Source organism: Escherichia sp. E2748 (assembly GCF_005781125.1).
In the GTDB taxonomy this organism is placed as follows: Bacteria; Pseudomonadota; Gammaproteobacteria; order Enterobacterales; family Enterobacteriaceae; genus Escherichia.
The window spans coordinates 519,044-634,386 of record NZ_VATP01000001.1 but is presented as its reverse complement, the minus strand read 5'-3'; the positions used below and the strand labels follow the sequence as shown (position 1 = coordinate 634,386).

At 48.6% G+C, this 115,343-nt stretch carries 116 protein-coding genes, 8 tRNA genes, 5 pseudogenes and 1 riboswitch (2 of these 130 running past the window's edge); of the genes and pseudogenes, 60 read left to right on the top strand and 69 right to left on the bottom strand.

From position 1 onward, the window contains the following. Together cutC and FEK42_RS02995 are read right to left on the bottom strand one after the other, a co-directional pair. Positions 1-507, bottom strand: the 5' portion of a protein-coding gene (gene cutC / locus FEK42_RS03000) for a copper homeostasis protein CutC (RefSeq protein WP_138211734.1). Its footprint begins 240 nt before the window's first position; the window shows 507 of its 747 coding nt (coding positions 1-507); the start codon lies at positions 505-507; the stop codon falls past the left edge of the window. 13 nt (positions 508-520) lie between these two features. Next, a complete protein-coding gene (locus FEK42_RS02995; protein WP_135491479.1) occupies positions 521-1,087 on the bottom strand; it encodes a VOC family protein in 567 nt (188 codons plus the stop codon). Between the two features lie 215 nt (positions 1,088-1,302). On the opposite strand from FEK42_RS02995, the gene argS reads away from it, so the two are divergent. Next, the gene (gene argS, locus FEK42_RS02990; protein ID WP_130208507.1) at positions 1,303-3,036 is read left to right on the top strand and encodes an arginine--tRNA ligase; all 1,734 of its coding nucleotides are present in this window, start codon (positions 1,303-1,305) and stop codon (positions 3,034-3,036) included. 52 nt (positions 3,037-3,088) lie between these two features. On the opposite strand, the gene flhe is transcribed toward argS, so the two are convergent. From flhe to flhD, 15 genes are all read right to left on the bottom strand, one after another. Further along, complete coding sequence (gene flhe, locus FEK42_RS02985; protein ID WP_130208733.1) at positions 3,089-3,484, bottom strand: flagellar protein FlhE; 396 nt, start codon at positions 3,482-3,484, stop codon at positions 3,089-3,091. Continuing rightward, a complete protein-coding gene (gene flhA / locus FEK42_RS02980; protein ID WP_130259915.1) occupies positions 3,484-5,562 on the bottom strand; it encodes a flagellar biosynthesis protein FlhA in 2,079 nt (692 codons plus the stop codon). Before flhA ends, flhe begins: the two co-directional genes overlap by 1 nt. Continuing rightward, entirely contained in the window at positions 5,555-6,703 is a 1,149-nt protein-coding gene (flhB, locus tag FEK42_RS02975; protein ID WP_135492722.1) for a flagellar biosynthesis protein FlhB, read from the bottom strand. The genes flhA and flhB overlap by 8 nt, the downstream gene beginning before the upstream one ends. A 207-nt stretch (positions 6,704-6,910) precedes the next feature. After that, entirely contained in the window at positions 6,911-7,555 is a 645-nt protein-coding gene (gene cheZ, locus FEK42_RS02970) for a protein phosphatase CheZ (protein WP_130259916.1), read from the bottom strand. Between the two features lie 10 nt (positions 7,556-7,565). Continuing rightward, on the bottom strand, positions 7,566-7,955 hold the full coding sequence (gene cheY, locus FEK42_RS02965) for a chemotaxis response regulator CheY (protein ID WP_000763855.1): 390 nt from the start codon (positions 7,953-7,955) through the stop codon (positions 7,566-7,568). A 14-nt stretch (positions 7,956-7,969) separates the two neighbouring features. Continuing rightward, complete coding sequence (gene cheB / locus FEK42_RS02960; protein WP_135492723.1) at positions 7,970-9,019, bottom strand: protein-glutamate methylesterase/protein glutamine deamidase; 1,050 nt, start codon at positions 9,017-9,019, stop codon at positions 7,970-7,972. Between the two features lie 2 nt (positions 9,020-9,021). Next, positions 9,022-9,882 carry a protein-glutamate O-methyltransferase CheR gene (gene cheR / locus FEK42_RS02955; protein ID WP_138211733.1) on the bottom strand — a complete coding sequence of 287 codons (861 nt, stop codon included), beginning with the start codon at positions 9,880-9,882 and terminating at the stop codon, positions 9,022-9,024. Then, the gene (locus FEK42_RS22745; RefSeq protein WP_165383289.1) at positions 9,879-10,016 is read right to left on the bottom strand and encodes a hypothetical protein; all 138 of its coding nucleotides are present in this window, start codon (positions 10,014-10,016) and stop codon (positions 9,879-9,881) included. The genes cheR and FEK42_RS22745 overlap by 4 nt, the downstream gene beginning before the upstream one ends. After that, positions 10,016-11,671, bottom strand: a complete 1,656-nt coding sequence (tar, locus tag FEK42_RS02950; RefSeq protein WP_135492725.1) for a methyl-accepting chemotaxis protein II — start codon at positions 11,669-11,671, stop codon at positions 10,016-10,018. The genes FEK42_RS22745 and tar overlap by 1 nt, the downstream gene beginning before the upstream one ends. Positions 11,672-11,816: 145 nt before the next feature. Further along, the gene (cheW, locus tag FEK42_RS02945; RefSeq protein WP_130218676.1) at positions 11,817-12,320 is read right to left on the bottom strand and encodes a chemotaxis protein CheW; all 504 of its coding nucleotides are present in this window, start codon (positions 12,318-12,320) and stop codon (positions 11,817-11,819) included. A gap of 21 nt (positions 12,321-12,341) precedes the next feature. Continuing rightward, entirely contained in the window at positions 12,342-14,306 is a 1,965-nt protein-coding gene (gene cheA, locus FEK42_RS02940) for a chemotaxis protein CheA (protein ID WP_135492726.1), read from the bottom strand. 4 nt (positions 14,307-14,310) lie between these two features. Further along, positions 14,311-15,237 carry a flagellar motor protein MotB gene (motB, locus tag FEK42_RS02935; RefSeq protein ID WP_131161115.1) on the bottom strand — a complete coding sequence of 309 codons (927 nt, stop codon included), beginning with the start codon at positions 15,235-15,237 and terminating at the stop codon, positions 14,311-14,313. Then, on the bottom strand, positions 15,234-16,121 hold the full coding sequence (motA, locus tag FEK42_RS02930; protein ID WP_130208527.1) for a flagellar motor stator protein MotA: 888 nt from the start codon (positions 16,119-16,121) through the stop codon (positions 15,234-15,236). The genes motB and motA overlap by 4 nt, the downstream gene beginning before the upstream one ends. Positions 16,122-16,246: 125 nt before the next feature. After that, positions 16,247-16,825, bottom strand: coding sequence for a flagellar transcriptional regulator FlhC (gene flhC, locus FEK42_RS02925; RefSeq protein WP_064529301.1), 579 nt, complete (start codon positions 16,823-16,825; stop codon positions 16,247-16,249). A gap of 2 nt (positions 16,826-16,827) precedes the next feature. After that, on the bottom strand, positions 16,828-17,178 hold the full coding sequence (flhD, locus tag FEK42_RS02920; RefSeq protein ID WP_130208529.1) for a flagellar transcriptional regulator FlhD: 351 nt from the start codon (positions 17,176-17,178) through the stop codon (positions 16,828-16,830). A 780-nt stretch (positions 17,179-17,958) separates the two neighbouring features. Here flhD and uspC point away from each other — a divergent pair. Continuing rightward, positions 17,959-18,387, top strand: a complete 429-nt coding sequence (gene uspC, locus FEK42_RS02915) for a universal stress protein UspC (RefSeq protein ID WP_130208531.1) — start codon at positions 17,959-17,961, stop codon at positions 18,385-18,387. A 6-nt stretch (positions 18,388-18,393) separates the two neighbouring features. Here the strand turns inward: uspC and otsA are convergent, their stop codons facing one another. The 5 genes from otsA to araF form a co-directional block, all read right to left on the bottom strand. After that, positions 18,394-19,818 (bottom strand): alpha,alpha-trehalose-phosphate synthase, encoded by a 1,425-nt coding sequence (gene otsA / locus FEK42_RS02910; protein WP_135492727.1) that lies wholly within the window; start codon positions 19,816-19,818, stop codon positions 18,394-18,396. Next, positions 19,793-20,596, bottom strand: coding sequence for a trehalose-phosphatase (otsB, locus tag FEK42_RS02905; RefSeq protein WP_130218666.1), 804 nt, complete (start codon positions 20,594-20,596; stop codon positions 19,793-19,795). The genes otsA and otsB overlap by 26 nt, the downstream gene beginning before the upstream one ends. A 162-nt stretch (positions 20,597-20,758) precedes the next feature. Next, positions 20,759-21,745 (bottom strand): arabinose ABC transporter permease AraH, encoded by a 987-nt coding sequence (araH, locus tag FEK42_RS02900; protein WP_130208537.1) that lies wholly within the window; start codon positions 21,743-21,745, stop codon positions 20,759-20,761. A 14-nt stretch (positions 21,746-21,759) separates the two neighbouring features. Continuing rightward, the gene (araG, locus tag FEK42_RS02895; RefSeq protein ID WP_130259923.1) at positions 21,760-23,274 is read right to left on the bottom strand and encodes an arabinose ABC transporter ATP-binding protein AraG; all 1,515 of its coding nucleotides are present in this window, start codon (positions 23,272-23,274) and stop codon (positions 21,760-21,762) included. Positions 23,275-23,344: 70 nt separating this feature from the next. Next, the gene (gene araF, locus FEK42_RS02890; RefSeq protein WP_130208541.1) at positions 23,345-24,334 is read right to left on the bottom strand and encodes an arabinose ABC transporter substrate-binding protein AraF; all 990 of its coding nucleotides are present in this window, start codon (positions 24,332-24,334) and stop codon (positions 23,345-23,347) included. 791 nt (positions 24,335-25,125) lie between these two features. Here araF and FEK42_RS02885 point away from each other — a divergent pair. Then, positions 25,126-25,629, top strand: coding sequence for a non-heme ferritin-like protein (locus FEK42_RS02885; protein ID WP_130208543.1), 504 nt, complete (start codon positions 25,126-25,128; stop codon positions 25,627-25,629). An 82-nt stretch (positions 25,630-25,711) separates the two neighbouring features. Here FEK42_RS02885 and yecJ read toward each other — a convergent pair whose 3' ends face one another. Both yecJ and azuC read right to left on the bottom strand, forming a co-directional pair. Beyond that, positions 25,712-25,963, bottom strand: coding sequence for a DUF2766 family protein YecJ (gene yecJ / locus FEK42_RS02880; RefSeq protein WP_064529310.1), 252 nt, complete (start codon positions 25,961-25,963; stop codon positions 25,712-25,714). A gap of 115 nt (positions 25,964-26,078) precedes the next feature. Then, complete coding sequence (azuC, locus tag FEK42_RS02875; protein WP_010723106.1) at positions 26,079-26,165, bottom strand: stress response protein AzuC; 87 nt, start codon at positions 26,163-26,165, stop codon at positions 26,079-26,081. Between the two features lie 253 nt (positions 26,166-26,418). Between azuC and yecR the strand changes: the two genes are divergently transcribed. After that, the gene (yecR, locus tag FEK42_RS02870) at positions 26,419-26,742 is read left to right on the top strand and encodes a YecR family lipoprotein (RefSeq protein WP_130208545.1); all 324 of its coding nucleotides are present in this window, start codon (positions 26,419-26,421) and stop codon (positions 26,740-26,742) included. Positions 26,743-26,920: 178 nt separating this feature from the next. Next, the gene (gene ftnA, locus FEK42_RS02865) at positions 26,921-27,418 is read left to right on the top strand and encodes a non-heme ferritin (RefSeq protein WP_000917207.1); all 498 of its coding nucleotides are present in this window, start codon (positions 26,921-26,923) and stop codon (positions 27,416-27,418) included. 37 nt (positions 27,419-27,455) lie between these two features. On the opposite strand, the gene FEK42_RS02860 is transcribed toward ftnA, so the two are convergent. After that, the gene (locus tag FEK42_RS02860; protein ID WP_130208547.1) at positions 27,456-27,695 is read right to left on the bottom strand and encodes a YecH family metal-binding protein; all 240 of its coding nucleotides are present in this window, start codon (positions 27,693-27,695) and stop codon (positions 27,456-27,458) included. 189 nt (positions 27,696-27,884) lie between these two features. On the opposite strand from FEK42_RS02860, the gene tyrP reads away from it, so the two are divergent. After that, positions 27,885-29,096 carry a tyrosine transporter TyrP gene (gene tyrP / locus FEK42_RS02855; protein ID WP_130208549.1) on the top strand — a complete coding sequence of 404 codons (1,212 nt, stop codon included), beginning with the start codon at positions 27,885-27,887 and terminating at the stop codon, positions 29,094-29,096. A gap of 93 nt (positions 29,097-29,189) precedes the next feature. On the opposite strand, the gene yecA is transcribed toward tyrP, so the two are convergent. From yecA to uvrY, 7 genes are all read right to left on the bottom strand, one after another. Then, the gene (yecA, locus tag FEK42_RS02850; protein WP_130218660.1) at positions 29,190-29,855 is read right to left on the bottom strand and encodes a UPF0149 family protein YecA; all 666 of its coding nucleotides are present in this window, start codon (positions 29,853-29,855) and stop codon (positions 29,190-29,192) included. 193 nt (positions 29,856-30,048) lie between these two features. Next, a tRNA-Leu gene (locus FEK42_RS02845) sits at positions 30,049-30,135 on the bottom strand. A gap of 11 nt (positions 30,136-30,146) precedes the next feature. Next, positions 30,147-30,220: transfer RNA gene (locus FEK42_RS02840), tRNA-Cys, on the bottom strand. Positions 30,221-30,274: 54 nt separating this feature from the next. Next, positions 30,275-30,350 (bottom strand) — tRNA-Gly (locus tag FEK42_RS02835). Between the two features lie 151 nt (positions 30,351-30,501). Then, a complete protein-coding gene (pgsA, locus tag FEK42_RS02830) occupies positions 30,502-31,050 on the bottom strand; it encodes a CDP-diacylglycerol--glycerol-3-phosphate 3-phosphatidyltransferase (protein ID WP_001160187.1) in 549 nt (182 codons plus the stop codon). Between the two features lie 56 nt (positions 31,051-31,106). Beyond that, positions 31,107-32,939, bottom strand: a complete 1,833-nt coding sequence (gene uvrC, locus FEK42_RS02825) for an excinuclease ABC subunit UvrC (protein ID WP_135492728.1) — start codon at positions 32,937-32,939, stop codon at positions 31,107-31,109. Continuing rightward, on the bottom strand, positions 32,936-33,592 hold the full coding sequence (gene uvrY / locus FEK42_RS02820) for a UvrY/SirA/GacA family response regulator transcription factor (RefSeq protein ID WP_064529316.1): 657 nt from the start codon (positions 33,590-33,592) through the stop codon (positions 32,936-32,938). Before uvrY ends, uvrC begins: the two co-directional genes overlap by 4 nt. 355 nt (positions 33,593-33,947) lie before the next feature. Between uvrY and FEK42_RS22945 the strand changes: the two are divergent. Next, positions 33,948-34,055: pseudogene (locus tag FEK42_RS22945) on the top strand (hypothetical protein); the annotation flags it as partial. Beyond that, on the top strand, positions 34,052-34,276 hold the full coding sequence (gene yecF / locus FEK42_RS02815; RefSeq protein WP_000106474.1) for a DUF2594 family protein YecF: 225 nt from the start codon (positions 34,052-34,054) through the stop codon (positions 34,274-34,276). The pseudogene FEK42_RS22945 and the gene yecF, both read left to right, overlap by 4 nt. 66 nt (positions 34,277-34,342) lie before the next feature. On the opposite strand, the gene sdiA is transcribed toward yecF, so the two are convergent. The 4 genes from sdiA to dcyD form a co-directional block, all read right to left on the bottom strand. Next, positions 34,343-35,065, bottom strand: a complete 723-nt coding sequence (gene sdiA / locus FEK42_RS02810) for a transcriptional regulator SdiA (RefSeq protein WP_130208555.1) — start codon at positions 35,063-35,065, stop codon at positions 34,343-34,345. Positions 35,066-35,294: 229 nt separating this feature from the next. Further along, positions 35,295-36,047 carry an L-cystine ABC transporter ATP-binding protein TcyN gene (tcyN, locus tag FEK42_RS02805; RefSeq protein WP_135492729.1) on the bottom strand — a complete coding sequence of 251 codons (753 nt, stop codon included), beginning with the start codon at positions 36,045-36,047 and terminating at the stop codon, positions 35,295-35,297. Next, complete coding sequence (gene tcyL / locus FEK42_RS02800; protein ID WP_130208559.1) at positions 36,044-36,712, bottom strand: cystine ABC transporter permease; 669 nt, start codon at positions 36,710-36,712, stop codon at positions 36,044-36,046. The genes tcyN and tcyL overlap by 4 nt, the downstream gene beginning before the upstream one ends. Positions 36,713-36,726: 14 nt before the next feature. Continuing rightward, positions 36,727-37,713, bottom strand: coding sequence for a D-cysteine desulfhydrase (dcyD, locus tag FEK42_RS02795; RefSeq protein WP_130208561.1), 987 nt, complete (start codon positions 37,711-37,713; stop codon positions 36,727-36,729). 239 nt (positions 37,714-37,952) lie between these two features. On the opposite strand from dcyD, the pseudogene FEK42_RS22940 reads away from it, so the two are divergent. From FEK42_RS22940 to FEK42_RS02780, 3 genes and pseudogenes are all read left to right on the top strand, one after another. Continuing rightward, positions 37,953-38,084 (top strand): annotated as a pseudogene (locus FEK42_RS22940) (integrase); the annotation flags it as partial. A 441-nt stretch (positions 38,085-38,525) separates the two neighbouring features. After that, positions 38,526-42,497 (top strand): autotransporter outer membrane beta-barrel domain-containing protein, encoded by a 3,972-nt coding sequence (locus FEK42_RS02785; RefSeq protein WP_138211732.1) that lies wholly within the window; start codon positions 38,526-38,528, stop codon positions 42,495-42,497. Positions 42,498-42,523: 26 nt separating this feature from the next. Continuing rightward, positions 42,524-42,766, top strand: a pseudogene (locus FEK42_RS02780) (integrase core domain-containing protein); the annotation flags it as partial. A 21-nt stretch (positions 42,767-42,787) separates the two neighbouring features. On the opposite strand, the gene tcyJ reads toward FEK42_RS02780, so the two are convergent. From tcyJ to FEK42_RS02760, 4 genes are all read right to left on the bottom strand, one after another. Beyond that, a complete protein-coding gene (tcyJ, locus tag FEK42_RS02775; RefSeq protein ID WP_130208565.1) occupies positions 42,788-43,588 on the bottom strand; it encodes a cystine ABC transporter substrate-binding protein in 801 nt (266 codons plus the stop codon). Between the two features lie 87 nt (positions 43,589-43,675). Continuing rightward, positions 43,676-44,227 (bottom strand): flagella biosynthesis regulatory protein FliZ, encoded by a 552-nt coding sequence (fliZ, locus tag FEK42_RS02770; protein ID WP_130208735.1) that lies wholly within the window; start codon positions 44,225-44,227, stop codon positions 43,676-43,678. A 45-nt stretch (positions 44,228-44,272) separates the two neighbouring features. Further along, positions 44,273-44,992, bottom strand: coding sequence for an RNA polymerase sigma factor FliA (gene fliA / locus FEK42_RS02765; RefSeq protein ID WP_064529323.1), 720 nt, complete (start codon positions 44,990-44,992; stop codon positions 44,273-44,275). A 317-nt stretch (positions 44,993-45,309) separates the two neighbouring features. Next, positions 45,310-46,620, bottom strand: a complete 1,311-nt coding sequence (locus FEK42_RS02760; protein ID WP_130257637.1) for a FliC/FljB family flagellin — start codon at positions 46,618-46,620, stop codon at positions 45,310-45,312. Between the two features lie 246 nt (positions 46,621-46,866). On the opposite strand from FEK42_RS02760, the gene fliD reads away from it, so the two are divergent. The 4 genes from fliD to amyA all read left to right on the top strand — a co-directional run bounded on the left by fliD (position 46,867) and on the right by amyA (position 50,664). After that, a complete protein-coding gene (gene fliD / locus FEK42_RS02755) occupies positions 46,867-48,282 on the top strand; it encodes a flagellar filament capping protein FliD (RefSeq protein ID WP_130208569.1) in 1,416 nt (471 codons plus the stop codon). 15 nt (positions 48,283-48,297) lie between these two features. Next, positions 48,298-48,708: a flagellar export chaperone FliS gene (fliS, locus tag FEK42_RS02750; RefSeq protein ID WP_135492730.1), complete on the top strand. Its 411-nt coding sequence runs from the start codon at positions 48,298-48,300 to the stop codon at positions 48,706-48,708. After that, a complete protein-coding gene (gene fliT, locus FEK42_RS02745; RefSeq protein WP_135492731.1) occupies positions 48,708-49,106 on the top strand; it encodes a flagella biosynthesis regulatory protein FliT in 399 nt (132 codons plus the stop codon). Before fliS ends, fliT begins: the two co-directional genes overlap by 1 nt. 70 nt (positions 49,107-49,176) lie before the next feature. Further along, positions 49,177-50,664 (top strand): alpha-amylase, encoded by a 1,488-nt coding sequence (gene amyA, locus FEK42_RS02740; protein ID WP_130259932.1) that lies wholly within the window; start codon positions 49,177-49,179, stop codon positions 50,662-50,664. A 120-nt stretch (positions 50,665-50,784) separates the two neighbouring features. Here the strand turns inward: amyA and yedD are convergent, their stop codons facing one another. Then, a complete protein-coding gene (gene yedD / locus FEK42_RS02735) occupies positions 50,785-51,198 on the bottom strand; it encodes a lipoprotein YedD (protein WP_064529329.1) in 414 nt (137 codons plus the stop codon). A gap of 185 nt (positions 51,199-51,383) precedes the next feature. Here yedD and yedE point away from each other — a divergent pair, with 185 nt between their 5' ends. The 4 genes from yedE to pliG all read left to right on the top strand — a co-directional run bounded on the left by yedE (position 51,384) and on the right by pliG (position 54,012). Further along, positions 51,384-52,589, top strand: a complete 1,206-nt coding sequence (gene yedE, locus FEK42_RS02730) for a selenium metabolism membrane protein YedE/FdhT (RefSeq protein ID WP_130208577.1) — start codon at positions 51,384-51,386, stop codon at positions 52,587-52,589. Next, positions 52,586-52,819: a sulfurtransferase-like selenium metabolism protein YedF gene (yedF, locus tag FEK42_RS02725; protein ID WP_000790504.1), complete on the top strand. Its 234-nt coding sequence runs from the start codon at positions 52,586-52,588 to the stop codon at positions 52,817-52,819. Before yedE ends, yedF begins: the two co-directional genes overlap by 4 nt. 189 nt (positions 52,820-53,008) lie before the next feature. After that, positions 53,009-53,413 carry a DUF1398 domain-containing protein gene (locus FEK42_RS02720; protein ID WP_135492732.1) on the top strand — a complete coding sequence of 135 codons (405 nt, stop codon included), beginning with the start codon at positions 53,009-53,011 and terminating at the stop codon, positions 53,411-53,413. A gap of 197 nt (positions 53,414-53,610) precedes the next feature. Beyond that, positions 53,611-54,012 carry a g-type lysoyme inhibitor PliG gene (pliG, locus tag FEK42_RS02715; RefSeq protein ID WP_135492733.1) on the top strand — a complete coding sequence of 134 codons (402 nt, stop codon included), beginning with the start codon at positions 53,611-53,613 and terminating at the stop codon, positions 54,010-54,012. A 292-nt stretch (positions 54,013-54,304) separates the two neighbouring features. Here the strand turns inward: pliG and FEK42_RS22935 are convergent. Then, positions 54,305-54,388, bottom strand: a pseudogene (locus tag FEK42_RS22935) (hypothetical protein); the annotation flags it as partial. A gap of 365 nt (positions 54,389-54,753) precedes the next feature. Here FEK42_RS22935 and FEK42_RS02705 point away from each other — a divergent pair. Next, complete coding sequence (locus tag FEK42_RS02705) at positions 54,754-55,431, top strand: hypothetical protein (RefSeq protein ID WP_138211731.1); 678 nt, start codon at positions 54,754-54,756, stop codon at positions 55,429-55,431. Positions 55,432-56,057: 626 nt separating this feature from the next. Here FEK42_RS02705 and FEK42_RS02700 read toward each other — a convergent pair. Further along, the gene (locus FEK42_RS02700; RefSeq protein WP_138211730.1) at positions 56,058-56,735 is read right to left on the bottom strand and encodes a hypothetical protein; all 678 of its coding nucleotides are present in this window, start codon (positions 56,733-56,735) and stop codon (positions 56,058-56,060) included. Between the two features lie 736 nt (positions 56,736-57,471). Here FEK42_RS02700 and FEK42_RS02695 point away from each other — a divergent pair. The 3 genes and pseudogenes from FEK42_RS02695 to FEK42_RS22930 all read left to right on the top strand — a co-directional run. Continuing rightward, positions 57,472-57,990: a glycine zipper 2TM domain-containing protein gene (locus tag FEK42_RS02695; protein ID WP_138158557.1), complete on the top strand. Its 519-nt coding sequence runs from the start codon at positions 57,472-57,474 to the stop codon at positions 57,988-57,990. A 15-nt stretch (positions 57,991-58,005) separates the two neighbouring features. Continuing rightward, positions 58,006-58,542 (top strand): DUF5384 family protein, encoded by a 537-nt coding sequence (locus FEK42_RS02690; RefSeq protein WP_097482087.1) that lies wholly within the window; start codon positions 58,006-58,008, stop codon positions 58,540-58,542. Positions 58,543-58,670: 128 nt separating this feature from the next. After that, positions 58,671-58,877 (top strand): annotated as a pseudogene (locus tag FEK42_RS22930) (integrase); the annotation flags it as partial. A 17-nt stretch (positions 58,878-58,894) separates the two neighbouring features. On the opposite strand, the gene fliE reads toward FEK42_RS22930, so the two are convergent. Further along, positions 58,895-59,209 carry a flagellar hook-basal body complex protein FliE gene (fliE, locus tag FEK42_RS02680; RefSeq protein WP_135407098.1) on the bottom strand — a complete coding sequence of 105 codons (315 nt, stop codon included), beginning with the start codon at positions 59,207-59,209 and terminating at the stop codon, positions 58,895-58,897. A 214-nt stretch (positions 59,210-59,423) separates the two neighbouring features. Between fliE and fliF the strand changes: the two genes are divergently transcribed. From fliF to rcsA, 14 genes are all read left to right on the top strand, one after another. After that, positions 59,424-61,082 (top strand): flagellar basal-body MS-ring/collar protein FliF, encoded by a 1,659-nt coding sequence (gene fliF, locus FEK42_RS02675; protein ID WP_130223611.1) that lies wholly within the window; start codon positions 59,424-59,426, stop codon positions 61,080-61,082. Beyond that, positions 61,075-62,070, top strand: coding sequence for a flagellar motor switch protein FliG (fliG, locus tag FEK42_RS02670; protein WP_032184453.1), 996 nt, complete (start codon positions 61,075-61,077; stop codon positions 62,068-62,070). The genes fliF and fliG overlap by 8 nt, the downstream gene beginning before the upstream one ends. Next, entirely contained in the window at positions 62,063-62,749 is a 687-nt protein-coding gene (gene fliH / locus FEK42_RS02665) for a flagellar assembly protein FliH (RefSeq protein ID WP_130216477.1), read from the top strand. Before fliG ends, fliH begins: the two co-directional genes overlap by 8 nt. Continuing rightward, positions 62,749-64,119 (top strand): flagellar protein export ATPase FliI, encoded by a 1,371-nt coding sequence (gene fliI / locus FEK42_RS02660; protein WP_130208589.1) that lies wholly within the window; start codon positions 62,749-62,751, stop codon positions 64,117-64,119. The genes fliH and fliI overlap by 1 nt, the downstream gene beginning before the upstream one ends. A 21-nt stretch (positions 64,120-64,140) precedes the next feature. After that, positions 64,141-64,584 carry a flagellar export protein FliJ gene (gene fliJ, locus FEK42_RS02655; protein ID WP_130208591.1) on the top strand — a complete coding sequence of 148 codons (444 nt, stop codon included), beginning with the start codon at positions 64,141-64,143 and terminating at the stop codon, positions 64,582-64,584. Then, on the top strand, positions 64,581-65,708 hold the full coding sequence (locus FEK42_RS02650) for a flagellar hook-length control protein FliK (protein ID WP_135492735.1): 1,128 nt from the start codon (positions 64,581-64,583) through the stop codon (positions 65,706-65,708). Before fliJ ends, FEK42_RS02650 begins: the two co-directional genes overlap by 4 nt. 104 nt (positions 65,709-65,812) lie before the next feature. After that, the gene (gene fliL, locus FEK42_RS02645; RefSeq protein ID WP_135492736.1) at positions 65,813-66,277 is read left to right on the top strand and encodes a flagellar basal body-associated protein FliL; all 465 of its coding nucleotides are present in this window, start codon (positions 65,813-65,815) and stop codon (positions 66,275-66,277) included. Positions 66,278-66,281: 4 nt separating this feature from the next. Further along, positions 66,282-67,286, top strand: a complete 1,005-nt coding sequence (gene fliM / locus FEK42_RS02640) for a flagellar motor switch protein FliM (RefSeq protein ID WP_130216469.1) — start codon at positions 66,282-66,284, stop codon at positions 67,284-67,286. Further along, on the top strand, positions 67,283-67,696 hold the full coding sequence (gene fliN, locus FEK42_RS02635) for a flagellar motor switch protein FliN (RefSeq protein ID WP_130208597.1): 414 nt from the start codon (positions 67,283-67,285) through the stop codon (positions 67,694-67,696). The genes fliM and fliN overlap by 4 nt, the downstream gene beginning before the upstream one ends. 2 nt (positions 67,697-67,698) lie before the next feature. Beyond that, positions 67,699-68,064, top strand: coding sequence for a flagellar biosynthetic protein FliO (gene fliO, locus FEK42_RS02630; protein WP_135407268.1), 366 nt, complete (start codon positions 67,699-67,701; stop codon positions 68,062-68,064). After that, positions 68,064-68,801 carry a flagellar type III secretion system pore protein FliP gene (gene fliP / locus FEK42_RS02625; RefSeq protein ID WP_135491545.1) on the top strand — a complete coding sequence of 246 codons (738 nt, stop codon included), beginning with the start codon at positions 68,064-68,066 and terminating at the stop codon, positions 68,799-68,801. The genes fliO and fliP overlap by 1 nt, the downstream gene beginning before the upstream one ends. A 9-nt stretch (positions 68,802-68,810) precedes the next feature. After that, complete coding sequence (gene fliQ / locus FEK42_RS02620; protein ID WP_000187358.1) at positions 68,811-69,080, top strand: flagellar biosynthesis protein FliQ; 270 nt, start codon at positions 68,811-68,813, stop codon at positions 69,078-69,080. Between the two features lie 8 nt (positions 69,081-69,088). After that, entirely contained in the window at positions 69,089-69,874 is a 786-nt protein-coding gene (gene fliR / locus FEK42_RS02615; protein WP_130259943.1) for a flagellar biosynthetic protein FliR, read from the top strand. Between the two features lie 289 nt (positions 69,875-70,163). After that, a complete protein-coding gene (gene rcsA / locus FEK42_RS02610; protein WP_138211729.1) occupies positions 70,164-70,787 on the top strand; it encodes a transcriptional regulator RcsA in 624 nt (207 codons plus the stop codon). A gap of 43 nt (positions 70,788-70,830) precedes the next feature. Here rcsA and dsrB read toward each other — a convergent pair whose 3' ends face one another. Next, entirely contained in the window at positions 70,831-71,019 is a 189-nt protein-coding gene (gene dsrB, locus FEK42_RS02605) for a protein DsrB (protein ID WP_000867217.1), read from the bottom strand. 163 nt (positions 71,020-71,182) lie between these two features. Between dsrB and yodD the strand changes: the two genes are divergently transcribed. Beyond that, positions 71,183-71,410, top strand: a complete 228-nt coding sequence (yodD, locus tag FEK42_RS02600; RefSeq protein ID WP_000844800.1) for a peroxide/acid resistance protein YodD — start codon at positions 71,183-71,185, stop codon at positions 71,408-71,410. A 296-nt stretch (positions 71,411-71,706) separates the two neighbouring features. Next, a complete protein-coding gene (locus FEK42_RS02595) occupies positions 71,707-72,522 on the top strand; it encodes a mannosyl-3-phosphoglycerate phosphatase-related protein (protein WP_135492737.1) in 816 nt (271 codons plus the stop codon). On the opposite strand, the gene dgcQ is transcribed toward FEK42_RS02595, so the two are convergent. The 3 genes from dgcQ to FEK42_RS02580 all read right to left on the bottom strand — a co-directional run bounded on the left by dgcQ (position 72,519) and on the right by FEK42_RS02580 (position 75,707). Further along, entirely contained in the window at positions 72,519-74,213 is a 1,695-nt protein-coding gene (dgcQ, locus tag FEK42_RS02590) for a cellulose biosynthesis regulator diguanylate cyclase DgcQ (protein WP_130259945.1), read from the bottom strand. The genes FEK42_RS02595 and dgcQ overlap by 4 nt on opposite strands. 315 nt (positions 74,214-74,528) lie before the next feature. Continuing rightward, entirely contained in the window at positions 74,529-74,711 is a 183-nt protein-coding gene (locus FEK42_RS02585; RefSeq protein ID WP_130208609.1) for a DUF2158 domain-containing protein, read from the bottom strand. Between the two features lie 78 nt (positions 74,712-74,789). Continuing rightward, positions 74,790-75,707, bottom strand: coding sequence for a DUF808 domain-containing protein (locus FEK42_RS02580; protein ID WP_130216453.1), 918 nt, complete (start codon positions 75,705-75,707; stop codon positions 74,790-74,792). Between the two features lie 171 nt (positions 75,708-75,878). Here FEK42_RS02580 and yedA point away from each other — a divergent pair, with 171 nt between their 5' ends. Then, the gene (yedA, locus tag FEK42_RS02575) at positions 75,879-76,799 is read left to right on the top strand and encodes a drug/metabolite exporter YedA (RefSeq protein WP_135492738.1); all 921 of its coding nucleotides are present in this window, start codon (positions 75,879-75,881) and stop codon (positions 76,797-76,799) included. On the opposite strand, the gene vsr is transcribed toward yedA, so the two are convergent. The 4 genes from vsr to drpB are packed head-to-tail and all read right to left on the bottom strand — an operon-like array spanning position 76,788 to position 79,740. Then, positions 76,788-77,258, bottom strand: a complete 471-nt coding sequence (vsr, locus tag FEK42_RS02570; protein WP_130259948.1) for a VSPR family DNA mismatch endonuclease — start codon at positions 77,256-77,258, stop codon at positions 76,788-76,790. The genes yedA and vsr overlap by 12 nt on opposite strands. Further along, complete coding sequence (gene dcm, locus FEK42_RS02565; RefSeq protein WP_135407114.1) at positions 77,239-78,657, bottom strand: DNA-cytosine methyltransferase; 1,419 nt, start codon at positions 78,655-78,657, stop codon at positions 77,239-77,241. The genes vsr and dcm overlap by 20 nt, the downstream gene beginning before the upstream one ends. A gap of 42 nt (positions 78,658-78,699) precedes the next feature. Next, the gene (locus FEK42_RS02560; protein WP_135492739.1) at positions 78,700-79,419 is read right to left on the bottom strand and encodes a phosphohydrolase; all 720 of its coding nucleotides are present in this window, start codon (positions 79,417-79,419) and stop codon (positions 78,700-78,702) included. A gap of 39 nt (positions 79,420-79,458) precedes the next feature. Then, complete coding sequence (gene drpB, locus FEK42_RS02555) at positions 79,459-79,740, bottom strand: cell division protein DrpB (protein ID WP_246769576.1); 282 nt, start codon at positions 79,738-79,740, stop codon at positions 79,459-79,461. A 649-nt stretch (positions 79,741-80,389) separates the two neighbouring features. Here drpB and ompC point away from each other — a divergent pair. After that, positions 80,390-81,577 (top strand): porin OmpC, encoded by a 1,188-nt coding sequence (gene ompC / locus FEK42_RS02550; RefSeq protein WP_135491549.1) that lies wholly within the window; start codon positions 80,390-80,392, stop codon positions 81,575-81,577. Between the two features lie 88 nt (positions 81,578-81,665). Here ompC and FEK42_RS02545 read toward each other — a convergent pair whose 3' ends face one another. Then, positions 81,666-82,070 carry a universal stress protein gene (locus FEK42_RS02545; protein ID WP_130208625.1) on the bottom strand — a complete coding sequence of 135 codons (405 nt, stop codon included), beginning with the start codon at positions 82,068-82,070 and terminating at the stop codon, positions 81,666-81,668. Positions 82,071-82,762: 692 nt separating this feature from the next. On the opposite strand from FEK42_RS02545, the gene hchA reads away from it, so the two are divergent. The 4 genes from hchA (at position 82,763) to FEK42_RS02525 (ending at position 88,750) form a co-directional block, all read left to right on the top strand. Next, entirely contained in the window at positions 82,763-83,614 is an 852-nt protein-coding gene (gene hchA / locus FEK42_RS02540) for a glyoxalase III HchA (protein ID WP_138211728.1), read from the top strand. 291 nt (positions 83,615-83,905) lie between these two features. Further along, complete coding sequence (locus FEK42_RS02535) at positions 83,906-84,970, top strand: glycosyltransferase family 9 protein (RefSeq protein ID WP_135492818.1); 1,065 nt, start codon at positions 83,906-83,908, stop codon at positions 84,968-84,970. Positions 84,971-85,871: 901 nt separating this feature from the next. Further along, positions 85,872-86,957, top strand: coding sequence for a DUF4297 domain-containing protein (locus FEK42_RS02530; RefSeq protein WP_135492740.1), 1,086 nt, complete (start codon positions 85,872-85,874; stop codon positions 86,955-86,957). 227 nt (positions 86,958-87,184) lie between these two features. After that, positions 87,185-88,750 (top strand): hypothetical protein, encoded by a 1,566-nt coding sequence (locus FEK42_RS02525; RefSeq protein WP_240783117.1) that lies wholly within the window; start codon positions 87,185-87,187, stop codon positions 88,748-88,750. Positions 88,751-88,940: 190 nt separating this feature from the next. Here the strand turns inward: FEK42_RS02525 and FEK42_RS02520 are convergent, their stop codons facing one another. Both FEK42_RS02520 and FEK42_RS02515 read right to left on the bottom strand, forming a co-directional pair. Further along, positions 88,941-89,825, bottom strand: a complete 885-nt coding sequence (locus FEK42_RS02520; RefSeq protein ID WP_135492742.1) for an integrase domain-containing protein — start codon at positions 89,823-89,825, stop codon at positions 88,941-88,943. A 930-nt stretch (positions 89,826-90,755) separates the two neighbouring features. Then, positions 90,756-91,016 (bottom strand): helix-turn-helix transcriptional regulator, encoded by a 261-nt coding sequence (locus tag FEK42_RS02515; protein WP_135492743.1) that lies wholly within the window; start codon positions 91,014-91,016, stop codon positions 90,756-90,758. A gap of 102 nt (positions 91,017-91,118) precedes the next feature. Between FEK42_RS02515 and FEK42_RS02510 the strand changes: the two genes are divergently transcribed. Beyond that, on the top strand, positions 91,119-91,472 hold the full coding sequence (locus FEK42_RS02510; protein ID WP_240783118.1) for a helix-turn-helix transcriptional regulator: 354 nt from the start codon (positions 91,119-91,121) through the stop codon (positions 91,470-91,472). Positions 91,473-91,546: 74 nt separating this feature from the next. On the opposite strand, the gene FEK42_RS02505 is transcribed toward FEK42_RS02510, so the two are convergent. The 3 genes from FEK42_RS02505 to mtfA all read right to left on the bottom strand — a co-directional run bounded on the left by FEK42_RS02505 (position 91,547) and on the right by mtfA (position 93,949). Continuing rightward, complete coding sequence (locus FEK42_RS02505) at positions 91,547-92,809, bottom strand: integrase arm-type DNA-binding domain-containing protein (RefSeq protein ID WP_138211727.1); 1,263 nt, start codon at positions 92,807-92,809, stop codon at positions 91,547-91,549. Between the two features lie 166 nt (positions 92,810-92,975). Then, a tRNA-Asn gene (locus FEK42_RS02500) sits at positions 92,976-93,051 on the bottom strand. 100 nt (positions 93,052-93,151) lie between these two features. Further along, the gene (gene mtfA, locus FEK42_RS02495) at positions 93,152-93,949 is read right to left on the bottom strand and encodes a DgsA anti-repressor MtfA (RefSeq protein WP_130259958.1); all 798 of its coding nucleotides are present in this window, start codon (positions 93,947-93,949) and stop codon (positions 93,152-93,154) included. Between the two features lie 93 nt (positions 93,950-94,042). Here mtfA and FEK42_RS02490 point away from each other — a divergent pair. From FEK42_RS02490 to amn, 3 genes are all read left to right on the top strand, one after another. Beyond that, a tRNA-Ser gene (locus FEK42_RS02490) sits at positions 94,043-94,132 on the top strand. Between the two features lie 309 nt (positions 94,133-94,441). Beyond that, entirely contained in the window at positions 94,442-95,758 is a 1,317-nt protein-coding gene (gene shiA, locus FEK42_RS02485; protein ID WP_135492744.1) for a shikimate transporter, read from the top strand. 101 nt (positions 95,759-95,859) lie between these two features. Beyond that, positions 95,860-97,314 (top strand): AMP nucleosidase, encoded by a 1,455-nt coding sequence (gene amn / locus FEK42_RS02480; protein WP_135407118.1) that lies wholly within the window; start codon positions 95,860-95,862, stop codon positions 97,312-97,314. A 94-nt stretch (positions 97,315-97,408) separates the two neighbouring features. On the opposite strand, the gene FEK42_RS02475 is transcribed toward amn, so the two are convergent. Next, positions 97,409-97,484, bottom strand: a tRNA-Asn gene (locus tag FEK42_RS02475). A gap of 130 nt (positions 97,485-97,614) precedes the next feature. Further along, entirely contained in the window at positions 97,615-99,072 is a 1,458-nt protein-coding gene (gene yeeO, locus FEK42_RS02470; protein ID WP_339374555.1) for a toxic metabolite efflux MATE transporter YeeO, read from the bottom strand. 160 nt (positions 99,073-99,232) lie between these two features. Here yeeO and FEK42_RS02465 point away from each other — a divergent pair. Further along, positions 99,233-99,308: transfer RNA gene (locus FEK42_RS02465), tRNA-Asn, on the top strand. A 36-nt stretch (positions 99,309-99,344) separates the two neighbouring features. On the opposite strand, the gene cbl is transcribed toward FEK42_RS02465, so the two are convergent. Then, entirely contained in the window at positions 99,345-100,295 is a 951-nt protein-coding gene (cbl, locus tag FEK42_RS02460) for an HTH-type transcriptional regulator Cbl (RefSeq protein ID WP_130208637.1), read from the bottom strand. A 101-nt stretch (positions 100,296-100,396) separates the two neighbouring features. Continuing rightward, positions 100,397-101,314 carry a nitrogen assimilation transcriptional regulator NAC gene (nac, locus tag FEK42_RS02455; protein WP_135410112.1) on the bottom strand — a complete coding sequence of 306 codons (918 nt, stop codon included), beginning with the start codon at positions 101,312-101,314 and terminating at the stop codon, positions 100,397-100,399. 323 nt (positions 101,315-101,637) lie between these two features. On the opposite strand from nac, the gene FEK42_RS02450 reads away from it, so the two are divergent. Next, a tRNA-Asn gene (locus FEK42_RS02450) sits at positions 101,638-101,713 on the top strand. Positions 101,714-101,768: 55 nt separating this feature from the next. Here FEK42_RS02450 and ldtA read toward each other — a convergent pair. The 7 genes from ldtA to pduF form a co-directional block, all read right to left on the bottom strand. Further along, positions 101,769-102,704 carry a L,D-transpeptidase gene (gene ldtA, locus FEK42_RS02445; RefSeq protein ID WP_135410113.1) on the bottom strand — a complete coding sequence of 312 codons (936 nt, stop codon included), beginning with the start codon at positions 102,702-102,704 and terminating at the stop codon, positions 101,769-101,771. A 61-nt stretch (positions 102,705-102,765) separates the two neighbouring features. Then, a complete protein-coding gene (gene cobT, locus FEK42_RS02440) occupies positions 102,766-103,845 on the bottom strand; it encodes a nicotinate-nucleotide--dimethylbenzimidazole phosphoribosyltransferase (RefSeq protein ID WP_135492745.1) in 1,080 nt (359 codons plus the stop codon). A 24-nt stretch (positions 103,846-103,869) separates the two neighbouring features. Next, positions 103,870-104,613 (bottom strand): adenosylcobinamide-GDP ribazoletransferase, encoded by a 744-nt coding sequence (cobS, locus tag FEK42_RS02435; protein WP_135492746.1) that lies wholly within the window; start codon positions 104,611-104,613, stop codon positions 103,870-103,872. Then, a complete protein-coding gene (cobU, locus tag FEK42_RS02430; protein WP_135492747.1) occupies positions 104,610-105,155 on the bottom strand; it encodes a bifunctional adenosylcobinamide kinase/adenosylcobinamide-phosphate guanylyltransferase in 546 nt (181 codons plus the stop codon). The genes cobS and cobU overlap by 4 nt, the downstream gene beginning before the upstream one ends. Before the next feature lie 134 nt (positions 105,156-105,289). Beyond that, the gene (locus tag FEK42_RS02425) at positions 105,290-105,724 is read right to left on the bottom strand and encodes a cobalamin biosynthesis protein (protein ID WP_138211726.1); all 435 of its coding nucleotides are present in this window, start codon (positions 105,722-105,724) and stop codon (positions 105,290-105,292) included. 217 nt (positions 105,725-105,941) lie between these two features. Continuing rightward, positions 105,942-106,117, bottom strand: a riboswitch (cobalamin riboswitch). A gap of 83 nt (positions 106,118-106,200) precedes the next feature. Next, the gene (gene pocR, locus FEK42_RS02420; RefSeq protein ID WP_130216415.1) at positions 106,201-107,115 is read right to left on the bottom strand and encodes a regulatory protein PocR; all 915 of its coding nucleotides are present in this window, start codon (positions 107,113-107,115) and stop codon (positions 106,201-106,203) included. Between the two features lie 205 nt (positions 107,116-107,320). Further along, positions 107,321-108,130 carry a propanediol diffusion facilitator PduF gene (gene pduF / locus FEK42_RS02415; RefSeq protein ID WP_135492821.1) on the bottom strand — a complete coding sequence of 270 codons (810 nt, stop codon included), beginning with the start codon at positions 108,128-108,130 and terminating at the stop codon, positions 107,321-107,323. A 511-nt stretch (positions 108,131-108,641) separates the two neighbouring features. Here pduF and pduA point away from each other — a divergent pair. The 9 genes in view from pduA to FEK42_RS02370 are tightly spaced (at most 19 nt apart) and all read left to right on the top strand, a layout consistent with a single transcriptional unit that may run on beyond the window. Further along, the gene (gene pduA / locus FEK42_RS02410; protein ID WP_001183614.1) at positions 108,642-108,926 is read left to right on the top strand and encodes a propanediol utilization microcompartment protein PduA; all 285 of its coding nucleotides are present in this window, start codon (positions 108,642-108,644) and stop codon (positions 108,924-108,926) included. After that, positions 108,923-109,735 carry a propanediol utilization microcompartment protein PduB gene (gene pduB, locus FEK42_RS02405; RefSeq protein WP_000097479.1) on the top strand — a complete coding sequence of 271 codons (813 nt, stop codon included), beginning with the start codon at positions 108,923-108,925 and terminating at the stop codon, positions 109,733-109,735. Before pduA ends, pduB begins: the two co-directional genes overlap by 4 nt. A gap of 18 nt (positions 109,736-109,753) precedes the next feature. Further along, entirely contained in the window at positions 109,754-111,418 is a 1,665-nt protein-coding gene (gene pduC / locus FEK42_RS02400; protein ID WP_130259966.1) for a propanediol dehydratase large subunit PduC, read from the top strand. A gap of 9 nt (positions 111,419-111,427) precedes the next feature. After that, entirely contained in the window at positions 111,428-112,096 is a 669-nt protein-coding gene (locus FEK42_RS02395) for a propanediol/glycerol family dehydratase medium subunit (protein ID WP_130208657.1), read from the top strand. 14 nt (positions 112,097-112,110) lie between these two features. Then, positions 112,111-112,629, top strand: a complete 519-nt coding sequence (gene pduE, locus FEK42_RS02390) for a propanediol dehydratase small subunit PduE (protein ID WP_131161073.1) — start codon at positions 112,111-112,113, stop codon at positions 112,627-112,629. A gap of 9 nt (positions 112,630-112,638) precedes the next feature. Beyond that, positions 112,639-114,471: a diol dehydratase reactivase subunit alpha gene (locus FEK42_RS02385; RefSeq protein ID WP_135492749.1), complete on the top strand. Its 1,833-nt coding sequence runs from the start codon at positions 112,639-112,641 to the stop codon at positions 114,469-114,471. Continuing rightward, positions 114,461-114,811, top strand: coding sequence for a glycerol dehydratase reactivase beta/small subunit family protein (locus tag FEK42_RS02380; RefSeq protein WP_135407136.1), 351 nt, complete (start codon positions 114,461-114,463; stop codon positions 114,809-114,811). The genes FEK42_RS02385 and FEK42_RS02380 overlap by 11 nt, the downstream gene beginning before the upstream one ends. 19 nt (positions 114,812-114,830) lie before the next feature. After that, complete coding sequence (pduJ, locus tag FEK42_RS02375) at positions 114,831-115,106, top strand: propanediol utilization microcompartment protein PduJ (RefSeq protein ID WP_001057752.1); 276 nt, start codon at positions 114,831-114,833, stop codon at positions 115,104-115,106. After that, on the top strand, positions 115,103-115,343 hold the 5' portion of the coding sequence (locus FEK42_RS02370) for a BMC domain-containing protein (RefSeq protein WP_135410119.1). The gene runs 209 nt beyond the window's last position; only the first 241 of its 450 coding nucleotides appear in the window; it begins with the start codon at positions 115,103-115,105; the stop codon falls past the right edge of the window. The genes pduJ and FEK42_RS02370 overlap by 4 nt, the downstream gene beginning before the upstream one ends.

The window sequence follows — 115,343 nt, the reverse complement described above, 5'->3', positions numbered from 1 at the left end:
ATCACCATAGGCAATAAGTTCCATAATTTTTGATAAACCTTGCAGAGCGTCTGATTTTTGCCCGGAAGTCAGTACCCGGGCAATGCCCAATTTCGCAAGATTATTCATTGTATTTAATGGGTTAGCACACATATCGAAGGCACGATGAAAAGTCACGGCCAACGGACCGGCAGCAGACATTATTTTTTTCATTCGTAGCATATCGACATTACCGTCAACATCAAGAACGCCCGTCACCAGTCCCGGAAAGCCTAATTCGCGGACAGTACGAACATCCTCAAGAATGGCGGCAAACTCGCCGTCGCTGTAGCAAAAATCACCACCGCGCGGGCGGATGATCGGATGTACGGGAATCGTTATCTGCTGACGCACGGATTTAAGCACGCCCAGCGACGGCGTTAAGCCCCCTTCTTTCGGTGCCGCACACAATTCAATTCTGTCAGCGCCATTTTGCTGCGCCGTTAGTGCGCACTCCATGCTGTAACAGCAAATTTCCAGTAATGCCATTTTTGCTCCTTAATTACGCCGACTGCTCGCTGGCGACGATCTCTTCAATGGACCACGGATGAAACTTAATGGTTGTTCTGCCATCGGTCACCGCCAGCGTCGGATTCGGTAATCGCTCATGCTCACCTTTTGGCGAACTGGTTTTAACTGAAATCCCCGGCAGGCTGAGTCCTTCATCAGAAAACAACGCCAGCGCACGGGCATTCAGCGTTTCTGGCTCGCCCGGCAGAACGATTTCAATATGTTCCCAACCTTCGTGCGGGTAACGTTTTTCCCCGGGCCACGGTAGCTCAACAATGGAAAACTGCCAGTGAGCAACCTGTACCGGCTCATGCAATTTAAACAAACAAATCGGCCTGCCATTGATCATATTTTCTGACAGGAGTTCACCGCACTGTTCAAACCCGCGACGCCAGCGTTCAGCGGTGGCGTTTTGATGGCAACGCAAAGAAATGTGATCGGCATTCAGCGGAGTGATATCCAGCCCCAGACGGCGGGAAAGTTCATCTAATGCGTGGGTAAATCGCGGTAAATCCGATGCAATATCCTGCAGCTCGTCGATAGATTGCCAGTTCGCCATAATCACTCTTCGTCTTTCAGTAAAAGCGTTAATTTACCCTGTTGCCCTGCGCCAACCAACCGCTGATTTCACGCCGCTTCTGATGCAATAGTGAAAACGGCAATACGCCGCGCGCACGTTGCTGACGAAAACAGCCATTTGCAGTATACTCCCGCCCTAATTTCTTTAACTGGTGCGGGCAATTTTTGCTCGCTTCATCAATGTAAGGTATTCCGGTGAATATTCAGGCTCTTCTCTCAGAAAAAGTCCGTCAGGCCATGATTGCGGCAGGCGCGCCTGCGGATTGCGAACCGCAGGTTCGTCAGTCAGCAAAAGTTCAGTTCGGCGACTATCAGGCTAACGGCATGATGGCAGTTGCTAAAAAACTGGGTATGGCACCGCGACAATTAGCAGAGCAGGTGCTGACTCATCTGGATCTTAACGGTATCGCCAGCAAAGTTGAGATCGCCGGTCCAGGCTTTATCAACATTTTCCTTGATCCGGCATTCCTGGCTGAACATGTTCAGCAGGCGCTGGCGTCAGATCGTCTCGGTGTTGCTACGCCAGAAAAACAGACCATTGTGGTTGACTACTCCGCACCGAACGTGGCGAAAGAGATGCACGTCGGTCACCTGCGCTCTACCATTATTGGTGACGCGGCAGTGCGTACTCTGGAGTTCCTCGGTCATAAAGTGATTCGCGCGAACCACGTCGGCGACTGGGGTACTCAGTTCGGTATGCTGATTGCGTGGCTGGAAAAACAGCAGCAGGAAAACGCCGGTGAAATGGAACTGGCTGACCTTGAAGGTTTCTACCGCGATGCGAAAAAGCATTACGATGAAGATGAAGAGTTCGCCGAGCGCGCACGTAACTACGTGGTAAAACTGCAAAGCGGTGACGAATACTTCCGCGAGATGTGGCGCAAACTGGTCGACATCACCATGACGCAGAACCAGATCACCTACGATCGTCTGAACGTGACGCTGACCCGCGATGACGTGATGGGCGAAAGCCTCTACAACCCGATGCTGCCGGGTATCGTAGCGGACCTGAAAGCCAAAGGTCTGGCAGTAGAAAGCGAAGGCGCAACCGTCGTATTCCTTGATGAGTTCAAAAACAAGGAAGGCGAACCGATGGGCGTGATCATTCAGAAGAAAGATGGCGGCTATCTTTACACCACTACTGATATCGCCTGTGCGAAATATCGTTATGAAACACTGCATGCCGATCGCGTGCTGTATTACATCGACTCCCGTCAGCATCAACACCTGATGCAGGCATGGGCGATCGTCCGCAAAGCAGGCTATGTGCCGGAATCCGTACCGCTGGAACACCACATGTTCGGCATGATGCTGGGCAAAGACGGCAAACCGTTCAAAACCCGCGCGGGCGGTACGGTGAAACTGGCCGATCTGCTGGATGAAGCACTGGAGCGTGCACGTCGTCTGGTGGCAGAAAAGAACCCGGATATGCCAGCTGACGAGCTGGAAAAACTGGCCAATGCGGTGGGTATCGGCGCGGTGAAATACGCGGATCTCTCCAAAAACCGTACTACCGACTACATCTTCGACTGGGACAACATGCTGGCGTTTGAGGGTAATACCGCGCCATACATGCAGTATGCTTACACGCGTGTTTTGTCTGTGTTCCGTAAAGCAGAAATTAACGAAGAGCAACTGGCTTCAGCTCCGGTAATCATCCGTGAAGATCGTGAAGCGCAACTGGCTGCTCGTCTGCTGCAGTTTGAAGAAACCCTCACCGTGGTTGCCCGTGAAGGCACGCCGCACGTGATGTGTGCTTACCTGTACGATCTGGCTGGTCTGTTCTCTGGCTTCTACGAGCACTGCCCGATCCTCAGCGCAGAAAACGAAGAAGTGCGTAACAGCCGTCTGAAACTGGCACAACTGACGGCGAAGACGCTGAAGCTGGGTCTGGATACGCTGGGTATTGAGACTGTAGAGCGTATGTAATCGCGTTATGTGTCAAAGGCCGATGTCGCAGTTACGGACATCGGCTTTTTTATCACCGCCGATAATTCACAATCACTTCATTACGTTGTACTTTCAGCGGCGGAATTAACCGCCCACCGCCAGGCACTTCCCAGATAAAGCGCAATGGTTCTGCTGCCGCTATACCGGAAAAGGCCACGGTGGTTCCGCTCTGCCCCTCTAATTCGACACAACGAGATTGTGAGCATAAACGTACCCGCAGTCCCGCGGGGGTCGGACCGATAAGCTGATAACGCCACGCCACCAGCGTCATCAATCCTGAAACAGGTTGTCGCGAAGAAAGAGGCGCAGAAGACATCGACTCACCGCGATGATTTAGCGTAATTCCGACACTACTTGCCTGCCACATCCCCTCCCCGGCGGCTTGCGCAATCACCGGAAACAACAGCATAGCCAATAAGGTTCTCATTATTTACCGCCAATTGTCGCCGTCATGCGGATATGTCGGTTATCAGATAGTTCCAGATTCGACAGCACCACTAACTGCGGCAAGCTGCGGCGCAGGAAGCGAGACAATAGTGGTCGCAGCGCGTGGTTCACCAACAATACAGGCGGCGCACCCAACATCTCCTGACGGGATAGCGCTTCCTGGGTTTGCACCAGTAGACGATCCGCCAGCCCTGGTTCCAGTCCGCCCCCGCCCTGCAACGCCTGTAGTAACAAACGTTCCAGCGGCGTGTCGAGGCCAATAACATGGACTTCATCTTTGCCGGGAAACCACTGCTGGGTTATCGCCCGTCCCAACGCCACGCGCACGACGGCGGTTAATTCATGCGGATCGCTCTGAATGGGCGCATGCTCCGCCAGCGCTTCGAGAATGGTACGCATGTCGCGAATAGGCACTTTTTCATCGAGCAGATTTTGCAGCACTTTATGTAGCGTGGTGAGCGTGACGACGCCAGGAACGAGATCTTCCGTCAGCTTTGGCATCTCCTGGGCGACGCGATCCAGCAATTGTTGCGCCTCCTGGCGACCAAACAACTCTGCGGCGTGCTGGCTAATGAGATGGTTAAGATGCGTTGCCACCACTGTGCTGGCCTCAACCACGGTGTACCCCTGAATCTGCGCCTGTTCTTTTAGCGCACTTTCGATCCAGATAGCGTTCAGACCAAAAGCCGGATCGACGGTCGCTTCACCAGGTAACGTCCCGGCAGCGGTACCCGGGTTAATTGCCAGCCAGCGCCCCGGATAAGCATCGCCACTGCCAATCTCTACGCCTTTCATCAAAATACGATAACGTGCCGGTTGCAGATCCATATTGTCGCGAATGTGCACCACCGGCGGCAGGAAGCCCATTTCCTGAGCAAATTTTTTACGAATACTACGAATACGGCCCAGCAACTCGCCATCTTGTTGGAAATCAACCATCGGGATCAGTCGATAGCCCACTTCCATTCCCAGAGAATCTTCCAGTTGCACATCATTCCACGTTGCTTCGACTACAGCATTATTCTCTGCCATTTTTACCGGTTTTGGTTCGGCAGGCGCTTTTTGATCGCGTCCGCGGATCCACCAGGCCAGCCCGAGCAATCCCGCCGTGAACAGCAAAAATACCAGGTTCGGCATTCCAGGCACCAGCCCGAGTAAACCGAGCACGGCGGCGCTTAACAACATAACGCTTGGATTACTGAAAAGCTGATTCACCATCTGCTCGCCAACATCCTGATCGGTGCTGACACGCGTAACGATGACCCCCGCGGCGGTAGAAATCACCAGTGCCGGGATTTGAGCCACCAGACCGTCGCCAATGGTCAATAGCGTATAACTTTCCGCCGCGTGTCCCATGCTCATGCCATGTTGCAGCACACCGACCAGCAATCCGCCGACAACGTTAATGACCATGATGAGGATCCCGGCAATGGCATCGCCGCGAACAAACTTACTTGCCCCGTCCATTGAGCCGTAAAAGTCGGCTTCCTGAGTCACTTCGGAGCGGCGTTTTTTCGCCTCATCTTCACCAATCAATCCGGCGTTCAGGTCAGCGTCAATCGCCATCTGCTTACCCGGCATACCATCGAGAACAAAGCGCGCGCCCACTTCCGCGATACGCCCAGCACCTTTGGTAATGACCATAAAGTTGATGATCACGAGAATGACGAACACCACGATACCGATAGCGAAATTGCCACCAACGAGGAAGTGACCGAACGCTTCGACCACCTTCCCAGCCGCCGCCGCGCCGGTATGCCCTTCCATCAAAATAATACGGGTTGAAGCTACGTTAAGAGCCAGACGCAACAGCGTGGTGAACAGTAAGATTGTCGGAAACGCAGCAAACTCAAGCGTGCGCTGGGTAAACATCGCCACCAGCAACACCATGATCGACAACGCGATATTAAAGGTAAACAACAGGTCGAGTATGAATGCGGGCAGTGGCAGCACCATCATCGACAAGATCAACAGGATCAAAATCGGTCCGGCAAGGATCTGCCATTGTGTCGATTTCAGATTTGCAGGCAGGCGCAGCATCGCGGCCAGATTACTCATGGGTCGGTTTCTCGTTAATAAAATCCAGGGCTTCCGGCACCGGAAGATGAGTTGGTTGTACAGGGCGCTGTCCACCAGCCAGACGCCAACGTTTCAGTTGCCAGACCCAGGCCAGCACTTCCGCTACGGAGGCATAGAGTTGACCAGGTATTTGTTGACCGATTTCAGCATGTCGATACAGCGCACGCGCCAGCGGAGGCGCTTCGAGGGTCGGGACGTTATTTTCAGCGGCTATTTCACGAATGCGTAATGCCACCAGCCCCGCGCCCTTGGCAACGACTTTTGGCGCACTCATTTTGTTTTCGTCGTACTGCAAAGCCACTGAGTAGTGAGTTGGGTTATTGACGATAACGTCCGCTTTCGGCACATCGGCCATCATCCGCCGCCGCGCCGCAGCTCGCTGCATCTGACGGATTCGCCCTTTGACATGAGGGTCGCCTTCACTTTGTTTGAACTCATCACGAATATCCTGCCGTGACATACGCAGCTTTTTCAGGTGGCTGAAGATTTGGAAAAAGACGTCAAATCCCACCATCGGAATAACGCCAAGCACCACCAACAACGCGCATAGCCCAACCAGATCCATGGCGTTTCCCATGGCGGTAATCGGAGACTCGGCCATTAAGCGCATCATCTGCGGCCAGTGGTGCCAGAGATAAAACCCCGTCACACTGCCGACCAGGATGGATTTCAGTATCGCTTTCAGCAACTCCGCGCCAGTCTGTGCCGAGAACATCCGTTTAATGCCCGGTAGCGGGTTGAGTTTGGAAAACTTCGGCTGCAAGGATTTGCCGCTAAATACCAGCCCACCTAGCATCACCGGAGAAATGAGCGCCACCAGCACCACGCCGCTAATCAGCGGCAGCAGCGCCAGCATGGCTTCTCTGATCAGCAAAATAATCTGCCCGAGGATCAGGTTCGGGTCATTGATAATACTGTGATCAAAATGCAATCCCGCGGAGAGCATGCCCGACAATCGACGAGCCAGCGACACACCGCCAAACCAGATAACACACACGCCCACTAACAAAATCAGCAGCGACGTTAATTCACGGGAACGCGGGATTTGCCCCTCTTCCCGCGCTTTTTCAAGTCGGTGAGGTGTGGGGGCTTCTGTTTTGTCGTCGCTCTCGTCAGACACGTCGCCAATCCTGGAAAGAGTAATAAGCGTGAATGATGCCAGAGCGCAAAGCGTTCAATGGTTTGAGTAAGGGGTAAAAAAGGCGGGATTTAGGGCTTTTGCCACAGCACATCAGGCATGGTGACATGTTTGTCGGGTACGGCGTAAACGCCTTATCCAACCTTGAAGATCGATGTGACGCGGCCGCGTCACATCAGGCAATACAAATCAGAATCCAAGGCTATCCAACAAATCGTCGACCTGGTCCTGACTGGCTACCACACCGGCTTTGCTGGTATCTACCTGTGGTCCATTCAGCAAACTCTGGCTTTCACGTTTCGGACGTGCATCCTGTTCCGGGATATTTTCCAGCAGCACCATTAGCAACTGGCGTTCAATCTCCTGAATGACATCCATCATTCGTTTAATGACCTGCCCGGTGAGGTCCTGAAAATCCTGCGCCATCATGATTTCCAGCAACTGCGCATTGGTAAAACGGGTATGCGTCGGCACATCCGCCAGAAATTGCCGTGTATCGGTCACCAGTTCGCGAGCGTCGGCAAGGTCAATGGGATCGGCAAACCAGTCATCCCAGCGTTGGGTTAACGCTTTTGCTAATTTCTCCATGTGATCCTGATGCGGTTGTGAAGCCTCAACACTGTTGAGCGCCCTTTCCGCAGCCTGGGCAGTCATCTGCACAACGTAGTACAAACGATCGCGGGCATCGGGGATGGCTTCCGCCGCTTCTGCAATGGCCTGGTCCAGCCCCAGCTCCCGCAGACTATCGCGCAGCATACGCGTCAGGCTGCCGATGCGTGCAATGATATCGCCAGCAGAATTTTCATCAGCAGGTTTAATTGATGGTTGCATCATAGTCGCATCCTCACATGCCCAGTTTCTCAAAGATTTTGTTGAGTTTTTCCTCCAGCGTCGCGGCGGTAAATGGCTTAACCACGTAGCCACTGGCCCCCGCTTGTGCTGCGGCAATAATGTTTTCTTTCTTCGCTTCTGCAGTCACCATTAACACCGGCAATGCTGACATCGCGCCATCAGCACGAATCGTTTTCAGCAACTCCAGGCCATCCATGTTTGGCATATTCCAGTCGGAGATAACAAAACCATATCCTCCCGCCTGCAACTTATTGAGAGCATCGGCGCCATCCTCCGCTTCCTCAACATTATTAAATCCAAGCTCTTTCAGCAGGTTACGCACGATGCGTCGCATGGTGGAAAAGTCATCCACAACCAAAAATTTAAGCTCTTTATCCGCCATCTCACACTCCTGATTTAAATACGTATCGCCTGTCCGGCACTGATTTTTGCCAGCATTTGCTGGCTTATCTGGCTAAGATCGACCACTTCGCAGACGCCACCCATATTGATGGCCTCGCGCGGCATGCCGAACACCACGCTGCTTGCTTCATTTTGCGCAAGAGTCCATGCCCCCGCCTGACGCATTGCTAACATTCCCGTCGCGCCGTCGTTGCCCATGCCCGTCAGGATCACCCCAACCGCATTACGCCCCGCCTGTTTGGCCACAGAATGGAACAACACATCTACCGATGGCCGATGGCGATTAACCGCCGGACCATCGTGAATTTTGATTTGATAATTCGCGCCGCTACGCGCCAGTTCCATATGCCGATCGCCCGGGGCGATATAGGCATGCCCCGGCAAGACGCGTTCTCCGTCCTCGGCTTCTTTCACGCCGATTTGGCACAGCTTATTAAGTCTGTCGGCAAAAGAGCGGGTAAAACCGGGCGGCATATGCTGGGTAATTAACAGTGCCGGGCTGGAAAGCGGCAACGGTTGCAATACGTGACGAATCGCCTCAGTTCCCCCCGTTGAGGCGCCAATCGCAATCAGCTTTTCTGAACTCAAGAGCGGTCCGGTCTTCAGCGTTGTCGGTGCCGATAACGGTTTATGCGCAGTAAGGCTCGCCCTTGCTGCCGTACGCACCTTTTCGGCAATCATTTCGCTATACGCCAGCATTCCTTCGCGGATCCCCAGTTGCGGTTTGGTGACAAAATCTATCGCCCCCAACTCCAGAGCACGCAGCGTGACTTCGGAACCTTTGCCTGTCAGAGAAGAAACCATCACTACTGGCATCGGTCGCAAACGCATTAATTTTTCGAGGAAATCCAGTCCGTCCATACGCGGCATTTCGACGTCCAGCGTCAGCACATCAGGGTTGAATTTCTTAATCAAATCACGCGCGACCAGAGGATCGGGAGCCGTCGCTACCATTTCCATGTCACTATGACTATTGATGATTTCTGTCATTATCTGGCGCATCAGTGCCGAGTCATCGACCGACAACACCCTGATTTTGCTCATCGTTAATCCTTACTTAGCGCATACACCGTCTGTCCACGCAATGTGAAGCTGCGCTCAAGGTGGCTAAAGTTTTCAGAGTGACCCGCAAACAATAATCCGTCGGGTTTAAGCAGCGGTACAAAGCGGCGCAAAATCTCCTGCTGGGTCGCTTGATCGAAGTAGATCATGACGTTACGACAGAAGATCGCATCGAACGGCCCCGGCGCAGCGTACTGTTTCGCCAGCAAATTCAGCGGGGAAAAATCGATGTAGTTCGCCAGTGCCTGACGCACACGCACCAGCCCTTGGTGCGGCCCCGTACCGCGCATGAAGTAGCGCTGGAGTTGTTGCGGCGTCAGGTTTTTCAGCTCTTCATGGCGATAAATGCCGCTTCTGGCTTTCTCCAGCACTTCGGTGTCGATATCGCTGGCGAACACTTTCCAGCGTCCGGGCGCGGTGCCCAGCGTGTCCGCCAGCGTCATCGCAATGCTGTAGGGTTCTTCACCTGTCGATGCTGCCGCACTCCATACGCGATACTCGCCAGAGCTGTGGCGGGCGTGCTCCGCGAGCAATGGGAAATGATGCCCCTCGCGGAAAAATGCCGTCAGGTTTGTGGTCAGCGAATTAATAAACGCCTGCCACTCGCCGCTGTGCTGATTAGATTCCAGTAAATTCAGATAATGGCCGAAGTCTGCAAGCCCCAGCGAGCGCAAACGGCGCACCAGGCGGTTGTAAACCATGTCGCGTTTGTGGTCCGCCAGGACTATCCCCGCACGTTGATAGATCAATTGACTTATCCGCCGAAAATGCGTGTCGGAAAGCGCCAGGCGCTCGGTCATCTGTAACAATAAAGACGTTTGCCCGCAGGGCAGAGATGATGTCATAGCGCCTTCTCAGTCACTTCAGGAAACCACTGATTCACCCGTTGTGCCGTTGCCGCCGCTTCTTCTGCCAGTGCGACGTTTTGTTGCATCACCTGATCCATTTGGCTGAAATGACCGAGTGAGTAAATACTCATCAAAATGTTTCCCAGTTTGGATCTTGTTCAGTAATACGCAGTCGCGGCTGTGCGGGTGGTTGTTCAGTGGTTGGACGGGATTGTGGTTTATTCGTTTGCGAGCTTGCAGCCAGACGGAATGTGGAAACTGCTTGCGTTAAACGGCTGGCCTGCTCTTCAAGGGCCGCCGCCGCCGCGGCAGACTCCTGCACCAGCGATGCGTTTTGTTGGGTGACGCGATCCATTTCCGACACTGCCAACGCCACTTGATCGATACCGCGACTCTGTTCATCCGATGCAGAGGCAATCTCGCCCATAATGTTGGTAACACGGGTGACGGCATTGACAATATTCGTCATGGTTTCCCCGGCACTTTCTACCAGCACCGAACCGGTATCAACGCGGGAGGCGGAATCTTCAATCAGCGCTTTGATCTCTTTTGCCGCCTGGGCGCTGCGACTGGCGAGATTACGCACTTCGCCCGCCACCACGGCAAAACCACGCCCCTGTTCCCCTGCTCGGGCGGCTTCAACAGCCGCGTTCAGTGCCAGGATATTGGTCTGGAAAGCAATGCCATCAATAACGCTAATAATGTCAGCAATTTTCTGCGAACTGTCGGCAATTTCGTGCATGGTTTTCACCACACCGTCCACGACTTTGCCACCATGCTGAGCAGTATCGGAGGCACTTTGCGCCAGTTGCGAGGCTTGACGGGCGTTATCGGCGTTCTGTTTCACTGTTGCTGTGAGCTGTTCCATGCTGGCGGCCGTTTCTTCCAGCGCCGATGCCTGCTGTTCAGTACGGGAGGAAAGATCGGTATTCCCCGCAGCAATCTCACGAGTACCAGCATAGATAGCGTCTGAACCTTCTCGCACATGGTTGACCGTGTCAGTCAGAGAGCGTTGCATATGTGAAACGCTCTGTGCCAGGTCGCCCATTTCGCTGCGGCCAGCAATGCTGAGGGTATGCGCCAGATTGCCACCAGCAATTTCCCGGATGTGAGAAATGATCTTCGCTAACGGGTTAAGTAGCATGCGGCGGATGCCGTACCACGCCACCAGCAGAATCAATACCACCACCAGCGCGATAACCGCCAGTTGCCACTGGGCAAATCGGTAATCATCCGCGTTGTCAGTGACGATATCTTGATACCGTTTTTCACTACTGAGGGCGTACTGGGCAAAGGCTTCGCCCATCGCATTTTGCATTCCCTGGGTTGGCTGAGCGAAATAGGCTCCGGTATTGCCATAATCAAGATAACCAATCAGTTCTGTTAATGCTGTGTGATAGTTTTTATATTTTTCGTCGATATTATGACTGGTAGCGACCATTTCAGGTAACGGTGCCATGATTTTGAATTTTTTATAATGGATTGCAGCCTGGGCCAATGTTTTCCTGGCGCTATCAAGCAATTCAACTTTAGCGTTACTTTGTTGATTGGATGAATCCATCATCATCCGCACCGCTGAACGACTCAGGTTAATGCGCGTTTGCAGCATTAAATCCCAGGTTGAGGTCAGCTCGCTTTGTTGTTCCCGTAATTGATTGGAAACCACAAAACTTTTCTGGCTATGGTGAAGAGAAGAAAAAAACAGACTTCCGGAAATAAGCTGTAACAGTGCGAATACCCCCAGCACCATTACCAACAGCGTGACTACGCGGATACGGTTAATCATAAGGCACCTTCCTGAAAACAAGTTGGTTTCGTTATCGGCAGGAAGGAGGGAAACTTTATTTCTGATGCCAGTCATGGCGATATTAAAATGAAAAACCCAATGCGCAGGGCATCGGGCTCATTTCATTTGAGTACGGCGGGATAAATTATGCGACTTCTGATGCCGTGCTATCCAACAGCGCCATCTCTTCGCTATTCAGCAGTTTTTCGATATTAACCAGAATTAGCATGCGATCGCCCAGCGCACCCAGGCCGGTGAGGTATTCTGTGGAAAGCGTCACAGCAAATTCCGGTGCCGGGCGAATTTGTTCCGTCGTCAACGAAAGAACATCTGAAACGCCATCTACCACAATGCCGACCACCCGCTGCCCAAGATTCAGAACGATAACCACCGTGTTATCGTTGTACTCCACATCCACCTGGCTGAACTTAATACGCAAATCAATAATTGGCACAATCACGCCGCGCAGATTAGTGACGCCTTTGATAAACGCGGGTGTATTGGCAATCCGCGTAACCTGATCGTAGCCACGGATCTCCTGCACTTTCAGAATATCGATGCCGTACTCTTCGTCACCGAGGGTAAATACCAGAAACTCCTGGCCTGACGGTTCGCTGGCCAGCTTTGTTACATTTGTCATACCGGTCATATTTATTCCCTTTTTACTCAATCAGGCGGCGGTATTCGCCATACGTTGTTCGCGGTTTATCGCCTGCAAGGCGGAGACATCAACAATCAGTGCCACGCTGCCGTCGCCAAGAATGGTTGCAGCAGAAATGCCAGGGACTTTGCGATAGTTACTTTCAAGGTTTTTAACCACCACCTGATGTTGACCAATTAACTGATCCACCAGCAAGGCGTAGCGGCGACCGCCACTTTGCAGAATGACAACAATCCCCTGTGTAGCTTCGGTTTTCGCGCCTGCGACGTTGAACACTTTCCACAGTTCGACGATGGGCAGATATTCACCACGCACTTCCAGTACTCGCTCGCCGCCTGCCAGTGGATGGAGATCGGCTTCACGAGGTTGTAGCGATTCCATGACGGCGTTAAGCGGCAGAATGAAAACTTCGTCAGCAACGCGTACGGACATGCCATCGAGGATCGCCAGCGTTAGCGGCAGTAAAATGCGGATTGTGGTGCCAACGCCCTGCTTCGACTGGATTTCAACGTGGCCCCCCATCTCCTGGATATTACGTTTGACGACATCCATGCCGACGCCGCGCCCGGAGACATCGGTGACCTGCTCCGCCGTGGAAAAACCAGGGGCGAATATCAACATCGCCACTTCGTCGTCAGTCATGTTGTCGCTAACGCTCAGACCTTGCGAGGCGGCTTTTGCCAGAATCCGCTCTCGATTAAGCCCCGCGCCATCGTCGGTCACTTCGATGCAGATGTTGCCGCCCTGGTGTTCAGCAGACAGGATTAAATTTCCAACGCTATCTTTGCCCGTAGCAAGTCGTTTTTCTGGCAGTTCAATACCGTGGTCGAGGCTATTGCGTACCAGGTGGGTCAGAGGATCGATAATGCGTTCTATCAGACTCTTGTCGAGTTCGGTGGAACTGCCCACCAGCGTCAGTTCCACCTGTTTGCCAAGTTTACCCGCCAGGTCGCGCACCAGCCGGGGATAGCGGCTAAAGACATATTCCATTGGCATCATGCGAATCGACATCACTGATTCCTGCAAATCGCGGGCGTTACGTTGTAACTGCCCCATGCTGGTAATCAAATCCCCATGATTCACCGGGTCCAGTTCACTGGAGCGCTGGGCCAGCATCGACTGAGTAATCACCAGTTCGCCAACGAGGTTAATCAGCTGATCAACCTTCTCAACCGCCACGCGGATGCTGCTAGATTCGCTACCGCGCGACGTTTTTTCCCGTTCCACTCGCCCTGCTGGTGCTTGTTCGGCTGCCAGTTTAAGTACCGGTGGCGGGGATATTTTGGGCGCGGACTCTACTGTTTCGAAGGTAATCTGATCGGCCTCAATCACAAAACAGAGCACCGCTTTGATGTCATCTTCGGCGATGTCGCCCGGTAATATTGCCGAGAGAGAATCCGCCCCCTTCACCACATCAGTTAACGTTGTCAAATGACCCAGCTCTTCTTCCAGGAGATCGACTTCTCCCGCCTTCAGACGCGAAAGTAGAATTCGTCGCGGCGACTCACTGTTACCCAGTTCATCTTGCGGTTCACTTTTGGCAACCACACTTAACCGGGCCATGGCGGGTGTCGATTCGCCTTTCGCTTCTATTGCCAGTTGACGTAAGGCCTGGCAGATATAGTCAAAGCTGGCGGCATCCGGCTCTTGCGACTGTTTATAAGCGTCGAGCTGTTCCTGCATGATGTCCTTCGTTTCCAAAAACAGATTGATAATGTCGGTGTTAAGCAGCATTTCACCGCGTCTGGCTTCGTCGAGCAGGTTTTCCATCAGATGCGTGGTTTCCTGCAATACGCTAAAGCCAAAGGTTCCCGCCCCTCCTTTGATGGAGTGGGCCGCACGAAAGATGGCATTCAATTGTTCGGCATCTGGCGCTTCTGGCTGTAAATTCAGCAGATGCTGCTCCATATCGGCCAACAGTTCGTCCGCTTCATCAAAAAATGTCTGGTAAAAATCGCTTATATCCATGCTCACGCTGTCACCTCGATTCGGCTGATGGCATTGTGGAAACACTGACCTGCGGTGTTACCCCAGGTTTTTCCAGGACGCTTACCGGCTCATTCTGGCTTTCGGCGTTTTCATGCAAAATGGCCTGTTCGGCTTGTTTATTCAGTACCAACAGACTGATTCGACGATTAACGGCATCATCCGGGCCGCGATCGCTTAAGCGCATGGTCGCCGCCATGCCGACAACGCGTAAAATTTTGCCATCAGCCAGACTTCCCACCATTAGCTCACGGCGCGACGCATTGGCGCGTTCAGTGGAAAGCTCCCAGTTGCTGTAACCTTTCTCACCATTGGCGTAAGGGAAATCATCGGTATGACCGGAAAGGCTGATACGGTTAGGAATACCGTTCAGCACCGGCGCAATGGCGCGCAGAATATCGCGCATATAGGGCTCGACATCAGCACTACCAGTTTTAAACATCGGGCGATTCTGGCTATCAATTATCTGGATACGTAAACCTTCCTGTACCAGATCGATTTTGAGATGTGGACGCATCGCCCGTAGTTTCGGGTCTGATTCAATAAGCTGGTCGAGATCGCCACGCAATTTCCGCAGCCGACTTTGCTCCATGCGTTTTTTAAGTTCTTCAATGTTCGGCTGCTTATTCACTTCCCCCTGGCTTTGGGTGAAATCATCACCGCCGCCGGGAATTGGGCTTTCGCTATTAGAAATTCGATCGCCGCCCGTTACCGCTGTCGCCAGCGGCGTACGGAAGTATTCCGCAATCTGAATCAGCTCTTTTGGGCTGGAGATGGAGATAAGCCACATCACCAGAAAAAAAGCCATCATCGCGGTCATAAAGTCAGCATAAGCAATCTTCCACGAACCATGTGCTGCGCCGTGGGATTTCGCTTTGCGTCGTTTGACGACAATAATCGGATGCGCTTGATTCTTCATGCTTCCTCGGTTGTCGTCTGCTGTTGCGGATTTTTCACCGCGCGCACATGCTCTTCCAGTTCAACAAATGACGGACGTTCACTGGAATAGAGCGTTTTGCGACCAAATTCAACGGCGATAGGCGGTGCGTAACCGTTCAGATTAGAAAGCAGTGTGACTTTGACGCACTGCATCATTTTGCTGGTTTCGGCGCTTTTCTGGCGCAAAACACTCGCTAACGGGGAAATAAATCCGTAAGCCAATAAGATACCGAGGAAAGTCCCCACCATCGCATGTGCGATGAGCGCCCCCAATTCGGCAGCAGGACGATCGGCTGATCCTAATGCGTGCACCACTCCCATTACGGCCGCAACAATCCCAAACGCAGGAAGAGAGTCTCCGACCAACGCCAGGCTGTTCGCCGGGACTTCCGCCTCGTTTTCGTGCGTTTCTATCTCTTCGTCCATCAGGGCTTCAATTTCGAAGGTATTCATGTGGCCGCTGATAATCAGACGCAGATAATCGACGATAAAATCCAGCATAACGGCATCCGCGAGGATGCGCGGATAACTGGCGAAGATCTCGCTCTCTCGTGGATTTTCAATATCGCGTTCCAGTGAGAACATGCCCATTTGCCGCGATTTCGCCATCAGACGGTAAAGCAACGCCAGCAAATCCATATACATTGCTTTGGTATATTTAGAGCGACGAAACAACAATGGCAGCGCCTTTAGCGTACCTTTGATTGCTTTGCCATTATTGCCGACGATAAACGACCCAATGCCTGCACCGGCAATAATCACCAGTTCAGCGGGTTGATAGAGTGCTCCAAGGCTTCCACCGGTCATCAAATAACCGCCGAAAACTGTACCGAGAACAACCAGGTAACCTAATAAGATAAGCACGACATCATCCTTTCACTGTTGACCATGACAGGATGTTCAGTCGGCAGACGTTACCTTACGGCTGGAGAAAAATAAGCAGCGGTAATTAATTACCGCTGCTGGAGTGTTTCGCCACACCGTATGGGTTAAACAGCCTGTATTCTCTGTTCATCCAGCAGTTGAGGGATAATATCGGCAGGGTTCTGAGAAAGTTTACGTCTTTTTACGGCGCGCGATGGCGGTTGACATAAGCTGCAGGCAAAACTGCCGACAGGTTGATGAGCATGAGTGATAAAATTACCGCCGCAGCAGTTGCAGCTGGAAAGTTGCAGTAAATCGCTTTCGACAAATCGCACCAGAGTCCAGGCGCGGGTTAGCGCCAACAGTGGTCCGTTTTCGGCTTGTGGGCACTGTTCAAGGTATAAACGATAGGCTTTGATTACCGCATCGACGCCATTACATAACCCGGTTTTCAGTAAAAACTGCCATGCATTACAGAACATCGACGCATGGACATTTTGTTCCCAGGTCATAAACCAGTCGGTAGAGAACGGCAACATCCCTTTCGGCGGCGGGCTTCCGCGCAGCTCTTTATAGAGCTTGATCAGGCGTCCGCGACTTAATTGTGTTTCACTTTCCAGCATCTGCAAACGAGCGCCCAGGGTTATCAACTCCATGGCGAGTTGAATATCACGGGCTTCCTGAACAATGCTTTTTTCACTCATGATCAGGCCCTTTTCTTACGTTGTGCTTCTTCGGGCTGATTAACATCATTCAATAAACGCGTGGAGAGCATAATGCCGGTATGAATTTGCTGGAGATCGTCAACACGGGAATCCTGCGTCAGTTGGTTAATAGTCTGGTGGCTGTCAAAGCGGAATTGACAAATCAGTTGATTGGTTTCGGCCAGTTTAACCATTTGCGGAAGAGTCAGCGTCGCCAGCGTTGTAGCCATTTCTTCATTAATACCGAGACGAAACATGGCGGACGCTTTGTCCTGAACGATCAGACGCTGTGCAAGAAGTAAATATGACAAGTTAATGTCATAAATATGTTTCAGCAACTCGGAGGTATGCATTATTCCCACCCAGAATAACTAACTTTATTTTTTATGCGGTATCACCGCATCCCGTGATGTCGCCGGGAAATCCCGGTAAAAAGTAAATAAAAATGGAATAGTAGCGATCAACGAAAAAACACACAGACATCATAAGAGGTGAAACACGTCTTACACAGAGTGATGCTTTTTACACTTATCTAAGATTTTTCCTAATTCGACGCAACTGTACTCGTCACCACTCATACATACAACGGAGCGGAGCTGCGATTTTCGACAATGTGTGACACGGATCACACAAAACACTCAATTACTTAACATTGATGTATAAGTCATACTTTTGTTTTGCGTATATTTCATTCTGTTAAAAAGTTTTTCAGCTTATCTGTGAGCAAAAATGATGTGGCGGGATAAAACTGAGATGTTGCGCACTGTTAATATAAATCACCGTGAATAACCATATCCCGGATATGGGATAAATATCTATGATCTCTGTAAATCATTAAAAAAACAGCCAATTAAATAATAATATGCCATTTAAAAAAAATTAAGGCTGCCAACAATATCAATGTTAACAAGATGTTTTATTGATATTAACCATTTGTTTAGTGAGAGAAATCAATTTCTCCACTTCCTCATCATCACCCGCATGACTACATAGTAACACTACGATATTGATTAATTATCTTTATTAATGATCATGCTAATATTTGCATTTTTGACCAAGTTGTTATTGCATCTATAGCTCATTCAGGGTAAAGCTGTGATCTCACCTGAAGTTCATAGAATAAGGAGCAGGTTATGAGTTACGCCAATATTCTTGTTGCCGTTGCTGTCTCACCGGAAAGCCAGCAACTGTTAGCAAAAGCGGTATCTATCGCCCGTCCCGTTAATGGGCGTATCAGTTTAATCACCCTCGCTTCCGATCCAGAAATGTACAATCAATTAGCCGCGCCGATGCTTGAGGATTTACGCAGTGTGATGCATGAAGAAACACAAAACTTTCTGGACAAATTAATTCAGGATGCTGGATATCCCGTTGAAGAAAAGTTTATAGCTTACGGAGAGTTGAGCGAACATATTCTGGCGGTATGCCGTAAACATAAATTCGATTTGGTGATTTGCGGTAATCATAATCACAGTTTCTTTTCGCGAGCATCCTGCTCTGCGAAAAGTGTGATTGCCTCAAGTGAGGTTGATGTGCTGTTGGTTCCGCTTAAGGGAGATTAAGCGCAATTACGCCAGCTTTGGAAAGGTCGCAACTTTATCGCGCTGCTGGCTTTCCGCGCTGCGCGGAATTATCAGCTTTAGGTCGCTAATAAAGCACTCCTGCCAGTGGTTAATATCGTTTTTCACGATAATTTCCAACATTTCTGCATGACGGGAAATACGTTCTGCCAGCGACATAGTCAATGCCCGATTCAACGCCGCCGCGACTTCATCACGATCGTATGGGTTAACGATTAACGCTGACGTCAGTTCATTCGCCGCCCCCGCAAATTGTGAAAGTACCAGTACACCGGGATTGGCAGGATCCTGGGCGGCGACATATTCTTTCGCCACCAGATTCATCCCGTCACGCAGCGGCGTCACTAATCCGACATCGGAATAGCGGAAGATTTTCATCAGTAATTTACGGTCGAAATGCTGGTTCAGATAATAAAGCGGTGTCCAGCCTAATTGCCCATATTTTCCGTTAATTCTCCCGGCTTCATTTTCCAGCTGATGACGAATATCCTGATACGCCTGCACATCACCACGCGAGGTTGGCGCTATCTGGGTATAACGTATTTTGCCATGATGTTGCGGATATTTTTCCAGCAAGGCTTCATAGGCGAGAAAACGCTCAGGCAGACCTTTGGAATAATCCAGTCGTTCGACAGAAAAGATATTTTGTACGCTTTTCAGCTCCGCTTTTAATTGCGCCAGTTTGGACGGCAGCGGTCCGGCAGCCTGTTTGGCTATTTCATCCGGTTCAATACCAATAGGGTAAACTTCGGTGCGAAATGCCTTGCCCCAGGCCGTATGATTGCGCGAACTACGCGTCGTGACGCGCGTCAGGTTGGAAAGGCAATCCAGAAACGCCAGGCGATCGTTTTCTGTCTGAAACCCCAGCAAATCATAATCACAAAGCTGTTCAAGCAACGTGTTATAAGTCGGCAGCGCGTTGAAAATTTCCGGCGTCGGGAAAGGAATATGCAGGAAGAAACCAATACGATTATTCACGCCACGTTTGCGGAGTTCATGCGCAAATGGCAACAGGTGATAATCGTGGATCCAAATAATGTCATCGTCTTCCAGCAACGGCAGTAATTTATCTGCCAACAATGCATTCACACGTAAATAGCCTTCCCAGGCGGAACGCTGAAATTGCACCAGATCGAGTCGATAATGAAATGCGGGCCAGAGAACAGCATTGGAGAATTGGTTGTAGTATTCGTCGAGATCCTTTTCACTGAGGTTAAAAGAGGCCCAGGTGATATTTCCTTTTTTCACCTTTTTTAGCGGCTGATCCTCATTCCCTGTTTCGCCACTCCAGCCAAACCACAGTCCACCTGCGGCTTTCAGCGCCCCCAGTATACCGACAGCAAGGCCACCGGCACTGGCGGCGTGCTCGTCTGGTGGTGCAATCCGGTTAGATACTACGACTAAACGGCTCATAGTCATCACTCCTGTTATTGTCTCTTTTTAGTTGTTGTAATGCGTTGGTTATCATTTCAAGCCAGCGCCAGACATCCGGCACGCCCGCCAGCCGCCATGATGCCTGAGTTGCGCCTGTGCCAATTTTCACTGACATTCCGCCCAGCCTGTTAACGACCGAGAAGCCAGATTCATCGGTTAAGTCATCGCCTAAAAAAATAGGCTTGCGGCCAATAAAGGGAACTTCCTGCATAAATGCGGCAATCGCGTCCCCTTTGCTGGTACCTCTCGGTTTTATCTCAACGACACACTTTCCCTGTTGTAACGCCATTTGCGGCCAAATCTGGGTAATGCGTTGCGCTAATGTCAATAAGGCGTCCTCATGCTGCGGTGCCTGACGATAATGCAGCGCAAACGCCATCCCTTTAGCCTCAATCTCCACACCGGGAAGCCTGGCGATAGCCGTATGCAGTTGAACGCTAATATCCCGGGCAATCGCTTCCGGCAAATGAACAATATGCGTTTTACCATTGATGTCACGGCGCTCCGCCCCATGCACACCCGCTAACGGGAAGCGATAAGGTTTCGCCAGTGCGTCAAGCTCTACCATTGAGCGCCCTGATATCAATGCCAATGCACCATCACTTGCGGTTGCCAGCAGCTGGAGTCCTTGCAGAATATTTTCAGGTACGACGACCTGATCGGGATGCGGTTTGATTTCCGCCAGCGTTCCATCGAGATCAAAAAACCAGGCATAATTCGCGGATAGTTCAGGGGGTTCGGTTAACGGTTCTGTCACCCGGTACTCCTCCTTATCTTTTTATTGTTCGCGCAGAACGCGCTTTACAGACATGTAAGTATAGACAGTGTGACGAGGCTCGCCATTGACAAAAAGAACAGCCAACCGTTGTGGCGGTTGGCTGTGGAGGATTTTGGAACTAAATAATTATCGTATAAAGCATCAAACAGTGCGTTTCGCTTTTTGCTTATAACGGTCGAAGATCACCGCAGCCAGCAGGATTAAGCCACGAACAACATACTGTGCAAACGGAGAAATATTAAGCAGGTTCATGGCGTTTTCCACGGTGCCTAAAATTAAGATACCCGCCACTACATATGAGATTTTTCCGATGCCGCCTTTCAGAGAAACGCCACCTAAAACGCAGGCAGAGATAACAATCAGCTCATAACCAATAGACGTCATTGGCTGGCCGCTGGTCATACGAGAAGCCAGAATGATCCCGGCAATCGCCGATACGAGACCAGAGAGAACGAAGATAATAATTTTGGTACGGACTACCGGTACACCCGCGAGGCGTGCCGCCTCTTCGTTACCGCCAATTGCCAATGTATTACGACCAAACGTGGTTTTGTTCAACAGCAAACCAAAGACGACCAGGCAAGCCACAGTGAGCCAGATTGGCGCAGGCAGGCCGAACCAGTTGGCATAACCGAGTGCAAAGAAGCTTTCATCTTCGATGCCCACCGCTTTACCGTCAGAGATAATATACGCCAGACCACGGACAATCTGCATCGTCGCCAGCGTGGTAATCAGGGCGTTGATTTTCAATTTAGCGATAACAAAGCCATTCACCAGGCCGCAGAGAACGCCCAGCAGTAAACCTGCCGCCACGCCAATCCACAAACTTTCGGTCAGGTTAATAACCACCGCAGTGGTTACGCCTGCGCAGGCAATCACCGAGGCGACAGAAAGGTCAAAGTCACCTGAGGCCAGGCAAAACAACATACCGCAAGCCACCATCCCCGACATGGAGATTGCCAGTCCCAGCCCTTTCATATTAATAAAGGTGGCAAAGTTCGGCACGAAGATGGCACAGGCGATAAAAAGCACTGCGAACACCACCAGCATACCGTACTGATCCCAGATACGCCCGAGGCTGAATGACGACTTAGGCGCGCCAGAACCCGATGTAGAAACAGAAGACATCTTATTCTCCTTACTCAGGCAACTGCCTGGCTGACTTTAGGCATAGCAAGGCTTAGTGCCTGACGCTCATCTGCCTGCTCGTGTAGCAATTCACCGGCGATTTCACCTTCCCGCATAACTACGATGCGGTCGGCGACACCAAGGACTTCGGGCAGGTCACTGGAGGCAAACAGTACCGCCACACCCTGCGCGGCCAGCGCATAAATCACGTTATAAATTTCATGTTTAGCCCCTACATCGATGCCGCGCGTAGGTTCATCAAGCAAAATGACTTTCATCTCTTCGGATAACCAGCGCCCTAAAATGGCTTTTTGCTGATTACCGCCGGAAAGATTCATGATCAATTGCTCTGCACCTGGCGTTTTGATGTTGAGAGAACGAATGTGGTGATCGGCATTATTGGCTTCCCAGCCGTTGTTGATCACGCAACCGCCGTGCACATGTTTGCGACGAGCGCTGATGTTGATATTGTCGCGCACCGAATGCACTGGAATAATGCCCTCCGCTTTGCGATCTTCCGGGCAGAGCATCATGCCAGCGGCAATGGCGTGGCCCGGTTTACGGATATCGATCGGCTGTTGGTCGATATAAACCTGCCCAGCGGTAATTTGCGTACCGCCAAACATGCCTTTCATTAATTCGCTGCGCCCTGCCCCCACCAGACCAAACAGGCCGACGATTTCGCCACTGCGAACAGCCAGGCTTATTGGCGTACGCACGCCTGGTGCCTTTACCGCATCCAGACGCAAGCGCTCCTCGCCGTAGTTGCGCGGTTGCCAGCCGTAGATATCGCCGATGTCGCGACCAACCATTGCCTGTACCAGCGAGTCATGATCTACCTGCTGCATGTCGGTAAAGGTTTTGACGTAACGACCATCTTTAAAAACAGTGATGGCATCGCTGAGCGCAAAAATTTCTTCCATACGGTGAGAAACGTATAAGATCACCCGTCCCTCTTTTCGCAGTTCACGAATGACGCGAAACAGATTGTCTATTTCACGCGCGGATAAGGAGCTGGTTGGTTCATCAAAAGCGATAATTTTGGCGTTACGTGCCAAAGCTTTGGCAATTTCAACCATCTGCCATTGCCCGATGGAGAGGTATTTCAGCGGCGTATCCGGGTCAATATCCATACCCAGATGTTTGAGCTGTATCCCAGCTTCATAATTCAGCAGTGAACGATTCACGATACCGCCTTTATGAGGAAGCTGGCCGAGATAGATGTTTTCCGCGACGGTCATTTCCGGCACGAGATGCAGTTCCTGGTAAATAATCGCGACACCCGCATTCAGTGCTGCGGTTGTATCGGAAAAGGACATTTCCTGCCCATTAATCACTACAGAACCCGTGGTTGGCGCATAGTTTCCACTAAGGATTTTTAAGAGTGTTGATTTTCCGGCGCCATTTTCACCCATCAACGCATGAACCTGACCGGCATAACAGTCAAAACTGATATCCGTAAGCGCCTTAACGCCTGGAAAGGTTTTACCAATGCCGCGAAATGAGAGATACGGGGTAGACTGTTGCATAACGTCTCCGTGAATCACTGGTCGTTTTACACCCCCTCTGCATAACGCAGAGGGGAATTTTTCCGGCAGATTACTTACCGCCTAAACCTTTTTTCTCCAGTTCTTCTTTAAAGTTGTCACGCGTGATCAGCACCACGTCGGTAACTTCAGTGAATTTTGGCGGTTCAACGTCTTTTGCTACCCAGTTGTAAAGCATTTCGCTGGATTTATAGCCATGAACGTCCGGGCTTGGCAGCAGTGAACCATAGAAACCCGTAGCCTGTGCCTTTGACAGTTCACTCACCGCATCCACACCGTTAATACCGATACCGATAATATCTGCGGCTTTAAAGCCCTGACCTTCCGTCGCGCGAACGCCACCCAGCACGGTGCTGTCGTTCATACCGACGATCAACCAGTGTTTAACTTCAGGATGTTGAACCAGCATAGAGTTGGCGGCATCAAACGCCCCTGGAATGTCGTTAGATTTGGTAGGAACTTGATAAATTTGTTTTTCCGGGAATCCGGCGGCTTTCAGCGCATCCATAGAACCGGTGGTACGACGACGGGCGGTATCCAGTTCGTTGGCAGTAATCGCCATTACGGCGCTTTCTTTCACATCCCAGCCACGTTTCTGCATCTCTTTATACAGTTCCTGGCCCTGACGTTCGCCAATTTTCGTCGCCGCCATCATCACCAATGGAACGGTATCAACCGGCTTACCTTTGGCATTAACAAACTGATCATCCACGGCAATAACTTTCATATCGTAGCCACGCGCTTTCGCCACGATGGCTGCACCCAGTTTCGGGTCCGGAGTACAGATAACAAAACCTTTCGCGCCACTGGCTGCCAGGCTATCAATAGCGTTCAGTGTTTTTTCGCCATCAGGTACGGCTATCTTAATAACTTCAAAGCCTAAATCTTTCCCGGCTTTATCGGCAAACTTCCATTCAGTCTGAAACCACGGTTCTTCTGGTTGCTTCACCAGAAAACCGAGTTTCAGATTTTCCGCCATAGCGGATTGTGACATAACGGCAGCCAGACCGATGGCTGCAAGAGCTTTAGTAAATTTGTGCATGGTTATCTCCAGCTTTAGCATCATTTTGTGTAGGGCAAAACCTAAGAACTTTCGTTAATTCAATCGGAAAACAAAGCATTACCTTTGGCGAAAAGATAAGTGACTGTGTTGGCATAGTTTTAGCGAGAAATTAATTCTCCATAGGAGAGCAATATCACACCGCAGAATTACAGTGAGAACGTGCATGAATTTAGCAATAAAAGACATACGGAAGACGTCAATTGTATGACAAATGAGAAATGACTTAGCAGATTAGTCCATAAGATTAGCCTGGAAATCCTTGTGGCATCATTTGATAGCTCTGGCGTGTCTTCTTTTTAATCTAATTTGCTCGGGCAAGAAGCTGCTCATTACAGCTGAATGGTGAATGATGTAAGAAGAATAAAAACTCCAGACAAAATTCCTTTCGCTGTTAATTATCACCACCTTCATTAATGAAGGGTAAATCCATAATGCGAGCATCATCGCAAAACTGAAAAAATACCTGAAAATATAAGAACAGCATCATGAAATTGATAAATTCATTTAATATCAATAACATCAAGAAATTCACAACATTGAGAGTTATTGCAAATCAATAACTCTAATCAATGAAATGTAAAAAAATATAAACTTGGTGATTTAAGGATTTTCTTATAATGCTTCAGACGTTATGCTTATTTCAGATCATCGTCAGAATTGACTCCAGGATCACATTTCGGACCTGCAGAAAGGAATTATTCTGCAAACAGTAATTACGGTGTTTTGATTTATCTTGCACCTCTCGTCTTCTGGATATAAGGATATTAGGTATGGCAACCACTGGAATGCTTCTCAAACTCAACACTCAAATGAACCGCGAGTTTTATGCATCCAATCTCTACCTCCACCTGAGCAACTGGTGTTCTGAACAAAGTCTGAATGGCACCGCGACTTTTCTTCGCTCCCAGGCACAAAGTAACGTGACTCAAATGATGCGCATGTTTAACTTCATGAAAAGCGTCGGAGCGACGCCCATCGTTAAAGCCATTGATGTACCTGGCGAAAAACTGAACTCTCTGGAAGAACTCTTCCAAAAAACGTTGGAAGAATATGAGCAGCGTTCAAGCACGCTGGCGCAATTAGCAAATGAAGCTAAAGAGTTGAATGATGATTCTACTGTCGATTTTCTGCGCGATCTGGAAAAAGAACAGCAGCACGATGGTCTCTTACTGCAAACCATTCTTGATGAAGTGCGCAGTGCGAAACTGGCCGGTATGTGCCCTGTCCAGACCGACCAGCATGTTCTGAATGTCGTGTCGCATCAGATACATTAATAAAATCGGCGCATGAAAAGATGCGCCGAATACACAAAAAGTGGTGAAAACCGCTGCCTCACATCGCTGAGGCGGCGGTTTTTTAATGGGATTCGTTTTGTGGGGTAAACTTTAGCTCAATCAACGCGATGGCTTTTTGAATAGCACGCATAGTGACTGGGTCAGCAGCAGCCGGATGGTGGGTAAAATCAATATTCTTCAGCTGGCTGGACATTTTTTCACGAACCTCAACAGGCGCGATCACATCGAGCACGTCGAGAATTTGTTTGATCACCAACTGGCAAGCAACAACATCAGAAACCAGTTCCTGATCGGCATTCAGCGGCTGGGACATCCTAAACTCCTGATAGCATTTTGAAAGCCGTTATAGTAGCGGCTTCCCTTCCTCAACGATAGTCACATCAGCCCGCATCAGGGTACAAAAAAACCTGCCGGAGCAGGTTTTTTTATTATCTGAACATATTGCCTGGCGGTACGTCTTTGAACGTCTTGCAATAATTATTGAACATGCTTTTCAGGATCTTACGCAGTTTCATCGCGCCACTCCGATTATTTGTTATGCAGGTGTTATTGTTCTTGCTGCTTATAATATGACATCCATCACAAAAATCAATCTTTATGTGATGCAAATCACATAAATACCCCTTTAATGTTACATAAATGATAACCACAAGATGTGTGCGTTCTGCAGAAAGCAAGGAATAGCGCTAATCCGTCGTCTTTTCTGTCCATAACCTGGCTGTGTCCACAAGTACAATACCTGTTTCTTCTCCCTCTTCAGGCTGTGACATGAAACATCTGATAATTGTTTTTTCACTTTTAACAGTAGCGGGCTGTACCGTAACTCGTCAGGCTCACCTCAGCGATGTTGACGCCACGAGTGGCATTGTCCGCCTCGTTTATAATCAGGCTTTTTTACAACACGCCCGCACTGACAACTATCTCGATCAGGGAATCGCGAACCGCGCATGTCAGCAGGTTGGATTTACCCGCGCCTTTGCGTTTGGGCAACCTGTAAGTAACTGTAGTTTGTTTGCGGGATCATTATGTCTGAATACGCAATTTACACTGTCGTATCAGTGCCGATACTTAACCCCCTCGGCTTATCAATAAAGATTTTAATCAGCGAGGGAGGCTTCGCTGGTTAATTACCATCTCAAATAGCGTTAATGCGTTTTATTCACATTCGCATTTTTAATAATTGAATTTAATATTTTACCTTTTGCAAATAATAAAATAACAAATTATAGTGGCGCCACAGCAACAAATATAACCTTTGTGGAGCACTATCATGCTGAAACCAGAAATGATTGAAAAACTTAATGAGCAGATGAACCTGGAACTCTACTCTTCACTGCTTTATCAGCAAATGAGCGCATGGTGCAGCTATCACACCTTCGAAGGTGCTGCCGCGTTTCTGCGTCGCCACGCCCAGGAAGAGATGACGCATATGCAGCGTCTGTTTGATTACCTGACCGATACCGGAAATTTACCGCGAATTAATACCGTTGAATCGCCGTTTGCTGAATATTCTTCACTTGATGAATTATTCCAGGAAACCTATAAACACGAACAATTAATTACGCAAAAAATTAACGAACTCGCTCACGCTGCCATGACTAATCAGGACTACCCAACGTTCAATTTCCTGCAATGGTATGTGTCTGAGCAACACGAAGAAGAGAAGTTGTTCAAATCTATTATTGATAAATTGAGCCTGGCAGGGAAAAGCGGCGAAGGACTTTATTTCATCGATAAAGAACTCTCTACCCTCGACGCACAAAACTAATCTTCTCTGGCGGCAGATTTTCTGCCGCCGTTTCAGATCAGTGACGACAAATCTTACTTTTATCGGTTGAGAACCCCTCTTCGCAGGGAATAAATTTGCCTTTTTCCGCCAGAAAAGCCACCAACTCTCCCGCTGTCATCCCCTCTGCCGAGCAAGTATGAAAACGTGTCTGATCACCAAAACGCGCTTTGATCGCCGCTTCCAGGCTGGCGTGCGTATATTGCTCACCTGATTCAATCATCATATTTAACACTTCATGACCGTGAATCGATTCCATCGTTCCTCCTCAAAAAAAGCATAGCGTAACGATCCCCGCGCCTTATGGCTTTGCGCCAGCTCAGTTCTGAATGCATTTATCGTACATTTTTATTTACACTGTATGTAACGTCGATTTGACGAAGTTTGGATAATGCCTTAACCTGCGCCGCAGATATCACTCATAAAGATCGTCAGGACAGAAGAAAGCGTGAAAAACAGAACTCTGGGAAGTGTTTTTATCGTGGCGGGAACCACAATTGGCGCAGGTATGCTGGCAATGCCGCTGGCAGCGGCTGGCGTCGGTTTTACCGTCACTCTGACATTGTTAATTGGCCTGTGGGCCTTGATGTGTTACACCGCGCTGTTACTGCTGGAAGTGTATCAGCATGTCCCTGCAGATACCGGCTTAGGCACGCTGGCAAAACGCTATCTGGGCCGCTACGGTCAGTGGCTGACCGGCTTCAGTATGATGTTTTTAATGTATGCCCTGACCGCAGCATATATCAGCGGTGCCGGTGAATTGCTTGCCTCCAGCATCAGCGACTGGACAGGCATTTCAATGACCACAACCGCTGGTGTGCTGTTGTTTACTTTTGTTGCCGGTGGTGTGGTTTGTGTTGGGACGTCGCTGGTCGATTTGTTTAACCGTTTTTTGTTCAGCGCCAAGATTATTTTCCTGGTGCTAATGCTGGTATTGCTGCTACCACATATTCATAAAATCAATCTGCTAACGCTGCCACTGCAACAGGGTCTGGCATTGTCTGCAATTCCGGTGATTTTTACCTCGTTTGGTTTTCACGGTAGCGTACCGAGCATCGTCAGCTATATGGATGGCAACATTCGTAAATTGCGCTGGGTGTTTATTACCGGTAGCGCGATCCCTCTGGTGGCATATATTTTCTGGCAACTGGCGACACTGGGCAGTATTGATTCAACAACCTTTATGGGACTGCTGGCGAATCATGCAGGATTAAATGGGCTGTTACAGGCATTACGCGAAGTGGTGGCCTCGCCGCATGTCGAGTTGGCAGTGCATTTATTCGCTGATTTAGCCCTCGCCACATCTTTCCTGGGCGTAGCGTTAGGCTTATTTGATTATCTGGCGGATTTGTTTCAGCGTTCCAATACCGTTGGTGGAAGACTGCAAACCGGTGTAATTACCTTTCTGCCGCCATTGGCGTTTGCGCTGTTTTATCCACGTGGTTTTGTAATGGCGCTCGGGTATGCTGGCGTAGCGCTGGCAGTATTAGCGTTGATAATTCCTTCACTGCTGACCTGGCAGAGCAGGAAGCATAATCCACAAGCAAGCTATCGGGTGAAAGGTGGACGTCCCGCACTGGTGTTGGTGTTTATCTGTGGCATTGGCGTGATTGGCGTGCAATTTTTGATTGCGGCAGGATTGTTGCCAGAAGTGGGATAAATGCTTTGCCGTGTATATGGACATAGTCCAGATTTTTGTCCGCATCCTTAAAACATGGGTGCCAGAGTTAATTCTGACACCCAATATAGCCTCTTAATGCAGGCAGCACTGCTTATATTTCTTGCCACTACCACATGGGCAAGGGTCGTTACGACCAGGTTTTTCTTCAGCTTTAATCGGTTGCTGAACAGCTTTTTCCTGAGGATGCGTCATCCAGTAAGCATGCAAATCAAGCGCCGCCAGTCGAATGGCATCCACGCTTTCTTCAAACGCTTCTGGCGACATCTTCTCTACGCGCTCGAAGTTTTCCTCAGTACCGTGCAGCGCAATCGCTTCAAGCGCCGGTTTTAATGAGTCAGGCAATGCTGACCAGTCAGAAAGCGCAACGCCACGCATATAGCCAAAGCACCACTCTTCGACAATCGTCAGCTCCCTACCGTCAACTTCTCGTAGACCAAATAACGGTTCAAACTGTTCAGGAAACTCGTTGAGGCGCTCTGCAGTATCGGCCATATGTTGAAACGCCAGGTTCATAAAGCGCGTCATCTCTTTCTCTGACGCCCAGCGCGGCACATAATCCGCCCCACCCCACACAGCAACCAGCCACTGTTCTGGTTCAATTTCTTGCGGAGAACTCAACACCGCCGTCAACAAACCGTCCAGCTCTGCCACATCAAGGATGGCGTGGTCAGTGTTGTATTTGGTCAAGATATCATCCAGCCATTCCAACTCACTTTCGTTTAACGGTCCAGTTTTCATACGCTTTTCCTTGTGGATCTCGACTCGCCAGCGCCTATCTTACATGTCGGTCTGGCATAGAGATACTTTTCGAGTGGATTACCCGGAGATTAAAAATCAGAGAGGGTGTAACGACAAGTTGCACATACAAAAAAACCACCCGAAGGTGGTTTCACGACACTGCTTATTGCTTTGATTATTCTTATCTTTCCCATGGTACCCGGAGCGGGACTTGAACCCGCACAGCGCGAACGCCGAGGGATTTTAAATCCCTTGTGTCTACCGATTCCACCATCCGGGCTCGGGAAAAGTTGGAGGCGCGTTCCGGAGTCGAACCGGACTAGACGGATTTGCAATCCGCTACATAACCGCTTTGTTAACGCGCCGAATTCTTCAGGCTTTTCAGCCAGACACCCGCTTAATGCCGATGTCTTTTAAACTGGAGCGGGAAACGAGACTCGAACTCGCGACCCCGACCTTGGCAAGGTCGTGCTCTACCAACTGAGCTATTCCCGCAATCATCAAGCAATCAGCTAATCACTTGATTTTATTATCGTCTGGCAATCAGTGCCGCCGTTCGATGCGTTGCATTCTACTTACCTGACGCGTTGAGTCAACGATATTTTTCATCACTTTTGATCGTTTGCTGAAATTTGCGTCGAAACGATCACTGATCAAGCAAATCTGCGCGAGCAGCGCTCAAATATTGCAACATTGACCAGAGTGTCAGCACCGCAGCCACAAAGAAAAGGGCAATACCGGCGTACTCAACCCAAATATTCGGGCGCCACAGCAACCAGGCCAGCGCGACCATCTGGGCAGTCGTTTTGACTTTACCAATCCAGGATACGGCCACACTGCTACGTTTACCGAGTTCAGCCATCCATTCACGCAGAGCAGAAATGATAATTTCACGGGCAATCATCGTTGCCGCCGGTAAGGTCACCCACCAGCTATGATAATGCTCGGTTACCAGCACCATGGCGATGGCGACAAGCACTTTGTCTGCTACTGGATCAAGGAAGGCACCAAAACGGGTACTCTGGTTCCAGCGACGCGCCAGAAAACCATCGAACCAGTCAGTCACCGCCGCGACGCAGAAAATGAGCGCGGCAGCAAACGGCGACCAGGTAACAGGTAGATAAAAAACCAATACAAAGAATGGGATAAGGATGACACGGAACAGTGTGAGCAACGTAGGGATATTAAATTGCATAATGACGGGTAACTATCTGTTGTCAGTAAGATTACCCCTATGTTGCTACAGAGACATCAATGTTTCAACGACCAGAAGATCTTTTCTGCCAGACCTTGCGAAATACCCGGCACTTTTGCAATTTCTTCGACGCTGGCGTTACGTAAACCTTGCAAACCGCCCATATATTTCAACAACATTTGCCGACGTTTTGGCCCGACGCCTTCAATGGTCTCCAGGGTGCTGGTATTTTTGACCTTCGCCCGTTTTTTGCGATGTCCGCCAATCGCATGATCGTGTGATTCATCGCGAATATGCTGGATGACGTGCAACGCAGGCGAATCTGGCGGTAAGCTAAAGCCCTCTCCTTCAGGCTCGAAGAACAATGTTTCCAGCCCAGCCTTACGGTCGGCCCCTTTGGCAACGCCAAGTAACAACGGATGGTTTTTATCCCAGGGGACGTCCAGCTCGGCGAAGACATTTTTCGCCTGCGCAAGTTGTCCTTTGCCACCATCAATCAGGATCACGTCCGGAATCTTACTGTCATCGATGGCTTTACCATAACGCCGACGCAACACCTGATTCATCGCCGCATAATCATCGCCCGGCGTAATGCCATTGATGTTATAGCGCCGATACTCCGCACGCAGTGGGCCATTAGCATCAAACACCACGCACGAGGCAACGGTTTGTTCGCCCATCGTATGGCTGATATCGAAACATTCCATCCGTTTCACTTCCGGCAATTTCAACACGCTGGCAAGCGCTGTCAGTCGCTGATGAACGGTTGATTGCTGCGAAAGTTTGGTGGTTAACGCTGTTGCTGCATTCGTCCGCGCAAGTTTCAGGTAACGCGCCCTATCGCCTCGCGGTTTGGTCTGAATGTTTATCTTGCGCCCCGCCAGTTCTGATAATGAATCGGCGAGCAGCGTTTTATCGCTAAGATTAAAATCGAGCAGGATCTCACCCGGGAGAGTGCGCATCTGGCTGCCCTGTAAATAGAACTGACCAACAAAGGTTTCCACGACTTCGCCCAGTTCCGTACCGCCCGGCACCTTCGGAAAATAGCTACGGCTACCGAGCACTTTGCCCTGACGAATAAACAAAACATGGACACATGCCATACCAGCATCGAACGCCACGCCAATAACATCAAGGTCGTCGCCCGTATTAGAGACAAATTGTTTTTCGGTGACGCGTCGCACCGCCTGAATTTGGTCGCGAATACGTGCCGCTTCTTCAAACTCCAGATTCTGGCTGGCTGTTTCCATGCGGCTAATCAGTTGCTTAAGCACCTGATCGTCTTTACCCGATAAAAACAGGCGCACATATTCAACCTGCTGGGCATACTCTTCTTCGCTAACCAACCCGGCCACGCACGGCCCAAGACAGCGCCCTATCTGGTATTGCAGGCATGGACGCGAGCGATTGCGATAAACGCTATTTTCGCACTGGCGAATGGGGAAAATCTTTTGCAACAACGCCAGAGTTTCACGCACCGCATAACCATTCGGGAACGGGCCGAAATACTCTCCCTTGGCGTGCTTCGCACCGCGATGCATCGCCAGACGTGGATGTGTATCGCCACTGAGGAAGATAAAGGGGTAAGATTTATCATCGCGTAACAAAACGTTGTAACGCGGCTGATAGAGTTTGATGTAGTTGTGTTCCAGCAATAATGCTTCGGTTTCAGTATGAGTCACCGTGACATCGATTTGCTGGATCTGGGCGACCAACGCTTCCGTTTTGCGCGAAGCGAGATTGCTACGGAAATAGCTGGAAAGCCGTTTTTTCAGGTCTTTCGCTTTACCGACATAAATAACCGTACCACCAGCATCATACATGCGATAAACGCCCGGCTGGCTGGTGACGGTTTTTAAAAACGCTTTTGCGTCAAACTGAATACTCACTGACTTGTTAACGTCTCCGCATTACACAAACCATGGCGAATAGCCAGGTGAGTCAGCTCAACATCGCCATGAATGTTTAATTTACTGAACATACGGTAGCGATAGCTGTTCACCGTTTTCGGGCTGAGATTAAGCTGTTCTGAAATCTCATTGACCTTCTGGCCTTTGGTAATCATCAGCATAATCTGCAATTCGCGTTCAGACAAACTGGCAAATGGGCTTTCTGTTTTTTCTGGTTCGATCTGGCTTAACGCCATTTGTTGCGCAATGTCAGAAGCAATATAACGCTGCCCAGAATAGACAGAACGAATCGCGCTCACCACCTCCTGCGGGGCCGCACCTTTGCTTAGATAGCCCGCAGCGCCAGCCTGCATGACTTTTGCTGGTAAAGGGTTTTCGGTGTGAACCGTAAGCATGATGATTTTGACATCTGCGGTTGAACGGGCGATTTTACGCGTCGCCTCAAGGCCGCCAATGCCAGGCATGCTCATGTCCATTAGCACCACGTCGACGGAATTTGCCCGGCACCACTTAACGGCATCTTCACCACAGGAAGCCTCACCAACGACTTTAATACCCTTTATATCTTCCAGAATGCGTCGTATCCCTGCGCGCACCAGTTCGTGGTCATCAACAAGTAGAACGTTGATCAAAGGAATATCTCCAGAAATAGGGATAACGCTACTGATAGTTAGTCATCCGTATATTAGCGGGTTTTATTGCAACTTTGAAACGTTAAAAATGGTGGGTATTCGATTTTTCTCTCATTTTTGATAATTCGATTGTCCACAGTTATGATCACGTCCGTCACCAAAAAGCTTCCGGGGCGTTGTAACCTATCTGTTAGACTGAAATGTGACAAAAATTGACTTCATTCAGCACAAATGAAAAATCATCAGCATGAATATGTAACATTAATTAACTCAATAAATGCGCACAAAAAACATTCATGATATAAATATTTATTAACCACTATATTAACTAATTTAATACCAATGATGATTCAGCGACCAAAAAACAACCACTGCTATTTTTAGCAAAGCTTATGGTATACTCCGCCGCCTTAACATTTTTTACTGCAAATTTTCATTGCAACATGACGAGGAAAATAAATGAGTACGCCTGATTTTTCTACTGCCGAGAATAATCAAGAACTGGCAAATGAAGTCTCCTGCCTGAAAGCGATGCTGACGCTGATGCTGCAGGCGATGGGACAAGCTGACGCGGGCCGCGTGATGTTAAAGATGGAAAAACAGCTTGCGCTGATCGAAGACGAAACCCAGGCTGCGGTATTTTCCAAAACGGTTAAGCAAATTAAACAGGCCTACCGTCAGTAATATAAAACCGGCTGAAAGCACACCTTTCAGCCGGTTTTACACCTGGCACGCAGAATGTAATAGAGGTCATATTAAGCCAGTTGCGGCAGCGTAACAGGCAACCTGGGTCTTATTTGGCGCGTTGATTTTTTTCTGCATGTTTTTCTGATGAAAATTAACCGTGTTCTCGGAGATTGACAAGATCATCGCAATCTCTGCCGATGTCTTACCTTCCGCGGTCCATTTCAAAATTTCCTTTTCCCGCTTACTGAAATTCATCTCCGGCGTCATCACTATTTGATCATTTAAACGCATCAGCGCCATCAGACTTTCGCGCACCAGTAACTGCATTTTTAATTGCAGCTCATCACTAAGAACAGGTATTTCGCGCGTACTGCTACGAGAAAATGACAAAAATCCCAACGCCCGGTTCGGTAGCATTAAATACTGAGTAACTCCCCTGCGTAAACCATGTGCACGCGCAGCCTCCCATAATGGCTGGGCTTCACTGAATAAGTCATCATTCCACAATAAATGGCCCTGACTGAAGTTTTCAGGGTTGAGCACGGGATCAATAGCGAGAAAGTTTTTTGCCTGATAATAACTAACCCACGACTCAGGGTAATTGGTGTAGAAAGCCACTTTGGGTCGCGTGAATGGCACCGGGTGGCGAACACATAACGAATAGTAATCGTACTCGAGCTGCTGAGCCTGAAGCTCTATTTCATGGTAGACCTCTTCTGCGGCCTCCATCCTCTGAAAGCGCGACAGCATTGTGCGACGCCAGCTAAAAAAATCCGTATCCTGCATAGTAAACCGCAATGCCCCTGAGAGTGAGTATCATTTATACTGAAAACTCAAGCTATCACATAAATAAGATTTATATATAATTTATATTATTCAGATAATGAATTACTTTTGCAAGACATCGCATTCTCTTATGTTATTAATGAGTTATGCTGATTTATTAACCGTTTATTGAGTCTTCAGGAGAGTGGTTCGCCCCGGTCACTAACTCACCGGGGCTGATTTTTTCTTATTATTGCAGTAGAAACTTCTCGAGAAACTGGCGGGTACGGGGCTGCTGTGGATTAGCAAATAACGCTTTCGCCGAGCCCTGCTCTACTATCCGCCCCTGGTCCATAAAGATCGCGCGGTCAGCAACGTCACGGGCAAAGCTCATTTCGTGTGTCACAATCACCATTGTGCGCTTTTCCTGTGCCAGCTGGCGGATAGTATTCAGGACTTCGCCCACCAGCTCTGGGTCCAGGGCCGACGTTGGCTCATCAAACAAAATCACCTCGGGACGCATCGCCAGCGCCCGGGCAATCGCCACACGCTGCTGTTGACCGCCAGATAAACGACGTGGATAGCTGGCTTCTTTGCCTGCAAGGCCAACTTTCGCCAACAACTCACGTGCGCGCGCCGTGGCGTCCTCTTTAGGTTCACCTTTGACAATCACCGGCCCTTCAATAATGTTTTCCAGCACCGTACGATGCGGAAACAAATTAAAGTTCTGGAAAACAAAACCAACGTGCTGGCGCAACTGACGAATCAGGGATTTTTGCTGACTTAACGAACGCGCGGTATCAATGGTGATATCCCCGACGGTAATCGTCCCCGCTTCTGGTTGTTCCAGCAAATTTATGCTGCGTAGCAACGTGGTTTTCCCGGAGCCGCTTGGACCTATAATCGCCACCACTTCGCCGGTTTTAACCTCCAGATCTATGCCATGCAGCACCGTCTGACCGTGGAATTTTTTCACCAGGTTTTTAACGTCAATGGCACTCATTTTGGATCCCTCTCCTGGCGATTAAGTTGACTCTCAAAATGGTTCTGCAACGTCGATAACACCGTCGCCATAATCCAGTAGATGAGCGAAGCCGCCAGATACATGGTGAAAACTTCCAGTGTGCGCGAAGTAATCAACTGCGCCTGACGGAACAGCTCTGGCACCTGAATCGTCGCAGCCAGAGAAGTATCTTTTACCAGGCTGATAAAACTGTTCGACAACGGCGGCAGTGCTACCCGCGCGGCCTGTGGCAAAATAGCACGACGCATAGTTTGCCACGGCGTCATGCCGATACTGGCAGCTGCTTCCCACTGACCTTTATCTATAGACGAAATCGCTGCCCGCAGCGTTTCGGCTGCATAGGCGGCGGTGTTCAGTGACAGGCCAATCATCGCTGACGGAATCGGGTCTAATTCAATACCAAACTGCGGTAAACCGTAGTAGATCATAAACAGCTGTGCGATGAGTGGCGTACCACGGAAGATGGAGATATAAAAACGCGCCAGCCAGCGCACAGGCCAGACGGGCGACAGGCGCATCAGCGCGAGAATAAATCCCAGCAGTAAGCCAAAAAACATGCCGCCGATGCTGAGTTGCAGCGTATACCCTGCCCCTTTCAACAGGAATGGCAGCGAATCAATAACCAGTTGTATGCTTTCTTGCATGAGCGTTTCCGGAGCTAAACGTGGGGGTGATAGGCGAACAGTGCAGGTGCGCCGCCGGTATGAATAAACAGAATCGGCCCTTCATCTTTGAAGCGTTTCTGACTTATACCATCAATCAGCCCCGCCATCGCTTTTCCGGTATACACGGGATCAAGCAGAATGCCTTCCAGACGCGCCAGCAGTTTCACCGCCTCCATGCCTTCGTCATTCGGCACGCCGTAGCCAGGTGCAAAATAGTCATCCCAGAGTAAAATTTCCGCTGATGCAGTCAGCTCCAGTTCTTTCGCGATCGCCTGTTGTAGGCTAACCACCTTCGGCAACTGGTCAGCAACGGAACGCGAAACGGTCACGCCAATCAGTTCTGTTTCAGGCATCAGTTGTTCCAGCCCTACTGCAAGCCCGGCGTGAGTTCCGGCACTGCCTGATGCCACCACCACTGAAGATATGTTAACCGCCCCTTCACACTGCTGGGCGATTTCCAGCGCACTCTCCACATAGCCCAACGCCCCTAAAGCATTGGAGCCGCCAACCGGAATGACGTATGGGCGAAAGCCTTGCGCTTCGACGCGAGTCGCTAACTCTTCCAGTTGGGCATCAGGATCGGTCAGCGCATCGCACATTTCAATCTGAGTATTGAACAGATCCAGCAACAAACGGTTGCCGTTGGTTAAATAGTTTTCTGCGGTAGTACCAATGGGATTTTCCAGCAGCGCCACGCAATGCAGACCAAGTTTTGCGGCCACTGCGGCAGTCTGGCGCACATGGTTAGACTGAATCGCTCCGGCGGTAATCAGTGTGTCAGCACCTTCGCGCAAGGCGTCTGCTGCGAGAAATTCCAGTTTGCGTAACTTATTTCCGCCCATTGCCAACGGGGTGACGTCATCCCGTTTGATGAAAATGTCCCGCCCGAGATAATCAGAAAAACGTGGCAGATATTCGAGCGGTGTCGGTGCGCCGATAAACTCCAGCCGTGGAAAACGAGTTAAATTATGCAGTGGCATAAAAGCCTCCGATGTGTGTTGTTGTGATCTTGTTATTATGCACGCTGGAAACGTATAAATAAAAAATGCGCCGATTAAAGCGCCCTTTTTTGTCATTATGCCCGTCCAGAATAGCGTTGACACGTTCCCGACTGTGAGTTGAACCGAGGGATGCAACACAGTGGTTGAACCGATCTGCGGGTGATTCGTACTCTGGAGTTTTCTCGGTCTTTCGTTGAGCATATGGCAACTGTAGTACTCATGGATTCCGGGCGATAGCAGGTAGTGTGTTAATAGAATCAGATTTGTGGTCCCGTGATGCTGTTGAATGTCCGATGGGTCATCAGGAACGTAACGGTGTAAAGGCTGCTTATGTACATAAAGCAGAAAATCTGATGTCCCCTGGTTATGGGGATAACTTCTCCTGGCATCTTAGGTTGATCAAGCCTGGTTATCCATACCCGTTCATTAATATGGTAATCATTATCTCTGTATTAATTATTATTTATATCCAGGTCTGTTTTTAGGATAAAAATATTATATTCCATGACGGTATTTTCAGGCACTTTTCTTATAAAAAAGCAGAGAAACACTCACTATCTAAAATTACGCCGACCAATAAACAAACTAACATCCAGAAAACATTACAATTTCAAATTACTCGTCAAAAAAAATCAACCTGATTGCTTGAGATGGATTTTTTCTGTTTATTTGCAATAATGCTCGCATCGATCATTTGTATGATGATTAGATAATACATATTATTTCCCAATGACATTTACACAGTCAAAACATTTAATCCACCATTCTTAAACAAAAAAATTGGAGCTTTTGTGAAAATCAAAATTAATAAAAAAGAAAGGTTTAATGTATATATAAACAACAGAAAAACATTCGGCGTAACGCAAGAGGGAATGAAGACTACATTACTTTGCAGTCTTATATCTGCCACTCTGACCATTCAGCCTGCTTTGGGAGCCAAAATGGAAGTCACTCTTTCTGAAGGAAACCCTGCGGAAATATCTGAAAATATCATTGGTGCTGATGGCGCGCATCGCATGCCAGGTAGTGATGATGGAGAAGCCGGTGAAGATGCTCTCATTGTTAATGTTGTACCCGGTTCGTTACAGGATGAAAATATCCTGACAATTAACAGCGGTACTAGCATTAGTGGCGGTGAAGGCGGATGGGCTGGTGATGATGATGTTACTAAGATGGGATCTGCAGGAGGCCAGGGCGGTACAGCCATTACTGGAAATAATTTTACTCTTGTTAATTCTGGTGATATTTCCGGTGGTAAGGGGGGTTGGGGAGGTTATGGTAATGGTGGAGGCGATGGAGGTGAAGCAGGTACCGCTATTTCCGGAGATGATCTTACCATTACGAACAACGGAAGCATTACGGGTGGCGATGGCGGAATGCCTGGAGCCAGTGGTTATGGCGATAAGAGCGGTGGTTTAACGGGGACTCCTGCTGTTGGTGGGACTGCCATATCTGGCAATAATCTTCAAATAAGCAATAACGGAAACATCACTGCCGGGCAAGGTAGTAGTGGTGCCGAGTGGGCGGTATGGGGGTCTTCTGCCGGCACAGGAGGGAATGGAGGCACGGCCATATCCGGAAATAATATGGAGATAACAAATAATAATCACATTACAGGTGGCCAGGGGGGGGATGGTGCTCGCGGTGGTGAAGGTAGTCTCGAATTTTCTACCGTTCCGAATATTAATGGGAGTACCGGTGGTAGTGGTGGTATTGGAGGGTCTGCTATATATGGTAATAATATTAAGATAAATAATACGGGAGATATAACTGGCGGACAGGGGGGCACTGGTGGTGAAGGTGGTAGAGGTGGTACAGATGAATATGATCACATTGACTCAGCGCCCCTTGGTTCTGGTGGTACTGGTGGTATTGGTGGCACCGGGGGAATTGCCATATCTGGAAATAATATGGAAATAAATAATTATGGAAATATTATTGGTGGAAATGGCGGTACTGGTGGTAATGGTGGCGATGGAGGGCGTTCCCTTGATAATAATAAAACTGGTGCCGGAGGTAATGGTGGCAACGGAGGTAATGGTGGTACTGCTATATCCGGGAGTGATATTACGATAAATAATCATGGTAGGATTTTGCCTGGTAGTGGAGGAGAGGACGGTAGAGGCAACATTGACTTCTACGGAGGGATACCGGGTAACAGAGGGCAAGATTGTGATACCGCAATATCTCTGAATGGTGGAACTAACTCGTTGAATCTCTTCGCTGGTTCTGTCATTCAAGGTGATATTGTTTTGAATAATGTTGAAAATAGTGCTGATGGTAATTCTCTGTCCATTACAAATAAAGACTCCGCCAGCTCTGAGATAAAAGGCAATCTGAGTGCGGGTACAGGTACACATGTTTCCGTTTCAGGAGCTGATGTCACCTTTCGCGGAAGTTCGGTATTTGACACAGATTCATCGCTGAATATGAGCACAGGTTCCAGTCATTTAACTGCCAAAAGTATTCAGTTCAATAACGGTGCAGTGCTTAATGTTGATACTGCCATGACAATATGGAAGCAAAATGAGTACGGCTTGTTGACGACCTCCGACGGCATAACAGGGCTCTCTGAAAATAATATTTATCAGCATAATAATCTACTGAGTGATGGTGCTGAAGACTATGTTTTAACATCACTTAGTGGTAACGGGCAGACAGTAAAAGAGGTGAGTTCTTCTCTGAAGTGGAATGACCCTTCAGGAAATGGATATGGCACGTTTGACCTGAGATATGGCGCGGTGTTAGAGCTGAAGGTACGACTTGCAGATAACAATGCGGCTCAGTTATCTCATGGCTGGGATGGAAAAACGCTGACCAAAGCCGGCGAAGGAACACTGATTCTGTCTTCCAAAAACACTTACACGGGTGTAACAGACATCCGCGGCGGCAATGTTCGCATGAACAGCAACAGTGCTCTGGGGCAGACCAGCGAGATTCGCCTGGCAGACGACACCATGCTGGATATGAACGGTCACAGCCAGACCGCAGGCAAACTGAACAGCGCAGCAGGTTCCATACTGAACATTAATGGCGGTAATCTGACCCTCACAGGTGGAGGCCTGTCTGCAGGTACCCTCATCGGCTCTGGCTCCCTGAACATCAGCGGTGGCGTGTTCGATATTACTGGTGCCAGCCGCGCCCTGAATGCCACCACCACTATCGCAGAAAAGGCAATGGTGAAAGTGCTTAATACTGACGGACTGGGAGCAGGCTCGGTTAACACTGCCGGCACACTGATTCTGGGCAAAGCTGATGCACCTGTCATGCTTGCCAACAGCCAGGTCACCATCGCTCAGCAGGGGACACTCTCCGGCTCTGGTGGTGTCGCCGGGAACGTAACCAACAGCGGTACTCTTGACCTGAGAGCCGATGCTCCGGGTAATGTACTGACGATCGGAGGTAACTATACCGGTAATAATGGCTTACTGCTCATGAACACCGCTCTGGGGAATGACAGCTCCGCAACAGATAAACTGGTTATTAAAGGCAATGCTTCCAGTCAGACCCGAGTGGTTGTTATAAATGCAGGTGGTACCGGAGCACAGACACTGAACGGTATTGAGTTGATTCATGTCGACGGAAATGCTGACAGTGCTGCATTTATTCAGGCCGGGCGTATTGCCGCCGGGGCTTATGACTACACGCTGGGACGTGGTCAGGGAAGCAACCGTGATAACTGGTATCTGACCAGTGGTAAAAACACTCCGTTCCTGCTGCGCGCTCTGAAAGCAATGCAACCCCCTGCCCCTGAACCTGCTCCGGGTGGTCATGACAACGACCTGCGCCCGGAAGCTGGCTCCTACACGGCGAACATTGCTGCCGCAAACACTCTGTTCGTGACCCGTCTTCATGAACGCCTGGGGCCAATGCATTACACCGATGTGATTACCGGTGAGCAGAAAGAAACCAGCATGTGGATGCACCATGAAGGGGGACACAACCGCTGGCGTGACGGTACAGGTCAACTGAAAACACAGGGTAACCGTTACGTCCTGCAGATGGGCGGTGACCTGGCCCAGTGGAGCCGGAACAGATCTGACCGCTGGCATCTGGGGGTTATGGCTGGTTACGGTAATGACCATAACAATACAGATTCTGTACGTACCGGATACAGTTCAAAAGGCAGTGTGAAAGGATACAACACAGGTCTGTATGCCACCTGGTATGCTAATGATGAGACACATAGCGGGGCTTATCTGGATAGCTGGGCACAGTACAGTTGGTTCGATAACGATGTGAAAGGTGACGGACTACCGGGGGAATCCTGGAAATCAAAAGGTCTGACAGCCTCACTGGAAACCGGTTATGTCTGGAAAACCGGTGAGTTTACCGGTAGCCATGGCAGTCTGAACGAATGGTATGTCCAGCCTCAGGCTCAGGTTATCTGGATGGGTGTAAAAGCTGATGAGCACCGCGAACGCAATGGTACCCGTGTTGAAAGCACTGGTGACGGTAACGTCCATACCCTTCTTGGCGTGAAAACCTGGATTAAGGAACACAACAGAATGAATGACGGCAAATCCCATGAGTTCCGTCCGTTCGTTGAGGTGAACTGGCTGCACAACACCCGTGATTTTGGCACCCGCATGAACGGTGTGACGGTACATCAGGACGGCGCCAGCAATATCGGAGAAGTAAAAACCGGTGTTGAGGGACAGATTAATGACCATCTGAACCTGTGGGGCAATGTGGGTGTACAGATCGGTGACGAGGGATACAGTGACGCCTCTGCCATGCTGGGGGCGAAGTATACATTCTGAAGCGGGTAGTGGAGTAGCCAGCGCTTTATCAGTCAGTGCATGAGAGAAACGGGATAACCTGCTCAATGACCGTTGGTTATGACTGCGACCAGAATGCGCTGGCTGAACGAATAAACGAGATCCTGAAAAACTCGCGTCCTGCAGGTCCGGATAATAGTAAAAAATCCGTGGCAATTTATAACCATGAGCGGCCACACCTGGCACTGAAAGACAAAACGCCCGATGAAGTTCATCAGGCGTTTTACAGACAGAAATCTGTCAACTTATAGCAGGACCAGTCAATACGTTGATTATTTGCTCACATCAGCACCAAACCATTTTTCGGAAAGTGCTTGCAAGGTTCCATCTTTTTGCATTTCTGCAATGGCATCGTTAACTGCTTTCAGCAAGTCTTCGTTACCTTTACGCAGCGCGACACCTGACTCCTGGCGGGAGAAGGCTTCGCCAGTTACTGCCAGCGTATCATTGGTTTTCTTCACCAAATCCAGCGCCGCCAGACGGTCAACCAGGATGGCATCAATACGGCCTACGCGCAGATCCTGGTACTTGGTCGGGTCGTCATCATAGGTGCGCACATCAACACCCTGAACATTCTGACGCAGCCACTCTTCATAGTTGGTGCCTAAACCAACACCAACTTTTTTACCTTTCAGGTCGTCTGCGGTTTTTATTGTGCCTTCATTACCTTTTTTCACCAGCGCCTGAATACCGGAAATGGTGTATGGGGTAGAAAAATCGTATTTTTTCTTGCGTTCATCAGAAATGGTGACCTGGTTAATCACCACATCGATGCGTTTAGAATCCAGTGACGCCAGCATCCCGTCCCATTTGGTCGGTTTTAATGCGGCATCAACGCCCAGATGTTTTGCCAGTTGTTGGGCAAATTCCACTTCAAAACCAGTCAACTTGCCGTCATCGCCCTGAAAGCTAAACGGCGGGTAAGTCCCTTCCAGTCCCACCAGCAACGTGCCACGCTCTTTTACTTTATTGAGCAGGCCTTCGTTGGCAAAACTTTTCACGCTCATACCCGCAACCAGCGCCACGGCCATAACGCCCATCAACGCCTGATGTCCCAGATGTGCTAGTTTCATATTCACCCCGAATGTTGTTTTGTTGGTTTGCAGTGTAGAGCCATTGTTTGTAAACACAAAAACAACTCTGCTACATCTTATTCTTATTTAATATATATCAGAAGCTGACATGCAGGGGGAATTCTGCGCAAGATCACCGCGGGTTTGCGTCTGGTAACACTGATACTTACGTAATGCGATGCGGTAATTATTGGTGCTTGTGGTGGGTAGCCAAGGCGCAAGGTTTTCATCAAGAAAACCATCCTGCAACAGGTCGGTGGAAATATCTTGCTCGCTTAAATAATTACCCAAACGACGCAGACGTACCACATACTCGCGCACAGTACCGGGGCTCATTTCAGTATGGTCAAAGAGAAACTGCTTGAAGCCGATAATATCAAAAAAATCACTCTGCGTTTTGCAGTGTAAATCGCCGCAGAAACGACACAACGCGGACCATGATTTTTGTTCTTCCTGCCAACCATTTTCATCAAGCAGTGTATCGAGACGGGAAATCTCGATTTTATTCACTATTTTACCGTCGCGAACCAGCGTAATGCGATCAAGTAGTTTACGGCAAAATGCGCAATGGGTTTGACTGTGTTTAAAGTCTTTAAGATAGCGACTCAATGGCCGCCTTTTCTGGTGCTGCATCATTATTAAGAACTCCTGGTATTCAAAATTAATGTGCGGCATTTACTTAAGTTATAACTTACCCAGTTTGGTGCGTAACCGTTTAATGGCCTGACTGTGTAACTGACTGACCCGCGATTCACCAACTTCCAGCACCGCGCCAATCTCTTTGAGATTAAGCTCTTCCTGGTAATAGAGCGTTAATACTAACTGTTCACGCTCCGGCAACATTTCGATGGCTTCCATTACCCGTTGACGCAAATTACTTTCCAGTAATTTTTGTAACGGGTTTTCGCGCTGATGATCGTCACTTACCAGTTCAATACTATCGCCGTGCTCTTCACGCCACTCATCGTAGGAAAAGAGTTGGCTATTATTAGTATCAAGCAACATTTGTCGATAATCGGCGATTTCGATCCCTAAACGTTCTGCCACTTCAGTTTCTGTGGCGTTACGGCCAAGTTCCTGTTCCAGTTGCCCCATTGCCTGCGCCACTTCACGCGCATTGCGTCGCACGCTTCGTGGCACCCAGTCACGGCTGCGAAGTTCATCCAGCATAGCGCCACGGATTCGCTGCACTGCGTAAGTTGTAAATGCCGTTCCTTGCAGGGCGTCATAACGTTCAACGGCATTAAGTAATCCAATGCCGCCCGCCTGTAGGAGATCATCAAGTTCTACACTCGCGGGCAGTCGGACCTGCAGGCGCAATGCTTCGTGACGCACCAGCGGGATATAACGCTGCCACAGCGAGTATTTATCCATTACACCTTCAGCGGTATAGAGTGATTTCACGATAAACAACCCTGCGTTATATAAGTAATCGGCATAATTATCCGTTTCTGCAGGTTTTTTAATCGGACGATTAATGGGTGAAATAAGCGGTTATTTAGAGTGATCGATAAATAATGAGCAAAATAACCCCGCCGGAGGCGGGGTTAAGAGATCTGACAACGTTCGCTTCATCTTGCCGAATGCGGTGTAAATGCCTTATCCAGCCCAGACGAATATGCAAATTTAATTAATTGCGATTCATCTTGTAGGCCTGATAAGCGCCGCGCATCAGGCAATTTGGCGTTTGCTGTCATTATCGGTTAGTCAGGTTTTGGCGATTAACCCTGCAGCAGAGACAGAACTTGCTGCGGCACCTGGTTAGCTTTAGACAGCACGGAGTTACCCGCCTGCTGGATGATCTGCGCTTTCGACATGTTGGACACTTCGGTCGCATAGTCGGCGTCCTGAATACGGGACTGCGCTTCAGACAGGTTGGTGGTGGTGTTGTTCAGGTTAGTGACCGCAGAATCCAGACGGTTTTGTACGGCACCGAGGGAGGAGCGGAATTTGTCGACTGATGCAATCGCTTTGTCTAAAAGTGCCAGTGGATCAGCAGAAGAAGCCCCTGAGAACTGTGCAGTCGGAGTTGCTGTAGATAATTCAACTTCAACCTTGTTCCCTGTGGCTGTTGCTGCAGTGTCATCATCAAGCGCCGTTGAAACCGTTGTAGCGTAGTTTTTGCCCTGGAATGTTACATAACCCGCAGCCGCACCTTTAGAGTCAGCGGCAACTTTAATCAGTTGATCTTTCTGAGTAGCCGCTGTCGTTAGTCCATTATCGGTGTCTTTGTATTCGACATCGGCTTTATTCAACGTGACTTTACCGTTTGAATGATCAATCGACGCGGAGTAGAAATCACTGCCGGATTGAACGACGAACTGTGCAGTGGCAGCCCCTTTCGCATCCAGTGTATTGTGTAACGTCAGGCTAGAAACATCGACTGTTTTACCTGTCGCAGTAGTCAGATCTTTCGCAACAGCAGTGAAATCAACACCAACGGGTTCCGTTCCTGCATCACCCGTAATTTGAGTAATGGAACTGCTAACATTCAGCGACTGACCCGAAACGGAGAAACCATTCAACCCTAATGTTGAAGAATCAATTTTCTGCAAATCGATAGAGATGGTCTGCCCATCATTCGCGCCAACCTGAATCTTCATCGAACCGTCTTTCGCCAGCACATTCACGCCGTTGAACTGGGTCTGACCGGAAACACGGTCAATTTCATCCAGACGGGATTTGATTTCGTCCTGAATAGAAGACAGGTCAGAATCAGAGTTAGTCCCAGTCGTCGCCTGAACGGTCAACTCACGCACACGCTGCAAGTTGTTGTTGATTTCAGACAGTGCGCCTTCTGCGGTCTGCGCCAGAGAAATACCGTCATTGGCGTTACGCGCGGCCTGAGTCAGCCCTTTAATGTTAGAGGTGAAACGGTTAGCAATCGCCTGACCAGCGGCGTCGTCTTTCGCACTGTTGATACGCAGACCAGAAGAGAGGCGTTCGATAGAAGTCGACAGCGCAGACTGGTTTTTGTTGATGTTGTTCTGAGTGATCAGCGAGAGGCTGTTGGTGTTAATGACTTGTGCCATAATTTTTATTCCTGTTTTTTAGCTCTACGGTTTAAGTATTGGGCTTCCACCCTTCGGCTTCGTCGCCGTCAACCCTGTTATCGTCTGGTCACTCACAACCTTTAGAATTTTTTTCTAGCCGTCGAAATACTCCCCTTCCTCGTTGCTGTTCGTGTCATTAAGCCCAAAAATAAATCGTAAACTTTGCCCCGCTTGCGCCGATAACCCCGGTATTCGTTCTACATGTCGCATGATTAAGGAATATATATGGCTAGTATTTCAACGCTCGGGGTTGGGTCGGGGCTGGACTTAAGCAGCATCCTCGACAGTCTTGAGGCGGCAGAAAAATCTACCCTGACGCCGATATCAAAACAGCAAAGCTCGTACACCGCGAAACTGAGCGCCTACGGGACGCTGAAAAGCGCGCTGGAGAGTTTTCAGACCGCCAACACGGCACTGAATAAAGCCGACTTATTTACCGCTACCTCAACCACCAGCAGTTCCTCGGCTTTTAGCGCCACCACCACGGGCAGCGCAATTGCCGGAAAATACACCATTAGTGTCAGCCAACTGGCACAGGCACAGACGCTCACGACCCAAAACAGCCAAAAAGACAACAAAGCCGCCATCGCCACCAGCGATAGCGTACTGACCATCCAGCAAGGCGGTGGAAAAGATCCCGTCACGATTGATATCAGCGCGGCTAACTCGTCACTCTCTGGTATCCGCGATGCAATTAACAACGCCAAAGCCGGCGTCAGCGCCAGTATCATCAATGTGGGTAACGGCGAGTATCGTTTGTCTATCACCGCCAATGATACCGGTAGCGATAACGCCATGAAACTGAGCGTCAGCGGCGACAGCGCCCTGCAAAGTTTTATGGGTTACAACGGAACGTCGGGTGATAGCAGTAATGGCATGATTGAAAGCGTCACCGCGCAGAACGCCAAACTTACGGTTAATAACGTTGAGATTGAAAACAGCAGCAACACTATCAGTGACGCGCTGGAAGATATCACTCTCAACCTGAATGACGTCACCACTGGTAATCAGACCCTCACCATCAGCAAAGACACCTCCAAAGCTGAAAATGCGGTTAAAGCGTGGGTGGATGCCTATAACACGTTACAGGATACGTTCAGCAGCTTAACAAAATACACCGCAGTCGATGCCGGGGCAGAAAGTCAGGACTCCAGCAACGGCGCGTTACTCGGTGACTCCACGCTGCGTACCATCCAGACCCAGTTAAAAACGCTGCTTGCCAATACGCATAGCAGTTCAGCCTATAAAACATTGGCACAGATCGGTATCACCACCGACGCCAGTACCGGTAAGCTGGAAATAGCGACCGACAAGCTGCAAACGGCCCTAAAGAAAGATGCCACTGGCGTAGGTGAAATGTTTATTGGTGACGGTAAAAGCACTGGCGTAACCACCAGCATTAGCAGCAACCTGACCAGTTGGCTCTCCTCCACCGGGATAATCCAGGCTGCAAAAGATGGCGTAAGCAAAACACTGAACAATTTGACGGATCAGTACAACGCTGCCAGTGAACGTATCGATACATTAATGGCGCGCTACAAAGCCCAGTTCACCCAACTGGATGTGTTAATGAACTCGCTTAACTCCACCAGTAGCTATCTGACACAGCAATTCGACACCTCAAATAGCAGCTCGAAATAATCTTCAGGAGAGACTATGTACAGCGCAAAAGGCTCGCAGGCCTATGCACAAATTGGCGTTGAGAGCGCCGTGATGAGCGCCAGTCCACAGCAACTGGTTACCATGCTATTTGACGGCGTGTTGAGTGCGCTGGTAAGAGCACGCCTGTTTATGCAGGCCAACAACCTGGAAGGTAAAGGCGTTTCTTTATCGAAAGCTATCAACATCATTGAGAATGGGCTGAAGGTGAGCCTCGAAGAAGAAAGCCAGGATGAATTAACCCAGAATTTAATTGCGCTCTATAGCTATATGGTCAGGCGTTTGCTGCAAGCGAATTTGCGTAACGATGTCTCCGCAGTAGAAGAAGTGGAAACGTTGATGCGCAATATTGCCGATGCCTGGAAAGAGACTTTACTCTCCCCTTCTTTGATTCAGGACCCTGTCTGATGAACCATGCACCGCACTTGTATTTTGCCTGGCAGCAACTTGTCGAAAAAAGCCAGCTCATGTTACGCCTGGCGACAGAAGGACGATGGGATGAACTCATCGCCAGCGAAATGGATTATGTGAATGCGGTGCAACAAATCGCGCACCTGACGGAAGAGATGGAACCCTCTGCAATGATGCAGGAACAACTCAAACCGATGCTACGCCTCGTCCTGGACAACGAAAGCAACATTAAGCAGTTATTGCAGGGGCGAATGGATGAGCTGGCGAAGCTGGTTGGTCAGTCATCGATGCAAAAATCCGTATTAAGTGCTTACGGCGACCAGGGCGGCTACGTACTGGCGCCGCAGGAGAATATCGTCAATTTTTCTCCCCATCTGCATTTTGGCAAAGCATAAAAGTTGGATTACTCGCGAATAACCTGATTACGGCTACGCTTCTAATGTTCCCCTCATGTGGAGTCGAAGAATGCGTAATCCCACGCTGTTGCAATGCTTTCACTGGTATTACCCTGAAGGCGGCAAGCTCTGGCCCGAGCTTGCCGAGCGCGCCGACGGTTTAAATGATATTGGTATCAATATGGTCTGGCTGCCACCTGCCTATAAAGGCGCATCGGGCGGATATTCTGTCGGCTACGACTCCTATGATTTATTTGATTTAGGCGAGTTTGATCAAAAAGGCACTGTCGCGACGAAATATGGTGATAAAGCGCAATTGCTGGCGGCCATCGACGCGCTTAAACGCAACGACATCGCCGTACTGCTGGATGTGGTGGTGAACCACAAAATGGGTGCCGACGAAAAAGAAGCAATTCGCGTTCAGCGAGTTAACGAAGAGTGTCGCACGCAAATTGATGATGAAATTATCGAATGCGAAGGCTGGACCCGTTACACCTTCCCTGCACGCGCCGGAAAATATTCACAATTTATATGGGACTTCAAATGTTTTAGCGGTATCGACCATATCGAAAACCCGCATGAAGATGGCATCTTTAAAATCGTCAACGATTACACTGGCGAAGGCTGGAATGATCAGGTTGATGATGAATTAGGCAATTTCGATTATCTGATGGGCGAAAATATCGATTTTCGTAACCATGCCGTCACCGAAGAGCTCAAATACTGGGCGCGCTGGGTAATGGAACAAACTCAGTGCGATGGTTTTCGTCTCGACGCGGTAAAACATATTCCGGCGTGGTTCTATAAAGAGTGGATCGAGCATGTGCAAGAAGTTGCGCCGAAACCACTCTTTATTGTGGCGGAATACTGGTCGCGCGAGGTCGAGAAACTGCAAACGTATATTGATCAGGTGGAAGGTAAAACCATGCTGTTTGATGCACCGCTGCAGATGAAATTCCACGAAGCGTCTCGTATGGGGCGTGATTATGATATGACTGAGATTTTTAGCGGCACATTGGTTGAAGTCGATCCTTTCCACGCTGTGACGCTGGTCGCCAACCACGACACCCAGCCGTTACAAGCCCTTGAAGCCCCAGTGGAGCCGTGGTTTAAGCCGCTGGCTTATGCCCTTATATTGCTACGGGAAAATGGCGTGCCTTCGGTGTTTTATCCTGATCTGTACGGGGCTCATTACGAAGATGTCGGCGGTGACGGACAGACCTATCCAATCGATATGCCAATAATCGAACAACTTGATGAGCTAATCCTCGCCCGCCAGCGTTTTGCCCACGGTGTACAGACGCTATTTTTCGATCATCCGAACTGTATTGCCTTTAGTCGCAGTGGCACCGATGAATATCCTGGCTGCGTTGTGGTTATGTCGAACGGTGACGATGGCGAAAAGACGATTAAACTGGGTGAGAACTACGGCAATAAAACCTGGCGCGATTTTCTCGGTAATCGACAAGAGAGCATAGTTACCGATGAAAATGGCGAAGCGACATTCTTTTGCAACGGCGGCAGCGTCAGCGTTTGGGTTATCGAAGAGGTGATTTAAAACCGATCGCTGACAATACACGCATCGTTATTGCGGCGCCGTTACAGTTTCAGGCCCGATAAGCTTGCGTATCGGGCACTTTTTTTGACATGAAAATCCCCCAGAGCCAGGGGAGTTTCATTACGGCAGCGGCGTCGGTAACGGCGCTTTTTCCAGCGCGGCGGCACACTCTGCCGTCGGACGCGCCACACGTTCCATCGTCATGCCATCATACTCAATAGTGTTACCGTCACGCTCAATCTCGTACAGCTCACGTTTCACAGTAACGTTAGTGAGAGAATCAGACATCAGCGTCAGCTTACCCGGTAACGCAATCACTCGCTGCCATTGACGGCAATCCAGGGTATCACCCTCTTTAGTGACAATCAGGCTACCAATCGCTTCCGGGCTGACCAGCGCACGTTGCGGCCCTTTGGTCTGCCAGTACCCTGCCAACCAGTCTGGCGCAGGGGTTTTTACAACATTATTATAGTTTTCGACTTCGGCACAGCCTGCCAGCAACATGAGTGCGCCTGCAATTGCGAGTTTTTTCATCATTCGTCCTGCATGAGAAGAAAAGTGGATTGTGGCATTAAAGCCCTGACGCTGCCACCCTTTCCAGGCCCAAAGAGAAATTTGATCTAACTATTATTTTTGTGAATTATTGCCGCGCAAATAAATTCTCCTGATGTATGATTCGCGACTCTTGTTTAAACCTTCTGAGTTCAGAGGCTACATACATGTCATGGCAGCAATTCAAACAAGCCTGGTTGATTAAATTCTGGGCGCCAATCCCTGCGGTCATCGCGGCGGGCATTCTCTCCACTTACTATTTTGGCATTACCGGCACCTTTTGGGCAGTTACGGGTGAATTTACCCGCTGGGGCGGTCAGCTCCTGCAACTGTTTGGCGTCCATGCTGAAGAGTGGGGCTATTTTAAAATTATCCATCTGGAAGGATCGCCATTAACCCGCATTGACGGGATGATGATTCTCGGTATGTTCGGCGGCTGTTTTGCCGCGGCATTATGGGCCAACAACGTCAAACTACGCATGCCGCGTAGCCGTATCCGCATTATGCAGGCCATTATTGGCGGGATTATTGCTGGTTTTGGTGCGCGTCTGGCGATGGGCTGTAACCTGGCGGCGTTCTTTACCGGCATTCCTCAGTTCTCGCTGCACGCCTGGTTCTTTGCCATCGCCACCGCCATCGGCTCATGGTTTGGCGCGCGCTTTACCCTGCTGCCTGTCTTTCGTATCCCCGTGAAAATGCAGAAAGTCTCTGCGGCCTCACCGCTGACGCAGAAACCAGATCAGGCGCGGCGCCGTTTTCGTCTCGGGATGCTGGTCTTTTTCGGCATGCTGGGCTGGGCGCTGCTGACGGCGATGAACCAACCAAAGCTGGGGCTGGCGATGCTGTTTGGTGTCGGCTTTGGCTTACTGATAGAACGTGCACAAATCTGCTTTACTTCGGCGTTCCGCGACATGTGGATCACCGGACGAACCCACATGGCGAAAGCGATCATTTTCGGTATGGCGGTAAGTGCCATCGGGATTTTCAGTTATGTACAGTTAGGCGTAGAACCTAAAATCATGTGGGCGGGTCCGAACGCGGTAATTGGTGGATTACTGTTTGGTTTTGGTATTGTGCTGGCGGGCGGCTGCGAAACGGGATGGATGTACCGCGCGGTGGAAGGCCAAGTGCATTACTGGTGGGTCGGTCTGGGCAACGTTATTGGCTCCACGATTTTGGCGTATTACTGGGATGATTTCGCCCCGGCACTGGCAACCGACTGGGACAAAATCAACCTGCTAAAAACCTTTGGTCCAATGGGCGGCCTGCTGGTGACATATTTACTATTGTTCGCTGCGCTGATGTTGATTATCGGTTGGGAAAAACGCTTCTTCCGCCGTGCGGCGCCGCAGACAGCTAAGGAGATCGCATGAAAAATATCGTTCCTGATTACCGTCTTGATATGGTGGGCGAGCCCTGCCCTTACCCGGCGGTTGCAACCCTTGAGGCGATGCCGCAGTTAAAAAAAGGCGAGATCCTCGAAGTGGTCAGCGATTGTCCACAGTCGATTAACAATATTCCGCTGGATGCGCGTAATCACGGCTATACGGTACTGGATATTCAGCAAGACGGGCCGACCATTCGTTATTTAATTCAGAAGTAATCTTTTCTTCCGCTGTTTCAGGCAGCGGGAGTCACTTGCGACGAATACTCCGTTGTCTATTTTCCGTACCGTAGTTGGACTATTATTGATTCACACAGACACAGCATTAAGTGTTCGGACCAGATTGAAGGAATAACACCGATCATGCAAACTACTCTCCCTCACAACTGACGAGAGATTATTTCCCTGATGGATCAGGTTGCTAATTTTCAAAAGATGTTTGAGCAAGTGAGAACGGAGCTAAACTTTTCCTGGTTTTATGCTGAGTTAAAACGTCATCGTATTGCACATTATATTTACTATCTTGCCACAGATAACATCAGGATCGTCACGCACGATGACAATGTTTTGTTAATCAGAGGGAGCAGGAGTCTATTAAAAGTCAGTGCCATCAAGGATCCTGAGCAAGTCAAAAAAGCAGCCCGGACTCACATTTCAAGACAGTCAACATTTCGGGAATATTGTATAACGCTTGCAAAGGCTGGCGTTTTCCGGTGGGTTACTGACGCTGGTGATAATAAGCGGCGTTACTATTCTATCGATAATACACTTTTATATATTGAAGATGTTGAAAACAATAAGCCCTTAATTTAGATGTATTAGCTCATCTCAGATCTGACAGTTATCCGTTATTTATACAGGTATCTGTCAGATTATCTCTGGCTTGATTTACTCTTCCCTGACGCCACTCCCGGTCCATGAGCCTCCTGCGGGAGGCTCATGGAAAATGCCTGCCAAAAATTGTTATATTATATCAACGAACAGTTTTACCATGGCTGAGGAAAACACACATGAAAATCAATTGGATAGGTCAAGCCATTTTTCTTTTTGCACTGCTAACCTCAATGGCATCTGCTGCTGGCAAGGAGGTTAATGTTGAGTTCAGGAAGGATCATAATAGTGCACAGTTCTCAGGAGAGATAAAGGGATACGATTACGACACATATAATTTCTATGCCAAAAAAGACCAGAAAGTACACGTCAGCATCTCCAATGAGGGTGCTGATATTGTCCTCTTCGGGCCAGGAATCAGCAATTCGGTTGATCTCTCCAGATACTCTCCCGAACTTGATGACAATGGTCAGTACATCCTTCCCGCTTCCGGTAAATATGAGCTAAGAGTACTTCAAACCCGTAATGACGCTCGTAAAAACAAGGCTAAAAAATATAGCGTCAACATACAGATTAAGTAAACAGAGAGCGACGGGGCTATCCCCGTCATTACTTTCCAGTATCTGAGGATGATTGTCAGTGCTACTTTAATCGTCTGAATGCCGTGAGGATATGTCGGTAATAACTACCTAAAAATACGATTAGTTTTATAGTTTCAACCTTTTTTAGTTGTTAGTAAAATACATCTGCTTCCAAAAAACTTGGAAATTCAACAAATCATGGAAATATTTGACCTTGTCCCGCGGCTCCAATCCGACAGCCGCGTTTCTTTTTACTATCTAGCCCATCGCTAACTTACGAACTTTGCCTTCACGCTTTCAAACGCTGTTTTGCCGCATGATTGGCGAGTTTAGTCAGCGTCCTGGTTTGTGCAATGCCGACGCCAACCGTGAGATGTTAATGCTCCGGTGATATGATGGCTGGTTGATTATGGATAATTAATTTAAGATGAAATTCAATAATACCTCATAGTGTCTAATTAATTATATAACTGCAGAGAAAACAGATAATCCAGTGATGATTTTTATTAGATCAAAGCAGAAAAGTCTGACAATGGGGATAATGAACAGCACCGCTTGACATAAGCAATTCTCAAAAACGAATCATACAAGCCTGGTTCCAGTACTCAGAGATATCACATAATCATTTTTATACCACTATATAACACCCAAATAATAACAACCATTCATTCATTGCATTAACATCCACATATTCCGTTGCACAGGAATAAAACCATTTATTTAATTAACAACAAGGATTTAATGATGAGCAAAATTACAGGTGTTTTAGTTGATGACCATATCTACGATATTAAAAATGACATGGAGAGTGGTTACTGCTTTCCTAACAGCTTGTTCCCTGGCGCTACCTTCAAGATGGTCATTGATAATGACCCTGCAAATAATGACAAGGTAAAATGGAGCTGTAGCACTAATGCAGATGATGATATCCTGGCTATTAGTCAAGATGGCACAGTGACCTTTCCTGACGTAGATGAAACGTGCATTGGGAAAATTTTTGTTATTTTCGCCACTGATAAAATAACGAATAAATCTGCTGGCATTTATATTTTTATCGTGAAACGTTTTTTTAAATACAGCGATGAAATTTATAATTCAGTTAAAGACATTTCACCGTGGATTGAAAGCATGGGCGGAGAATTTCCGGCACCGCTTGATGTCGATAGTGGCGCTTATTGTATTGATGAAACCCATATTATCAATCGAGAAGTTAACGCAGGGCTTTACCAGGAATGGGGCAACGTGGGTCATGGTGGATGGAAAGTAAATACAACGACCCACGATGATTGTTGTATTTACACTTTTGATAAAGAAAATAACCTTTATTATTGGCTGGAGAATTTTGGATTCGGACAGATTATAACTCACTTACTTAACGCTCAGGCGGTTGCATTCTACGGTGAATCCCTCGGTCGTTAGAGCTTTTTTGCCCACTGTCATTTGCATTATTGCAGAGTAAACATTCACTGAAATTGTCAAATTTCACGTAAGCAAAACCACCCGTTTAGCGGGTGGTTTTCATTTTTATTCGCTATTTGTATGAAGTTTAAAAATAAATGGTTGTTGGCTGTTTATACGGGAGTTCGTCACGGAATGAGCATAGTCAACAGGTTACAAAACCTACACCTGCATGCTCATCATATGACCATGTATTTTTCATAAATCACAAATATCGCCCAAGAGCACACCAGATAACAGGCAGTTAGAGTTGACTGAAACATCAAGCATCGTAGTTCGCCGTAGATATAACGATGTGATTTGCCCCATATATGCCCCACCACTCAGCATCGAAGAGCACAAAGCCTTGCAATCCAGTGCAAAGCTTTGTGTGCCCCCCACTACGACCTGCATAACCAGTTAGAAGATAGCAGTGATGTCAAACGACGCAGCTGTCTTCTTTTCTTTCACGACTTCCCCTTCCCCAGCATGCATACCTTTCTGCCACAACTGAAGTGAATGTCTGTTATGAGCGAGAAGCAGACAAAGGAGTGCTTTTAAAAGTTTAATACTTGTCTCAGTCCGAGATTTTGGTGAGTATTGATTCACTATAGTTTTCCACCAGCATAAAGGGAGGCCCATATAGCAGCCCCTGCCAAGATAAGAACTAAAAATCTCTCAACCGTTTTGATAATTTTATATCTATATGTTGACTTGAATCTAAAGTCATTAAAAATAAGGTATTGCCTATAAATATAATTGCTCATATTGGAAGCAGAATGCTGTGCAGTGGATGTACAATACCTACAATATATGGAAAAATGTTTTTTTATGTGTTTGGGTGTTATTTGGGATGGGTTTTGATACTTACCTATTATTATTTCAGTTTCATTGATTTTCCCAGCATTAGATTGATAAGGCGCAACAAACACAAGAACATCACCGGATGGTCCCTGCGAATACCATAATTGAGCATTCCTTTCGAATGCAACTTCTAATCTTTTGTTGTCAGATGATGATATGTTAAAACCCAAGAATCTGACCCCAGTAAAAATATGAGTCGAATTAATATATTGTGAACTAATAAGATTAGATGATTTGATTGGTTCATCATCTTTTGATCTGCTAATGTAAAGGTTTCCAAAGATATCGGCACTATGAGTGTCAGCATTTAAAATTTCAAACTCCCTTTGAACTCGATCGTCCATAAACCTCCAATTTATGCGTTTAAAATATGCATTTAAACTATCTCTTCTTATTCTCTCTGCAGCAGACTTTAATTTCAAAGTAAATCCTTAAATATAAAAATAGTTCATCATATATTCCTAGGTAAACTAGGAAGCTATTATGCTGAAAAGCATCACAGGAAATAAAATCAAACAAGTTCCAAGCATACTACATCGACAAACATCGATGCGCTCACATTCAGTATGAGAAACTTCGTTACGCGTGCCGACCTACTCCCCTTAAACTAATGCAGCATGATGTTAGGAACTTCCGCCTCTGGCACAAAGCAGTCCCCATGTGATAGTGCCGCGCTGCCATGGGGGTCTTGTAGATTCAAATCCTCTCGTAAAAAACTACATTTCTCAGTCAAACAGTAGATATCTGCAGATACATGAAATTAGCATATTGCATTATAAGTGAACAAATATCGACCATGTAAATTACAGAAATGCATATGCTATATTTCAACTAATTGCAAACTTACATTAAATAGCAAACAAATCCCTGCAGTAAATTATAACAAATGTTACAAACATCTTTTCTACCTTAATAGATAACTATTTTTCCTGCCTTAACACAAATTAACCACTTATTATCTGTTACTACTCAGGTTATTAATATGATGACTTGACATATATAATTATTCATTTTTTACATCAGAAAAATGTGAGCCATATCGAATTAGGCAACATTTTATTTGTTTTTATTATCCGAATATAATTTATTTCTTTACTTTTTTGAGATTAATCCTAAAAATACGCGCTTTAACAATTTTACCTAAAAAGGAGAAACGTAATGTTTACACACAAAAAATCAATAACTATCATCATGTTATGCCTATCTGCCGGCATCTCTGGATGTCAATCAAATGCTGATGAGTATGCTGCTGACGTTTACGAAGCCAATCAATTAAATTCAAAGCAAGAAACTAAAACAGTTAATATCATTTCTGTTCTTCCCGCTAAAGTTGCTGTTGACAACACTGCAAATAAACAAGCAGCTCAAACTTTCGGAGCTATTTTAGGCGCCGTTGCTGGGGGGGTGGCTGGACATAACGTTGGAACCGGAAGTAATCTGGGAACCGCAGCAGGAGCTGTGGGTGGGGGAGCAGTTGGAGCAGCTGCGGGTACACTTGTAAAAGATAAATCTATTGTAGAGGGTGTTTCTTTAACCTACAAAGATGGAACAAAAATGTTTACATCAACCCAAGTGGGCAAATCTTGTCAATTTACCCCAGGTTTAGCTGTAGTCATTTCGACAAAAAATAATGAAACTAGAATTCAGCCTAATGCCTCTTGCCCTGAAAAAGCATAACACACAGTATCCATCATGAAAAAAATACTCATAGCTCTTGTTGCTATACCTTTCTCTCTCAGTTTTGCCAGTTCCTTACAAAGTCAACTTGCGGCAGTAGCTGAAGCAGAACAACAAGGAATCGCTGAAGAAAAAAGAGCAAATGACGCACATAAGGAAAATCTAGAGCGAGAAGCCCGTCTGGAGCAGCAACGACGTGCTAGTGCAATTGAAGCACAAAATAGAAAAGCTGCAGCTATTGCTGCAGACAGAAAAGCCGCACGCGAAAAGTTAGAATCTGAAATTAAGGAAGATAAGAAACGAGACATCGCATATGAAAATGAATTACGAAGCTTAGAGATTCAAAAACTAAAATTGGCTTTAGCTCGAGAAGAAGCTCGAGTCAAAAGAGAGAATGACTTTATAGATCAAGAACTGAAGAACAAAGCTGCACAGACAGACATCCTTCAATCCAACGCAGATGCAAATAGAAATATTTCTGAAGGTGGAAAGGAGTTAATGAAAAGTACTGGAAAAGCCAAAGAAAAAGAAGCTAGCGGATTCTTTAACTAATTTCATTCATGGTTATAATCAGTGCACATAAAATATATTCTTCTGTTAATGGAATATATAAAAGGCTGTCAAACCATTGGCAGCCTTACAGCAATCATAAAATTGCGTGAACTTCCGGTATCATAGTTGCATGTTGGTCTTTGACCGCTGGAGCTAACCCAAACTTCATCGCGAAGCAAATGGGACACTCTGATGCTCAGATGGTTTATCGCGTTTACGGATCGTGGATGGCAGAAAACAATCAGGATCAGGTATCCATTTTAAACCAGAAATTGAGTGAGTTTGCCCCATCCATGCCCCACGCTGTGGGATCGGATGTAATTAAACAAGTATAGTCAACAGGTTACAAAACCTACACCTGCATGGACATCATTTCCTGGTACGCCGCCACCAGCTTATTACGCACCTGAATCCCCATTTGCATTGAAACTGAGGCTTTTTGCATATCGGCCATCACATCGTTTAGCGCTACGCCGGGTTCGCCGAGAGTGAATTTTTCTGCCTGGGTGCGGGCGGCGGTTTGCGTATCACTTATACGATCGAGCGCGGCATGAAACTGTCCGGCAAAACTAATGCCAGGTTGTGGTAGTGATTCCTGCGCACGGGCACTCATCGCCGTAGCCTGTAACTGGCTGATAACCCCTTCAATCCCCTGTATGGCTGACATATTCATCTCCTGGACCATTTCTGGTAGCAGAGATTAACAGCAAGTCAATAAGATAAAGGCGTTAAATAACGATAAAAAACCGGGTTAATTGGCGCATAGAAAAAAATAAAACCACAAATAATGAGGCCGTCAATTTTTCGAGTTTGCTGACCCGGGAGTGCGTCTTGTTCCACTTTGCCAATAACGCCGTCTTTCATCTGCCGCGAGGTGCGCGATGAATACGACTGCAGCCCAGACAAAATCTCTTGAGTGGCTTAATCGCCTACGCGCGAATCCGAGAATCCCTTTGATTGTTGCTGGTTCCGCTGCAGTGGCAGTGATAGTCGCGTTAGTTCTATGGGCAAAAGCCCCTGATTACCGCACGTTATTCAGCAACCTTTCCGATCAGGATGGTGGTGCGATCGTCAGCCAACTGACGCAGATGAACATCCCTTACCGCTTTAGTGAAGCCAGTGGTGCAATTGAAGTTCCGGCGGATAAGGTTCACGAATTGCGTCTGCGTCTGGCGCAGCAAGGCTTACCTAAAGGCGGGGCGGTCGGCTTTGAGCTGCTCGATCAGGAAAAGTTTGGTATCAGCCAGTTCAGCGAACAGGTGAATTATCAGCGAGCGCTGGAAGGCGAACTTTCTCGTACCATCGAAACCATCGGCCCGGTAAAAGGGGCGCGCGTGCATCTGGCGATGCCGAAACCGTCTTTATTTGTCCGTGAGCAAAAATCCCCTTCCGCATCGGTAACGGTGAATTTATTGCCAGGACGAGCGCTGGATGAAGGGCAAATTAGCGCCGTTGTGCATCTGGTTTCCAGTGCAGTAGCTGGGCTGCCACCGGGTAACGTTACACTGGTGGATCAAGGTGGGCATCTGTTAACCCAGTCCAACACCAGCGGGCGCGATCTCAATGATGTTCAGTTGAAATATACCAGCGATGTCGAAGGCCGCATTCAGCGTCGTATTGAAGCAATTCTGTCGCCTATTGTCGGCAACGGCAATATTCATGCGCAAGTCACAGCGCAGCTGGATTTCGCCAGTAAAGAGCAAACAGAAGAGCAGTATCGCCCTAATGGCAATGAGTCACAGGCAGCACTTCGTTCCCGTCAACTGAATGAAAGCGAGCAGAGCGGTTCCGGTTATCCGGGCGGCGTGCCGGGTGCATTGTCTAATCAGCCCGCACCTGCAAATAACGCGCCGATTAGTACGCCTCCGGCAAATCAAAACAATCGCCAGCAACAGACGAGCACCACCAGCAATAGTGGGCCGCGCAGCACACAGCGTAATGAAACCAGCAACTACGAAGTCGATCGCACCATTCGTCATACCAAAATGAACGTCGGCGACGTGCAACGTCTGTCTGTCGCGGTAGTGGTGAATTACAAAACGCTGCCGGATGGCAAACCGTTGCCACTGAGCGCCGAACAGATGAAACAAATTGATGATCTGACCCGCGAGGCAATGGGCTTTTCGGAAAAACGCGGTGATTCGCTCAATGTCGTCAACTCGCTGTTTACCAGTAGTGATGAAAGTGGTGGTGAGTTGCCGTTCTGGCAACAACAAGCGTTTATCGATCAGTTACTGGCTGCCGGACGCTGGTTGCTGGTGATACTGGTGGCGTGGCTGCTGTGGCGTAAAGCGGTACGTCCGCAATTAATCCGCCGCGCTGAGGTGGTGAAAGCCGTTCAGCAACAGACACAAACTCGCCAGGAGACGGAAGATGCAGTGGAAGTACGCCTGAGCAAAGACGAACAACTGCAACAACGCCGCGCTAACCAACGTCTGGGGGCTGAGGTAATGAGCCAGCGCATCCGCGACATGTCTGATAACGATCCGCGCGTAGTGGCGCTGGTCATTCGCCAGTGGATAAATAACGATCATGAGTAACCTGACAGGCACCGATAAAAGCGTCATTCTGCTGATGACCATTGGCGAAGACCGGGCGGCAGAGGTATTCAAGCACCTGTCCCAACGAGAAGTGCAAACCCTGAGCGCGGCAATGGCGAACGTCTCGCAGATCTCCAACAAACAATTAACTGAAGTACTGGCAGAGTTTGAACAAGAAGCCGAACAGTTTGCCGCACTGAATATTAACGCCAATGATTATCTGCGTTCAGTGCTGGTCAAAGCGCTGGGCGAAGAGCGTGCCGCCAGCCTGCTGGAAGATATTCTCGAAACCCGCGACACTGCCAGCGGTATTGAAACGCTCAACTTTATGGAGCCACAGAGCGCCGCCGATCTGATTCGCGATGAACATCCGCAGATTATCGCCACCATTCTGGTGCATCTGAAACGCGCTCAAGCCGCCGATATTCTGGCGTTGTTCGATGAACGTCTGCGCCACGACGTGATGCTACGTATCGCCACATTTGGCGGCGTACAACCTGCCGCGCTGGCTGAACTGACAGAAGTGCTGAATGGCCTGCTCGATGGCCAGAATCTCAAACGCAGCAAAATGGGCGGCGTGAGAACAGCAGCGGAAATTATCAACCTGATGAAAACTCAGCAGGAAGAAGCGGTTATTACCGCCGTGCGTGAATTTGACGGCGAGCTGGCGCAGAAAATTATCGACGAGATGTTCCTGTTCGAAAATCTGGTGGATGTCGACGATCGCAGCATCCAGCGTCTGTTGCAGGAAGTGGATTCCGAATCGTTACTGATCGCGCTGAAAGGTGCAGAACAGCCACTGCGCGAGAAATTCCTGCGCAATATGTCGCAGCGTGCCGCCGATATACTGCGCGACGATCTCGCCAACCGTGGTCCGGTGCGTCTGTCGCAGGTGGAAAACGAACAGAAAGCGATTCTGCTGATTGTGCGCCGCCTTGCCGAAACCGGCGAGATGGTGATTGGCAGCGGCGAGGATACCTATGTCTGATAATCTGCCGTGGAAAACCTGGACACCGGACGATCTCGCGCCACCACAGGCGGAGTTTGTGCCACTGATGGAGCCAGAAGAAACCGTCACTGAAGAGGCCGAACCCAGCCTTGAGCAGCAACTGGCACAACTGCAAATGCAGGCCCACGAGCAAGGTTATCAGGCGGGGATTGCCGAAGGTCGCCAGCAAGGCCATGAACAAGGCTATCAGGAAGGTCTGGCTCAGGGGCTGGAACAAGGACTGGCACAAGCAAAATCCCAGCAAGCGCCGATTCATGCCCGGATGCAGCAACTGGTCAGCGAGTTTCAGACCACCCTTGACGCGCTGGATAGCGTGATTGCTTCACGCCTGATGCAGATGGCGCTGGAGGCAGCGCGTCAGGTGATCGGCCAGACGCCAACGGTGGACAACTCGGCACTGATCAAACAGATTCAACAGTTGTTGCAGCAAGAACCGTTATTCAGCGGCAAACCGCAGCTACGCGTGCACCCGGATGATCTGCAACGTGTTGATGAGATGCTCGGCGCAACCTTAAGTTTGCATGGCTGGCGCTTGCGCGGCGACCCGACCCTGCATCCTGGCGGTTGTAAAGTCTCCGCTGATGAAGGCGATCTCGACGCCAGTGTCGCCACCCGCTGGCAAGAACTCTGCCGTCTGGCAGCGCCAGGAGTGGTGTAATGACCACGCGGCTGACTCGCTGGCTAACCTCGCTGGATAACTTCGAAGCCAAAATGGCGCAGTTGCCTGCGGTGCGTCGCTACGGGCGATTAACCCGCGCCACCGGGCTGGTGCTGGAAGCCACCGGATTGCAACTGCCGCTCGGCGCAACCTGTGTCATTGAACGTCAGAACGGCACTGAAACGCACGAAGTAGAAAGCGAAGTGGTTGGCTTTAACGGTCAACGGCTGTTTTTAATGCCGCTGGAGGAAGTGGAAGGCGTGCTGCCCGGCGCACGCGTTTACGCCAGAAACATCTCCGGCGATGGGCTGCAAAGCGGCAAGCAGCTACCGCTCGGTCCGGCGTTATTAGGTCGCGTTCTGGACGGCGGTGGTAAACCGCTCGATGGTCTGCCCTCCCCAGACACGACTGAAACTGGCGCCCTGATTACCCCGCCGTTTAACCCGTTGCAACGTACACCGATTGAGCATGTGCTGGATACGGGCGTGCGCCCAATTAATGCCCTGCTTACCGTTGGGCGCGGGCAGCGTATGGGGCTGTTTGCCGGATCTGGCGTTGGTAAAAGTGTGCTGCTGGGAATGATGGCACGCTACACCCGTGCCGATGTGATCGTCGTTGGTTTGATTGGTGAACGTGGGCGAGAAGTAAAAGATTTTATTGAGAATATTCTCGGTGCCGAAGGGCGTGCGCGCTCCGTGGTGATTGCCGCTCCGGCGGATGTTTCTCCGCTCCTGCGAATGCAGGGTGCCGCCTATGCCACGCGCATTGCCGAAGATTTTCGCGATCGTGGTCAGCATGTATTGCTGATTATGGACTCCCTCACCCGCTACGCGATGGCCCAGCGTGAGATTGCGCTGGCGATAGGCGAACCACCCGCCACCAAAGGTTATCCGCCGTCGGTATTCGCCAAATTACCGGCGCTGGTCGAACGTGCCGGAAACGGAATCAGCGGCGGCGGCTCGATTACCGCGTTTTATACCGTGCTCACCGAAGGCGATGACCAGCAGGATCCGATTGCCGACTCCGCGCGGGCGATCCTCGACGGTCACATCGTGCTGTCTCGCCGTCTGGCAGAAGCCGGGCACTATCCGGCGATTGATATTGAAGCCTCAATCAGCCGTGCAATGACGGCGTTGATCAGCGAGCAACATTACGCGCGGGTACGCACATTCAAGCAGCTGTTGTCGAGTTTTCAGCGTAACCGCGATCTGGTCAGCGTCGGCGCGTATGCCAAAGGCAGCGATCCAATGCTCGATAAAGCTATCGCCTTGTGGCCGCAGCTGGAGGGCTATTTGCAACAAGGCATTTTTGAACGCGCGGACTGGGAAGACTCTCTCCAGGGGCTGGAACGTATTTTTCCGACGGTGTGATTACGCAGGAGATAACAGCAGATGGCAGAACATGGCGCCCTGGCGACCCTGAAAGATCTGGCAGAAAAAGAGGTGGATAATGCGGCCCGCCTGCTGGGTGAAATGCGTCGCGGATGTCAGCAGGCGGAAGAACAACTCAAAATGCTGATCGATTATCAAAACGAATATCGCAGTAACCTGAACAACGACATGAGTGCAGGAATGACCAGTAATCGCTGGATCAACTACCAGCAGTTCATTCAGACGCTGGAAAAGGCCATTACCCAGCACCGCCAGCAGCTTAATCAGTGGACGCAGAAAGTTGACATTGCTCTGAACAGCTGGCGAGAAAAGAAACAACGTTTGCAGGCCTGGCAGACCCTCCAAGAACGGCAATCCACGGCGGCCCTGTTAGCAGAAAACCGCCTCGATCAGAAAAAGATGGACGAGTTCGCCCAGCGCGCCGCCATGAGGAAAACTGAATGATTCGTTTAGCGCCCTTGATTACCGCTGACGTTGACACATCCACATTGCCCGGTGCTAGCGCCACTGACACGGCACAGGATTTTCTTGCGTTGTTGAGCGGGGCATTAGCAGGAGATGCAGCACCAGGCAAAGCTTCGCCATTGCTTCAGGTTGCAGTGGATACCCCACACGCGCAAGGTAAAGAACGCGCCAGCGAAATTCTGGCCGGGGTATTGCCGTCTGATTTACACATCGCTACTGACGAAACGCTGGCTGAAATAACCGCAGCACGACCCGATACAACGCCGCTGACGACGGCTCTGGTTAATACGCTGGCAGCCATGCCAGAAAAGGAGACGGTCGCCGACGATAAAACGGATGACCTTAATGAAGATTCTGTCGCCAGCCTGAGCGCCCTTTTTGCTATGCTGCCCGGTTTTGACAATACCCCCAAAGTGACTGATGCGCCTGTCACAGCGTTACCGACGCAGAAGCAAGCACTCTCAACAAAACTGACTACCGCGCAACTCGCAACAGCACAACCTGACGACGCCCCTGGTGCGCCAGATCAGCCATTAACACCGCTGGTCGCTGAAGCCCAGAGTAAAGCGGAGATCATCAGCACGCCTTCACCTGTTACTACTGTCACCAGTCCGCTAATTACTCCGCACCAGACGCAGCCACTGCCCACCGTCGCAGCGCCTGTTTTGAGCGCACCGCTGGGTTCCCACGAATGGCAACAATCCTTAAGCCAGCATATTTCGCTGTTTACCCGCCAGGGGCAACAAAGTGCCGAACTGCGTTTGCATCCGCAAGATTTAGGCGAAGTGCAAATCTCCCTTAAGGTGGATGACAACCAGGCGCAAATTCAGATGGTTTCACCGCATCAGCACGTGCGCGCCGCTCTGGAAGCGGCTTTGCCGGTACTGCGCACACAACTGGCAGAAAGCGGAATTCAGTTGGGGCAGAGCAATATCAGCGGTGAGAGTTTTAGCGGTCAGCAGCAGGCAGCTTCCGAGCAACAACAAAGTCCACGCACAGCAGGCCATGAACGCCTGACAACCGAGGATGACGATGCATTGCCAGTTCCAACAACTCTTCAGAGAGTTTCATCGGGCAATAGTGGCGTCGATATTTTCGCCTAACGCCAGAGGTAGCACCTTAATCCGCGTCTTTTCCCCGCTTTGCCACACTTAAGACGCAGGATAATTAGCCGATAAGCAGTAGCGACACAGGAAGACCGCAACACATGACTGATTACGCGATAAGCAAGAAAAGCAGGCGATCGCTTTGGCTCCCGATCCTGGTATTCATCACTCTCGCGGCTTGTGCCAGCGCGGGTTACAGCTACTGGCATTCGCAACAAGTGACCGCTGGCGACAAAGCACAGCAACGCGTCGTGCTCTCACCTGTCTTCTATGCGCTAGACACTTTTACGGTCAATCTTGGCGATGCAGATCGCGTACTTTATATCGGCATAACGCTGCGACTGAAAGATGAAGCCACCCGTTCGCGGTTGAGCGAGTATTTGCCGGAAGTCCGCAGTCGTTTGCTGTTACTGTTTTCGCGCCAGGATGCCGCCGTGCTGGCAACGGAAGAAGGCAAGCAACAACTGATTGCCGCAATTAAAGCCACACTTTCCCCCCCGCTTGTTGCCGGGCAACCGAAACAGGATGTCACCGACGTGCTGTATACCGCTTTTATTCTGCGATAACGACATGGGCGATAGTATTCTTTCTCAAGCTGAAATTGATGCGCTGTTGAATGGTGACAGCGAAGTCAAAGACGAACCGACAACCAGTGTTAGCGGCGAAAGTGACATTCGTCCGTACGATCCTAATACCCAACGACGGGTTGTGCGCGAACGGTTACAGGCGCTGGAAATCATCAATGAACGTTTTGCCCGCCATTTTCGTATGGGGCTGTTCAACCTGCTGCGCCGTAGCCCAGACATTACCGTCGGGGCCATTCGCATTCAGCCGTACCATGAATTTGCCCGCAACCTGCCGGTGCCAACCAACCTGAACCTTATCCATCTGAAACCGCTGCGCGGCACAGGGCTGGTGGTGTTTTCGCCGAGTCTGGTGTTTATCGCCGTGGATAACCTGTTTGGCGGCGATGGTCGCTTCCCTACCAAAGTAGAAGGTCGTGAGTTTACTCATACCGAACAGCGCGTCATCAATCGCATGTTGAAGCTGGCACTTGAAGGCTATAGCGACGCGTGGAAGGCGATTAATCCGCTGGAAGTCGAGTACGTGCGTTCCGAAATGCAGGTGAAATTTACCAATATCACCACCTCACCGAACGACATTGTGGTTAACACGCCGTTCCATGTGGAGATTGGCAACCTGACCGGCGAATTTAATATCTGCCTGCCATTCAGCATGATCGAGCCACTGAGGGAATTGTTGGTTAACCCGCCGCTGGAAAACTCGCGTAATGAAGATCAGAACTGGCGCGATAACCTGGTGCGCCAGGTGCAGCATTCACAGCTGGAGCTGGTTGCCAACTTTGCCGATATTTCGCTGCGCCTGTCGCAGATTTTAAAGCTGAAGCCCGGCGATGTCCTGCCGATAGAAAAACCCGATCGCATTATCGCCCATGTTGACGGCGTTCCGGTACTGACCAGCCAGTACGGCACCATCAACGGTCAGTATGCGTTACGGATAGAACATTTGATTAACCCGATTTTGAATTCTCTGAACGAGGAACAGCCCAAATGAGTGACTTGAATAATCCGGCCGATGACAACAACGGCGCAATGGACGATCTGTGGGCTGAAGCGTTAGGCGAACAAAAATCAACAAGCGGCAAAAGCGCGGCTGAAGCCGTGTTCCAGCAGCTTGGCGGCGGCGACGTCAGTGGAACATTGCAGGATATCGACCTGATTATGGATATTCCGGTTAAGCTGACCGTCGAACTGGGCCGCACACGAATGACTATCAAAGAGTTGTTGCGTCTGACGCAAGGGTCAGTCGTGGCGTTGGACGGTCTGGCGGGCGAACCACTGGATATTCTGATCAACGGTTATTTAATTGCTCAGGGCGAAGTTGTCGTAGTCGCTGATAAATATGGCGTGCGGATCACCGATATCATTACCCCGTCCGAGCGGATGCGCCGCCTGAGCCGTTAGTGATGAATAACCACGCTACTGTACAACCTTCCGCGCCGGTTTCTGCTGCTCCGCTCCTTCAGGTGAGCGGCGCGCTAATTGCCATTATTGTCCTGATCCTCGCTGCGGCCTGGCTGGTAAAAAGGCTGGGATTTGCTCCCAAACGTAATGGCACGAACGGGCTGAAAGTCAGCGCTAGTGCCTCGTTGGGGGCGCGTGAACGGGTTGTGGTGGTCGATGTGGAAGATGCGCGACTGGTGCTCGGTGTTACTACCGGGCAAATCAATCTGCTGCATAAACTTCCCCCTTCTGCGCCAACGGAAGAGTTACCTCAAGCCGATTTTCAGTCGGTCATGAAAAATTTGCTTAAGCGTGGCGGGAGAGCCTGATGCGTCGTCTCTTGTCTGCCGCACCGGCCCTTCTCTGGCTGCTTACCCCCCTCGCCTTTGCGCAACTGCCTGGCATCACCAGCCAGCCGCTGCCTGGCGGTGGACAAAGCTGGTCACTCCCGGTGCAGACGCTGGTGTTCATCACCTCGCTGACTTTTATTCCGGCAATTTTACTGATGATGACCAGCTTCACCCGCATCATCATTGTTTTTGGTTTATTGCGTAACGCACTGGGAACGCCCTCCGCGCCGCCCAACCAGGTTTTGCTGGGGCTGGCGCTGTTTTTGACCTTTTTTATTATGTCTCCGGTAATCGACAAAATTTATGTCGATGCGTACCAGCCATTCAGCGAAGAGAAAATTTCAATGCAGGAGGCACTGGAAAAAGGGGCGCAGCCGCTGCGTGAGTTTATGCTGCGCCAGACCCGCGAGGCGGATTTAGGGTTGTTTGCCAGGCTGGCGAATACCGGCCCGTTGCAGGGACCTGAAGCAGTACCGATGCGCATTTTGCTCCCGGCCTACGTGACCAGCGAGTTGAAAACCGCCTTCCAGATAGGCTTCACGATTTTCATTCCGTTTTTGATTATCGACCTGGTTATTGCAAGTGTGTTGATGGCATTGGGGATGATGATGGTTCCCCCCGCGACCATTGCCCTGCCGTTTAAACTGATGTTGTTTGTACTGGTGGATGGCTGGCAATTGCTGGTCGGCTCGCTGGCACAAAGCTTTTACAGCTAGAGAGGCCAAATGACACCCGAATCGGTCATGATGATGGGGACAGAAGCGATGAAAGTCGCGCTGGCACTGGCTGCCCCGCTGTTGCTGGTGGCGCTGGTCACCGGTCTTATCATCAGCATTTTGCAGGCCGCCACGCAGATTAACGAAATGACGCTGTCGTTCATTCCGAAAATCATCGCCGTATTTATCGCCATTATTATTGCCGGACCGTGGATGCTCAACTTGTTGCTGGATTACGTTCGTACCTTATTCACTAACCTACCGTATATCATCGGGTAATCGATGTAATGTTGCAGGTAACAAGCGATCAATGGCTTTCCTGGTTAAGCCTGTATTTCTGGCCATTACTGCGCGTGCTGGCGCTGATCTCCACCGCGCCCATTTTGAGCGAACGCAGCGTGCCAAAACGGGTAAAACTGGGCCTCGCAATGATGATCACGTTCGCCATTGCTCCGGCAATACCCGCCAACGATGTGGCTATTTTTTCGTTCTATGCCCTATGGCTGGCGGTGCAGCAAATCCTGATTGGCATTGCTCTCGGCTTTACCATGCAATTTGCCTTTGCCGCTGTGCGCACCGCTGGCGAAATTATCGGTCTGCAAATGGGGCTGTCATTTGCGACGTTTGTCGATCCTGGCAGTCATCTCAATATGCCCGTCTTAGCGCGCATTATGGATATGCTGGCGCTACTGTTGTTCCTGACATTTAACGGTCATTTATGGCTGATTTCGTTGCTGGTCGATACATTTCACACTCTACCCATTGGTGGCGAACCGCTGAACAGCAATGCATTCCTGGCACTCACCAGGGCAGGGAGTTTGATTTTTCTTAACGGGTTGATGCTGGCGTTACCGCTCATTACCCTGTTGCTGACCCTGAATCTCGCATTAGGTTTACTGAATCGTATGGCCCCGCAATTATCAATCTTTGTTATTGGTTTTCCATTAACGTTGACTGTCGGCATCTCATTAATGGCGGCATTAATGCCGTTAATTGCTCCTTTTTGCGAACATTTATTTAGTGAAATTTTTAATTTGCTGGCAGATATTATCAGCGAATTACCTGTAATATGATTCCCTAATGTTTATCTTGTTATCCTAAGGATTATCCGAAAAATAATACCAGCGAACATCTTCCAGGATACTCCTGTGGCGAAATATTTGTTTTAACCTCACTCACATATCGCAACATTTACTTTACTTTAAGACAATTCCAGGCAAATTATACAACGCTTTACGGGATAGTAAGTCCGCCTGAAAATTCGCGAGAGTGGCGCATTAGGTGACCCATGTCGTTCCGTTTAGTCATGATGAAATATTCAGGTAAGGGGAATTATCGTTACGCATTGAGTGAGGGTATGCCATGTCAACGATTATTATGGATTTATGTAGTTACACCCGGCTGGGTTTGACCGGGTATCTGTTGAGTAGAGGGGTGAAAAAAAGAGAAATCAACGACATTGAAACCGTTGATGACCTTGCCATCGCTTGTGATTCACAGCACCCTTCAGTGGTGTTTATTAATGAGGACTGTTTTATCCACGATGCTTCTAACAGTCAACGTATCAAGTACATCATTAATCAACATCCCAATACGTTATTTATCGTTTTTATGGCAATTGCCAATGTTCATTTTGATAAATATCTATTGGTCAGAAAAAACTTATTGATCAGTTCCAAATCGATTAAGCCAGAATCTCTTGATGATATCCTTGGCGATATTCTGAAAAAAGAGACAACGATGGCCAGCATTTTAAATATGCCAACGTTATCATTAAGCCGGACCGAATCAAGTATGTTGCGAATGTGGATGGCTGGCCAGGGAACGATTCAAATATCCGACCAAATGAATATTAAAGCCAAGACCGTTTCATCGCATAAAGGCAATATTAAACGTAAGATCAAAACGCATAATAAACAGGTTATCTACCATGTCGTCCGACTGACGGATAATGTGACAAATGGTATTTTTGTTAACATGCGCTAAGGCATACTGACTGGTGGGATACCACCAGTCAGGCTGGCAGAAATTACTCGGCTTTCTCCACAAAGATACCATCCTGATGCCCTGCTTCATTAAAGAACCAGATGCCGAGCGGGTAGTCTTCCAGCGAAACCAGGTACATTGTGCCTTCACTAAACTCCTCAACTGCCAGTACCACGCCAGGACGACGCGGACCGCCATCCGTTTTGACTGTTACCCGATCATTCACCTTCATCGTTTTCCTCCTGTGGCTTTGTGCCAGTTTAGAACAATTTCGTTTTTCTGACAGCGCCGGGCGCGTGCGAGTGCTGATTTTCTCAACGGTCTATACTTAAGAAATGCCTGGCTGACATGAGGTGTCGGCAGCAACATATAAGCAACGGTTGCGAGGAAAGATGATGAAAACCGCAAAAGAGTACAGCGATACCGCAAAACGTGAGGTCAGCGTCGATGTCGATGCCCTGCTGGCGGCGATCAATGAAATTAGCGAAAGCGAAGTTCATCGCAGCCAGAACGATTCGGAACACGTTAGCGTCGATGGCCGTGAATATCATACATGGCGTGAATTAGCCGATGCCTTTGAACTTGATATTCATGACTTTAGCGTCTCTGAAGTGAATCGCTAAATGCGTGATAAAAAAATCCCGACCCTTGTTGGGGTCGGGATCAAACTTGCTTAAGCAAGAAGCACTTAAAAAATTCGTTACACCAGGAAATCTGATGCGTTCATCACCTTATCCGCAATTTTTTAGGCTGACAAGAAAATATTCTTGATATGAATGATTAACGTCACTAATGAATGGAAGTGTGATCCGCGTCACCCCTTGGAGGCTATGGCGTTCACGTGATCGCTCCCAAAAAACGATTTTTTATTATTCGTGCTGTTTTAAGAAATATCCGGCAAAGGGAGTACTGCGCGATCATGCTTTCAATTCATCAACCGCTGCTGATTTTCACCGATCTTGATGGCACCCTGTTGGACAGTCATAGCTATGACTGGCAACCTGCCGCCTCCTGGTTAATCCGCCTGCGGGAAGCGGAGATCCCCGTGATCCTGTGTAGTAGTAAAACCTCGGCTGAAATGCTGTACCTGCAAAAGATGTTAGGTCTGCAAGGGTTGTCACTCATTGCGGAGAACGGCGCGGTGATCCAACTGGATCAACAATGGCAGGATTTGGCCGGCTTTCCGCGCATCATCTCGGGGATTGCTCATAGTGAAATCAGCCTGGTATTAAATACGCTGCGTGAGAAAGAACACTTCAAATTCACCACCTTTAATGACGTCGATGATACAACCATCGCTGAATGGACTGGCTTAAGCCGCAGCCAGGCCGCACTGACGCAGTTGCATGAGGCTTCGGTCACGCTTATCTGGCGCGACAGTGACGAGCGGATGGCACAATTTACCGCTCGCCTGAATGAACTGGGCTTGCAGTTTGTGCAAGGTGCGCGTTTCTGGCATGTGCTGGATGTCTCAGCCGGGAAAGATCAGGCAGCCAACTGGATCATTGCGGCATATCAGCAATCGCGTGGAAAACGTCCGACCACGCTTGGCTTAGGCGACGGCCCAAATGACGCACCATTACTGGAAGTGATGGATTATGCGGTGATCGTAAAAGGGCTAAACCGGGAAGGCGTGCATTTGCAAAATGAGGATCCGGCCCGTGTCTGGCGGACACAGCGAGAAGGACCGGAAGGCTGGCGCGAAGGGCTGGATCACTTTTTCACGGCCAGTTAAGGGCTATCGCTCGCGCAGACCTGATTGCGCCCCGCTTGTTTTGCGAGATACAACCGCCGGTCGGCCAGAGACTGTAATTGCTCAAAATCATAATCGCCGGTTTCCTCGCTGCTACTCACCCCCAGCGAAGCACTGATGCGTAGGGTCGTGCTCTTGGCGATCAACATCTCTTTTTCATTCAGCTTCAGGCGAATACGTTCGGCCACTTCCGTTGCCTGCGCCAGGTTAGCGCCAGGCAGAATCACACAAAACTCCTCGCCGCCCACGCGGCCTGCAACGTCCTGTGAACGCAATGAACGACTGATTAATCCGGCAGCATGCGACAGCACACGATCGCCTGCCTGGTGACCAAAGCGGTCATTAATCGCTTTAAAATGGTCAAGGTCGACCTGGATGACAGAAAACGGATGTTTGTGTATCTGACACAATTCGGCAAGCGGACGCGCTTTTTCGAACAATGCGCCACGGTTATACAAGCGCGTTAAGGTGTCATGCCACGCCTGCCACTGCAACGAGCTTTGCAGGACATACATATTGCTGACCATCTGGCGAATCACATACCATGAGATAAGTAACATCGTCGTAAAGAGCGCCCACAGAAGGGTTAACGCAATGCTGATGCTGCCGAAATCACCACGCACACCTTCACTAAGCGTATGAATGCGCACTAATGCGCCGTCAAAATGGTCCAGTCGCTCCCAGCTAACATAGCGACTGTTCATCCTAATACCACCGCGCGTATCGTGTTCCATAGCCTGCGCCAGAGATGCCAGCTCTCGAGGATCAAAAAGGTCCTCCGCCGAGTGTTCCGGGTTAGATGAAGTCAATAATTTTAGTTTGCTGTCGTAGAGCTGGTATTCACCATCCAGTTTTTTATCAATAGCGTTTTTTAGAAATTGCTGCATCGAGCGCACAGGGATACTCATTCCCAACACGCCATACCAGTAATTATTACTGTCGACCGGTACGCTTACGGTGACCTGCGGTTCAGTAACATTGTTATGGTCATGCTGAGAGGTAAACCATCGTACGCCACGTTGACGATTTTCTCGTTCTGATTGGCCGATAAACCAGGGTTGCGTGACAAATTCGTAGTAACGCGTAGGGATATTTCGGGTAAACAACGTCGGCTGCGTCGAAACGTAGAATCCGGCGCGTGAGACATACATTGCCTGTTCAACCATCGAAGTAGAGTTGTGCGCCAGTCGTAGTAAGTAGCCGACTTCCAGTGCGGCAGTAATTTCATTGTCGAGTAATTCATTTTCGCGAGAAAGCTGATTTCCCTCGCTCACTAACGCATCCGAGACACCGTTTACTGACAGAGTGCGTCGTCTGTTGAGTTCGATTTGCCAGGCGTGCTCGTCGCGATGTTGTTCAAACTCGACAACAGCGTTACGCATAGAGGTGAAATCCAGCGGCGCAACAAGGGCTTCACGCATTCCATTACGCAAAAAAATCAGTTTATCGACGTTATATTGCAATTGCTTATCGAGCGCGTTGGCAACGTTTTCCAGATGATTACGCTGACTGGAGATATAGGCGTCTTCCAGCACCACGACTTCACGCCAGGTGAGCAAAGTGGAGAAGATCAACACCACGATAAAACACAGATTAACGACATGACCTGGCCCCAGGCGGCGCGCGAGTTTTTTTAGCCAGCTCTGGTTTTCCATTTTTGTCTCGTGCTGCACCCTGACGACTCCCAACCTGCTTTTTAATGATTCTGGCATAACCTGGCGATAGCGTACCGCCAAACAACGATAATTTTATAATGTTGGCATGATACGAGGCATCAGGCCTTCGATATTGACGCTGGCAGGACTGCCGGATGCGGCGTGAACGCCTTATCCGGCCTACTTTTGATTCTATCGCCAGATATCGATTATTTGTATAACCCAGGCATGATAAGACGCGACAGCGTCGCATCAGGCATTCCATGCAGACGCTGGCACAACTGCCGGATGCGGCATGAACGCCACATCCGGCCTGGTGTTAATTGCACATTTTCAAACTTCTTCCGACGAACAACTCCCCTCCCCCGGAACAAGCTCGGTTTCATGAAAAGCTTCCCGCTTGACCCCATAACCGTCATACCACCGGCACTCAACCATACCGCTGGAATACCCGGTGACAATCATCCGCGGGCCGCCCTCTTTTACCGTGACTTCCTCACTAACCATAAAGCTCATACTCGCCTCCTTTTTTCGAGTGAAACTTGTTCACCTTAGTCGAGGATGGCGAATTTTGCATAACAGCCAATGTGAATTTTAATGTGCCTGGCCGCGCATTTTCGCTACCACTTTCACTCCCAGCACCACGATGCCACCGATGATAAATCCAAGAATCAGATTTAAAACAGTCGGTAATATCATCGCCACCAGCGCGTTCTGCTGTCCGGCAAAATGTTCAATGGCATGATGCAGCGGCGCGATGCCATGCACCACAATGCCGCCACCAACCAGGAACATCGCCAGCGTGCCGACAACCGATAATGCTTTCATCAGCCAGGGCGCGATAATCAACAGCCCCTTACCCAACGCCTGCATCAACGTACTGGACTTTTCTGCCAGCCAGTAGCCCAGGTCATCAATCTTAACGATAATCCCCACCAGGCCATACACGCCAATCGTTACCACCAGAGCAATCCCTGAGAGCACCAGCACCTGATTAATCAGCGGCGCTTCCGCCACAATACCCAGCGTTATGGCGACAATTTCCGCAGACAAAATAAAATCGGTGCGAATGGCCCCTTTTATTTTGTCCTTTTCAAACTTGAGCGGGTCTTGCTCCGCCAGTTTTTCCAGACGCTGCTGACTCTGCGCCGGATCCTCTTTGTGTTTACGCGCCTCCAGCATATGTAGCACTTTCTCTACCCCTTCAAAGCAGAGAAACGCACCACCAATCATCAACAGTGGCGTAATTGCCCACGGGATAAATGCACTGATGATCAGCGCCAGCGGCACCAGAATCACTTTATTGATTAGCGATCCCTTCGCCACGCCCCAGACCACAGGAAGTTCCCGGTTGGCACGCACGCCTGAAACTTGTTGCGCGTTGAGCGACAAGTCATCCCCTAATACGCCGGCGGTTTTCTTCGCCGCCAGCTTGCCCATCACGGAGATATCGTCCAGCAAAGTGGCGATATCATCGAGCAACGTCAATAAACTACTCCCGGCCAAAAGCATTCCCTCTCATTTTTTCGTTGACGCGCTAAGTATGAAGCAAAATCGGCTTGCCTGATACTGTGCTTCATAGGTCAACATTTTTTTAACAATCAAGCACAATTATATCTCTCGCCAGCAGAATGATTTTCACGTTTACTATGAACCACCTTTTTATTTCCACCGTGAGGGATTATGCGTTTCCGCCAGTTGTTACCGCTTTTTGGCGCGCTGTTTGCGTTGTATATCATTTGGGGCTCGACCTATTTTGTCATTCGGATTGGCGTTGAAAGCTGGCCACCGTTAATGATGGCGGGGGTGCGATTTTTGGCAGCAGGTCTTTTATTGATGGCATTTTTACTGCTGCGTGGGCACAAATTTCCGCCGCTACGTCCCCTGCTCAACGCCGCGCTTATTGGCCTGTTACTGCTGGCTGTCGGTAACGGTATGGTGACGGTTGCCGAACATCAAAACGTCCCTTCCGGCATTGCCGCCGTGGTGGTGGCAACTGTGCCACTCTTTACTCTTTGCTTCAGCCGCCTGTTTGGCATTAAAACGCGCAAACTGGAATGGGTGGGTATCGCCATTGGGCTTGCCGGGATCATCATGCTCAATAGTGGCGGTAATTTAAGCGGTAACCCGTGGGGTGCAATGCTGATTTTAATCGGCTCAATTAGCTGGGCGTTTGGGTCGGTTTATGGCTCGCGCATTACCTTGCCGGTAGGGATGATGGCAGGCGCCATTGAGATGCTGGCAGCAGGCGTAGTGTTAATGATTGCGTCGATGATTGCGGGTGAAAAACTGACAGCAGTCCCTTCGCTTTCTGGTTTCCTTGCAGTCGGCTATTTGACGCTGTTTGGCTCGATTATCGCCATCAACGCTTATATGTATTTAATCCGCAATGTCAGTCCGGCTCTGGCCACCAGCTACGCCTATGTTAATCCCGTGGTCGCGGTATTGCTGGGTACGAGTCTGGGCGGAGAAACGCTGTCGAAGATTGAATGGCTGGCGCTAGGAGTGATTGTTTTCGCCGTGGTACTGGTCACGTTGGGGAAATATCTCTTTCCGGCTAAACCCGTTGTCGCTCCCGTCATTCAGGATGCATCAAGCGAGTAAATGAATCCCCAGAGTGTCGATCTGCGCGCTGGCGCCCTCGCCGCAGATCCACTCTTCCAGACGCTCGGTAAGTGCCGCGTCCGTTAATTTCTCCCGCCCGCGTAACGCACATTCCCAGACAATCAACACACGCCAGCCGAGTTCCTGCAAACGACTGATATCGCGCCGATCGCGCTCGACATTTTTACCTATCTTCTCAAGCCAAAAATCTGTTCGCGTGGCGGGGACGTTAAACAGATAGCAATGGTGATGGTGCCAGAAGCAACCGTGGGCAAATATCACACAGCGAAATTCATCAAGGACAAAATCCGGACGTCCGGGAAGACTGGCTTCCTGAACACGAAACGCCAGCCCCTGCTCAGTTAACAGGCTGGCGAGACGTTTCTCGATTGCCGTATCGCGCGTGGCAATCGCGCGCATATTTTTGCTGCGCGTGGCCTTATCGTGAACGTCGGCCATGTTGTGTTTCTCGCTGACGCAACGCCACCGCTTGTCTGATTTTTGGCTCGAGCAGTTTTGCCACCGCGGCAAAAACCGGTACTACCACCGAATTACCGAACTGACGATAGGCTTGCGTATCAGAAACCGGTATACGGAATTTCGCTTCTCCCGGCGCTTCAAAGCCCATCAGGCGCGCGCATTCGCGAGGCGTTAATCTGCGTGGGCGATGTTGCTGATTCTGCGGATCGTCAAAGTCTTTCTCACCTGTCGCCATATCCCAGCCGCGATCGATTAAGATTTCCGCGCCGTCTTTATAATAACGGGCAGAAAGCGTGCGCGTGACACTTTGCGGATTGTTCGGATAAACCATCCCATAACCGAAGCCGTTACCGCGCGCCTGATGCTTTTTCGCATAGCGATAGAGATACTTCCATAGCACCGGCGTCAGGATATATTTCGCTTCGACCATCGGGTCCAGCAACTGCGCCAGCGTCACTCGCTGCACCGGGAAACAATCGCTAATATCACGCAGGGTGAAATCTTCTTTCAGATTAAGATCGCGACGGAAGCCCACCAGCACGATGCGCTCACGGTGCTGCGGTAGAAAATGTTTGCCATCGATGATTTTCGGATCGTCCGGGCCGTTATCTTCTGCGTCGGCAACGTCATAGCCCAGTTCGTCCAGCGTCTGCATGATGATGCGAAACGTTTTACCCTGGTCGTGGCTTTTCAGGTTCTTAACGTTTTCGAGCACAAAAATCGCCGGACGACGAGCGTCGATGATGCGCACCACATCAAAGAACAGCGTCCCCTGGGTATCGCAGGCAAAACCGTGCGCCCGCCCAAGCGAGTTCTTTTTCGATACGCCAGCCAGTGAAAACGGCTGGCAAGGAAAACCGGCCAGTAAAACATCGTGTTCAGGAATGTGCTGACGGATATGTTCCGCCGCCGCGTCATCACTTACGCCCTCTTTATGGCTCAGGGTAATGTCGCGGATATCTTCATTAAAATGATGAGTCGCCGGGTCGCAATAATGGTTGGCTTTATAGGTGCGCACCGCATGTTTATTCCATTCACTGGTAAATACGCACTGGCCGCCAATTGACTCAAAACCGCGACGGATACCACCAATCCCGGCAAAGAGATCGATAAAGCGAAACGCATAATGCGGATGATGTGCTGGCGGTTTGGGTAGCAACGTTTGCAGGTGGGCGAACTCATTTTCACTTAAACGGTGCCATACCGAATCATTCGCCAGCGCACGTTTTAAAATCGCCGCGCTCCAGTGGTTCTCACCCACACCATTAAGTTGCGCCACCAGCGTTTTAACATCATAAATTTGCAGCAGTTTCTCCAGCATTGCCTGTGCGGCATTCCCGGTGCTGTATGAATCGGTTACTGAAATATTTTCCTGCATAGATTTAACCGGCCATATGAGATGGCCGACAGGTTAACATAATTACATCGGTTTAGGGCCACGCGCGCAGTCAGCTGGCGAAAACGCATCAATCACGTTGTGATCGATACCTTCATTCTCCCCCGCCAGTTCAGCACTTAGTTTGGCCATAAACTCCACCAGAAAACGGGCGTTGTGTTGCGCCAGTTGTTTACCTTTTGTGGTTTGCATCGTTTGAGGTAGTTTTAGCAGCTTGGTCTGAAAGTGGTCCAGCGCGTAACGTTTATCATCGAGCGGGCGATGCTGCGCGAACGGATCTTCGCCATCAAACAGCGCCACACCCAACGCGCCTGAAACCGCAAACACGCGCGCCAGGCCAATCGCGCCTAATGCTTCCATCCGGTCCGCATCCTGCACGATTCTAGCTTCCGCCGTTAAGGGCGTAATTTGCGCACTGAAACTGTGTGCGGCAATGGCATGACAAACGGGCTCTATTTTCTCCGCTGGAAATTGCGCAAACTCTTCACATAGCAGGCGACGCGTCTCTTCTGCTGCCAGCATTGAAGATTGCTGCCGTTGCGGATGATTTTTCGCCAGACTCACGATATCGTGAAAATAACAGGCGGTTAAAATCACCAGCATGTCCACGTCTTCATCTACCGCCAGTTTTTGTGCCGTCGCCCAAACGCGGCGAAAATGACACAGGTCATGGGCCGCGTCCTGATACTGATGATGGCTCTTCAACCAGTTCTCGAATTGTGCCTGCCAGTGTTGTAAGTCCATATGCGCTCCGCTGCCAAAGAGTCGCAACCTTAGCAGTTTTTACTCATAGCGTCTGCTACGTACGGGGCGAGGTCGCGTGTACCAGGCAATGCCGCCTAACAACGCACCGACCATGGCCATAAACAAAAACCCCACTAACGCACCTAGCCACTTCCCCGCAGTTGAACCTAAATCACTTTCAAATCCAGACACGGGGGCATCGGGGATGCGGCTCATTACCCAGATGTAACGCGCCATTACCCAGACAAAATAACCACACCAGGTATAGAAAGCCCATAAAGCCAGTTTGCCGCCAGGGCTACGAGAGAGTCTTTCTTCCATTGCTGTCGAACCATACTCCATTTTGAGATAACCCGGAAAATTCAGACTTATACTGTTATGTGATAAAAGTCACATTTTTCCACATCGGTCGAGCCAGTCAAGTCTCACTCATTTTTTGAACAAATATATGAATCTTAACCACTGACATTATGTGCAGAAAAAACAAGTCGGAAGGCATTTGTTTTTTGTTTGGGCATAATGGATTAATTCATATTTTGAATATATTGGCATTGAATACAATTATACCTTTTTTGTTTTCTGTGTCATGATGACTACGTTATTAGCCTTTTATCGTCTTGTTTATATTTTTTTGGGCCGGCATGATGCCGGCTTTTTTTATGCGTTCATTAATGTGCAGTAGATCACACTCAGTCTTTAGTTCAACAATCATTGATGTAATCCATCCTTCCAAAAGAACAATAACCAATTGATATACAAATATAAATATGATGAATGCTTATGTCTTAAATTCATAATTATGAATTATATTAAATAGAATAGAAACATTTTGAAATCTTTTAAATACATTTGTTACATGTAATCTTTAAAATAAAATGAACTTCATAGAATAGTATCCAAATGTGCTTTTTTTTGGATAACGGCACTTATTGATATATTCATGAAGATTATAATCACAAGGGAATACATAATGAAAAGAAAAGTTCTGGCAATGCTGGTCCCGGCGTTATTAGTTGCTGGCGCAGCAAATGCGGCTGAAGTCTATAATAAAGATGGTAATAAACTGGATTTGTACGGAAAAGTAGTGGGTCTGCACTACTTCTCTGATGATTCTGGCAGCGATGGTGACATGTCATATGCCCGTATCGGTTTCAAAGGTGAAACCCAGATCGCTGACCAGTTCACTGGCTATGGTCAGTGGGAGTTTAACATTGGTGCAAACGGCCCTGAAAGCGACAAGGGTAATACCGCAACTCGTCTGGCATTTGCAGGCTTAGGTTTCGGTCAGAACGGTACTTTCGACTATGGTCGTAACTACGGTGTCGTATATGACGTAGAAGCATGGACCGATATGCTGCCAGAATTTGGTGGCGATACCTATGCTGGCGCCGACAACTTCATGAACGGTCGTGCTAACAGCGTTGCAACCTACCGTAACAATGGCTTCTTTGGTCAGGTTGATGGCCTGAACTTTGCTCTGCAATATCAGGGTAATAACGAGAAAAGCGGATTATTTGGTCAAGAAGGTTCCGGTAACGGTAATGGCCGTAAACTGGCCAAAGAGAACGGCGACGGTTACGGTATGTCAACTTCCTATGACTTCGACTTCGGTTTAAGTCTGGGTGCGGCATACTCTAACTCTGACCGTTCTGATAACCAGGTTCACAAAGGTTTGCATGATTCTCGTTACGGTGATCGCTTCGATGCAACTGCTGGCGGTGAAACTGCAGAAGCATGGACCGTGGGTGCTAAATACGACGCTAATAACGTTTACTTAGCAGCCATGTATGCTGAAACCCGTAACATGACTGGTTACGGTAATGCTGATGCTATCGCTAACAAAACCCAAAACTTTGAAGTTGTTGCTCAGTATCAGTTCGACTTCGGTCTGCGTCCGTCCATTGCTTACCTGCAATCCAAAGGTAAGGATTTAGGCGGTTTGAATGGTGATAACTTTGACAGCCAGGGTAATCATCATTACACCAACAAAGATCTGGTTAAATACGTTGATATTGGTGCGACCTACTACTTCAACAAAAACATGTCCACCTATATTGATTATAAAATCAACCTGCTGGACAACGACGACGACTTCTACAAAGAAAACGGCATCGCGACCGACGATATCGTTGCTGTGGGCTTAGTCTACCAGTTCTAATCAGCCAACGCGCCGCGGCACGTAACTGTAAATATAATATCGGCCTGAGTTCGTCCCTCATCGAACTCAGGCTTTTTTATATCCCACATCAAATCACCAACAGCGGCACGCTAAACTGCCGTAGCATGTCGATAAACCCTAATTCCTGCGTAGCTCCCAGCACAATAACATCAGCCAGTTGTTGTTCAGCAAGTTCCTTTATCCCTTCCGGAAGAGTGCCGAAATGAACATATGTATGAATAAATCCTTCCGGCAAAACCAGTTGTTCTGCTATATGAGCTAAACGGCACACAGCCTGCCCACGTAGACCTTCTTTAAAACGATGCATATCAGAAATATACCCACGCTCGAGAACTCTTAAATATTCCGGTATAAAGCCAAGTAAGTGAACATGTCCAGAAGAAACATTGGCGAAAAATTGCGCGTGCAAAAACGCTTGCTCTCTATCATCCCGAGAAAAAACATTCACCGGAATAACAATATTTCGGTACATAGGTATTCCCTGAAAAAATTCAATATAATCAACTGCACTTGAATTATTAGTGCATATTTCTAATACTATATTTAAGTCGTTTTTTTGGAAAAGTTATCGTTGCTGCCCCACTTTAGTCTCCAGGCCATTCCCTCTGACAAATTGTGCAAAGAGTACATCTGATGACAAGTAATTAATCATATCTGTCATCAGTTAAACCTTAATCTGGATCATCATTCTTTCGCGATAATCTCTCGTGCCAGACAGTTTTACGATTATTTTTTTGCTAATAATCTCATTTTCTTAACTTACACTCTCATCGCATGTTCCGGGGAGATTCTTTGCTCCAGCATTTACCTATCTTAAGCAGGCCTCAGGCAAATCATTCTGTTGCCAGTTCCCCCGGCGCCGCTCTAAGCATCACGTGAGCACAAAAAATCCCCACAATTAAAAATTGTGCTACCAGTGTGTCAATATCCTGATTTCTGAAAAATAGACTAAAATAAATTAACACCAGTTCCAACCACTTTACGCAATAAGGAGAAAATTGGCATGACTAATATCCTACACAAGTGCAGCATAGTCATCGCACACTCCCCCTTGCATACCGCTTTCGATATATTGACTCCAATTTCCTATCTGGTTAAAAATAGCAACCAGCTCAGTCGCGAATATAGTGACTAACCTACATAAGTAACAACAAGGAATACACTATGACTGTTCAACAAAGTAAGAACCCGCAAATCGATATGGCTGAAGATAATGCTTTCTTCCCGTCAGAATATTCGTTAGGCCAATATACCAGCCCGATTTCTGATCTTGATGGGGTAGACTATCCAAAACCGTATAGCGGAAAGCAAAAAATCCTGGTAATCGCCGCCGATGAACGCTATTTGCCAACCGATAATGGTAAGCTCTTCTCAACAGGAAACCATCCGATTGAAACGTTGCTGCCGTTATATCATCTGCATGCTGCTGGTTTCGAGTTCGAGGTTGCGACGCTTTCTGGCCTGATGACAAAATTTGAATATTGGGCTATGCCGCGGAAAGATGAAAAAATTATGCCATTCTTTGAGCAGCACAAATCTCTGTTCCGCAATCCGAAAAAATTGGCAGATGTTGTCGCCAGCCTCAACGCAGACAGCGAATACGCAGCAATCTTTGTTCCTGGCGGTCACGGTGCACTCATTGGTTTACCAGAAAGCAAAGACGTGGCTGCCGCTCTGCGGTGGGCAATCGAAAATGACCGTTTTGTTATCTCCCTTTGCCACGGTCCGGCAGCCTTTCTGGCGTTTCGCCACGGCGATAACCCATTAAATGGTTATTCAATTTGCGCATTCCCTGACGCTGCAGACAAACAAACACCAGAGATTGGCTACATGCCGGGTCATCTGACCTGGTACTTTGGTGAAGAACTGAAGAAAATGGGCATGAACATCGTCAATGATGATATTACCGGCCGGGTACACAAAGATCGTAAGCTTTTAACCGGTGACAGTCCTTTCGCAGCAAATGCGTTAGGCAAACTGGCAGCACAGGAGATGCTGGCCGCATACGTAGGTTAATCGGCTGACACTTACTGTGGAATAAAAGTGGGGGTAACTCTCCCCCACTTAACAAACATGAAAACGACCACCTCCAATTACTGACGTTTTAACGCTTCCCTTCACTTTATGCCCCCCAGACTGAGGAATGCGACACAAGCTGTTTTTAAACAAAATGATAATTCTCGAAAATGATTAACACATAAACAATAAATATATAGCATATTCCACGTTATTATTTATCGATTTTAGAAATCAATCATTTCTGTTAAACTTCACCACGTTTTAACCAGAATGGAAGCGAGGTTGGAAATGTCATTTGTATCATTTTTCAGACGTATTGCATTTGCGTATTATGATTATCGCTGCAAAAATACTGATATTGCAAAAAGTGAATTCGTAGTTATTCACATTCCCGATCAAATTGGGGATGCAATGGCTATTTACCCAATAATCCGATCGCTTGAAATGCATAAAATAAAACACTTATTAATTGTCACATCAACAATTAATAAATCTGTTTTTGATGCACTTCATCTGGAACAAACAAAATTAACATTGATCAGTATGACAATGCAGGATCATGCCAGTATTAAAGAAATAAAAAAATTAGCAAAAAACATCAATGAACAATATGGAACTCCTGATCTTTGTATTGAAGCAATGCGCAAGAAAAACCTGAAGACGATGCTATTTATTAGCCATTTACGAGCCAATACAAATTTACAGGTTGTGGGTTTAACAATGAAATGTTATTCACCGATATGTAAGTCAGCGTCGAAAATGGATCAGTCACTACGCGCCCCAGTACCGCTGACCTGGGCCTTCATGATGCGAGAAGTAGGATTTCCGGCGCCCCCGCCCATATTTGAATTGCCCCTCAGCGAAATAGTGCTAAAAGAAGTACGTTGTGAGATGCATTCATTAGGTTCATATATTGCTCTTAATTTAGAAGGTAGCGTGCAAGAGAGAACATTTTCATTAGCAATGGCACAAAAAATCATTGAGATGATTAAAATGCAATCAGACATGCCAATTGTCATTGTTCATGGTCCGAAAGGTTCGGAAACAGCCCTGAAACTAACCCGGCATTTTGATAACGTTTATCATTTGTCGTTATCACCTTCAATAATGCGGTCTGCAGCAATCATAAGAGATGCCTTCCTTGCAATATCGCCAGATACATCTATTTTACACATGGCAAGTGCTTATAATGTTCCTGTCATCGCCGTGTATGCTGATTATAAGACTCGCTGGCCTGCCATGGCCGGCATTTCAGAGACGATTGTGGTTGGAAAGGCTATTGATCATCTAAATTTGGATGAATTCAGCAATACGCTGAAAAGGATTATCGCGAAAATTTCAGTCACAGCGTAATGAAAGCTCTAACAAAAATTCAAACACTAAAGCACGTTTGCAGAAAAGCAAAAAGCCCGCTCGAAAGCAGGCTTTTTTGAATTTGGCTCCTCTGACTGGATGCGTACTTTACTATAATTAATTGAATATAAATGGTTTTTATTAATAAATTTAAAATGAGGCCCTCAGAAGGGCCCCTGGGATATTTTTGATTGAAAAGATGATGTAAATCACATTTTCAGAGACTGTTACCTGGAGATCTTAAAACCACCGAGAGGTCATCATTCCTGACGTATAGCGGGAATGCACCAGACATACAGAAACAGAAATTTGCACCAGCTTTGATATGGCTGTCTTCACTACATCCTGTCGCTGCAAAAGTCCATGATTGCGCCAGATTCTGTTGGAATACATCAATCTGAGCCAGAGTTGGCCCTTTGGGTTGGTTGTAGCCCTTTCTGGTCAGGTGCTGTTACCTTTAGCCCTTTTCCTTTTGACCGTCGGCTATGTGCCAGATATAGGTATTCGCATCCTGAGAGTTACACTTTCAAGGGATTCAGGGTCAGGGTATGTGCTTACTGATTACGGATATAGTGCCAGAATCATGTGATTTGATGATTGTATTAGCGTCAATGATATAAGACTGTGACGCCATAAACTTTGGTGTTAACAATTGCCGCTTTGTTTTCGAACCTGTAAGTGCAGGGAGGTAAAGAAATCCGTTACAGTCAGTACTTCTATGTGAGCTGATCATTAGGTGCAACACGGTTGAACCTTGTGGATTTCGGTAAGCTCACAGCATGTACCTGCTTCGGAGTTGATCGAGCGAACGATTTGATAGACTTTGGGGCTGACCTAAATTAAATTAGTAAGAAAATCAATAGTGATTCGAGTCATCTCTACCGGAAGGATGGGCTTATCAATGGAAAGTAGTATTTTAGGTCATGCTCAAAGAGAAACATCAGGAGCAACCACATTCGGAAAATATGACTTCCAATATCATTGGGCGTTATGCAGAATAATTGAAAAGCATAAAGAAAATTCTGACTATGCATTATTAATTGAATATCATGAGGATGTTGTTATAGCAGACTCATTATATGGAAGTTCAGCAAAATTTGAATTCTTCCAGGTAAAGAACACTGGAAATCCTTTCACTTCTGACGCTTTAACTAAACGAGAAAAAGGAGCTAAGGGACCGAAGAACTCCATTCTAGGTAAGTTATTAAGCTCATGCATTGGTACTGATTATGAAGATCGTATTACGGAAATAGGTCTTGTATCTTCAAGTGGCTTCTCATTTGATCAAAAAGATAATAGATTAAAATTAGACATTATAACTTCAGGTGATCTTAGCGTAGAATGTCTCTCGGGGCTAACTGAGAAATTAAAAGCTGAACTTGGGATAGTTATTTTTCCAGAAAATCTAAAATTTATCGTCCCCAAAATAAAGCTTGAGAATCAAGAAGAATTTGTCATTGCCAGATTTGCTGAATTAGTTAATGATATATTCCCAAATAGTCATTGTAATGCCGTTAATATTTATAGGGCAGTCATCGATGAGATTCATCGCAAAGGACATAATACTTACGACTTTACTGTTTGGGAAAAAATGGTAGAGGATAAGTCTCTCACATCTCATAAGGTTAAGGATGTCATAGCAGTTAATACAACAAGTCCAAAATTTGAAGATTTTGATAGAGACTTTGAATATTTAGCCAAAAACGATATGAAATGGAACACGCTAACTTATCGAAAGATTAATAAAAAAATAAAGCAACTTTTCTTACGTCGAGTCGGACATGCTTCAGCTTTTGACATTAATATAATGAGAATAGCTCAACAGGCACTCAGTAGCGTTCCAGAAGAAGAGTTTACAGAAACCAGTGATTACATTGAGTCAGCTATTGTGGAAGCTAAAAAACTGAACATTGAAAGTCAAATCCCTGAACATGACGATATACTTTGTGAGATAATCTATTGTTTTTTAAAGGTGATGCATGAATAACACAAGAAACCCAAAAGATCACTATAAATTATTAATTCGAAACTTAAGGAACAAGAAAAATGAGAAGCTTGACATTTCAACGATTAGTTCTGATATCAGATTCGAAAAGACTTGCGAATCAGTTCACGTTTCCGAAAAGATTGAATCTAATTACAGGAAAAGATAATAGTATAGGCAAGTCCACTCTAGCCAAGAATTTACTGTGGTCTCTAGGATGTGATCCTGTTATGGATGAGGAATGGAAATCAAATGATATTAAAGCGATATTATATTTCACTATAAATAACAAAGAATATTTTACTTGTCGAGGAAGCCACTCAATAATTTTGGGAGCTATAGGTGGTGAAGCGAGAAGATACACTCATATAACTGGTGATTATTCAAAAGACCTATCTGAGCTTGTTGATTTTAAAATGAAGCTTCCTAATCGTAATGATGGAAATTTAGAGACTCCTCCTCCAGCATATTACTTTTTACCATTCTATATCGATCAGATAAAAAGCTGGAGTTCACCTTGGGATTCATTTGAAAACTTAGGTCAATATGCCAACTGGAAAAAACCGTTAATCAAGTATTTTACTGGTTATCTGAAACCAGAACATTTTGACATTGAAGAAAACATTTATGAATACAATGAGTTCAAGAAGGAATCAGCTGCAAAAATAGAGAAATTCCAAAGCGCTGTTGAAATTATAGTTGATAATTCAGCTGATTCCCCAATAGCATTAGACAATGAGAATTTCAGTAGAATCCAAGAAGAGATAAACACTGAGCTTCTCGAATTGATCGACTATCAAACGAGGCTTTATGATGCTCAAGCTTCGATCACCTCAAATATTTATGATCTTGAAAGGCAATATGAGTTAGCTACTAGTTCGGCAAACGAACTCGAAGAGGATTATAAATTTGCGGTAGAATCCATACCTACGGATAATTTAGAATGTCCATTATGTGGTACTCTTCACGATAATTCATTGCTTAACAGAGCGCTGCTTCTTTCAGAAAAAAATTCGCTGCTTGATGAGGCAAACTCTATAGCATCTAAATTAGTCGAACTGAAATCATCATTAGCTGAATTAAATGAGAATGCTCAGTTTGCCATTAATGAAATTGAAAGGATAAATAAAAAATATGTTACAGATGATAATGCAAATAAAAAAGACATTATTGCACAGGTGATAGATACTATATCCACCGAAAATGTCTCCAGAAACATTCAAGTAAAAATTGATAATGAAGAGCACAAAATAAGCAACGCCACCAGTTCTATCCGGGAATTAAAAAAAGATCAGAAAAAACTTCTTTCAACCAAAGACAAGGAAGAGTTGAACTCGTCCTTTATATCCAAACTGTTGGTTAACATTGGAGCGCTAGATTCAACAGGAATAAATCTTAGCAAAGTAAAATCACCTACTGACTACAAACAATTGCTTGGTGGCGGTGCTGCTGAGGCTGCGAGGGGATTGCTTGCTTATCAGATCTCCGTACTGCAACAAATACATGGTGCTAAAACTTGCATAGTGCCTCCTTTCGTCATTGATACGCCTAACCAACAAGAACAGGCAGGACATCGTTATGAAACAGTCATTAAAGAATTAATGCGCAGTATCCCTCAGGATTATCAGATAATATTATGCGCAATGGAGAATAATGTGTTAAATGAATTCAAACAGGATGCTAATGTTATTGAGCTAAACTCCAATAGGCTTTTAATTGCTTCGCAATATAATTCGCTGCGAGCTGAGTATAAATTAATTCAAGCGAAAATCGTAGGTCTAGATGAGGAGGAGTAAATCAAATTGGTCAGTCAATTCACATCATAGCAATTATCCCCCTGCACCAGATCCGGTACAGAGGGATCGGCAATTTACTGGTGTTACGCAGTAACGGTGCTATCGGATTTTATTTTCCATGATTGTTACATCAGGGGAAATTACAGCCGTTACTGTATAACGTATTATTCTGCGCCAGTCATGAAAGCCGTCATTCCTCCTGCCATTCGTGCGCATATACCTGCTTCACCCAGCGACCGCGCCCGTCGCCATGCCCCAGGTCCATCGCCACCATTGCCAGCGCCTCTTTTTCGCTGAACCCCTGCGCCAGATACCGGCGGATATCGTCCTGTGCCCAGGCATAGCGTAGCGAATGCGGGGAGTATTTGCCCGTCAGCCCCATACGCAAAGTCTGGTTGCGCCAGTATTTCATTGCCTGTTTAAGGCTCGCCGCATCAATCAGCCTGCCGTTACGCCGTTCTGCCACCGCAATGGCATTATCGAGCGCTTGTTTAACTGCGCCAGCATCCTGAATAAGGGTGCCGCGGGGCCGTCCGCCTTTGGTGCCGAGTACCACGGTCAGCTGGGTATCGCCGTGTGCCAGTGCTTCGCGCCAGGTTTTCAGCGAACCGGAACAGCGTACCGCCTCCTGTGAACGTAACCCCATCAGCCGCGCCAGTTCCAGTGCTGCGGCCAGCCCCGCGTCTTTCAGCCGGGCGGTTTCTGCCACCTGCTGATAATGCTCTGGCGTGATGGCCCGTCGCGTACCATTGCGGGATACGCCAGCCAGCCCCAGCGATTTATTCGATATCCGTTCACTCTGCGCCAGTTTGTCACGCCCGGCCTGCGTCAGTATTTTACGGATAGCCGCCGTTTCGTTATGCAGCGTCTGTTTCTGAATACCCTGCGCCAGCCGCATCTGAATATACGCTTCAATATGCTTCGCCTTTAAATGGTGGACATAGCGTATCTGAATGTTCAGCTCCATCAGGCGCTTGCAGAATCGTCCCGCCGTGGCGATACGGTCGTGGACAGTCTTGTGCGACCCGCCAGCCTGCTGCGCCAGGTTTTTCATCTCTCTTTCCAGCATACCCATTTTGCTTTTCCTCTTCTCTCGCTCCTGATTTTCACAAAAACACAACAAACAACGGATACAGCTTTCCCCGGCGCGTAGGCCGATAGCCCCTGATTGTTGTCGGGGCCGCGAGCAGTACCTGAGCGCCGGGGCGATGGCTGTTGAGGTGTTGCGGGGCATCGGTTGTGCTCTCAGAGCAGCCGCCAGCGTTAGCTGGTCATCCCCCGGACCGTCCTGGTGGTCCCCCTCCGGTACTGGCTCATGTTCTCCTTTTGTGAATGAATGGTTGAGGTAATTGCTGAATAAGCGACGTCAGAAGCTCACCTGTGGCTGGAACAGTTGATATGACTGGTGCAGATGAAAATTTTTGCGGGCGTCAGTCTCTCACTCTGCGTGAGCGACTGACGCCCTGGTCTGGCGCAGGGTCTGAAAATTAACAGTCTGGTGCAGGTTAACGGTCACGCGGCAGCAAAGCCTTTCGGCAATGCAGGCCGCAGCCCGTCATGTAAAGGGCGCTGGAAATCAGCAGGGTGTAAGTGGGCCGGAGATATTCCGGCAAAGAGAAGCCGTGCAGCCGGTGAAGACTGTTGCCGTTAAGCGATGACGATGAAGCCGTCCAGGTGTATGTACTCTTAGCCTCAAACGCTTTCGCGTTCCGGTATTGCGGAGGTCGTACCGGTAGCAGGGGGCTGGTCGTCCTGATAAATCAGGGGCTTCTTGCAGACCATGAAGCCAAAGGGGCTGTCAACTGACAGCTTATTGCAGGAGAGAGATTACACCGTTATTTCTGGCGCAGAAAGGGGAAACTCATTTTTCTGGAAATTGAGTTTCCCCTTGAATTTATAGAAAGTTTGTGAATGACACACTGCCGCGCTTCGCTTGACGTCTCCCGCTGCGCGATCAGCCAGAGGCTGACCACACACCGGGAGATCCGGTTTTGCTGTATCAGGATCACCGTTTTCGCATGATCCTTTCCAGGCGATTACCTTTATCGTCGAAGTATCTGGAAGGCCAGATTATTTCTGGTGATATTTCCAGCGCATCAGCAATGAGTTTTTCTCCACGAGCCCACGGGCGGGACAGCGCGTTTGCAAGCGTACTGGAAGACAGCCCGGCCTCACGAGACACTGCCGCGAGGGACGTTCCCTTCTTTCTTAGCCCGGCGATGATATCTGCCGGGTGCCAATCAAGATCTCTTTCTTTTAGTCGCATAACATCTTTCTCCTTATTTAACCGCTATAAATCCTGTAATCCCTTAATATTGATTATTTATAAACCATAATTCAAGTATTACATGATTTAGCAAGGTAAAGCATGAAGAGAGGCTTACCCCATAAGAGCGATAATTCGCATATCGAAGCAAAACTGCGGGTGTCCATCATGATTGGGAAAAGGCTAAAAATTGCCAGAATCAATGCTGGCCTGACTCAAACAGAATTGGGTGTTCGTGCAGGTCTTGATGAAGAGTCGGCAAGCTCCCGAATCAGTTCTTATGAAAACGAAGTTCATTCACCTGATTTTGGATTAGCGCGCAAATTTGCAGCAGTGCTCGATATACCAGAAGCTTATTTTTATGCTGTAGATGATGATCTGGCGACAGTGATCCTTCAATATCATCAGTATAGAAAGAATCATGCAGGTTCAATTGTGTTTGTGAAACCGCAGTAATATTGAGACTTTGCCCCTGAAAAGAGGCAAAGGGTACGCTTTCCGCTTATTACCGAAAAATAGAGGTTGATATTTTACGACGCCTGTTTCAGTCGCCGGGCATACTGGTAAGCCGAAACATACCCGTCACTGTTTGCATCAAGATAATCAGACCACCACTGCATCATCTCGATCCGCTCTTCCAGGTATTCAGCCTTATGAATATATGCAGCGCGGACGCTGTTTCTTTCCTGGTGGCTCATCTGCTTTTCAATCGCTTCTTTGCTCCACAACCCCGATTCACTCAGCGCACTACACGCCATCGCCCGGAAGCCATGCCCGCAGACGTCTTTTTTGGTGTCATAGCCCATCACGCGCAGCGCCTTGTTGACGGTGTTGTCGCTCATGCACTTATCCTGGTCGTACTCACCGGGAAAAATAAAGGCCAGATGCCCGGAGAGGGCCTCGATCTGTTTGAGGATCTCAATCGCCTGATCCGACAGCGGCACGATATGCTGAATTTTCATTTTCGAACCCCGGTAAGAGAAGCGCACGTTTTCGATCTGCTCGCGTTCTTTCGGGATCACCCACAGTTTTTGCTGCCAGTCGATTTCACTCCAGCGGGCAAAGCGTAGCTCGCTGGAGCGCACAAAAAACATCAGCGACAGCTTAAGGGCGTATTTCGTCAGCAGCCTGCCGCAGTAGCTATCCGTCCGGGATAAAAGCTCTGGCAACCTGTCGAGCGACAGGGCCGGGTAGTGATTCGTCTCTGGCGCGGCAAACTCACCATCCAGATACAACGCCGGGTTCGCCTTGAGCAACTGCTTTTTCATCGCATAGTGCATGATGTCGGTGACGTAGTTTTTCAGCCGGGCGGTGATCTCCAGAAAGCCTTTGCTCTCCACCTTGCGCAGCGTGAATAACAAATCCTCCGTTTCGATTTCCTCGATAAGGCGATCCCCGATATCCGGGAAAACGTACATTTCCAGCCTGCGCATCACGGTTTTCGCGTAATGCTCGGACCAGCGTTTATGTTCACCATGCCAGTTAGTGGCGATCTGGCTGAACGTCTGCCCGTTTTTCCGCTTCTGCTTTTCCGTCTGCTTTACCGCAGCGGGATCGACGCCTGCATGAATGTTATTGCGTGCCGTTTCGCGCAGGCGGCGAGCCTGCAACAGCGAGATCTCCGGGTAGGGGCCAAAGGCTAACTTCTTCTCTTTGCCGTCGATGCGGTACTTCATATACCAGAGTTTTGAGCCATTAGGTTTGATCAACAGGTACAGTCCAGAACTGTCTGTCATTTTGAAGGGTTTGTCAGAGGGTTTAGTCTTGCGAATAGCGGTGTCTGTTAATGCCATAGCGTGGGGGCTCCGTTTGCTCACCGAACCGTGAGGCCCCTGATTAGGCCCCCAAAAACTATGGATGTCAAGAAACCCGGCAGCCTCTTGCGAGACAACCGGGTAAAGATAAGTTCTTGTTTTTTAACTATCTTGAGACTCATAGAGATATCTCAGGACTAAAATCTGGCTCCTCTGACTGGACTCGAACCAGTGACATACGGATTAACAGTCCGCCGTTCTACCGACTGAACTACAGAGGAATCGTGAGAACGAGGCGAATATTACTTAGCAGCGCAGCGAGTGTCAACACTAAAATTCGCAAGTCATTTCAATCGGTTAATTAAGCAACAAAATTTATATTTAATGAACATTTGGTACTGAATTGGTGTCTCGCCCATTGGCATTTCGTAGCCGTTGTAATGGATCCTGCTTATAAAATTGGCAGAAACGTTGCCACAGCGAGGGGAAGCGTGGCGCAAAAAGTTCCGGTGCACTAAAAAAGTATTCGGAAAGTACGGCAAAACATTCTGCAGGGTCACTGGCAGCATAAGCATCGATGCTGGAGGCATTTTCGCCCACTAACTCAATTTCTTCCTGAATGTTATCCATCGCCGCATGAAGATCGTGTTCCCATCCAGCGACTTCACGCAAAGAAATGAAGGGAACCCCACTGGCGCGATCGCCATTTCGTGTATCCAACTTATGTGCAACTTCGTGGATAATCAGATTAAAGCCCGAGGCATCGAAAGAATCTTGTATATCGAGCCAGTTCAGCACGATTGGGCCTTGCTGCCAGCTTTGTCCTGATTGAACGATACGTTGATTATGCACCAGCCCTATATCGTCTTCCCATTCATCGTCTACCACAAATGGCGCAGGGTAAATTAGCACTTCATGAAAACCATCCAACCATTCCAGTCCAAGCTCCAGAACAGGCAAGCAGAAAAGTAAGGCGATGCGACTACTTTTCAATGCATCAAGTTCAAATCCTTGTAGCGGGACCAGTCTTTTTTGCTGTAAAAAACGTTCGGCAAGAGTGACTAGTTTGCTTTGCTCCTGCTCTGTCAGACATGTCAAAAGAGGTATCGCCAGAGCTTCCTTCCATGGCAGCGTATCTTCATGATCTGTTTCTTGTACTTTCCAGGGCCACTTAATCATCGTTTTGCTCGCAAACTCGTCACTTGAACAAAATTGCACGGACAGGGACTGTTAAAATGCCAAATTTCCTGGCATCATGGCAACCATCTGAACGGAGAGATGCCGGAGCGGCTGAACGGACCGGTCTCGAAAACCGGAGTAGGGGCAACTCTACCGGGGGTTCAAATCCCCCTCTCTCCGCCAATCATTCAAGCAATTAGCTCGCCTGGTGTCAGTGACACAAATCCCATTAGGAAAATTCAAAAAAATCCATCAGAGAAAAATAGCATCAGCCGAGCATGCGTTGCGGCTTTAGCGTTCACATTTTTCTGTTCAACGCGGTTGTGATATGTAACTGCCCCCCTCCCGGCCCTTCATCCTCAGTTCCTGGCATAAAAACATTTGCAGATGCTTTCTGTCGCGGTAGTCTCATAAGGTTCGTTTATAGATCGACGGCAATGTGAGTTACCTTTTCCATACTAATTATAAAAAGACAGTACAAACAGGATCACTATGGACTCCACGCTCATCTCCACGCGTCCCGATGAAGGAACGCTTTCGTTAAGTCGCGCCCGACGCGCTGCGTTAGGCAGTTTCGCGGGTGCCGTCGTCGACTGGTATGATTTTTTACTCTATGGCATTACTGCCGCATTGGTGTTTAATCGCGAGTTTTTCCCGCAGGTAAGCCCGGCAATGGGAACGCTCGCTGCATTTGCTACCTTTGGTGTCGGTTTCCTTTTTCGTCCGCTCGGTGGCGTCATTTTCGGCCATTTCGGCGACCGACTGGGGCGTAAGCGCATGTTGATGTTTACCGTCTGGATGATGGGCATCGCCACAGCATTGATCGGCATTCTCCCTTCATTCTCAACTATTGGCTGGTGGGCACCAATTTTACTGGTGATGCTGCGAGCTATTCAGGGATTTGCTGTTGGCGGCGAATGGGGAGGCGCTGCGTTGCTGTCCGTTGAGAGCGCGCCCAAAAACAAAAAAGCCTTTTACAGTAGCGGCGTACAAGTTGGTTACGGAGTAGGTCTACTCCTTTCAACCGGACTGGTTTCATTGATCAGTATGACGACAACTGACGAGCAATTTTTGAGCTGGGGTTGGCGCATTCCTTTCCTGTTTAGCATCGTACTGGTGCTGGGTGCATTGTGGGTGCGCAATGGCATGGAGGAGTCCGCTGAATTTGAACAACAGCAGCATAATCAAGCGGCGGTGCAAAAACGCATCCCGGTTATCGAAGCTCTGTTACGACATCCCGGTGCTTTCCTTAAGATTATTGCACTGCGACTGTGCGAGTTGCTGACGATATATATCGTTACCGCCTTTGCACTTAACTATTCGACCCAGAATATGGGGCTGCCGCGCGAATTATTCCTCAATATTGGTTTGCTGGTGGGTGGATTAAGCTGCCTGACAATTCCCTGTTTTGCCTGGCTTGCCGATCGTTTTGGTCGCCGTAGGGTTTATATCAGCGGCGCAATAATCGGAACGTTAAGCGCATTTCCTTTTTTTATAGCGCTTGAGGCACAGTCCATTTTCTGGATCGTTTTCTTCTCCATTATGCTGGCGAACATTGCGCATGACATGGTGGTTTGCGTGCAACAGCCGATGTTCACCGAGATGTTTGGTGCCAGTTATCGCTACAGCGGCGCTGGCGTCGGATATCAGGTTGCCAGCGTGGTAGGCGGTGGATTTACACCTTTTATTGCTGCTGCTCTGATTACTTATTTTGCAGGAGACTGGCATAGCGTCGCCATTTATTTGCTGGCTGGCTGCCTGATTTCCGCAATAACCGCTTTGTTGATGAAAGACAATCAACACGATTGATAGCCTGGCGAAGATCGTCCGATCTTCGCCTTACACTTTTGTTTCACATTCCTGTGACATACTATCGGAAATGCGGTAATTGCATGGAACAGGAGACACACATGAATAATAAGGGCTCCGGTCTGACCCCAGCTCAGGCACTGGATAAACTTGACGCGCTGTATGAAAAATCTGTAGTCGCTTTACGCAACGCCATTGGCAGATATATTAAAAGTGGCGAACTGCCTGATGAAAACGCCCGAAAACACGGTCTTTTTGTCTATCCATCGCTGACCGTGACCTGGGACGGTAGCGCAACAAACCCTCCCAAAACACGCGCGTTTGGTCGTTTTACTCACGCTGGCAGCTACACGACTACCATCACCCGCCCTGCTCTCTTTCGTTCATATCTTAATGAACAATTAACTCTGCTGTACCAGGATTATGGTGCACATATTTCCGTGCAACCGTCAGAGCATGAAATTCCTTATCCCTATGTCATCGACGGCTCAGAGCTGACGCTTGATCGCTCAATGAGTGCCGGATTAACTCGTTATTTCCCGACAACCGAACTGGCACAAATTGGCGATGAAACGGCAGACGGCATTTATCATCCAACGGAATTCTCCCCGCTATCGCATTTTGATGCACGTCGGGTAGATTTTTCCCTAGCACGGTTACGCCATTATACGGGTACGCCAGTCGAACATTTTCAGCCGTTCGTCTTGTTTACCAACTACACACGTTATGTGGATGAATTCGTACGTTGGGGGTGCAGCCAGATCCTTGATCCTCATAGCCCCTACATTGCCCTTTCTTGTGCTGGCGGGAACTGGATCACCGCTGAAACCGAAGCACCGGAAGAAGCAATTTCCGACCTCGCATGGAAAAAACACCAGATGCCCGCATGGCATTTAATCACTACCGATGGTCAGGGTATTACTCTGGTTAATATTGGCGTGGGGCCGTCAAATGCCAAAACTATCTGCGATCATCTGGCGGTGCTACGCCCTGATGTCTGGTTGATGATTGGTCACTGCGGAGGATTACGTGAAAGCCAGGCTATTGGAGATTACGTACTTGCGCATGCTTATTTACGCGATGACCACGTTCTTGATGCGGTTCTGCCGCCCGATATTCCTATTCCGAGCATTGCTGAAGTACAACGTGCACTTTATGACGCCACCAAACTCGTCAGCGGCAGGCCGGGTGAGGAAGTTAAACAGCGGCTACGCACTGGAACTGTAGTAACCACAGATGACAGGAACTGGGAATTACGTTACTCAGCTTCTGCACTTCGTTTTAACTTAAGCCGGGCCGTAGCAATTGATATGGAAAGTGCCACCATTGCCGCGCAAGGATATCGTTTCCGCGTACCATACGGGACGCTACTGTGTGTTTCAGATAAACCGTTGCATGGTGAGATTAAACTTCCCGGTCAGGCTAACCGTTTTTATGAAGGCGCAATTTCCGAGCACCTGCAAATTGGCATTCGGGCGATAGACTTGCTGCGCGCAGAAGGCGACCGACTGCATTCGCGTAAACTGCGGACCTTTAATGAACCACCGTTCCGATAATGAGTTCAGATCCTTTGCGTCAGGGAAAGATGTGAAGGATTTGATTAAGTAACAAAGCAAAAAGCCCGCTATAAAAGCGGGCTTTTCAGAAATTTGGCTCCTCTGACTGGACTCGAACCAGTGACATACGGATTAACAGTCCGCCGTTCTACCGACTGAACTACAGAGGAATCGCGAGAACGGGGCGAATATTAACGATGCCCATCCACAATGTCAAAGCCTGTTTTTTAATTTTGAATTCGTTTGCTGAAATAATCTGCGCTTTGTCGTTTATTCCGACACATCTGGCTTTTTTTCATACTATTTATGCTCAGGACGAGGGTATTTCCATAACCATCGCCCTGTCACCATTCGCCAGTAAAACAGCACCGCCCGCACGGCCCAGTCGGCAAACATCCCCATCCAAACGCCAACCACGCCCCAGCCAAGCATAATTCCCAGCACATAACCGACTACCACCCGGCATCCCCACATGCTCAGCATAGAAACCCACATGGCGTAGCGAGCATCTCGAGCACCTTTAAAACCAGCAGGTAGTACCCAGGAGGCGGACCAAATCGGCATAAATAAAGCATTCAACCAAATCAGAATCACAACGACATGTTTAACCTGCGGATCCTGGGTATAAAACGACGCCATAATCCCGGCAAAGGGGGCTGTTAACCAGGCTATTGCCGTTAATCCAATAGTGGACAGCCAGAAAACATGCCTCAATTGAATTTCTGCTTGTGCTATCTGCCCTACCCCCAACCTTCGACCCGTAATGATTGTAGAAGCAGATCCAAGTGCACTTCCTGGTAAATTGATAAGAGCTGCAATCGAAAAAGCGATAAAATTCCCGGCAATAACACTCGTCCCCATCCCGGCAACGAACATTTGTGTTAATAACCGGCCACTGGTAAATAATACGGATTCCACACTTGCAGGAATACCAATCCCCATGACTTCCCAGATAATGCTGAAATTCAATGGCTTAAAATAGCTTTTTAACGAGATCCGTAGCGCAGGATTAAAACCAATCGCCAGAACCCACAAAATGGCGACTGCGCCAATATAACGGGAAATAGTTAATCCCAGTCCTGCCCCGACAAACCCTAACCCCTGCCAGGAGAAAAGACCGTAAATCAATATGCCGCTAATGATGATATTAAGGATATTCAAACTACCATTTATAAGAAGCGGTATTTTCGTATTCCCTGCGCCGCGAAGTGCTCCGCTGCCAATCAAGGTGATTGCCGCCGCAGGATAACTGATGACTGTCAGCTCCAGATAAGTCCGCGCCAGTGCTTTTACCTCCGGTGTGGCCTCACCTGCAACAAAATCGATAATTTGCTCACCAAAATGATGAATAAGCGCTGCCAACAGTACGGCAAACAATGTCATGATCACTAATGACTGCCGTGTCGCTACCCTCGCTCGCCGTCGATCACGCTTACCGAGACTAAATGCCACAACGACTGTAGTACCAAGGTCGATAGCTGCAAAAAAAGCCATAATGACCATATTAAAACTGTCCGCCAACCCAACGCCTGCCATCGCATCTTTTCCCAGCCAACTGACCAGAAACGTGCTCAGTACGCCCATCAACAGGACACAGGCATTCTCCATAAAGATAGGAACAGCAAGCGGGGTTATCTCACGCCAGAACAACACCTTGTAGCTCTTACGTTTTGCGTGCCAGCGAGTGCCGTGAACAAACTGGCGTAAAGCTGAGGAGATATTCAAAACTGACCTTAATTGCAGAAAGTGAAACCACATTTCAAATAATGAGGGAGAATCAGCAAAGCTGCAAAGATTTTCGCCAGCAAATTGTCTGCAAATGCAACAAACTGTTGATAGAAACGGCAAACGGTTGAGAAATTTAAAAATCAGGTTTGACAAAAGATTTTTCGCCGTTAAGATGTGCCTCAACAGCGATTCCTCTGTAGTTCAGTCGGTAGAACGGCGGACTGTTAATCCGTATGTCACTGGTTCGAGTCCAGTCAGAGGAGCCAAATTTCTGAAAAGCCCGCTTTATAGCGGGCTTTTTGCTATATCTGATAATCAATTTCCTCTTCACTATTTTCCATCACCTGTCGCTTAATATCCTCAACCGACAGTCCTGCATTGCACAGTTCCAGAAAACGCCAGACGTAGTTACGCTGTAATTGTCCTCGTTTTAGTCCCAACCAGACGGTATTAGCATCGAAAAGATGGCGCGTTTCCAGACGGATTAAATTCTCTTCCTCTTGTTCGCCACTGGATTGTTCGGCGACTAATCCAATCCCCAGGCCAAGGGCTACGTAGGTTTTGATAACATCAGAATCCTGCGCACTCAATACAATATCTGCCAGCAAACCTTTGCGGACAAATGCGTCATCAATCCGCGAGCGACCAGTAATCCCCTGTCGGTAAGTGATCAACGGCCACTTCGCTATTGATTCCAGCGTCAATGGCGTAATTTTTGTTAAGGGATGATTATCTGGGACGAGCAAACTATGATGCCAACGAAACCATGGGAAGGCGACGAGTTGCGGATCATTGCTCAGACGCTCACTGGCGATGCCAATATCGGCCCCGCCATTTTGCAGCAACGTCGCAATTTCCTGTGGTGTTCCCTGGATAAGCTCAAGCCGCACTTCCGGGAAAAGTTCGCGAAAGGCTTTAATGACCTTTGGCAAGCTGTAGCGTGCCTGAGTATGCGTCGTTGCGATAGTGAGAACGCCAGATGTATTGTTGGTAAAGAGATCGGCAAGTCGACGAACATTACTGGCTTCATTCAGAATGCGTTCTGCAATTACCAGCAATGCTTTGCCCGGTTCAGTCATACCAAGCAGTCGTTTTCCCCGACGAACGAATATTTCTATACCAAGCTCATCCTCCAGCTCTCGAATATGACGGCTGACACCTGACTGTGAGGTAAAAAGCATATTCGCAACCTCTGTCAGGTTGTAATCCTGACGTGCAGCCTCGCGGATTATCTTTAGTTGTTGGAAATTCACGGTAAACTCCGGGCAGATCAGACATTCCGCTATTGTTAAAGTCTAACGCCCGGCATAACAAATAATAAAAACCCGCATCTTATTCCATCCAGATATAACGTTTAGCTAACCAATTGCCATTGTCTTTTTTCCTTGACTGGGGGAGTGATCACTGACAATAACAGCTCTTTCACTGCTTGTGCCTGTGGCGACAGTTTTGCTCTGGCAGGTAAATTTAATGACAAAGAGAGACTCATTGACGGTGTGGTAATACGTGACATCCATCCGTTAACTGCGTCACATAACGAGCGCGCGGCTGATTCGGGTAACACTGCAACCCCCATGCCGCTGGCAATCGCTGCGGTAAGCGTGGCGATAGACTCAATTTCACCGATGACTTTTGCCGTGAGTCGCCGTAAAGAAAAAGCCTCATCAACGCGGAGTCTTACGGCACTGTAATCGCTGGGAAGAAAGAGATTCATTTGCGCTATAGCATTAACATCAACGCTTTGCCCTGGAAAATCCTGAGTTCCGACAAGAAAAAGATCTTCTTTTAACAAAGCCTGGCTGGATACGCCTGCCACAGGGGAATGCTCGTAAATTACCGCCATATCAAGCTGGCTATTTATAAGTTTATCGTTAAGAACAGCGCCGCTGTTTTCATGTAGATAGATAATCACTTCCGGAAATTCGGCTCGTACCGCCTGTAATAAGGGCATGGTGATAGACGACGCGGCAGTTCCTGGCGCAAAGCCAATTGAGACTTGACCCGATAATGTCTGACCTACGTTATGAACTGCCAGTTGGGCCTGTTCACACTGACGTAAAATTGCCCGCGCATGGGTATAGAGAATTTTTCCGGCGTCTGTTGGAGTAACGCCACGTTTAGTGCGAATCAAAAGTTGTTGATCCAGCTCGCCTTCCAGTGTGGCGACCTGCTGACTGAGCGCAGGCTGCGCGATATGTAACACTTCAGCAGCCTGGGTCAGGCTACCAATGTCTACAATTTTTACGAAGTATTTCAGGCGTCTGAAGTTCATGTTGCCTCCGGTTTTTAAGAATCGGCCCAAGTGCCGGTATTACTCACAACCAGATTGCAAGATGCTTGCCAGTTTAAGTTTGGCACTAATGCGAAAGCTAATCGCCTGTCAAATAAGAGATTATGATTGTTTTGTCCTTTCGTCTGGGTTACAGAACGAGCGTTCATTGCCCCATAAAAGGATGGCATGCACTACAATGGAACATTACAAAAAGATTGAATGTTCATCGCTTTGTCGAAATTGCCAGCAAACGAACAAAAAAATGCATTTCCCCCTTTGACATCGCGGAACGCTGCCATTAATATGCGCCCCGTTCACACGATTCCTCTGTAGTTCAGTCGGTAGAACGGCGGACTGTTAATCCGTATGTCACTGGTTCGAGTCCAGTCAGAGGAGCCAAATTCAAAGAAGCCTGCTTTCGAGCAGGCTTTTTGCTTTCTACGTAACAACTATTTTAAAACATCTGCCTCGCCCCAGAATTAACTTGCACAGGCATTCCCGATCGACGCTGCAAAGCTGCGTTTGCGCGATTTACATCAACTTCTTGTCCATTGATAAATGCCTGCAATGAAGGCGTTACCGGCAATGGCACTTTTCTGTCGGACTCATATTCCGCCCGATTACGCGATAACGGTTCATGAACTTCCAGCCACTTTGAGCCATCCAGTTCCGTTGTGTATTTCACCGGCTGATCGATAATTTGCACGCGCGTCCCGACTGGAACATTATCGAACAAATACTTTATGTCATCATTGCGCAGACGAATACAGCCCTGACTCACCCGTAAGCCAATGCCAAAATTGGCATTAGTGCCGTGGATGGCATAAAGCCGACCAATATAGATGGCATAAAGCCCCATAGGATTATCGGGACCCGCAGGGACAAATGCGGGCAGGCTCTCCCCTCGTTTTGCATATTCACGGCGAGTATTAGGGGTCGGTGTCCAGGTTGGTGCTTCTTGTTTGCGTTCAACGGCCGTCACCCAATTGCGCGGTGTTTCGCGCCCGGCCTGACCGATACCGATAGGAAAGACCTCCACAGTATTACTGTCTGGCGGGTAGTAATAAAGACGCATCTCAGCGACGTTAACCACAATCCCTTTACGAACAGTGGCGGGCAAAATCAGTTGCTGCGGAATGGTGAGTTGCGAGCCAGACTTCGGCAAGAAAACATCAGCGCCCGGATTCGCTTCCAGTATATTACTCAGACCTTGCCCATACTGTGCAGCAAAGGTTTCCAGCGGCTGGGTATTGTGATCAGGAACCGTTATTGTCAGTGGTTGCCCGACTAAACGGCTACCCTCTGGAGGGAGTGGATAAGTTACCGCCAGACTATTATGGCTGGCAAAAAGCAGAACAAATGAACAAAGAATATTTACACGACGCATCATGTCCCTTTCCTAAGTCGCGAAAGCTATCCGATAATTATAGCTTTTATCTGACTTTTCGTTTTTAACTGTTCAATTCAGAAGTCGTCTTCCCCGGTAGAACAATATTACTGGCGGCAAGTTCTCCCATGTTGCTGTATATCGCGCAGGCGGCTTCGATGATTGGCATCGCCAGCGCTGCGCCACTCCCCTCACCTAAACGCATTTCCATATTGAGATAAGGCTCCAGCCCCAAATGTGACAGCGCTATACGCGCCCCTTTTTCTGCCGACAGGTGAGAAGGAATGAGATACGGTTTGATTGCAGGACACATCCGGCAGGCGGCAAGTGCAGCGGCGTAAGAAAGAAATCCATCCAGCAACACGGGTAAACCGCAGGATGCGGCACCTAACATTACGCCAGCCATTCCGACCAAATCAAACCCACCGACTTTGGCCAGCACATCAAGACCATCCAGTGGATTCGGTTGATTCAATGTTAATGCCCGACGAACAACATCAACTTTATGAGCCAGTTTATCTGTCGGCAGGTTTGCGCCAATACCGACCACTTCTTCAGGATCGCGTCCAGTAATCGCACTGACTATCGCCGCTGCCGGTGTGGTATTTGCCATCCCCAGTTCACCCACACCAAACAGCGTGACGCCATTTCTCGCTAACTCGCGCGTATATTGTATGACGTCCAAAAGCAACTCTTCAGCCTGACAGGGGCTCATTGCCGGACCCGAGGCAATATTACCGCTACCTCGTGCGACACGCATGTTAATAAGCCCAGGGATAGGCTCAACGGTATCAATCCCAACATCAATCACGTGAACTTTAGCGCCCGCTAGTGCTGCCAGCACACACACACCAGTTGTTCCACGTGTCATATTTTCAGCCTGGATGGCTGTCACTGCTTTCGGAGAAATAGCGACACCTTCATCCCAGACACCATGATCGGCACACATAACCAGCACTGCTTTTTGGCCCACATGAGGCACACCATTCAGTCCCGGCATTCCTGCCAGTTGTACGGCAAGCGCCTCCAGTCTTCCCAGACTACCGACAGGTTTGAGTAACCCATCAATATACCGTTGGGTACGCGACATAGCGGCAGGATCGATGGCAGGGATCGTATTCAATAATTCGGCGAGTGTTTGCATGTAGCGTCTCTTCGGTAATCAGTCTTATAGCAGTGCCAGCAGGAAGACCAGTTCACCAAGTTCTATGGCTGCTCCTAGCGTATCGCCGGTTTGCCCGCCCAGAGTCCGTTTGAGAAGCTGACCGAGGATGAAAATCGCCACCATCGTCACCACCATAGCAGCCACACCATGCATACCCGGCAATAATACGGCAGCAAAAATAGCGGCTAAACCGAGGGTGACACAGGTTTGTCGCCCGTCAATTTTGCCAATGAACACATTACCAAGCCCTTCTTCCCGGGCATAACAATGACGATACATCAACAATGCGGCAGTCCCACGGCTAACCGCACATGCAGCCGCCAGCGGTGCAAGGATCGGTTCGCCACGCAGTGCCAACTCGCTTAACACCAGAATCTTTGCCAGAACCACAAAAATCAGCGCCAGACCACCGTGGGTACCCAAACGGCTATCACGCATGATTTCCAACATGCGATCGCGGCTACGTGCAGAAAATACGCCATCACAGGTATCTGCGAGGCCGTCCAGGTGGAATCCCCCTGTCATCAGCGCCAGCACCAGCACGCTAAACAGTGCCGCCAGCGGTATGCCACACCATGCCTGCAACGCCATGAAGACCAGTCCACTAATGGCGCCAAGCAATAAACCAATTAAGGGAAAAGCAATGATACCGCGAGAATAATGCTCGAAATCCAGCCCCTGGGACCAACGACGCGGTACAGGCAGACGCGTAATAAAAGAGAGCATCGCCCAAAATAATTTACTCATTTGATTTTTACTCCAATACCCGAAACCACCAGCCATACTTCATCTGCCGCAGCGGCCAGCTGCTGATTTACCCGCCCGGCAATATCGCGAAAATGTCGCGCCAGACGATTCTCCGGCACAATCCCCATGCCCACTTCATTGGTCACTAATACGACCTTTGTAGTACAACGTTGACAGGCGGCAATCAACGACTGAATCTCACCGTTAATCGCCTGCTCGATCGCGTCATAATCCCATTTTTCAGGATCTTTATCGCCGCCATATTCAAACAAAAGATTAGTCACCATTGTTGTAATGCATTCCAGCAACACGGCAGCCTGCGGGTTAATGTCTGCGTTAATTAACTCATCAAGATTTTGCCAGCGTTCCACCGTGTGCCAGTGCGCCGGGCGGCCTTGCCGATGGTGTTCAATCCGTGAGGCCATCTCATCATCAAAAATTTGCGAAGTAGCGATATACAGGACCTGTGGAGTGTCCCCAATAAGCGCCTCGGCGTGCCGGCTCTTCCCGCTCCGTGCGCCCCCCGTCACCAAAATCATCATACGGACTCCCGGTTCAATTGTATGATGGTATTCATTGACCAGAGCAATGGATGTTCCACTGTTACTGACCGTAATAACATTTCTTCGATTAATACTGCGCGTATTAAAAATAAAAATCCAGCATTCTCAATCCATTACGAATGGGGGAGGCTTTGTGAAATAGCCCAATTTCCCTGCGTTAACGACCGACAAAATGTGTCATTAGCAACGGTTTCTCTGAATTGACACATTTCATTCAGATAATGGATTAACGCTACAGCCCCACCAGCCGTGCCATTCAGCAAACGAGCATTGTGCTCTGCTATTAAGATTACCGTCACGCCATCAGGCAGAGGGAGCCTTTCTGGGATGAGTGTCCCGCTTTCAGCAATCAATAACAGCACTGAATAATCGCTATACGCATCTGATAATGATTGTTCTGGCCCACCGTTAAAAGGCAGGAAACCTTGCTGCCAATCCTCACCGACAAAACAGGTAATAGGCAACATTTCAGCCAGATGTTTAGCGAGTTCAATATCGCCAGATGAGAGGCAAAAAAGAGCTATCGATTCAGGTTTTATCGTTTTCATGACCACCACCCTCCGCTTAGTTTCCTGTAATAACGGTCAGGTTGATATGCCACAAAAAAAGATTGCCACACCATAAGTGCAGCCCTGGTGCCTGTCGACACGACGATGAATGAAATAAATGCTGCCGCCATCCCCTGATCCTTTCAGGGTGGTAGGGGTATAAAGACGCGCCAGTGCTCAACCGGGCGCTTCCAGACAACCCACTTCCCACCGAAGTTGTTGGTATTAACTGACAGGCTGGTCTTCTGGCTTAGCGTCATCCTCCCCCGACCTTCCCGATCTCACGATCAGTGGCATTTTCGGGGTTGTCAGCATTACAGCAGCGGGGGCTGCGAGGGATTTCCACCCTCTTCCCAGGCACAAATGTGCCAAACCTGTCAGCGTATGTTATGAGCTGATTTCAATTTTCCCATAACACGTAAATGAATTATTACTGCCAGAGTATATTTAATCATCCCTCATTTTTTACATTGAATTTATGCCGTTTCCGCAGCCGTATTTTCGCTAATTTGCTGACGGTAAACCTGCGGCGTTACCTGATAGGTCTGTCGAAAAACTTTGCAAAAATAACTGGTTTGAGAGAAGCCTAAATTACGCGCAATGCTGGCGATGCTCCAGTCACTATGGCACAGCAACTCACGGGCGCTGGCCATGCGTTGTTGGTTTACCCATGCATTAAAACCAATTCCATGATATTTCTTAAACAATTTACTGAAATAATAAGGGCTTAGATAAACATGCGAAGCAACATCCTCCAGGCGTAAATCGTCTGATAAATGCGCATCAATATAGCGCAATGCTTTTTTCATTTTATTATCGTGGGGATTAGACGCACGGGTCTGACGAACTGAATCCGAATGAGGTTTATTCTCTTTAATAACGACAAAATTGAGTTGCTTTTTGAGGCAATTTTCCACAATCAACTTCAACAAATCAGCAGAGGCCATAACTCGCGAGTAATCCATCTCCGGGACTTTGCGAAATTCATTAAGTAATTCGGGATCTGCTTGCCAACGATCATCGACATTCAGAATATCGATCAAATCGACATCACCATTACGCAGGCGGACTTGTCCACACAACACAAAGCCGACTAAATGCCCAGCAATCACCAAAGGAATAGAGAAATCGGTTAATCCTGCATGGCAACGGTAAATACAAGGTTGATCGGATTTAGAAGCTTCCAGGCCTCCACAACGATCGCTCATGCGGCAGCGAGTGCTAAGCTGTGGATGTTGCCGCATCATCTGACAAAACGGGGTGAAGTTAAAAAGTTCGGAAATTTCATCACCGTGGATATTGACCACAACAACCGCAAGGCTGGTCGCCTGCGCAAAATCCTGCGCGATTTTATTAATGAGTTCTGAATTAAGTGTCGCCGCAGAAATCATGATAAAACCTCCCAGTTAATTTATTGTTATTGTAAAAAAACAATTGTTTTACATTTAATCTTCACATCATCCCTGATGATTTACTGACGAGAAGCACAAAGGACAATAACAAAAGCCTCCATGAAGCGGGAGACTTTTTAATAAGTTCGGAAAGCAGATCACAAACAGTAAAAAAATAAACGTTTATAACCGCCAGGTTATTTCGCTATTCGCGGATATCTTTAGGCGTAACACTATTGACAGGTAAATTTTGTGCAATGAGAAAGCGATAAATCGCCGCACCAACGCAGGCACCAATGACCGGGGCAATAATGGGTACAATGAAATAAGGAATATTGCGTCCGCCAGTCATCGCTATTTCTCCCCAACCCGCAAGCCAGGTGAAAATTTTTGGCCCAAAATCACGCGCTGGATTCATGGCAAAACCGGTTAATGGTCCAGTAGAAGCACCAATAACAGCAACCAGAATACCAATCAGTAAAGGTGCAAGAGGCCCCTTCGGTACACCGTTGCCGTCATCGGTCAACGCCATAATCAATCCCATCAACATAGACGTGATGACTATTTCAACCATTGCCGCCTGCCATACATTTATTGCCGCTGCCGGGTAAGTACTGAAGATACTGGCGAGTTGTAAACTTTCTGCACTTCCACGAACCATATTGTGGGCAGATTCAAAATCGGTAAACAAATTGCTGTATAAAAAATATGCCAGAACTGCACCACCAAAGGCACCCGCTAATTGCGCCACACAAAATGGCAGCACTTTACGGGCTGGGAAAGAGGCAAACAGCCACAGAGCAATGGTAACTGCCGGGTTGAGATGAGCACCGGAAATACCTGCCGTAAGGTACACAGCAAGCGAAATCCCTAACCCCCAAATAATACAAATTTCCCACAGCCCCAGACTTGCCCCAGCAAGTTTGAGGGCACACAAACAACCAATGCCAAAAAAGAGGAACAGTCCGGTGCCCAAAAACTCGGCAACGCATTGCGCCTTGAGTGAATCATTCATAGTGACACCTTTTTTACAAAGTTTTTCTTTATCAGCCAACAGAATTGCTGATTGTTGTGTATATCGAGGGCAACTATAAAAATTGCTCTGCGGAAAATATTGCCAACATGCATGACAGACTCGTGGAAAAATCGTGCTGACATAGCAAATTATTGTCATTGCAGAAGCATGCAACACAGCGTTAATCAGTGTTGAAAGTAATAATTACCGCCAAACTTTCACAATAAAAAATTGTCATCATGACATAATAAAATTTAAACAAATATCACAGTTCCTTTCCGCGAACCAAACCCAACGAAATATTATTCGCGATTAAACCCTTCAGCCAACGCAATTAATTCACATTGAAAGCCCCACAAAACAACCAACAAATTAATAACATATAGTATATAAAAGCAATTTTATAATATTTGTCCTCTATTTATTTTTCTCATTGGCCGATTAAGTCAGCCATTCTTTTTCCTCGCTTTTTTTTATAGTCATATCGTCAAAAAATCCAGGCGAGGTCTTTATGCAACAAGAAGCGTTAGGAATGGTAGAAACCAAAGGCTTAACTGCCGCCATAGAGGCCGCAGACGCCATGGTGAAGTCGGCAAATGTATTGCTGGTTGGCTACGAAAAAATAGGTTCCGGGCTGGTGACCGTCATCGTTCGTGGTGATGTCGGGGCTGTAAAAGCGGCAACAGACGCAGGTGCCGCCGCCGCGCGTAACGTCGGTGAAGTAAAAGCCGTACACGTTATTCCCCGCCCACATACCGATGTCGAAAAAATCTTACCAAAGGGAATTAACCCATGAGTAGCAATGAACTGGTCGAACAGATCATGGCGCAGGTCATCGCTCGCGTAGCGACGCCAGAGCATGAGGTTCTCCCGGAAACCACTCATCAAACACGAGAGACGGCTATGGCAGAAAAAAGCTGCACGTTAACGGAATTTGTTGGCACCGCTATTGGCGACACTGTAGGTCTGGTCATTGCGAACGTTGATAGCGCCCTGTTGGACGCGATGAAACTTGAAAAACGCTATCGCTCCATTGGCATTCTGGGTGCACGTATTGGCGCAGGTCCACACATTATGGCCGCTGATGAAGCGGTAAAAGCTACGAACACTGAAGTTATTAGCATTGAACTTCCTCGCGATACCAAAGGCGGTGCCGGACACGGCTCATTAATCCTCTTAGGTGGCAACGATGTTTCCGACGTGAAACGCGGTATTGAAGTTGCCCTGAAAGAACTCGATCGGACCTTTGGCGATGTCTATGCCAACGAAGCCGGGCATCTTGAACTGCAATATACCGCCCGCGCCAGCTATGCACTGGAAAAAGCGTTTGGTGCACCACTGGGACGGGCTTGCGGCGTTATTGTCGGCGCTCCAGCCGCTGTGGGTGTTCTGATGGCCGACACCGCGCTGAAGTCCGCCAATGTGGACGTGGTGGCATACAGCTCTCCCGCTCAAGGCACCAGCTACAGCAATGAAGTCATTCTGATTATCTCGGGTGACTCCGGCGCAGTCCGTCAGGCGGTCATCTCCGCACGCGAAATCGGTAAAACCGTACTTTCGACTCTCGGCGATACACCGAAAAACGATCGCCCTTCCTACATCTGAATTCCCTGAGGCAGATTCATGAGATCGAAAAGATTTGAAGCACTGGCCAAACGCCCGGTCAACCAGGACGGTTTCGTTAAAGAGTGGATTGAAGAAGGCTTCATTGCGATGGAAAGCCCGAACGATCCAAAACCGTCAATCAAAATTGTTAACGGCGTCGTCACCGAGCTGGATGGAAAACCCGCCAGCCAGTTTGACCTGATCGACCACTTTATCGCCCGTTACGGCATCAATCTCGCGCGCGCCGAAGAAGTCATCGCGATGGATTCGGTCAAACTTGCCAATATGCTGTGCGATCCAAATGTCAAACGTAGCGATATCGTTCCCCTTACCACAGCAATGACGCCCGCCAAAATCGTCGAAGTGGTTTCGCAGATGAACGTAGTAGAGATGATGATGGCGATGCAGAAAATGCGCGCCCGTCGAACACCATCACAACAGGCTCACGTCACCAACGTCAAAGATAACCCGGTACAAATTGCCGCCGACGCAGCCGAAGGCGCATGGCGCGGGTTTGATGAACAGGAAACCACCGTTGCCGTTGCTCGCTATGCGCCGTTCAACGCCATCGCTCTGCTGGTAGGTTCCCAGGTAGGGCGCCCGGGCGTCTTGACCCAGTGTTCACTGGAAGAAGCCACCGAACTGAAACTCGGTATGTTAGGCCACACCTGTTACGCCGAAACGATTTCTGTTTACGGCACGGAACCTGTTTTCACCGATGGCGATGATACCCCGTGGTCAAAAGGATTTCTCGCGTCATCTTATGCTTCTCGCGGCTTAAAAATGCGCTTTACTTCCGGCTCCGGCTCTGAAGTACAGATGGGTTACGCGGAAGGCAAATCAATGCTTTATCTCGAGGCTCGTTGCATTTACATCACCAAAGCCGCAGGCGTACAGGGGCTGCAGAATGGTTCCGTAAGCTGCATTGGTGTTCCATCAGCTGTGCCGTCAGGCATCCGCGCAGTGCTGGCGGAAAACCTAATTTGCTCATCGCTGGATCTGGAATGTGCCTCCAGTAATGACCAGACCTTTACCCACTCAGATATGCGCCGTACCGCGCGTTTCCTGATGCAGTTTCTGCCGGGTACTGACTTTATCTCTTCCGGTTTTTCCGCTGTGCCGAACTACGACAACATGTTTGCCGGTTCAAACGAAGACGCCGAAGACTTCGATGATTACAACGTCATTCAGCGTGACCTGAAGGTTGATGGCGGTCTGCGACCGGTGCGCGAAGAAGATGTTGTCGCCATCCGCAATAAAGCCGCACGCGCTTTACAAGCTGTCTTTGCCGGTATGGGATTACCCCTTATTACCGATGAAGAGGTCGAAGCGGCGACCTATGCCCACGGTTCGAAAGATATGCCAGAGCGCAACATCGTAGAAGACATTAAGTTCGCCCAGGAAATTATCAATAAAAACCGTAACAGCCTGGAAGTGGTGAAAGCCCTGGCGCAAGGCGGTTTTACCGATGTCGCTCAGGACATGCTCAACATGCAAAAAGCGAAACTGACCGGCGATTATCTCCATACCTCAGCCATTATCGTCGATGACGGACAAGTGCTCTCTGCGGTCAATGACGTCAATGATTACGCCGGACCGGCTACAGGTTATCGCCTGCAAGGGGAACGCTGGGAAGAGATCAAAAATATTCCCGGTGCACTTGATCCCAACGAAATTGACTAAGGGTGAGAAATGGAAATTAACGAAAAATTACTGCGTCAGATTATCGAAGACGTGCTGGCAGAAATGCAAACCAGCGACAAGTCCGTTTCATTTCGCGCACCTGTCGCCGCAACAGTCTCTTCCGCGCCGGATACCGGAAATTTTTTAACTGAAATTGGCGAAGCCCAACAAGGCACTCAGCAGGATGAAGTCATTATTGCTGTAGGCCCGGCATTTGGTCTGGCGCAGACCGTCAATATTATCGGTATTCCGCATAAAAACATCTTGCGTGAAGTGATTGCCGGTATCGAAGAAGAAGGCATTAAAGCGCGTGTGATTCGTTGTTTTAAATCGTCCGATGTCGCATTCGTAGCAGTCGAAGGCGATCGCCTTAGTGGTTCCGGCATTGCTATTGGTATTCAGTCAAAAGGCACCACGGTTATCCACCAGCAGGGGCTTCCCCCTTTGTCTAACCTGGAACTTTTCCCGCAAGCGCCTTTGTTGACGCTGGAAACTTATCGTCAGATTGGTAAAAACGCCGCGCGTTATGCGAAGCGTGAGTCTCCACAACCAGTTCCGACCCTCAACGATCAAATGGCGCGGCCTAAATACCAGGCCAAATCAGCCATTTTGCATATCAAAGAGACGAAGTACGTGGTCACTGGCAAAAAACCGCAAGAACTGCGCGTGACGTTTTAACAAAGGAAACCTTCATGAATACCGATGCAATTGAGTCGATGGTCAGGGACGTGTTGAACCGCATGAACAGTCTACAGGATGCAGCTCCTGTTTCTGCGACACCCAACGCGTCAATACAGAACGCCAAAGTGACGGATTATCCGCTGGCAAATAAACATCCGGAATGGGTTAAAACGGCGACCAATAAAACGCTCGACGATTTCACTCTGGAGAATGTACTCAGCGATAAAGTCACCGCCCAGGACATGCGCATAACCCCTGAAACATTGCGTATTCAGGCCGCGATTGCCAGAGATGCTGGTCGCGATCGTCTGGCGATGAATTTTGAACGTGCCGCCGAGCTTACCTCAGTGCCGGATGATCGCATCCTTGAAATCTATAATGCGTTACGCCCTTATCGTTCAACTAAGCAAGAACTCATTGCCATTGCTGACGATCTTGAACGTCGTTATCAGGCCAAAATTTGCGCTGCATTTGTCCGCGAAGCTGCAGAACTCTATGTCGAGCGTAAAAAACTGAAAGGCGACGATTAAGGACGAACTATGCGATATATAGCAGGCATTGATATCGGCAATTCATCTACAGAAGTTGCTCTGGCGACGCTCAGTACGTCTGGAGAATTGTCATTCGTGAGCAGCGCCCTTGCGGAAACCACCGGAATTAAAGGTACGTTGCGTAACGTATATGGCATTCAGGAGGCGCTCGCACAGGCAACGAAAAAAGTCGGCATCAATGTCAGCGATATTTCGCTTATTCGTATCAACGAAGCAACTCCTGTCATTGGCGATGTGGCGATGGAAACCATTACGGAAACCATCATCACCGAGTCAACCATGATTGGTCACAACCCAAAAACGCCAGGCGGAGTGGGACTGGGCGTGGGGCTCACCATCACTCCACAAGAGTTGTTAACACGTCCGGCGGATACACCGTACATTCTGGTCGTGTCATCGGCATTTGATTTTGCCGATATCGCGACCATGATAAACGCCTCCGTGCGTGCCGGATATCAACTGACTGGCGTTATTCTGCAACGTGATGATGGCGTGCTTGTCAGTAACCGCCTGGAAATCCCTTTACCCATTGTTGATGAAGTCCTCTACATCGATCGTATTCCGCTCGGCATGCTGGCCGCTATTGAAGTCGCCGTTCCCGGGAAGGTTATCGAAACCCTGTCTAATCCGTATGGGATTGCCACTGTTTTCGCCCTCAATGCTGAAGAGACTAAAAATATCGTTCCTGTTGCACGAGCACTCATAGGCAACCGTTCTGCAGTAGTGGTGAAAACACCTTCTGGCGACGTTAAAGCCCGTTCGATACCCGCCGGAAACATCGAGCTGCTTTCTGCCGGACGTACAATACGAGTTGATGTTGCTGCTGGTGCCGATGCCATTATGAAAGCGGTCGGCGAGTGCTCAAAACTGGAAAACGTAACGGGAGAACCGGGCACCAACATCGGCGGTATGCTGGAACATGTTCGCCAGACTATGGCGGAACTGACCAATAAACCCAGCCACGAAATTTTTATTCAGGATTTACTGGCGATAGATACCTCTGTTCCCGTCAGCGTAACCGGTGGGCTGGCTGGTGAATTTTCACTGGAACAGGCAGTGGGTATCGCTTCAATGGTGAAATCCGACCGACTGCAAATGGCGATGATCGCCAGTGAAATTAAGCAAAAACTGCATGTTGATGTTCAGGTCGGAGGCGCTGAAGCAGAAGCTGCAATTCAGGGAGCCTTGACTACCCCAGGAACCACACGCCCTCTGGCAATTCTGGACTTAGGCGCAGGTTCTACCGATGCCTCCATCATCAATCAGAAAGGGGAAATGATAGCCACTCACCTTGCGGGAGCGGGCGACATGGTGACGATGATTATTGCCAGGGAACTGGGCTTAAATGATCGTTATCTGGCAGAAGAAATCAAAAAATACCCGTTGGCAAAAGTAGAAAGCCTGTTCCATTTACGCCATGAAGACGGCAGCGTTCAGTTCTTCCCTACTCCGCTGTCCCCTCATGTATTTGCCCGCGTTTGTGTGGTGAAACCTGACGAACTGGTGCCTATTCCCGGCGATTTAACACTGGAAAAAGTACGTGCTGTTCGCCGCAGTGCGAAAGAGCGCGTCTTCGTAACCAATGCCCTGCGCGCGCTACGTCAGGTAAGTCCAGGCGGAAATATTCGCGATATTCCGTTCGTCGTTCTGGTGGGCGGTTCTTCGCTGGATTTCGAAGTACCGCAGTTAGTCACCGATGCATTGGCGCATTATCGATTGGTCGCCGGACGGGGGAATATCCGTGGTAGTGAAGGCCCGCGCAATGCGGTAGCTACCGGGCTACTGATTTCCTGGCACAGGGAGTTGGCTCATGGAAAGTAAAGAACATACGCCCGCTATTGTCGTTACGGAAATAGGTGACTGTATCAGTACATGGACTGAGGTGCTTCTTGGCATTGAAGAGGAAGGTATCCCCTTTCGCATTCAACATATTCCGTCAGGCGAAGTCATCGATAGCGCCTGGCAGGCTGCTCGTCAGTCCCCCCTGTTGGTTGGCATAGCCTGCGACCGGGAAAAGCTGATTGTGCATTACAAAAACTTACCGGCATCAGCGCCACTGTTTACGCTGATGTATCAACAAGATAACCATGCCCGGCGCAGCATCGGCAATAACGCTGCCCGCCTGGTAAAAGGCATTCCCTTCAGGGAATGCCACTCATAATCCACAGGAGAAACGCTGTATGAACAACGCACTAGGACTGGTTGAAACAAAAGGGTTAGTTGGCGCAATTGAAGCCGCAGATGCCATGGTTAAATCCGCCAACGTGCAACTGGTTGGCTATGAAAAGATTGGTTCGGGTCTGATTACGGTGATGGTCCGTGGCGATGTTGGCGCAGTAAAAGCCGCCGTTGATGCAGGAAGCGCCGCCGCAAGCGCCGTTGGCGAAGTGAAATCCTGCCATGTCATCCCGCGGCCACACAGCGATGTTGAGGCCATTTTACCTAAATCTGCATAACCCCATTCGCTAAGGAGCACAGCGTGAAGCAATCACTGGGATTACTTGAAGTCAGTGGTCTGGCACTCGCCATCAGTTGCGCAGATGCTATGGCAAAAGCCGCGTCCATCACGCTGGTTGGCCTTGAGAAGACCAATGGCTCAGGCTGGACGCTCATTAAAATCACCGGTGACGTCGCCTCGGTTAATGCGGCGATCGCGACGGGTGCCAGTTTCGCCGAACAGCGAAATGGCCTCG

Coding starts and splice junctions, on each gene's coding strand:
- FEK42_RS02995 (WP_135491479.1), bottom strand. CDS start 1,087: ATGGCGAACTGGCAATCTATCGACGAGCTGCAGGATATTGCATCGGAT.
- flhe (WP_130208733.1), bottom strand. CDS start 3,484: ATGAGAACCTTATTGGCTATGCTGTTGTTTCCGGTGATTGCGCAAGCC.
- flhA (WP_130259915.1), bottom strand. CDS start 5,562: ATGAGTAATCTGGCCGCGATGCTGCGCCTGCCTGCAAATCTGAAATCG.
- cheZ (WP_130259916.1), bottom strand. CDS start 7,555: ATGATGCAACCATCAATTAAACCTGCTGATGAAAATTCTGCTGGCGAT.
- cheY (WP_000763855.1), bottom strand. CDS start 7,955: ATGGCGGATAAAGAGCTTAAATTTTTGGTTGTGGATGACTTTTCCACC.
- cheB (WP_135492723.1), bottom strand. CDS start 9,019: ATGAGCAAAATCAGGGTGTTGTCGGTCGATGACTCGGCACTGATGCGC.
- cheR (WP_138211733.1), bottom strand. CDS start 9,882: ATGACATCATCTCTGCCCTGCGGGCAAACGTCTTTATTGTTACAGATG.
- FEK42_RS22745 (WP_165383289.1), bottom strand. CDS start 10,016: ATGAGTATTTACTCACTCGGTCATTTCAGCCAAATGGATCAGGTGATG.
- tar (WP_135492725.1), bottom strand. CDS start 11,671: ATGATTAACCGTATCCGCGTAGTCACGCTGTTGGTAATGGTGCTGGGG.
- cheW (WP_130218676.1), bottom strand. CDS start 12,320: ATGACCGGTATGACAAATGTAACAAAGCTGGCCAGCGAACCGTCAGGC.
- motB (WP_131161115.1), bottom strand. CDS start 15,237: ATGAAGAATCAAGCGCATCCGATTATTGTCGTCAAACGACGCAAAGCG.
- flhC (WP_064529301.1), bottom strand. CDS start 16,825: ATGAGTGAAAAAAGCATTGTTCAGGAAGCCCGTGATATTCAACTCGCC.
- flhD (WP_130208529.1), bottom strand. CDS start 17,178: ATGCATACCTCCGAGTTGCTGAAACATATTTATGACATTAACTTGTCA.
- uspC (WP_130208531.1), top strand. CDS start 17,959: ATGAGTTACGCCAATATTCTTGTTGCCGTTGCTGTCTCACCGGAAAGC.
- otsA (WP_135492727.1), bottom strand. CDS start 19,818: ATGAGCCGTTTAGTCGTAGTATCTAACCGGATTGCACCACCAGACGAG.
- araH (WP_130208537.1), bottom strand. CDS start 21,745: ATGTCTTCTGTTTCTACATCGGGTTCTGGCGCGCCTAAGTCGTCATTC.
- araG (WP_130259923.1), bottom strand. CDS start 23,274: ATGCAACAGTCTACCCCGTATCTCTCATTTCGCGGCATTGGTAAAACC.
- araF (WP_130208541.1), bottom strand. CDS start 24,334: ATGCACAAATTTACTAAAGCTCTTGCAGCCATCGGTCTGGCTGCCGTT.
- FEK42_RS02885 (WP_130208543.1), top strand. CDS start 25,126: ATGGCAACCACTGGAATGCTTCTCAAACTCAACACTCAAATGAACCGC.
- yecJ (WP_064529310.1), bottom strand. CDS start 25,963: ATGTCCCAGCCGCTGAATGCCGATCAGGAACTGGTTTCTGATGTTGTT.
- azuC (WP_010723106.1), bottom strand. CDS start 26,165: ATGAAACTGCGTAAGATCCTGAAAAGCATGTTCAATAATTATTGCAAG.
- yecR (WP_130208545.1), top strand. CDS start 26,419: ATGAAACATCTGATAATTGTTTTTTCACTTTTAACAGTAGCGGGCTGT.
- ftnA (WP_000917207.1), top strand. CDS start 26,921: ATGCTGAAACCAGAAATGATTGAAAAACTTAATGAGCAGATGAACCTG.
- FEK42_RS02860 (WP_130208547.1), bottom strand. CDS start 27,695: ATGGAATCGATTCACGGTCATGAAGTGTTAAATATGATGATTGAATCA.
- yecA (WP_130218660.1), bottom strand. CDS start 29,855: ATGAAAACTGGACCGTTAAACGAAAGTGAGTTGGAATGGCTGGATGAT.
- pgsA (WP_001160187.1), bottom strand. CDS start 31,050: ATGCAATTTAATATCCCTACGTTGCTCACACTGTTCCGTGTCATCCTT.
- yecF (WP_000106474.1), top strand. CDS start 34,052: ATGAGTACGCCTGATTTTTCTACTGCCGAGAATAATCAAGAACTGGCA.
- sdiA (WP_130208555.1), bottom strand. CDS start 35,065: ATGCAGGATACGGATTTTTTTAGCTGGCGTCGCACAATGCTGTCGCGC.
- tcyN (WP_135492729.1), bottom strand. CDS start 36,047: ATGAGTGCCATTGACGTTAAAAACCTGGTGAAAAAATTCCACGGTCAG.
- tcyL (WP_130208559.1), bottom strand. CDS start 36,712: ATGCAAGAAAGCATACAACTGGTTATTGATTCGCTGCCATTCCTGTTG.
- dcyD (WP_130208561.1), bottom strand. CDS start 37,713: ATGCCACTGCATAATTTAACTCGTTTTCCACGGCTGGAGTTTATCGGC.
- tcyJ (WP_130208565.1), bottom strand. CDS start 43,588: ATGAAACTAGCACATCTGGGACATCAGGCGTTGATGGGCGTTATGGCC.
- FEK42_RS02760 (WP_130257637.1), bottom strand. CDS start 46,620: ATGGCACAAGTCATTAACACCAACAGCCTCTCGCTGATCACTCAGAAC.
- fliD (WP_130208569.1), top strand. CDS start 46,867: ATGGCTAGTATTTCAACGCTCGGGGTTGGGTCGGGGCTGGACTTAAGC.
- fliS (WP_135492730.1), top strand. CDS start 48,298: ATGTACAGCGCAAAAGGCTCGCAGGCCTATGCACAAATTGGCGTTGAG.
- fliT (WP_135492731.1), top strand. CDS start 48,708: ATGAACCATGCACCGCACTTGTATTTTGCCTGGCAGCAACTTGTCGAA.
- amyA (WP_130259932.1), top strand. CDS start 49,177: ATGCGTAATCCCACGCTGTTGCAATGCTTTCACTGGTATTACCCTGAA.
- yedD (WP_064529329.1), bottom strand. CDS start 51,198: ATGAAAAAACTCGCAATTGCAGGCGCACTCATGTTGCTGGCAGGCTGT.
- yedE (WP_130208577.1), top strand. CDS start 51,384: ATGTCATGGCAGCAATTCAAACAAGCCTGGTTGATTAAATTCTGGGCG.
- yedF (WP_000790504.1), top strand. CDS start 52,586: ATGAAAAATATCGTTCCTGATTACCGTCTTGATATGGTGGGCGAGCCC.
- FEK42_RS02720 (WP_135492732.1), top strand. CDS start 53,009: ATGGATCAGGTTGCTAATTTTCAAAAGATGTTTGAGCAAGTGAGAACG.
- pliG (WP_135492733.1), top strand. CDS start 53,611: ATGAAAATCAATTGGATAGGTCAAGCCATTTTTCTTTTTGCACTGCTA.
- FEK42_RS02705 (WP_138211731.1), top strand. CDS start 54,754: ATGATGAGCAAAATTACAGGTGTTTTAGTTGATGACCATATCTACGAT.
- FEK42_RS02695 (WP_138158557.1), top strand. CDS start 57,472: ATGTTTACACACAAAAAATCAATAACTATCATCATGTTATGCCTATCT.
- FEK42_RS02690 (WP_097482087.1), top strand. CDS start 58,006: ATGAAAAAAATACTCATAGCTCTTGTTGCTATACCTTTCTCTCTCAGT.
- fliE (WP_135407098.1), bottom strand. CDS start 59,209: ATGTCAGCCATACAGGGGATTGAAGGGGTTATCAGCCAGTTACAGGCT.
- fliF (WP_130223611.1), top strand. CDS start 59,424: ATGAATACGACTGCAGCCCAGACAAAATCTCTTGAGTGGCTTAATCGC.
- fliG (WP_032184453.1), top strand. CDS start 61,075: ATGAGTAACCTGACAGGCACCGATAAAAGCGTCATTCTGCTGATGACC.
- fliH (WP_130216477.1), top strand. CDS start 62,063: ATGTCTGATAATCTGCCGTGGAAAACCTGGACACCGGACGATCTCGCG.
- fliI (WP_130208589.1), top strand. CDS start 62,749: ATGACCACGCGGCTGACTCGCTGGCTAACCTCGCTGGATAACTTCGAA.
- fliJ (WP_130208591.1), top strand. CDS start 64,141: ATGGCAGAACATGGCGCCCTGGCGACCCTGAAAGATCTGGCAGAAAAA.
- FEK42_RS02650 (WP_135492735.1), top strand. CDS start 64,581: ATGATTCGTTTAGCGCCCTTGATTACCGCTGACGTTGACACATCCACA.
- fliL (WP_135492736.1), top strand. CDS start 65,813: ATGACTGATTACGCGATAAGCAAGAAAAGCAGGCGATCGCTTTGGCTC.
- fliM (WP_130216469.1), top strand. CDS start 66,282: ATGGGCGATAGTATTCTTTCTCAAGCTGAAATTGATGCGCTGTTGAAT.
- fliN (WP_130208597.1), top strand. CDS start 67,283: ATGAGTGACTTGAATAATCCGGCCGATGACAACAACGGCGCAATGGAC.
- fliO (WP_135407268.1), top strand. CDS start 67,699: ATGAATAACCACGCTACTGTACAACCTTCCGCGCCGGTTTCTGCTGCT.
- fliP (WP_135491545.1), top strand. CDS start 68,064: ATGCGTCGTCTCTTGTCTGCCGCACCGGCCCTTCTCTGGCTGCTTACC.
- fliQ (WP_000187358.1), top strand. CDS start 68,811: ATGACACCCGAATCGGTCATGATGATGGGGACAGAAGCGATGAAAGTC.
- fliR (WP_130259943.1), top strand. CDS start 69,089: ATGTTGCAGGTAACAAGCGATCAATGGCTTTCCTGGTTAAGCCTGTAT.
- rcsA (WP_138211729.1), top strand. CDS start 70,164: ATGTCAACGATTATTATGGATTTATGTAGTTACACCCGGCTGGGTTTG.
- dsrB (WP_000867217.1), bottom strand. CDS start 71,019: ATGAAGGTGAATGATCGGGTAACAGTCAAAACGGATGGCGGTCCGCGT.
- yodD (WP_000844800.1), top strand. CDS start 71,183: ATGAAAACCGCAAAAGAGTACAGCGATACCGCAAAACGTGAGGTCAGC.
- FEK42_RS02595 (WP_135492737.1), top strand. CDS start 71,707: ATGCTTTCAATTCATCAACCGCTGCTGATTTTCACCGATCTTGATGGC.
- FEK42_RS02585 (WP_130208609.1), bottom strand. CDS start 74,711: ATGAGCTTTATGGTTAGTGAGGAAGTCACGGTAAAAGAGGGCGGCCCG.
- FEK42_RS02580 (WP_130216453.1), bottom strand. CDS start 75,707: ATGCTTTTGGCCGGGAGTAGTTTATTGACGTTGCTCGATGATATCGCC.
- yedA (WP_135492738.1), top strand. CDS start 75,879: ATGCGTTTCCGCCAGTTGTTACCGCTTTTTGGCGCGCTGTTTGCGTTG.
- vsr (WP_130259948.1), bottom strand. CDS start 77,258: ATGGCCGACGTTCACGATAAGGCCACGCGCAGCAAAAATATGCGCGCG.
- dcm (WP_135407114.1), bottom strand. CDS start 78,657: ATGCAGGAAAATATTTCAGTAACCGATTCATACAGCACCGGGAATGCC.
- FEK42_RS02560 (WP_135492739.1), bottom strand. CDS start 79,419: ATGGACTTACAACACTGGCAGGCACAATTCGAGAACTGGTTGAAGAGC.
- drpB (WP_246769576.1), bottom strand. CDS start 79,740: ATGGAAGAAAGACTCTCTCGTAGCCCTGGCGGCAAACTGGCTTTATGG.
- ompC (WP_135491549.1), top strand. CDS start 80,390: ATGAAAAGAAAAGTTCTGGCAATGCTGGTCCCGGCGTTATTAGTTGCT.
- FEK42_RS02545 (WP_130208625.1), bottom strand. CDS start 82,070: ATGTACCGAAATATTGTTATTCCGGTGAATGTTTTTTCTCGGGATGAT.
- hchA (WP_138211728.1), top strand. CDS start 82,763: ATGACTGTTCAACAAAGTAAGAACCCGCAAATCGATATGGCTGAAGAT.
- FEK42_RS02535 (WP_135492818.1), top strand. CDS start 83,906: ATGTCATTTGTATCATTTTTCAGACGTATTGCATTTGCGTATTATGAT.
- FEK42_RS02530 (WP_135492740.1), top strand. CDS start 85,872: ATGGAAAGTAGTATTTTAGGTCATGCTCAAAGAGAAACATCAGGAGCA.
- FEK42_RS02525 (WP_240783117.1), top strand. CDS start 87,185: ATGGATGAGGAATGGAAATCAAATGATATTAAAGCGATATTATATTTC.
- FEK42_RS02520 (WP_135492742.1), bottom strand. CDS start 89,825: ATGGGTATGCTGGAAAGAGAGATGAAAAACCTGGCGCAGCAGGCTGGC.
- FEK42_RS02515 (WP_135492743.1), bottom strand. CDS start 91,016: ATGCGACTAAAAGAAAGAGATCTTGATTGGCACCCGGCAGATATCATC.
- FEK42_RS02510 (WP_240783118.1), top strand. CDS start 91,119: ATGAAGAGAGGCTTACCCCATAAGAGCGATAATTCGCATATCGAAGCA.
- FEK42_RS02505 (WP_138211727.1), bottom strand. CDS start 92,809: ATGGCATTAACAGACACCGCTATTCGCAAGACTAAACCCTCTGACAAA.
- mtfA (WP_130259958.1), bottom strand. CDS start 93,949: ATGATTAAGTGGCCCTGGAAAGTACAAGAAACAGATCATGAAGATACG.
- shiA (WP_135492744.1), top strand. CDS start 94,442: ATGGACTCCACGCTCATCTCCACGCGTCCCGATGAAGGAACGCTTTCG.
- amn (WP_135407118.1), top strand. CDS start 95,860: ATGAATAATAAGGGCTCCGGTCTGACCCCAGCTCAGGCACTGGATAAA.
- yeeO (WP_339374555.1), bottom strand. CDS start 99,072: ATGTGGTTTCACTTTCTGCAATTAAGGTCAGTTTTGAATATCTCCTCA.
- nac (WP_135410112.1), bottom strand. CDS start 101,314: ATGAACTTCAGACGCCTGAAATACTTCGTAAAAATTGTAGACATTGGT.
- ldtA (WP_135410113.1), bottom strand. CDS start 102,704: ATGATGCGTCGTGTAAATATTCTTTGTTCATTTGTTCTGCTTTTTGCC.
- cobT (WP_135492745.1), bottom strand. CDS start 103,845: ATGCAAACACTCGCCGAATTATTGAATACGATCCCTGCCATCGATCCT.
- cobS (WP_135492746.1), bottom strand. CDS start 104,613: ATGAGTAAATTATTTTGGGCGATGCTCTCTTTTATTACGCGTCTGCCT.
- cobU (WP_135492747.1), bottom strand. CDS start 105,155: ATGATGATTTTGGTGACGGGGGGCGCACGGAGCGGGAAGAGCCGGCAC.
- FEK42_RS02425 (WP_138211726.1), bottom strand. CDS start 105,724: ATGAAAACGATAAAACCTGAATCGATAGCTCTTTTTTGCCTCTCATCT.
- pocR (WP_130216415.1), bottom strand. CDS start 107,115: ATGATTTCTGCGGCGACACTTAATTCAGAACTCATTAATAAAATCGCG.
- pduF (WP_135492821.1), bottom strand. CDS start 108,130: ATGAATGATTCACTCAAGGCGCAATGCGTTGCCGAGTTTTTGGGCACC.
- pduA (WP_001183614.1), top strand. CDS start 108,642: ATGCAACAAGAAGCGTTAGGAATGGTAGAAACCAAAGGCTTAACTGCC.
- pduB (WP_000097479.1), top strand. CDS start 108,923: ATGAGTAGCAATGAACTGGTCGAACAGATCATGGCGCAGGTCATCGCT.
- pduC (WP_130259966.1), top strand. CDS start 109,754: ATGAGATCGAAAAGATTTGAAGCACTGGCCAAACGCCCGGTCAACCAG.
- FEK42_RS02395 (WP_130208657.1), top strand. CDS start 111,428: ATGGAAATTAACGAAAAATTACTGCGTCAGATTATCGAAGACGTGCTG.
- pduE (WP_131161073.1), top strand. CDS start 112,111: ATGAATACCGATGCAATTGAGTCGATGGTCAGGGACGTGTTGAACCGC.
- FEK42_RS02385 (WP_135492749.1), top strand. CDS start 112,639: ATGCGATATATAGCAGGCATTGATATCGGCAATTCATCTACAGAAGTT.
- FEK42_RS02380 (WP_135407136.1), top strand. CDS start 114,461: ATGGAAAGTAAAGAACATACGCCCGCTATTGTCGTTACGGAAATAGGT.
- pduJ (WP_001057752.1), top strand. CDS start 114,831: ATGAACAACGCACTAGGACTGGTTGAAACAAAAGGGTTAGTTGGCGCA.